Genomic DNA, 115,343 nt, shown 5'->3' with positions numbered 1-115,343 from the left:
TAATCAGCACCTCATGCTCCTTGGCCAGACGGCGGATCAGATCGTGATCCAGCGGCTTGGCGAACCGGGCATCGGCAACGGTGGTAGACAACCCACGGGCATCAAGCTCATCCGCCGCCTTGAGGCATTCCTGCAGACGGGCACCATAGGACAGCAGCGCGACCTTGGTACCTTCACGGACAATCCGGCCCTTGCCGATTTCCAGTGCGGTACCAAACTCAGGCATCTCGAGACCAACAGACTCACCGCGCGGATAGCGGAAGGCAGAGGGGCGGTCATCTAGGGCAACCGCCGTGGTCACCATATCCTGCAACTCGACCTCATCAGCTGCCGCCATCAGGACGAAGTTCGGCAGACAGCCGAGATATGAAATATCGAAGGCACCGGCATGGGTCTGACCATCGGCACCGACCAGCCCGGCGCGGTCGATGGCAAAGCGCACGGGCAGATTCTGGATCGCCACGTCATGCACAACCTGATCGTAACCACGCTGCAGGAAGGTGGAATAGATCGCGGCAAACGGCTTGTAACCTTCGGTTGCGAGACCGGCAGCAAAGGTGACGCCATGCTGTTCGGCGATCCCGACATCGAAGGTACGGTTCGGGAATTCCTTGCCGAACAGGTCGAGACCAGTGCCCGATGGCATGGCAGCGGTCACGGTGACGATCTTGTCGTCCTTTTTCGCTTCCTTGATCAGGCTCTGGGCGAAGACCTTGGTATAGGCAGGTGCCGCCGGTTTTGACTTTGCCTGTGCACCGGTCACAACATCGAATTTGGACACGCCGTGCATCTTGTCGGCGGACGCCTCGGCCGGCGCATAGCCCTTGCCCTTCTGGGTCACCACATGGACAAGGATCGGTCCCTCGCCCTGATCGTCGCGGACATTGCGCAGCACCGGCAGCAGGTGTTCCATGTTGTGACCGTCAATCGGCCCGACATAGAAGAACCCCATCTCTTCAAACAGGGTACCGCCGGTGACCAGACCACGGGCATATTCCTCAGCCCGTTTGGTGGCGTTCTTGATTGGACGCGGGAAGCGTGCTGCCAGATCGAGCACGTTCTTGCGCAGATTACGATATGGCTTGGATGAAATCAGGCGCGACAGATAGGCACTCATGGCACCGACCGGCGGCGCGATCGACATATCATTGTCGTTGAGGATGACGATCAGACGGCTGCGCATGGCACCGGCATTGTTCATCGCCTCATAGGCCATACCGGCACTCATCGCGCCATCACCGATCACGCAGATAACATTGTTCTTGCCGCCATCGAGATCGCGGGCCACGGCCATGCCGAGACCGGCAGATATCGAGGTGGAGCTGTGTGCCGCACCGAACGGGTCGTACTCGCTCTCCGACCGTTTGGTGAAACCGCTCAACCCGCCCCCTTGGCGAATGGTGCGGATACGATCACGGCGACCGGTCAGGATCTTGTGCGGATAGCATTGATGGCCGACATCCCAGATCAGGCGATCACGGGGCGTGTCGAACACGGCATGGATGGCGGTGGTCAGTTCGACGACACCCAGCCCGGCCCCCAGATGGCCGCCGGTAGTGGAAACAGCATCAACCATTTCCGTGCGCACTTCTTCTGCCAGCTGGGCCAGCTCGTCATCACTGAATTGCTTGATATCCGCAGGCACGGTGACACGATCAAGCAATGGCGTGACATTGGAAATAGTGCTGGTCATGGCTGGTCCTGATGTTGAATTGGTATGCTGCCTGATCGGACGGTGCTTGCCGTCACTCCGCATCCAGCGGTGAGCTTCCGGCAATCTGGCCGTCGGCGCTGATATTCAGGCGCTCGATCTTGGCCTGGGCCTGCTGCAGCTTCTGTTCACAATGTTTTTTCAAGGCGGCCCCGCGCTCATAGGAGGCAACGGCCTCATCCAGCTTTGCCGAACCGGATTCAAGGCCGCGCACGATGCCTTCGAGTTCCGCCAAAGCGGCCTCAAAGCTCAGTGCTTCAATATTTCCAGCCGTATTTTCAGCCGATTGCTGGGCCATGATCAATAACCTTGTCTGACAACCTGCCTTACACCCCTAAAGAGGCTTGGTATTTCTGTCAATCAGCAGCTTGCCTCGACCACCAAACAACCACGAAAAAGGCGCTTTCCGATCAGAAAGCGCCCTGTTCGATAATCTCTTGTGTGATCCGTCCGGATTACATGCCCTTTGGTGGTGGCAATGCTTTCGGTGGCGCAGGCAGTGCCTTCGGCGGAGCCGGAAGAGCCTTGCGTTCGGCACTTGGCAGGGCCTTTTGTCCTGAGCTGCCGCCATCATCAGGTCCGGTAAGACGTGGCGTATCCGGTCCTTCGATCCGACGTGGGCCTGAATCATGGCCGATGCGTTTGACCTCTTTGCCTTCAATAAAGCCGGCAACCATCGCATCGTGGCGACGACCGTGCATTTTCTCGGCAACACCGGAAACAAAGTCTGCACCGCCACCGGAGTCGTGACCACCGGGCATACCGCCACCGAGGCCGCTGAGACCACCCAGGCCACCGAGGCTTCTGGCATCCACATGAACATGGACATCGCCATGGAAGTGGTTGTGACGATCACCGATATGGTTGTTGTCACCCTTGATGGCATTGGCACCGTCACCGGTTGCCGCAACATTGTTGTTGCCATTGACCGACCGGCCACCGCCATTGAGCAGATCCTTGAGGGCCTTGAGCTGTTCGGTATTCGCCTTGATCGCCTCAACGGCAGGATCGGGGCTTTGTGACATCTTGCCATTCAGGCCAGAAACCCGCTTGTCATCGGGGTCCATCTTGATGTCATCATTGGCTGGCTGTTTTGGATCTTCAAATGCTTGGGCCGGACCATGCTCGGAACCGGCACCGTTTTTCTTCTCTTCGCGCAGCTGCATGCGGGCACGAATGGTGTCCAGAGCGCTCATGTTGCGCACACTGACCTTTGCACCCTGACGCTTTGCTTCCTTGTAAAGCTCCATGGCAAACCGTCGGTCGCCCCTTTGCTTGAACTGGAACGGGCCACCCTGAAGGTCATATGAGTGGATGAAAACTTTCCGTTTATTGCCCTCGCGCATTGATTGATCAACGATCATCCGCGCAGCGCGCTTGCGGTCAGCATCACTGGCAAAACCGGAAGCTTCTTTAATCTTTGGCGAGAGATTGACCTGCAGACCGGTGTTGAATGTGACAGAGGTCGTATTGCCCTTCACATCAACATTTCTGAGCTGCTTCTCATCTTCAGCGCTCAGTTTCATGCCATGAGCACCGTTTTTCGGAATAGTGCCGCGGTATAATTGGGCAGCCAAGGTTTGATCATCCTTGGCAGGTTCCAGACTTGGGCGCCGCTTCCTGGCCGCCTCAACGCCTTCATCTACCTTTTTGGAATATTCTGCACCGGCAGGCTCCTTGCCGTATGTAACGCCTTCAACAGATGAATTCGGACCGTGCTTTATGCCCGCTTCCTGTTGAGCCTCCAAAACCTCACTCAGCTCTTCTTCGGTTTGCTGAACGGCTTTGGCCTCGGCTTCATCGTGCATCCGCTGCGCTTCCGGATCAATACCGGTCGGCGTTGCTGGTGTCCCAGCAGCAGACTCCACTTCAGACGTTTCTGGCTTTGGACTCATAATTTAATCCCCTTATCCCACCTATGCTGCATAGCTTAGCACAGGAAAAGAAAGTTTGTCAGGCCCTGACCCCCCGTCAGGATTGTTAAACTTTTAAGTACATTTTACGTACTCAAGGACGATAGGAAGCAAATGCCCTTTTGAGCAACCCTAAATTGCGTTACCCATGTTCTTAACACTACCAACGGCATAAGAAAGCGGTGCACAAATAAATTTTTCTGGCTGGGCACAAAAACACCAAGCCTTTGAAAAACAACATTGTTTCTAAATAAAAACCTGTCAAATAAGCTCTGAAAGATGCGCCCGCACACCCGATGCCAGTGCATGCAGGTCATAGCCCCCTTCCAGCACCGAGACGAGCCGCCCCTTGGCATGGGCTTCCGCCACCTCACGCAGACGGCGAGTCATCCAGCCGAAATCCTCATCGGTCAGCATGATCCCGGCGAGCGGATCGCGCTCATGGGCATCGAAACCGGCAGAAATGATAAGTAATTCAGGCAGGTACTCCTCAAGTGCCGGGAGCAGGGTCTCATCAAATGCGCGCCGATATTCGGCCCCGGTCGAGCTTTCGCGCATCAGGATATTGAGCACATTGCGGTCCATGCCGGTCTCCTGCGGCAGCCCGGTGCCCGGAAACAGCGGATACTGATGCAGGGAGGCGTAGAAAATATCGGCACGGTTATTGGCAACCGTCTGGGTGCCATTGCCATGGTGTACGTCAAAATCAACGATCGCCACACGAGACAAGCCGTATTCGGCAATGGCATGGGCCGCCGCAATCGCCACATTATTGAACAGACAGAATCCCATCGCCTGCCCCGGCTCGGCATGGTGTCCGGGTGGACGGGTCGCTACAAAGGCACGGCGCGCAGCCTCACCCTCAGGGGCCGTCAGCACATGCTCCACAGCCGCAATCGCGGCACCGGCGGCATAGAGGGCGGCATCACCGGAACCGGGGGAGATAACCGTATCGCCATCAAGACGGCGTAGCCCCTTCTCGGGAATCGAAGCCAGAACACCCTCGACATAGACTGGCTCATGCACCCGTTCGAGCTGTTCCCGAGACGCCTTCGGAACCGGACCGCGGGGACAGGCATTGAACGGTTCTTCCTCGAGTGCCGCCAGAACACTGACCAGACGGTCGATGCGTTCGGGGTGGCCTGGCCCGGTATCGTGGGTCAGCCCGGAATCATGGGTGAAGATGGATAACGACATTGTGAAACTCACCACTGGACAGAAACCAAGCAGGACTTATCCTATGCCTCTAGCTGATGTTGGCCCAAGTTTAAAGCTGATCAGTGTTTCAAACATCGAGAGTGGCACCGCGCCTATGACCCGACCTGTCCGCTTTCCGTCCATCCGGGTGAGTGCAGCCATCATGGCCGCCTTGCTGCTGGCGGCACCCTTGCCGGTACTGGCGCAGGATAATGCGCTACCGGCAGCCACAGTACGGGTAGACCCGGTCATCGAGCAACCCATGGACGCAACGGTTCCCGCTGTTGCCCGGATCGTGACCAGCACCGGCGGGGTGATTGCCGCCCAGATCAACGGCCCGGTGGATGAGGTCAAGGCGCAGGTCGGCGACATCGTTCATAAGGGCGACATACTGGCGACGCTGGATCAGGATCGCCTGCGCTTTACCGTCGAGTTAGCCGAGGCCGAGGTGGCAACAGCCGCTGCCGATCTCGCCACCGCACGGGCGGAGAAGCAACAGGCCGACCTCGCCTTTGCCCGTCTGACCGGCCTCCGCAATTCCGCTGCCTTCTCACAGGCACGGTATGAGGACGCACAGACAGAAGTGCTGCGAACCCAAAGTGAGATTACCGCTGCTGCTGCACGGCTTCAGCGTGCCGAGGCCAATCTGGAACTGGCACGGCTCGATCTGGACCGGTCGAGCGTTCGGGCACCATATGACGGCGTCATCACCCAGCGACAGGCCGAGCCCGGCTCCTATGTCACCTCCGGCATGCCTATTGTCTCCATGCTCAATCTCGACCGGCTCGAACTTGAGGCCGATGTGCCCTATGACCGTCTCGGTGGCCTTAAAACCGGGGCTGAGGTTACCGCACGGTTCGACAATGGCGAGACCGGCACCCTCAGCGTGCGGGCGGTAATCCCACAAGAAAACCCCCTGACCCGAACCCGCGCCGTGAGGTTTGCCATCGTCGCCGGACCACCGGTTGAACAGCTCGCGGTCAATGCCTCTGCTGCCATTGATATTCCGCTGAATGCCGACGGCGTGGCGATCACGGTGCACAAGGACGGCATCATCAAGCAACCCAACGGGGCCACTGCCTTTATCGTCATCCCGACCGATGATGGCGGCTATCAGGCTGCACTCCGCGAAGTTGTGATCGGCGATTCCATCGGCAATCGCTTCGTGGTCCGCAGCGGGCTGGCAGTCGGCGACAGGGTCGTGGTACGCGGCAATGAGCGCCTGCAGCCCGGCCAGCGGCTGAGCCTTCCCGATCAGGGATAAGGAATACCCGGCATGAACCTGATCCGCAGTGCGATTGAACGACCAACGGCAGTACTGGCCGTTGTCGCCATGGTTGTGATGTTCGGTTTCGTGGCGCTGCAGAGCATCCCGATCCAACTCGCCCCTGATGTGAACCGGCCGGTGATCAATATCGAAACCCGCTGGACCGGCGCAGCACCGGTCGAGGTCGAGCGGGAGATACTCAACCGGCAGGAAGAAGAGCTGAAGGGTCTGACCGGCCTCACCAAAATGGACAGCCGGGCCCGCAATGACGAGGGCGAGATCACCCTCGAATTTGCCCCCGGCACCGATATGGACCGGGCGCTGCTGCTGGTTGCCAACCGTCTCGACCGGGTTGACGGCTATCCCGATGAGGCTGATGAGCCGGTGCTCGACACCGCCTCATCCGAGGACAATCCGATCGCGTGGTTCCACCTGCGCACCACACAGGACAACACCCGCGACATCAGCTCCTATCTGGAGTTTGTCGAGGATGTGATTCAGGACCGGCTCGAGCGTGTGCCCGGCGTCTCGCGAGTCAATATCCGCGGCGGAGTGGAGCGCGAATTGCAGGTCCGGGTCAGCCCCGAGGCAATGGCGCAATACGGTATTACCATCACGGACATGGTAACCGCACTGCGATCGGCCAATGCCTCGATCTCGGCCGGCGATATCGATGAGGGCAAGCGGCGCTATGTGGTACGGACCGAGGGCGATCTTGAAAGCCCGGAACAGGTCCGCGCCGTGGTTCTGCGCTCACAGACCGACAGCGTCACCGGACGGGTTGCCCGGGTGACGGTCGGCGACATCGCCAATGTCGAGTTCGGTTACAAGGATTACACCGCCCGGATCAGACAGCTGGGCGAGCCTTCGATTGCCTTCAATGTGGTGCGTGAAACCGGGGCCAATGTCATCAAGACCATGGCCGGTATCGCCGAGGCGATTGATGAGTTGAACGATGGAGCCGTTGCCCGCGAAGGCCTGACCATAACCCAGGTCTATGACGAGACCGTCTATATCAACTCGGCCATCGAACTGGTGCAGCAGAACATCGTCTTCGGCGGCCTGCTGGCTGCGGCCATCCTGTTGCTGTTCCTGCGGTCATGGCGGCCCACTTTGATCGTCAGTATCGCCATTCCGGTATCGGTTGTCGGCTCCTTCGTGGCGATGGCAGCGCTTGGCCGGTCGATCAACGTGATCTCCCTCGCCGGGCTCGCCTTCGCTGTCGGGATGGTGGTCGATGCTGCGATTGTGGTGCTGGAGAATATCTTCCGGCTGCGTCAGAACGGCCAATCGGCCAAGGATGCCGCCTATAATGGTGCATCGCAGGTCTGGGGTGCCGTCCTCGTCTCATCCCTGACCACGGTGATGGTGTTCATCCCGATACTGGTCATGGATCTGGAGATCGGCCAGCTGTTCCGCGACATTGCCGTGGCGATCTCCGTCTCCGTTGTGCTGTCACTGCTGGTTGCTGTCACCGTGATCCCGGCACTGGGTGCAAAACTCCTAACCACTGTTGCCTCAACCGAATCCCATATGCGCCTGCCGGTGATCGATGATTTCGGCAACCGGTTTTCAAGCATGGTGGTCGGTTATGCCAAACGGGTGGTTGCCTCGCCGAAGCTGGGCCTCGGCATTGTCGCGCTGATGACCGTGGTTACAGCTGCCGCAACCTTCCTGTTTTTACCCAAGCTGGAATACCTGCCGGAAGGCAACCGCAACATGATCTTCGGCGTCGCCATGCCACCGCCGGGCTATAACCTCACCACCTCAAACGGTATTGCCGAGCAGGTAGAAGCGGCCACGCGCGGCCTGTGGGCGAAGGAAACCGGTCCGGAATCAGCACCGGGCGAGCCACCGAAGATGGAGCATTTCTTCTTCGTCGCGACCCGGACCCAGCTGTTCTTCGGCAGCTCAGCCGTCGAGCAGGATGCCGGACGTGTCAGGGATCTGATCCCGACCGTCAGCGCCCCGATTTTTGAAGAACCCGGCACTTATGGCTTTATCACCCAGCCCTCGCTGTTCGGGCGCGGCATCGGTGGTGGCCGGTCGATTGATCTGGACATTGCCGGCCCCGATCTCGGCGATATCCTGCGGGTTGCCCAGAATGCCGCCAATGAGGTCACACGCCTGATGCCGCGCGAAGAAGGCAACCAGCTGCGCCCGCGTCCCGGTCTCGAACTGGGTGCACCGGAAGTCCGGTTGATTCCGGACCAGATCAGGCTGGCGGATAATGGCCTGAATACCCGTGATTTCGGCTCCACCATTGATGCCTTCAATGACGGGCTGCGGATTGCCGAGATTACCATCGGCAACAAGCGCCTCGACCTGACGCTCAAGGGTATCAGCGATTATGCGACAGAAACCCAGGGTATCGGCAACATCCCGGTGGTTACCGGTGGCGGCGTGATTGTGCCTGCCGCCAGCCTCGCCGATGTCACAATCACCGCCGGACCGACCGAAATCAGGCACCGGGAGCGCCTGCGTACCGTCACCCTTGAAATCCGTCCGAGCGCGCAACTGCCTCTGGAAGCGGCCATGGACCTGCTGCAGGAAGATGTGATTGACGCCATGACTGCTCAGGGCCTGCCGCCGGGGGTCACCATGCGTCTGTCGGGTACGGCCGATAAGCTCACAGAAACCTGGAACGAGATCGTTCTCGACCTGCTGCTGGCGCTGATCATCGTCTATCTGGTCATGGCCGTGCTGTTCGAGAGTTTCGGCTATCCGCTGGTCATCATGTTCTCGGTTCCGCTGGCAACCGCTGGCGGGGTTGGCGGCCTTGCCGTACTTAACCTGTTTACGCTCCAGCAGCTTGATATGCTGACCATGCTCGGCTTTGTCATTCTGATCGGCATCGTGGTCAACAACTCGATCCTGCTGGTTGACCAGACCATCAGCCATCACCGGGTTGATAACATGCCGATACCCGATGCGATTGTGGAAGCCACCCGCAACCGTATCCGCCCGATCTTCATGTCCTCCCTGACCAGTATCTTTGGCATGCTGCCGCTGGTGGCCTATCCCGGCGCCGGCTCCGAGCTCTATCGCGGTCTCGGCTCGGTGGTTCTCGGCGGCCTGTCCCTGTCAGCGGTATTGACGCTTGCCATTATCCCGCCGCTGCTCGGCGTCTTTGCCCCGATGCTTGAGAAACCGAGGGAAACAGCAACGGAAAGTCAGGTGCTATCGGTCGCGGGTGAATAGCAGCAGCCCACAACCACAGGCTGCATAAAAACTTCACAACACACGCTTGACCACCGGAAAATCGGCCCTAATTCGAGATATATAAGTTCTCGCTTCGGGAATATTTTATGCCTTACACGAAACTGCGCGCGCAAACCGACCGTGTTGCCCGTATCCTGAAAGCCGTAGCCAATGCCCGACGGCTGTCTATCCTCTGTGAACTGGCCAATGGCGAGCAAAGCGTCACCGAATTACAGGAAGCGATCGGCATCAGCCAATCCGCCCTGTCACAGCATCTGGCCCGGCTGCGGCGTGACAAGCTCGTGGTAACCCGCAGGGACGCACAGAACATTTATTACAGCATTGAAGCGAACTATCTGCCCGATTTGCTGGACAGCCTCGACCAGCTTATCGCTGAAGGTAGTGGAAGTGGAGAGATGCGTAATACAGCCTGACTGCTTCTAACCAAACAGTTTGTCGATATCATCCTGACTGATACCGTCACCATCGGCAGAAGGACCATTCAGCAGGTTACTCTCATCAAAATGCGGATCATGGGGATTGTGATTGCCGTACTGTGCGGCATTCGCCACCTCTTCATTATGACGCTCAATATCATCACTTGAGATACCCATGGCCAGTTCAACATGAACAATGCGTTCCTCAAGGTTGGACAACATACGGGTAACCCGGGTTATGCGCTGGCCGGTCAGGTCCTGGAAGCTTGAAGCTTGCAGGATCTTCATGATGCTCTCGCGGATGACGTTCAGATCATCAGTAAAACGTTCATCACCGACCTCGTGCTGCACGCCCTCGATCAGTTCGATAACTGTCTGGTCAATGACTTCACAGGCATCAATGATCTCGCCCGCCGCTTCCTCGGTCTGGGAAATAACATCGCTCAACTCACCGGCGGCGGAAAAGATATTCTGACCACCCTCCTGAATCCGGCGCAGGCCAAGCACCGCATCCCGGCGTTCGCAGGACGCGGAGGGATCGGCAGCTTCAGGCTGGCCGGTTGCACCGGCTGAGCCTGCAACCGAGGCATTGCCGATCTGCTCCAGGCTCTCGACGATCAGCGACACCCGTTGCTCGAGCCGCTCGATCGCGCCCATCATGTCATCGATCTGACTGAATACCTGCGTATCCGGACTACTCTGTGGTCCCTTCGAGGACGATGTTTTTTTGGACATGGCAGCGCGCTGCTGCTCTGCCCGGAATGGTTTACGGGTCGGTACTGACATCTCGTGGCCTCATTTCTTGAACCGCTGCTGACGGCTATGAAACTGAGGCTAGCAATGATCACTTTCCCAACCGTTAAAACGGCGACCAAAGATTCATTCTTTTTGATTTTCGCCTAGTCGAGTCCGATCACATGGCCCTCACGGCGCGGATCGGCACCACCAATCAACTCACCGTCACGGATCAGAATGCCATGCAACCCGCTCTCCATCGTCGTAACCCGTACCTCATGCCCCATCTGTGACAATGCCTGGGCAATCGGATAGGCATCACCGCGGTTTTCCACCTCGACCGGACCGTTGCGGCTGCCGACATGCGGCTTGGCAAATGCCCCGGCCGGTTCATAACCGTAATCGAGAATGTCGATGATGCTTTGGGCCACGTAATTGATGATCCGGCTGCCGCCGGGCGAGCCGACCGCCAGCACCGGATGCCATGCGGCGTCAAAGACAATGGTCGGCGACATGGAACTGCGTGGCCGCTTGCCCGGCTGCACCCGATTGGCGATCAGCGCCCCTGCCCGATCCCGTGGAGCAAAGGAAAAATCGGTCAGCTCATTATTCAGCAGGATGCCATGCACCATCTGCCGTGCCCCGAAGGCCATCTCGATACTGCCGGTATAGGACAGGACATTGCCCGAACCATCGACCACAACGAAATGGCTGGTGCCGCTATTCTTCTGTCGGGGATCAATCCCGGCATCAAGGCGGGTTTCGAGCTGGGTGGCGGGCCAGTCATCGGCGATTGCCGGTCCGACAGAAGCCTGATCCAGAGACATCTGCCCGGCACGCCTATCGAGATAATCAGGATCAACCAGCGCCTTTACCGGCACCGGCACAAAATCCGCATCGGCCATATATCGGGCGCGGTCGGCATAGGCGAGCCGGGCCGCCTCCACATAGCGATGGGCCCCCATCACCCGGGCGCGCTCGTCATGGTCATCGGGCAGGAACTGTCCCACCATACCCAGTATCTGCCCGACGGTAAGGGCACCGGAACTGGGTGGCCCCATGCCACAAATCCGCAGATCACGAAACGGCGCGCATACCGCGCTGCGACGGATTGCGCGATAGCGGGCGAAGTCACCGGTACTGAGCAGCCCCGGATTGGTAGAATGCCCGGTCACCTTGGCGACAATATCCTCGGCAATCCTGCCGTTGTAGAAGGCATCCACGCCCTGATCGGCCACAGCCTCAAGCAGTGCCGCGTAATCAGGGTTTTTCAGAATATGCCCGACCGGCCAAGGCTCCCCCTCGGTATTGAAGAAATAGGTAAAGGCGGTCTGGTCATTGCTCAGCCCTTCCGCCTTGCCGATGCTGTCATGCAACCGCTGGCTGACGGCAAAACCGTCGCGCGCCAGATCAATCGCCGGTTGCAGCAATGTGCGAAACGGCAGGGCACCGTGATCCCGGTGCATCCGCTCCAGCAACCGCAAGGTGCCGGGCGTGCCCACCGCACGCCCACCGATGAAGGCTTTCGTGAAGTCCATCGGCGCGCCCTCAGGCGTCAGGAACAGATTATCGCGCGCCGCCATGGGGGCGGTCTCACGTCCGTCATAGGTATCCAGCAGCAGATCCCGGCCCGACCAATGCACCGCGAAGGCGCCACCGCCGAAGCCCGAGGATTGTGGCTCGACCAGCGTCAGTACCGCCTGAATGGCAACCGCCGCATCGGCAGCCGTGCCACCGGCGGCCAGCGCCTCGATACCGGCGCGACTGGCCAGCGGATGCGCCGTCACCACCATCGCCTTTGATGCCCTACCGGACTGTATCGGCTGCACCGGCGCGTCTGCCGCCTGTAAGCCGGTGAGTGGCAACAGACTGAGCAGAATGGCGACACAGGCGGTAAAAACCGGCCGCATCGGATGAATGTGATGTGGCATCGTGGTATTTTGTGTGAAGTATAAGGGCATGTGGCTTTGCATCAGGCAGGAAACGGGCGGGGCTGCAGACTAGGAACATTCGCGGCCAACTGCCAGCGGTTCTTGCTTATACTGAACCCGATCAATGGCCATCAACTACAGGCAGAGATTGAGAACCGTGCCGGACGACAAGTTTGATTCAGCCCGCCTCGAAGCGCATCTGGCCAAGAAGCGCAAGAAATCAGGTGCCGCCTATGCCACCACCGGCAAACGGGCCGTGGCCTATACGGTCGATCACCTGATCATCTCCTGCCTGTCGCTCATCCTTGCCTTTGTCATCAACATCTTCAATCCGGCCCCGGCATTCGAGATGATGCCGCCGGAACTGCAGATCACCCTTGATGCCTCGGGGATGCCGACCGCGAATATTGCCCAGATTCCGACAACAGAAGAAGCGATGGTGATGATTGCCGAGCACTGGGCCAGCCAGATGAGCAATTTTGCGCCGCTATTCTCACTCTCCTTCCTGCTGCCGATGGTTTATTTCTCAATGTTCATCGCCAGCCGCTGGCAGGCGACACCGGGCATGCGCTGGTGCAAGATGATTGTCACCGACCGGCAGGGCAATGCCCTGTCGCTGCTCCAGGCCGCGTTTCGTACGCTGGCCCATTTCCTGACCTATCTGACCCTCGGCATCGGTTTCTTCGCTGCCAGCTTTAACCAGCGGCGGCTGGCGCTCCATGACTGGATTTCCGGCACCGAGGTGCGCAAATACGATCCGGAATTTGAGGCTGAGCGCAAACGCCGGACCGAGGAAGCCAAGGCGGAAGCCCTGCGCGTGCAGGCACAGGCTCTGGACCGGCAGGCGACAAAACCGGCGCGGCCTGCCACCCATACCGCACCCAAGGGACAGGCCGGGGCAAAAAAACCGGCTGGCAAGAAACCGGCTGCGACCAAACCCGCCCGCCCGGCTCAATCGGTAAAGCCGAAACAGCGCCCGAAGCAGCAACCCAAACAATCCCCAGAACAATCAAGCTGACCGATTGACAGCTGACGCCTAAATTCCGTTACGTGTGCAGGCTTGTGGCTATGCTATAAGTCGCCATCATCAACGACCGGGGCCATCGGGCATACCGGCACCACGCGGGATTATTGGTCATGAACAAACAGGTCGATCCGAAACATATTGGCAGCCAGCCGAATGATCTCGACACCTTCTGGATGCCGTTCACGGCCAACCGGCAGTTCAAGGCCGATCCACGCATGATCGTCGGCGCCGACGGTGTCTACTATACCGCTCAGGATGGCCGTCAGGTACTCGACGGAGCTGCCGGTCTCTGGTGCGTCAATGCCGGTCACAACCGCAAGCCGATTGTCGATGCCATCAAGGCGCAGGTCGATGAGTTGGATTACGTCCCCGGCTTCCAGATGGGTCATCCCCGCGCCTTTGAGATGGCCAACCGTCTGAAAACCATCCTGCCCGACGGGATGGAGCATGTGTTCTTCTCCAACTCCGGTTCGGAAGCGGTCGATACCGCGCTCAAGATCGCGCTCGCCTATCACCATGCCCGTGGTGAGGGCAACCGCACCCGTTTGATCGGGCGCGAACGCGGCTATCACGGTGTCGGTTTCGGCGGCATCTCGGTCGGTGGGATGCCCTATAACCGCAAGGCATTCAACGGCGCGCTTCTGCCCCATGTCGATCACATGCCGCACACCCATGACAAGTCACAGCAGGCCTTCTCCAAGGGTCAGCCGGAATGGGGTGCGCATCTGGCCGATGAGCTGGAGAAAATCATCGCCCTGCATGATGCCTCAACCATCGCTGGCGTGATTGTCGAACCGGTCGCCGGCTCAACCGGCGTGCTGGTGCCGCCGAAGGGCTACCTCCAGCGGCTGCGGGAAATCTGTGACCACCATGGCCTGCTGCTGATCTTTGACGAGGTGATTACCGGCTTTGGTCGTCTGGGTACCGGATTTGCCGCCGAATATTTCGGCGTCACCCCGGACATCATGACCATGGCCAAGGGCGTCACCAATGGCGCGGTACCGATGGGTGCCACGGCGGTCAAAGGCAACATCTATGATGCCTTCATGAATGGCCCGGAACATATGATCGAGTTCTTCCACGGCTATACCTATTCCGGCCACCCGCTCGCCTGTGCCGCCGGTCTCGCCACGCTCGACATCTACCGGGACGAGAAGCTGTTCGAGAATGCCGCCAATCTCGCTCCCGTGCTGGAGAAGAAACTGCACACCCTGCGTGACGAGCCGAATGTCATCGATATTCGCAATATCGGCATGATCGGCGCGGTTGAACTGGCACCGAGCGATGCCGGACCATCCAAACGGGCCTATGAGGTCTTCCTCGATTGCTGGCGCAACAACGTGATGGTCCGCTTTACCGGCGATACCATTGCCATGTCACCGCCGCTGATCATGACCGAAGACAATATCGAGCAACTGGTTGAAACCCTGCGGGCCGCAATCCGCCGTGCAGCCTGATCGGACAGACATTCCACCGGCACAGGCCGTCCTGATTGACGGCCCCGATGCCCTGACCGCGATCACCAGCAATCCCGAGGCAATCCCCGCGGATTGCTGGTTCATCACCCCGGATCATGTGGGCCGCCAGCTTGGCCTAGGCTGGGCTGTCGCGGTACAGGAAGTGCTGACCAGCCTGTCTGCCGGATGGCATCTGATCGCCGATTGCGGCAACAGCGCCGGGGATGCCGCCCATGCAATCAGCCTCGGATTGCCCGGAACCGTGTTTTATGGCGACGATCTTGATGAAAATGCGAAAGCAGACGTTGCCGAAAGGCTGTCATCCATGGCAGAACAGCGCGGCACGGTGTTCCTGAGCCAGCGACCAGCGGTTCAGCCCGCCTTCCATACTCCGTAGAACAAGATGTCTGCACCCGAACGCAGACCCATAAAACAAGAGAGCGAAACAGATGAAAACGACCCAGCGCGTTCGCAAAATTCTGAGCTATTACGAGACCGAAACCCCCGGTGTAAAAGCCAACATCGCGCGCTTCCTGATGGAAGGTAAGCTGCGCGGCACCGGCAAGATGATCATCCTGCCGGTCGATCAGGGCTTCGAGCACGGCCCCGCCCGTTCCTTCGCATCCAATCCGGCGGCCTATGATCCAGCCTATCACCCGCAACTGGCGCTCGATGCCGGTCTGTCCGGTTATGCCGCCCCGCTCGGTATGCTTGAATGTGTTGCTGATACCTTTGCCGGTCAGCTGCCGCTGGTGCTGAAAATGAACAGCGCCAACAGCCTGTCCCGTTTCAAGGAAGGTGCCGATCAGGCCGTGACCGCTTCTGTTGACGACGCACTGCGCCTCGGCTGCTCTGCCATCGGCTTCACCATCTATCCGGGTTCCGACGCTGCCTATGACCAGTTCGAGGAACTGCGCGACCTGACCCTTGAGGCGAAATCTGCTGGTCTCGCCACCATCGTCTGGTCCTATCCACGCGGCGGCTCCATGACCTCCGATGGCGAAACTGCTGTTGATATCGTTGCCTATGGCGCGCACATGGCCTGCATGCTCGGTGCCAATATCGTCAAGGTGAAGCTGCCGACCGACTTCATTGAGCTGAAAGAAGCTAAAAAGGTCTATGAGGAAGAGAAAATCGACGTCAGCACCCTGTCCAAGCGCGTTGAGCACGTGGTCAAGTCATGCTTCGACGGTCGGCGCATCGTGATCTTCTCCGGCGGCGGCAAGAAGGGCCTGCAGGGTCTCTATGACGACGCACAGGCCATTCAGGATGGCGGCGGCAACGGCTCCATCATCGGCCGTAACGTCTTCCAGCGCCCACGTGAAGAGGCACTGGAAGTACTCGGCAAGATGATCGATATCTTCAAGGGCCAGTAAGCTCAAAAACCGGCAAACCGCCTGTCGGCTTGACCGGACCGAACAGAAAAGCGAAACAGGGGCGCGACTATTCCAGATGGTCGTGCCCTTTTTCATTGATGACCCGACACCATGCCCAAGCAGCCAACCGTTCCCGACCGCCCACCGCTCCAGTTTTATGCCTCGGTTCTGGATATAGAAGATCTGCCTGCGGCCCAATCCACTGTTACTGCGGTCCTGAGCGATCCGCCCCCCGCCGCGATCCTGCTCGGCTTCACCAGCGAGGATCCGGTTATTGTCGGCGACATGGTGACCGCATTACAGCAGCCGATACAGGCAGCGGAAACCGCCTGCATACTGCTCGGCGACCCAGCACTGGCGGTGGCACTCGGCTGTGACGGCGCGCATCTGGAGTTTACCGATATGCCGGTGAAACAGGCCCGTGCCACGCTCGGTGACGACCATATTCTCGGCATCGGTTGCAACTACAGCCGCCACGATGCCATGATTGCCGCCGAACAGGGTGCCGATTACGTTGCTTTCGGCCCCTATACGGCCACATCCGACGCGGAAGACCTCTCAGCTCTGACATGGTGGCAGGAGATGATGGAAACGCCCTGTGTCGCCATCACCGATGATGCCGGATTGTCGCAATCGCTCTATGACGCCGGGGCCGATTTTGTGCTTGTGCACAAAACTGCCTAGTTTTCCCTGCGTGTTTTCATCCGGCAGGCGTAGGGCTGGATAGGTCAGATAACGACGACCGACAAGCGAGGCCATCATGGCAGCAGAACCGGATCTCAAAGCACTTGAACGCCACGCCACCTATCGACAGGGCGGCCCCTTCAAGCCAGCAAAGCAGGGCGAGCACATGGGTTCATACGGACCGCTCGCCGATCAGCTCCACCGCTCGGAGCCAGTCGCAGCCCCCATGCCCGCCACGACCTCTGCCCCGCGAACAGATCAGGTGATGCGTACAGTAAAGCCCCGCCGCGAAACCGCGTTCGAGCGTGCGGTTGAAGGATCGGTGAGACGCGGCACCCTCAGCCGCGAAGGCGCAGACGCCCTGCTCGAAAACCGCTTCCCGCAATGGCTCGATGAACAGTTTGCCGCCAAGAAACAGGCCGCTGCTGCCGAAGGCGACCACAAGAAATCACCCGCCGCCTCCGGTCCGGCAACGCCCGGTACCCGCGTCTAGGTCTAGCTAGCGCGTCCGCGATTTCTTGAAAGCCTCGACGCTCACATCAACGGGCAGCCAGCAGACATCGTCGATGTGATCGGCACCACTGAACAGCATGGCCAGACGGTCGATGCCGAGGGCAATACCGCCCGCCTCGGGCATCCCGTGTTCGAGCGCCGCGATGAAATCCCCGTCAATCGGATAGCGCTCACCATAGAGCTGTTCCTTCAGGTCCATATCGGCCTCGAACCGGCGCAGCTGTTCCCCGGCATCGGTCAACTCACCAAACGCATTGGCCAGTTCAAGGCTGCAGATATACAGCTCGAACCGTTCGGCCAGTCGCGGGTCTTCGGCCTTCGGACGTGACAGGGCCGCCATGGAAATCGGGTAATCATAGAGAATGGTCGGCACACCGACGCCCAGATTTGGCTCGATCTTCTCCAGAAAAATCTTGAAGAACACATCATCCCAGCGATCATCATCGGCCACATGGAAGCCCTGCGCCCGCGCGAGCGGAGCGAGCAGGGCAACATCGGGATTGCGATCATCGGGGCCGATGGTGGCCATGAGGTCGATGCCGGTATAGCGGGTGAACGCCTCTGGCACCGACAGGTATTCCCACTCGCCGAACGGATCGCTGGTCAGCTCCCCGTGCCGCAGCTGATCAATGCCACAGGCCCGTGCCGCCGCCTGCACCATACCTTGCGTATCCGCCATGATATCGCGATAGCTGGCATTGGTGCGGTACCATTCGATCATGGTGAATTCCGGCTGGTGCAGCTTGGCCTGCTCGCCATTACGGAACACCCGGCAGATTTCGAACAACCGCGGCCAGCCCGCGACCAGCAGCTTCTTGATCGCGAATTCCGGGCTGGTATGGAGATAGAAGGGCCGCACGGTTTTCCGGTCCATGCCGACGAAATCGGTTTTGAACGCCTGCAGATGCGGCTCAAGCCCCGGACTGGTCTGCAGCGCCGGGGTTTCGCACTCGATAAAGTCCTGTTCCCAGAAATATTCCCGGATCGCACGGATCATTTCCGCCCGCCGTCCCAGATTGTCCCGGCGTTTCATCATCTGGTCCGGGTGCCATACCGGCTGCTGGATATGCGAATTCGACATAACTTGCTCCTTACAGCGCCACTGCCGATTGCACCTGTCGCGCCTTGCTGCTAGCTTCCGGCAAAATTTTTCGACTACTTATGACGGTTAAGGCATCAAGCATATGAAAATCAACGCTATTGAAATCCGTGGCGGTAACGTTCTCGATCATGAGGGCAAGCTCTGGCTCGTGCTGAAGAGCAATATCTACCAGCCCGGCAAGGGCGCTTCCGTGGTTCAGGTGGAAATGCGCGATGTCCGCACCGGTACCAAAACCAATGTCCGTTTCCGCACCCAGGAGACCGTCGAGCGCGCCCGTCTGGACGAGGTCGAGTACCAGTATCTCTACGACGAGGGCGATGATCAGTTCGCCTTCATGAATCAGGAAACCTTCGAGCAGATCAGCATTACCGGCGAGATCATCGGCGATCAGAAAATCTATCTGCAGGAAGGCATGACCGTTATCGTGCAGATGTTTGAGGCCGAGGCGCTGTCCGTACAGCTGCCGGTTACCGTTGTGCTCGAAATCACCGAGGCTGACCCGGTCGTGAAAGGCCAGACCGCCTCTTCATCCTACAAACCTGCCCTGCTCGAAAACGGTGCCAAGATCATGGTCCCGCCACATATCGAGGCAGGCACCAAGGTTGTTGTGAAGCCGGAAGACGGCTCCTATGTCGAGCGCGCGAAATAAGCCTTTTCGCGCCCCGACACCGACCTCCTTTTCTTTAACCGCAGCCAGATTGGCAAATCATTATGGCCCCGACTTCCCCACTCATTAACGTCATGGTTCAGGCGGCACAGAAGGCCGCGCGCGGCCTGACCCGCGATTTTGGCGAGCTTGAGAACCTGCAGGTTTCCCGCAAAGGGCCGAGCGATTTCGTCTCCGCCGCCGATATCAAGGCCGAGAAGAAGCTGCGTGAGGAACTGGAGAAAGCCCGTCCCGATTACGGCTTCATCATGGAAGAAGGCGGCAAGGTTGCCGGTAAGGACCATTCAAACACCTGGATCATCGATCCGCTGGATGGCACCACCAACTTCCTGCACGGCTTTCCGCACTGGTGCATCTCCATCGCCCTTGAGCGTGATAGCGATATCCATGCCGGTGTGATCTATGACCCGATCAAGGATGACCTGTTCTGGGCCGAAAAAGGTGCCGGTGCCTTCTGCAACGACCGCCGTATGCGGGTTTCCGGTCGCATCCATCTTGATGAAACCATCGTCGCCACCGATGTGCCCGGCGTTGGTCGTGGCAATCATGGCGAATTGCTCGGCATCATGGAAAAGGTGATGGGCAAGGTTGCCGGCGTTCGCCGCACCGGTTCCGCCGCCCTCGACCTCGCCTATGTCGCCGCTGGCAAGCTCGACGCCTATTGGGAGCGTGATGTGAACTCCTGGGACGTCGCCGCCGGTATCGTCATGGTGCGTGAGGCGGGCGGCATCGTCTCCGACCTGCGCGGCATACGTAAATGCCATAATTCCGGTTCTATTATTGCGGGCAACCAGACCCTGCACACCGAATTGATGCGCGACGTCAAACTGCCCAAAGAGGTTGCCGCCAAAAGCGCTTCCTGACCGTTGCAGGCTGGCCCAGCGACCGTTGATTTTACGTGATTTGCGTAAACGATGCGGGCGCAATAGTGTTGACTTGCGACGACCCGAGACGCGACCAGGTGAGACAATGATCCAACGCCCCAGCCAGTACCTTATTCGTATAGCCATATTTCTCGTCGCCGTCCTTGTGCTGGCCGGGTTCCTGAATGCTGCCCTGCTCAACGCCTTCATGGCCAATCCGGCCCTAAATGGTTTGATCCTTGGCGTGCTGCTGATCGGTCTCGGCTTTGCCATCCGTGAGGTTCTGCGCCTGACGCCGGAGGTTGACTGGCTCGACCGGGTCCAGCGCGGCGATACCCGTTCCTATGGCCGCGATCCGGTATTACTTGCCTCCCTCTCCCGTGTCGTCGCCGACCGACCGCGCGAATTGCGCCTGTCGCCATCGGCCATGCGCTCCCTGCTCGACGGCGTCGCTGCCCGGCTGCATGAGAGCCGGGAATTGAGCCGCTATGGCATCGGTCTGCTGGTGTTCCTCGGCCTGCTCGGCACCTTCTGGGGTTTGCTGACCACGATCGGGGCAATCAGCAATGTGGTCAACGGCCTGACCGTCGGCCCGGACAATATCGGCGCGGTTTTCGATGATCTGAAAAGCGGGCTGCAAGCCCCCCTCTCGGGCATGAGCACTGCCTTCTCCTCTTCCCTGTTCGGCCTCGCCGGGTCTCTGATTCTCGGCTTCGTCGATCTGCAGGCCGGTCAGGCTCAGAACCGTTTCTATACCGATCTTGAGGATTGGCTATCAGAGAATATCGATGTCAGCAGCGCCGCTGGCGGACTGGTCGAGGGCGATGCCTCGCCCAACGCCTATCTTGCTGCACTGGTCGAACAGAATGCCGAGAACCTCAACAAGCTGACTGCCGTGATCAGCAATGTCGAGGCCGAGCGCCAGCGCAACAACGATGCCCTCGCCCAGCTCGGCGATCACATTCAGGCGCTGGTCGTGCAGATGGCCAATGAACAGCAGGTGCTGAACAAGCTGAGCGACCTCGAAACCGGTACCGCACCGCTGCTCAATGCGATCAATCAGGCAATCTCCGAAGGCCGCCTCGGTATCGACGACAACAGCCGCAAGCATCTGCAGAATATCAACACCAACCTGTCCCGCCTGCTGGAAGAAACCGCGCAGGGCCGGGTCGAGATGCTGACCTCTGTGCGCGATGAAATCCGCCTGCTGTCCAAGACCGTGGCCATTGTCGCCGAACAGGTCATGGACCCGGACAATCAGGCCGAGGCCGCCGAGCTGCGCTTCAAATCCGCAAGCCAGCAGCAGGAACCGGGGCAGCCACCACTGCCCGACTGGCTCGCGCGCCAGCAGGACAATAGCGGGAACAAGGGATAGCAGCGATGCCCCTGCCCTCACGCCGCAACGGCGCTACCGCAATCAATGTCTGGCCCGGCTGGGTCGATGCCCTGTCATCCCTGCTGATGGTGGTGATCTTTGTGCTGCTGGTCTTCACCATGGCACAATTCTTCCTGCAATCCACGCTCAGCGGTCAGGACATCCAGCTCGAACGCCTCAACGCCCGGATCAACGAACTGACTGATCAACTGGCGCTCGAAGCATCGGACAAGCGGGAGCTGGAAGCGACCATCGCGCGACTGACCGGTCGCCTCAGCAATCTGGAGACCGAGCGCAATGCGATCCGGCTGGCGCTGGCCGAGCGAGAGGAGGCCCGCGCTGCGCTCGAAGATCAGGTTATCAGCCTTGAAGACCGGTTACAGCAGCTATCCGCCGCCAATAGTGCAGCACAGACCGATCTGGCAGATCAGGAGCAACTGACAGCAGAAGCACAGGATCAGGTCGCCATGCTGAACCTGCAACTCAATGCCCTGCGCGAGGAACTGGCCCGGCTGTCATCGCTGCTCAGCGAGCGTGAAGCGACAATTGAGGAACAGGATGCCCAGATCGTCAATCTCGGCCAGCGGCTCAATCAGGCGCTGGCGAGCCGGGTACAGGAACTGGCGCGCTATCGCTCAGAGTTCTTTGGCCGTCTGCGGGAAATTCTCGGCGAGCGGGATGATGTGCGCATCGTTGGCGACCGTTTTGTCTTCCAGTCGGAAGTGCTGTTCGACAGTGGTGAAGCAATTCTGGCCCCTGCCGGGCGGGAACAGTTGCAGCAGCTTGCCGATACGCTGAAGACCCTGTCGGCGGAATTTCCCGATGATCTGAACTGGATTTTGCGGGTCGATGGCCATACCGATAATGTGCCAATCAATACCCCGGAATTCCCGTCAAACTGGGAGCTCTCCTCAGCCCGCGCCATCTCAGTGGTCAAGTTTCTGATCGAGCAGGGCATCCCCGAGCGGCGTCTGGCGGCAACCGGATTTGGCGAGTATCAGCCGATCGAACCGGGCAATTCGGCAGAGACCAGATTGCGAAATCGTCGGATCGAGCTGAAATTCGACCAGCGATAGGCCAAAAACTGCAACAGATGCTTGCTTTCCTTGGGCTCGTTCGGTATCACCCTGCTTCAAAGTTTCCGACAGATAACCATTCATGCGTGGCCGAGCTGCGGAATAGCCGTTGGTTCAGACCCATAACGCTGGAGTAAAGACCATGAAAGCCGATATTCATCCCGAGTATCATGAAATCACCGTTGTCATGACCGACGGTACCGAATTCACGACCAAGAGCACCTATGGCGAGCCAGGTGCCGTTATGCGTCTCGATATTGATCGCAAGTCACACCCGGCATGGGTTGGTGGCAGCCAGCGTGCGCGTGAAGGTGGCCAGCTGGCCCGCTTCCGCAACCGTTTCGCAGGCTTCGGTCTCGACGGCTAATAACGCAAGCGGCAATGCCGGGTACCTACCCGGCCTTGCGTGCCTGCTGATCGAGGCGCGATATACGCTGATACAGCGCGCGACTGCGATCCATCAGATTGCTCAGGCGGTCCGGAATAATATCCCGGTCCGCCTGTTCCTTTTCCAGCCACTCTGCATCCTCACCGGCAATGCTGCCGGTTTCCGGCAGGGCATAGGTGTCATCCGCCAGCGTTTCCGGTGGCAATTCCCCGGTCGCCACAGCCTTGTTCGCCATGAGCCAGGCCATTATCTGCGTCAGCCGCGCGGTCACCTGCATGGTATATTGACTGAGCCGCAGCCGCTGGTCTGATTCCAGCTGCGAACTGGCCTCGCGCTGTTCCTTGGCGAAATCGCGGGCATCAATCAGCATCTCCATCGCCTCTTCATAGGCCCGGTCGAGCGTCGCATCGGCGGTGGTGGGAATATTGTCTGGCATGGTTGATCCATTCGTCAGGCGCGGCCAAATACTGATAACCGGATGCTAGAGAGTACCGGCGCGGAATGATAGCGCGACCCGGGTTAAAAATCTGGAAAACACCCCCTTGAACCCGAAAATCGGCCTACCTACCTATTTATTGTGGGGACGTTGGATGATCCAAGTCCTCGCAAAACAGAACCGTGTCGGATGCCGATTGTCGGGTCCGGCCACCAGTAATCAAACTCGCTTCATCGAAGGAGAAAATGATGCGTACCTATGATTTGACACCCTTGTTCCGTTCAACCGTTGGCTTTGACCGCCTCAATCGCCTGCTGGAAAGCGCGACCGCATTGGATGAAACACCGTCCTACCCCCCTTACAACATCGAGAAACTGAGTGATGATGATTACCGTATTACCATGGCTGTTGCTGGCTTCAGCCGCGATGACATTGACATTACGGTCAAGCAGAACTCTCTGCTCATCACCGGTAAGGGCCAATCCAAGGACAAGGCGGAAGGCGTAACCTTCCTGCATCGCGGTATCGCAACCCGTTCTTTCGAGCGCCGGTTCGATCTCGCCGACCATATCGAGGTGACCGATGCCGCCCTCACCGATGGTATGCTGACAATCGGCCTCAAGCGCCGGGTGCCGGAAGCCCTCAAGCCACGGAGCATCGAAATCCGTGACGGTGAGGCGGATCAATCAGCCGCCAAAACAATCGAGCATAACGGAAAAAAAGCCGCATAAGGCTTGGCTTTCCCGACCCGATTGAAAAGCAGCAGCGTCCGGTCCCCCGCCGGGCGCTGTTCTGCATTTGGGGCTAGCCCATAACGCCTGCGATAATGGCATCCAGTGTCGGATCGGGCGCTTCCACCATCATCATGTGGCCGACCCCGTCGAGGACAGTGACATCGGCACCGTCGGGCACATTCTGCAGTGCCTGAGCCAGCTTCTTGCCAGCCCGCGCCGGGGTCATTTTGTCCAGCGCACCGAGAACGAGAAAACTCGGCTGGGTTACCGCCCCGGCATGGGCGACACCGTCCCGGAACTCGTTACAGGCCTTGAGATCGTGATAGAGAATACCCGGTGATCTGGCGATCACGGTCTGCATCAACCGCTGGCCACCGCCCATCATCCAGAGACCCGGCCCACGACTGCCACCCACATGCCCGGCGGGACCGAACCCAAAGCCGGTGACCATATCAATGGCTTCCTGACGATCCTCGGCAGCAGCATCGAGCATGGCTTGATTGACCGGCATATCTGCCGCGGTACCGAGCAGCCCGATCCGGGCAACACGCTCCTTGTAGCGCACCGCCGCATCGAGGGCGACCAGCGAGCCCATGGAATGCCCGATCAGCGTCGCCTGTTCGATCCCGGCGGCATCGAGCAGCGCCATGATCCAGTCGGCCATGGCGGCAATGCTGGTAAGTGCGTCGCCACCGCTGCGGCCATGGGCAGGCAGGTCAACCGCCAGCACATTGTAGCCGCGATTGGCAAAATACCGGCTCTGCAGCGCCCAGACAGAGTGATCCATACCGGCGCCGTGAATGAACACGATGCTCGGCTGTCTGCGGGACAGTTCCTTGCCCGCTGTCGCAACGAAGGCGCTGCTGCCATTTACCTCAAGCTGCATTGCCCTACCCCTTCAGTGCCGCGCGGAAACCGAGTTTGAGATCGGCAATGATATCGTCCGGATCTTCCAGACCGACCGACAGGCGGATCATCTCCTCGCCGATACCGGCACGTTGCAGCATATCCGGCCCCATCTGGCTGTGCGTCGTGCTGGCCGGGTGGATCACCAGCGTCTTGGCATCACCGACATTGGCCAGATGCGAAATCATCGACAGCGCCTCGATAAAGCGGCGACCGGCGGCGTGGGCGTCATCATCGGCACCGGACTGGATACCGAAGCTGATCACCGAGCCTGCGCCCTTAGGCAGCAGCTCATTGGCCAGTGCGTGATCGGGATGCTCCGGCATGGTCGGGTGCCAGACCCAGGCAACGCCCTTCTCATCCGCCATGGCCTGTTTCAGGAAGGTCAGCACTGTGGCGGTATTTTCCTGATGTCGCTGCATACGGATCGGCAGGGTTTCGATGCCCTGCAGCAGGGTAAAGGCAGCATGCGGGTTGAGCGCCGGACCGATATCACGCAGCCCCTCGGCGCGCAGCTTCATGCAGAATGCCTGCGGGCCGAACTCTTCCCAGAAATTGAGGCCGTGATAGCCGGCATATGGCTCGGTAATCGTTGGGAACTTGCCACTGGCACCCCAGTCGAAGGTACCGCCATCGACAACAGCCCCACCCATGGCAACGCCGTGCCCGCCCATCCATTTGGTCAGTGAATGCACAACCAGATCGGCACCGAGGGCAATCGGCTGCTGCAGATACGGGGTGACGAAGGTGGCATCAACCATCAGCGGCAGATCGGCACCGTGCGCCACCTCGGCCAGTGCCGGAATATTGCTGACCTCCAGTCCCGGATTGCCAATGCTCTCGGTATAGACGAGGCGGGTCTCGGGCTTGATCGCGGCCTTGAAGCCTTCGATGTCATGGGGATGCACAAAGGTCGTGGTGATCCCGAAGCGCGGCAGGGTATGGGTGAACAGATTGTGCGTACCGCCATAGAGGGCATGGGATGACACGATATGCCCGCCCTGCCCCATCAGCGTGATAATCGCCAGAAACAGCGCCGCGTGACCCGTTGCGGTACAAACCGCACCAACACCGTGATCCATCGCCGCCACCCGTTCTTCGAGCACGGCAACGGTCGGGTTGGAGATACGGGAATAGATGTGCCCGGCGCGCTCCAGATTGAACAGGGCCGCTGCCTGATCGGCATCCCGGAACACATAGGATGTGGTCTCATAGATCGGTACGGCACGCGCCCCGTGGATCGGGTCGGGCCGGTGTCCGGCATGCAGGCTAAGGGTATCGAGCTTGAGGAACTTGTCGGCGCTCATCTTGGGTTTCCCTGTTATTATCGTTCAGCGTTGCGCCACGCTATTCACCCCGCCCCCTGCCCGTCAACAACCAACAACAGCTTGAGCCACAAGAAAAAAGCGGCTGCCGGTCGGGGCAGCCGCTTTATGGATCAATGTGCCCGGTAGAGCCATGATCATCAGACAACATGTCAGGAGAGCGGTTGAGGTAGGGGTTGGGGGGTATGCTCTGGCTGACAAGTGCAGAATAACCGGCTAATCTTTGCCGATTGGTTAACGTCAGCGATTTTTTTTCAGGCCCCTGATCAGGACCCGAACCGGATTTCAAAAATGGCAGAAGCAATCGCCGCAATCGGCGGCATGATCCTGGTCCTTTTCGTCCTGCTTGGACTGGCGGTACCACTGCTGGCCCTCGGCCTCGTCATCAACCTGCGTTACAAGGTGACCCGGCTTGAGGAGAGAATTGACCTGCTGCAGCGACGCGATGCCTTGAGCAAAACCAATTTCGAAAGTGATGATGATCCGCCATGGCGGGCACCGGTCAGCGCCGAGTACCCGGAACCACTGGCACCGCATATGCGCTGAACCAGAGATTCTGTCGCCTTATCGCGCGCTGGGCGGCCCGAATGAATTGAACCGGCGCAGGCGCTCAACCTCGTCATCCGCCGGTGGATGGTCGCGCAGATCCTCATAATCGGCGAGCCGCCATTTCCGCCCGGACCATTGCAGTTCTTCACGCAATGGCAAATCCTCGGTACTTGTCGCCAGAACCGGTGACAGCCGTTGAAACAGACGGGTTACCGAGCCATAGCAGAGCTTGGCCATATCGAACCGGTCGGCCCCGGCGGGCACCTCGAACATATCGATATCGACAATCGGCCCCTCATCAACCAACCGCACCATCTGATGCGCGGTCGAGCCGAACCAGCGGGCCTCCTGATAGACGCCCCATGCTTCGGGATAGCGTCCCGGATAATTCGGCGGGCCGGGGTGGAAGTTGTATGGCTTGAGCTTGAGCTTATCGAGCAGGTCCTGCTTCACGATCACGCCGGTGGTGAAGGCGATGAGGCGCGCCGCATAACCGGTCGCCGCCATATGTTTCAGCAGCTCGGATTCAGACTCGGCATGACGAACGGTGAGCTGGGCATTATGGCGCTTCAGCAGTTCGGTCAGGGTCGGCGCTTCGCGGCTGCCGGTGAGGATAATGGCTTGGCTCAACATGATAATCAGCAGCAACCATATTCGGCGCATTCATGGCAAGCCTGAAATGCCCTGCCCCTGCGACCGGCGAACTATCAGGGTGAGCCGATGGTTCGGCGGAGTGGCTGTGCCGGCGTTTCCGGTACCGGTGCAGACTCGGGCTTTACCAAGCGTGGCATGATCGGGCCAGGATCATCTCCCTCGCCCTTGTTCAGCACATCACCGGCCAGACGCTGGAGACGACCGCGGCGGTCTTCCGGCTTTTTCGGTTCGGATTTGCCGAGCAGGCCGATCGGATTCGACCAGTCGAATTGCCAGGTGCTTTCCTTGCCCAGCTTGGCGGCATTCTCGGCAATCCACTCATCGGCTGCCTTGCGACCCAGCTCGCGCAGGCTGCGCAGGAACCGCCCGGTGGTATTGCCCTTGCTCGACAGGTTCAGGTCATCCATCGCGCCGCTGTCCTTGATCCGGTGCATACGCTGTGGACGGATGGAATTGCTCGGCTTCAGCTTGCCGGTGGCGAACAGGTCATTCATGCGCTCCAGGTCACGCAGTTCGGTGACAAGCGCCGAGTTGAACATCAGCTTGTTGGCAGCATCAGCAATATCCGAGCGGCTGCGCGGCGCATCGTTACGCTTGAACGAGTTGATCTGGACGAGGATCGTATCGTCACTCTCGCTGTCAAAGCGCAGGGGCTCCAGCGGCGGGTTGCCCATATAACCGCCATCCCAGTAAATCTCGCCATCGATTTCCATTGGATGGAACAGGTCAGGCAAGGTGGCAGAGGCCAGCACCGAATCAACGCTGATCTCATCACCACAGAAAATCTTCAGATCGCCCCTTGTGACGTTGGTGGCACCGATAAACAGGTTGCCACCACCTTCTTCCGCCAGCTTCTCGCGCAGCTTGTCGAAATCAACCACATCCTGCAGCAACGCGCGCAGGGGATTCTGGTTGAGTGGATTGAATTGCTGCGGTGACATGTAGTGCTTCCACACTTCAAGCCAGGCAAAGGTCGGGGAACTGTCGAGATTATGCGACCCGGTCATGGTGGTCGCGATATCCTGCAGCGGGGTCAGCAGGTTTTTCTGGGAAACACCGGTCCAGAGCTTGTTCAACAGGCGGCGTGCCTCTTTCGGCCCGCCGGTCGCGAGGCCATATTTCAGTACCGCACCATTTAGTGCACCGGCGCTGGTACCGCTGATCCCGTCGATTTCGAGACGGCCCGCCTCAACTTCCTCAAGCAGGCGGTCAAGCACGCCCCAGGTAAAGGCACCATGTGCGCCACCACCCTGCAGGGCCAAATTGATTTTTCGTGGATCGGGATTTTCGGTCTGTTGCAGCTGTCTGCGGAGGTCGCCGGATTTCATCGCACATCAACTCCCCGCAACAGCAAGCAGGGATCGAAAAATCCGATATGGACTGGAGCAGGTATCACAACCGCGCCTTTCTTGCTTTTCCTCCCCTGACGAGAACATCGTCAGGCACCTGCCCGTTCTTTTTTAAGTTGAACGGTTTCAGGCGACTATGTGTGACTCTACTGATTGGGCATGAAAGCCAAGCACTAAAAATTGTTTTTCCACACCCGGTTTCAGCCAGCAGTTTTCGTGACTTTCTTTCTCAGTCGGTCTTGAAGAAATTGGCCGCCGCCGCTTTCTGCTGTTCCTTCTTGGCAATTTCCGCCTCGAGCCGGGCGATTTCAGCCTGATAGGTCTCGATCATCTCACGCAGTTCACCGGCAGAGATCGTGTCCAGTGGCATACCAATGCTCAACGTGGCCTTGGGCCTCGGTTCGTCATCCCACATATGCGCATCCCCTAACTGTTTTGACTGCCTGTTTCAGGCTGGTATGATCATCTCTCACGGCAGATTTGATAAGGCAAGTGCGTTGGCAGGCGGTGAAATGCTTGATCTTCTCGCCCGACATGTCGATAACAACGCCAACGGAAAAAATCTGTCCATGACCCATCATGGATTAAACCCAGCTACCCTCGATTTGGAGGCCCCATGTCTAAACCATTAATGCCAAAAGCGACGGCTGTTTGGCTTGTCGACAACACGACCCTGACATTCGATCAGGTCGCGGCATTCTGTGAGCTGCATGCACTGGAAGTTCAGGCGATTGCCGATGGCGATGTTGCAATCGGCATCAATGGCGCCGACCCGATCACCAACGGCACCCTGACCGCCGAGGAAATCGCGCGCTGTGAGAAAGACCCGACCACTCGCCTGAAAATCGCCAAGCGTGACCTGCCGAAGCCATCCAATCGTCCGAAAGGCCCACGCTATACCCCGGTTGCAAAACGCGGCGACAAGCCCGATGGCATTGCATGGCTGGTCAAATTCCACCCTGAGTTGAAAGACAGCCAGATCGGTCGCCTGATCGGCACCACCAAGCCAACCATCGTGGCCGTGCGCGACCGCACCCACTGGAACAGCGCCAGTATCAAGCCACGCAATCCGGTCCTGCTCGGCCTTTGCACCCAGGCCGATCTCGACAAGGAAGTCATCAAATCAGGTGGCAAGACCGATGCCGAGGCACCACCGGAAGACAAGATCGACAACTACGTCACCGACATCTCTGCCGATTACTGATTGCCTCCGATGCTGCAAATGCAGGGGCCTGCAGAATGACGATCACGAGACAGGATGAGCTGGATGGTCTGAAGGAAATTGGCCGAATTGTTGCCAATACCATGCAAGCCATGGCCAAGTGCATGGAACCGGGTATGACCACCCGGGAACTGGATCAGATCGGGGCCGAGTTGCTGGAACGCGAAGGCGCGGTATCTGCGCCTCAATCCAGCTATGATTTTCCTGGTGCGACCTGCATCAGCGTCAATGAAGAAATTGCCCATGGAATACCCGGTGATCGGAAAATCACCATGGGTGATCTGGTCAATATCGACGTATCAGCCTCAAAGAACGGCTACTTTGCCGACACCGGAGCCACGTATCGCTTGGGCCCTGTACGTCCTTCGCAAGAGCGTCTGTGTCGTGACGGGAAACGGGCAACCCAAATCGGCATTGCCCAAGTAGGCAGCGGTAAGCCGCTGGCAGGTATCGGCAATGCCATCGGGCGGTTTGCAGCGGATCGGGGCTATACACTTATTCGCAACCTTGCCAGTCACGGTGTCGGCAGGTCCTTGCATGAATATCCCAAGGAAATTGCAACCTGGCCGACAGAGAGTGACAGGCGCAGGATCAACAAGGGGCTTGTACTGACCGTTGAGCCATTCCTGTCCATGGGTGGAATCTGGGCCACAGAGGGCGATGATGGCTGGACGCTTTACAGTGAACCCCATGCGCCTGTCGTACAATATGAGCATACGGTTGTTGCCACAGATCGCGGCGCAATAATCGTTACGATGCCCGGTTAATCAGCCCGGCTCCCATGTGGAATGAATTGGTTTTATTGCAAAATCAGACAAAAAAATGGCCGGGAAAACCGGCCATTTTTTATGGGGACTTTCTATCTGTCATTGTGCGCCCGTCATGTAACCCCGGTTCCCGGAGATCAGAGAGCGCCGCCGACCGGCACCCGTTAATGGGTGCCAAGCCGTTCTATCTCATCCTTGATACGAAGCTTTTCACGCTTTAGCCGACGGACCATTGCCGTATTGGGCCACGGACGTACACTCTCGGAGTGCAACTCACGATCTACAGTCGTATGACGTGACCTCAAGGTTTCGATCCGTTGTGCAATTGACATAAAAACGCCTCCTGAATTGTTGTTCTTGTGCGTGCCTGCAAACGGACAACATGCCGGGACTGTCAGCCAGAAACCACCAGACAGCCAAGCAGTGCAACCGCAGCGGACACTAAGAATAGTATAAAACGACTTGGTTGGACTTGGCTAATATTACAAGGCCGACTCGGTACGAATCCCTCTGGAAAGTTTGGGGATAACGATAGTTAAAACCCGAAATATCCGGTGTTTATACGGCACGCCGATCATCAGTGGGCAAACGCAAAAACAGCAATATCTGTAAAAACAGATATTGCTGCCTCTGACCCGATTAACGAGATATCAACCTTTCGGGGACTTGCCCAGCAAATCAGCTTGGGGCCTGATCACCGAGACAGATGCCGAGCCCACGGGCCGTTTTGACCAGCGCACTGTCGGTATCCACGTCCTGATAATGGGCGATGGCATCCTCGATCGCCACATCGACAACCTGACGGTTCTGCCAGGCAACCATGCGGTCTTCCTTGCCCTCGGCGATGAGGTCAACAGCATGGGTACCAAAAGCGCAGGCAATCAGGCGGTCCTGCCAACTCGGCTGGCTACCGCGCTGTACGTGGCCGAGAACGGTCACACGCACCTCGGCACCGGTTGCCGAGGCAATGCGCTCGCCAAGGTGATCGCCGATACCGCCGAGGCGACGCTCGCCACCGGTATATTCGACCTCAAGGGTTTCGCCATCCTCGGTCTTGATCGCTTCAGAGACCACCACGAGGGCGAAGTTGCGGCCACGGCGGCGCACCTGCGCGATCTTCTCCGCGATATGCTCGAGCCGGTAGGGAATTTCGGGGATCAGGATTACATCGGCACCACCGGCGATACCGGCAGACAGCGCAATGTGACCAGCATCACGGCCCATGACCTCGAGCACCATGACCCGGTCATGGCTGGCAGCGGTCGGCTGCAGGCGATCGAGCGCCTCGGTCGCGACCGTCACGGCGGTATCAAAACCGACGGAAACCTCGGTCAGGCCAAGGTCGTTATCGATGGTTTTCGGAATGCCGATCAGCTTCACCCCGCCCTGCTGGCACAGCTTGCGCAGGATCGCGAGGCTGCCATCACCGCCAATGCCAATGATCGCATCCAGTTCCAGCTCCTTGATGCCGTCGATGATTTCCTGTGACCGGTCCTTCTTGGTGCCGTCTGGCATCGGGAAGGCAAAGGGGTTGCCCTTGTTGGTGGTGCCCAGAACCGTGCCGCCGAGGCGCATGATATGGCCATCGAACTTACTGATGTTGAGTACCTCATGGCGGATTGGGCGGTCGAGCAGACCAGCCGTGCCATCATGAAGACCGATTACTTCCCAGCCATAATGGTAGGCCCGGTACAGAACTGCGCGGATAACCGCGTTCAAACCGGCACAATCGCCACCACTTGTCAGAATTCCAATACGTTTTGCCGGAGCCATCTTGCCGCTTTCTGGGTTGTCGTTATAGTCAGGCTTCTTGCATTAGATAGCCGTTTTTCAGGAAACGGATATAAACTGTTTGCCAGACATTTGTTGTTATATCCCACGGCTTTTAAAAGCGTGCGGGCACCCGGTCAACCGAGACTGGTATTTTTACCAGATTTTCACTATACACAGGGCCTCTTAGAACCATGACCATCCTTACTACAGTAGAGACCATGGACGAGCAGGACAAATTGAAGGCCCGGCTGGAAGAGCTCCGCAGCGAGCACCGCGATCTGGACGATGTTATCGAACAGCTGAGCGCGGAAGGCCCGTTCAATCAATTACAGATTCAGCGTCTTAAGAAACGTAAGCTGATGCTGCGCGATCTCATTTCCCGTCTCGAAGATAGTATGATCCCGGATATTATCGCGTGACCCAGACACAACCAGCGTCCCTTCCCGCTGTCAGTTCCCCGGAAGGAAACCCGCTCGTCGGCATTATCATGGGCAGCCAGTCAGACTGGCCGACCATGCGTGAGGCAGCGGTTGTGCTGAGCGATCTCGGCGTGCCGTTTGAAACCCGCATCGTCTCCGCTCACCGCACCCCTGACCGACTGGTGGAATACGCCAAAACCGCCCGCGACCGTGGCCTACAGGTTATTATCGCCGGTGCCGGTGGTGCCGCCCACTTGCCTGGTATGGTCGCATCCATGACCCCGCTGCCCGTACTCGGCGTGCCGGTCGAGAGCCGGACCCTGAAAGGTCTCGACAGCCTGCTCTCCATCGTCCAGATGCCGGGCGGTGTACCGGTCGGCACCCTCGCCATCGGTTCTGCCGGTGCCAAGAATGCCGGTCTGATGGCGGTCAGCATCGTGGCACTTCAAGATGACATGCTGGCCAAGCGGCTGGACAATTTCCGCGAGCGCCAGACCGACAGTGTCGGAGAAACCCCGGTTCAATAAGGACCGTCAGCAACATGACCAACCCTCTCCCCCCTAACGCGACAATCGGCATTCTGGGTGGCGGTCAGCTTGGCCGCATGGCCGCCCTTGCCGCCGCCAATCTCGGCTATCGCTGCCATATCTTCACGCCCGAAGCGGACGCCCCGGCATCGCAGGTATCTGCCGTGACGACACAGGCCGACTTCACCGATATGGTGGCACTGGAACAGTTCGCCAGAAGTGTCGACGTCATTACCCTCGAGTTCGAGAACGTGCCGGTGGAAGCGGTCGAGCGGATTGCCGCCATTACCCCGGTCCGGCCCGGTGCCGATATCCTGCGGATCGCGCAGCATCGCGCGCGGGAGAAGACCATGGCCAGCGACTATGGCATCAACCCGGTGCCATGGGCTGCCGTGACCAGCCTCGACGAGCTGCGCGCGGCAATCGCCGATATCGGCCTGCCCGGCGTGATCAAGACCGCCCGCCTCGGCTATGACGGCAAGGGACAGGTTACCGTCCGCGACATGGCTGATCTCGAAAGCGCATGGGCCAGCCTCAAGACCGATGACGCGGTTTATGAAAAGCTGGTCAATCTGAAGAGCGAAATTTCAGTGATCGTCGCCCGTGATCTCTCCGGCCACACGGTCGCCTATCCACCGGGCGAAAATGTTCACCGCAATCACATCTTGGCGGAAACCAAAGTGCCTGCCAGCATCTCGCAGGAATTGCAGATCGCGGCGATTGAATCAGCCCAGAAGATTGCCTCAAGCCTCGATTATGTCGGGGTCATGGGTGCAGAGTTCTTCATTACCGATACCGATGAGTTGATCTTCAACGAGATCGCCCCACGACCGCACAATTCCGGTCACTGGACCATGGATGCCGCGATCACCAGCCAGTTCGAGCAGCAAATCCGTGCGGTTTGCGGCCTGCCGCTGGGTCCGGTTGATCTGCGCTGCCCGGTGGTGATGGAAAACCTGCTCGGCGATACAACCGAGCGGGCCAAAGTTGCGACAGCCGATCCCCGAGGCAAATTGCACCTATATGGCAAGGCGGAAGCCCGCGAAGGCCGGAAAATGGGCCATATCAACTGGCTCGACAGCGCCGAAATACCGGCATAGGAAACAGAAACCGGCCAGACTAGCCAGCACAACCAAAGCCGGATAAAATACCGCCCATGACCACATCGACGACACATACCACGGTGGATACGTCCCCTGCCGCGCTCAGCCATTGCGATAAGGATGATGCGTTGGTGAAAGCCATTGGTGCCACCAGAAGCATCTGGATTTCCGACACCCATCTCGGCACCCGCGGGGCCAAGGCCGAAGAGCTGCTCACCTTCCTGAACCAGCTCGATGGTCTGGAGAACCTCTATCTCGTCGGCGATATTATTGATGGCTGGCGTCTGCGCAAACGCTGGTACTGGCCCGACAGTCATGAAGCGGTCATGGCGCGGTTCCGCGAGCTTGGCCGGAACGGCACCCGCATTATCTATCTGCCCGGCAACCATGATGATTACCTGCGGCGCTATCTTGAGCGGCCCGGCGACACCATGGACCTGATCGACGACATCATCCACGAAACCAGCGATGGCCGGAAGTTTCTGGTGCTGCATGGCGACCAGTTCGATGTGATCGTCAAATATGCCAAATGGCTCGCCCATCTTGGCGACAAGGCCTATGTCTTCCTGCTCTGGTTCAACCGCTGGTTCGAGCGGGGCCGCCGCCAGATCGGTGCCAGCGCCCGCTGGTCGCTCTCGGCCTATCTCAAGGGCAAGGTCAAGGGCGCGGTCGAGTATCTGAGCCGCTATCAGAACGCCCTCCGCCATATCGCGGCTGATCGCGGCGTCGACGGCATTATCTGCGGCCATATTCACCGGGCGGAAATCCGCGATCTCGGCGGGTTGCTTTACTGTAATGACGGCGATTGGGTAGAAAGCTGCACGGCGCTGGCAGAGCGTCCCGACGGCACAATCGAACTGATTGATTGGCGTGGGCTGACAGCATCTGTAAAACAGCCCGATCAGGCCGCTGCCTGATCCCTGCCCCTCTGTCTCGATAACCCGAACCTCCGGCCCCTTTCCCTTGCGCATGATCATCGTCACAGATGCCTGGCACCCCCAGGTCAACGGTGTCGTTCGGACCATCGAACGCACGGTGCAGGAGCTTGAGAAACGCGGGCATGAATGTCTGGTTATCGACCCGTCCGGGTTCCGCACCATCGCCGCACCAACCTATCCTGAAATCCGGCTGGCGCTGTTTCCCTATCGCCGGTTGGCGGCGATGCTCGATGCCCTGCCACAGGCACCGACCAAGCTGCATATCGCCACCGAGGGGCCGCTGGGCTGGGCCGCGCGCAAATACTGCCTGCGTCACAACCTGCCGTTCAGCACCGCCTATCATACCAAATTCCCGGAATACCTTGCGGCCAGAGCACCGATCCCGACCGCATGGACCTATGCCATGATGCGTCGGTTCCATGCGCGTTCCAGCAGTGTCATGGTCGCGACCCCGACGCTGGAAAAGCTGCTGGCCGATAATGGTTTCAGCAATCTCAACATCTGGACCCGTGGCGTCGATACCGAGATGTTCCGCCCGCGCGAACCGTTGCCGCTCGACCTGCCCCGCCCGATTGCCCTCTATGTCGGTCGGGTCGCCATCGAGAAGAATATCGAAGCCTTTCTCAAGGCCGACTTTCCCGGCAGCAAGCTGGTTGTCGGCAATGGCCCGGCGCTTGAGGAACTGCAACAGCGCTACCCGGACGTCAGTTTCGCCGGGGCCAGACAGGGCGAAGAACTGGCACAGTATTATGCCAGCGGCGATGTCTTTGCCTTTCCGTCGCTTACGGATACATTCGGCCTCGTTATGCTCGAAGCGCTCGCGTGTGGTATGCCGGTTGCCGCCTATCCGGTCACCGGCCCCCTCGATATTCTGAAAGGCAGTGACGTCGCTGTGCTTGGTGAAGACCTCTCAACCTCCCTGCAACAGGCCCTGACCATCGACCGGCAGAAATGCCGGGACTTTGCGCTGGGCTATTCATGGGCGGCGGCCACCGACCAGTTCGAGGCGAATATGCCGGATGCCGTCATGATGGGGGCCGCATGACCATACTGCTCGCCAGCTATCGCGGCCTGACCCGGCTCAGCGCACCGATCCTGCGCGCGCTGCTGGACCGCCGCCTTACTCGCGGGAAGGAGGAAGCGGACCGGATCACCGAGAAGCAAGGCATTGCCGGGGTCGCACGCCCGAATGGCCCGGTGGTCTGGTGCCATGGCGCCAGCGTCGGTGAAGCCCTGTCGATCCTGCCCCTGATCGACCGCTTGCTGGCCCATGACAGCAGCCTCACCGTGCTGGTAACCACCACCACCGTCACCTCGGCCCGGCTGATGGCTGCACGCCTGCCGGAACGGGCCATCCACCAATATGCACCGCTCGACCACCCGCTTTGGGTTGAGCGCTTCCTTGACCACTGGCAGCCATCCATGGCGCTGTGGCTGGAATCCGAGCTTTGGCCCAACATGCTGAAGACGCTGAAGGACCGCCAGATACCCGCCGTCCTGATCAACGCCCGCATCTCGGACAAATCATTCGCCACATGGCAACGGTTCAACGGCAGTGTCGCCGCCATGCTCGCGAGCTTCCAGCTCTGCCTCGCGCAATCGTCAGAGGATGCCAAGCGTCTGACCACACTTGGCGCCGACACCGTGGACTGTCTGGGCAATATCAAGTTCAGCGCCCCGCCACTGCCGATTGATGCCGATGCCGCCTCTGCCCTCAAGGCCGCGATTGGCGACCGGCCGATCTGGCTTGCCGCCTCAACCCATCCGGGCGAGGAAGAGCAGATTGTCGAGGCGCATCAGCATGTTGCAGAGCACTATCCTGACCTGCTCACGGTGATCGCACCCCGGCACCCGAACCGCCGGAAAGAAATCGCCACCCTACTGGACGAAACCGGCCTGACATGGTGCGAGCGCAGCCCCGGCACCCTGCCTGGCGAGGATGATGCTATTTATCTGGCCGATACGCTGGGTGAGATGGGGCTGCTGTTCAAGGCCGTGAATATCGTGTTCATGGGCGGGTCGCTGGTGCCAATCGGCGGACACAACCCGATCGAGCCCGCCCTGTTCTCCTGCGCCATCCTGCATGGCCCGCATATGGATAATTTCCGTCAGATCAGACAGGAAATGACCGACATGGGTGCCTTGCGCGAAGTCGGTGATGCCGAAGCACTGGGTGCCGCTGTCACCAATCTGCTCGGCAACCCTGTTCAGGCCACTGAAATGGGCAGCGCCGCCCATCAGGCCGCAACCGCACAGGCCGCCGTGATCGACCATGTGTTTGAGCGCCTGCGCCCGATGCTGGACACCGCACTGGCACAGCAAAAGGCAGCTTCGTGATGCCCCATGCAACGCCCGATTTCTGGTACCGGTCACCGGGGCTGCTGGCGCGCCTGCTGGCACCGGTCGGCTGCCTCTATGGCGCAGCAACCGCCTATCGCCTCAGGCATGGTGCCTATCAGGATATCGGCATCCCGGTTTTGTGTATCGGCAACCTGACCGCCGGTGGTGGTGGCAAGACCCCGACCGCGCTGGCAATCCACAAGCTGCTGGGCCGCGAGAACATCCATTTTCTGAGCCGCGGCTATGGCGGCAGCCTGCCCGGCCCGGTGCAGGTTGCACCCGCCAGCCATGCGCCAACGGAGGTCGGCGATGAACCCCTGTTGCTGGCCGCCGCTGGACCCTGCTGGGTTGCCAAAGACCGGGCAGCGGGCGCAGAGGCCGCAAAGGCTGCCGGGGCACAGGCGATCATTATGGATGACGGCTTCCAGAACCCCGCCTTGCGCAAGGCCATGAGCATTCTGGTGGTCAAGGGCGAGCTGGGCTTCGGCAACGGCCAGATGATCCCTGCCGGTCCGTTGCGTGAGCGCGTTGCCGCCGGACTGGCCAGAACCGATGCCATCATCTGTATCGGTGAGCCGACCCATGACAGCCTGCAATCCCTGCCGGCCGGGATACCGGTCTTCACCTGCAGCTATCGCCCGCTTGCCGATGATCTCGCCGCCCTCACCGGACAAAGCTGCATCACCATCGCCGGGATTGCCCAGCCGGACAGTTTTCCGACCCTGCTGACCAACCACGGGATTACGGTGGTCGAGCGTATCAGCCTGCCTGACCATGCACCGATCACCGATGCGATGCTGACCGACTGGGCAGGCAAGACTGAGCGGCAGGGCGTACAGCTGGTCACAACCGCCAAGGACTGGGTCCGCCTGCCAACCGTATGGCGATCCCGGATCAGGCAAGTGCGGATCAAGCTTGATCTGGCCGAACCAGCACAGCTGAAGTCCCTGATCGACAGCAAGATAGCACCGCTGGAGGCAGCCGATGTTTAGCGACGGTCGCCGCCATCCGGGCTGGTACAATCTGCTGATCCGCTATCCGCTTGAGGTGCTGGGTGCCTATATCCTGATCGGGTTCTTCATGGTCCTGCCAACCGGTTGGGCCTCCGATACCGGCGGCTGGCTGGGGCGGAAGCTCGGCCCACGGATCGGTGCCAGCAAGCGGGCGCGGCGCAATCTCTCACGGGTCATGCCAGAGCTGTCAGAGGCAGAGCGGGAACAGATCATCATTGATATGTGGGACAATCTCGGGCGCAGTATCGCCGAGTATCCGCACCTGTCACGCATCTGGGATCAGGAAGACAAGCGGATCGAAAAAATCGGCTTCGAGCACCTCGATGCGTTAAGCGATCCGGAGCGCCCCTGCATCACAGTTTCCGGTCATCTGGCCAACTGGGAACTGGCGCAGGTCGGAGCCAAGCGGATGGGCCGGGAGTTGGGCGTCATATATCGCCGCACCAACAATATCTACATCAACTCGGCGTTGCTCTGGCTGCGCAGACCCGCTTCGACGATCAATTTTGCCAAGGGTTCAGAGGGCGGCAAGCGGGCCATGGCGCATCTCAAATCAGGCGGCAATCTGGGGCTGATGATCGACCAGAAGCTGAATGAGGGGCTGCCGGTACCGTTTTTCGGCATTCCGGCGATGACCGCACCCGCGGTGGCCAGCTTTGCACTCAAATTCAACTGCCGGATATTGCCGGTCCAGACCGAGCGACTTGACGGCTGTCGGTTCCGGATCACGGTTCACCCGCCGATCGATCCTGTCGCAACGGGCGAGCGGGAGGCGGACATTCTGGCAATCCTCACCGAGTTGAACCTGATTGTTGAAGGCTGGATCAGACAGCGCCCGGCGCAATGGCTCTGGACCCACAAACGCTGGCCGGATGAATAGGCAAATCAGTCGTCGACCTGCACACCGAACAGGTCGCAGAGGAAGCGTAATTCGCCGGTAAAACCGCGACCGAGCGCACGGAAACTCCAGCCGGTATCAGTGCGGGTGATCTCCCCGAACACGAAGGCGGTTTCCATGTTGCAGCGCTCGGCGAGTTCGTATTTGGCAAATTCCTTCTGGCTCAGGGAATTTGCGAGACGCACAAATGAGCTTTCCACCATGCCGAAATTCTGTTTGCGCTCATCCGCCTCATAGATCGAGACGGTAATCGCCAGTTTCTTTACGTCCTCGGGAATCTTCGACAGGTTGACCTCGAGAAACTCGTCATCGCCATCGCCAACCCCGGTCCGGTTGTCGCCACCGAGCTTGATCGACCCGCATTCGGATTCCATCTGGTTATAAAAGATCAGATCGCGACTGCTGCGCACCCGGTTGTCCGACCCCAGCATGAAAATGGCGGCATCAAGGTCCATCTCGGCATCGCCATTATCAACCGCATCCCAGCCGAGACCGACACGCAGATCGGTCAGTTCAGGATCGGCCTGAATGATGTCGATCTGCTCACCACGATTAACTTTTACAACCATTGTCTCATACTCAACTTCATCAGCAGATTGCCGTACCGCCTGACGGAAACCGGCACGGGGGCACTAAATCACTGTCTTGTGGTCAACCAGCTCAAGCATTGGCAGGTCATGCGGGGCATTGCCATAGCCCCAGATTTCATCGAACGGGCCATGCTCGTCCAGATATTCCCGAACCAGACGGGCCTTAGTTTGCCGTACGCAATTCTCCCCGGCAAGTCGCCCGGTCAGCATACCGTCAACAACCTCCAGCTCTGTGCCCAGCATATCAAATTTGACCGGGAAGCGATGGGCGACGAAATGCTCTGCCGCCATGCGCGCTGCACCAGTCGCGATCAAAATATGAACGCCATTTTCCGCATGGTTCATCAGTGCCTGCGGGGCCAGTTTCTTCCAGCGGATGGTCGGGGCGATGCGTTTTGCCGCCGAAATGCCGTTCTCGACCGTGACACCGGTCAATAACGGCACCTGCAGCGCCTCCTTGAACACCGTACGGCGATCAGTCAGCGCCGGTGCGGAAAAGCGGGAAATACCCGCCCGCACCGCAGCCCGCAGAAAGCGGTTCCGGCTTGACAGGGCAATCAGCCAGGGCACCAGCGTATCGCCATGGGTCAGCGTATTGTCGAGATCAAATATCGCCAGCTTGCGCGACATCTATCAACCGGCAATCGGCAGATGGGGCGAGGTCAGCAGATATTCCGACGCGACAAAAGCTATATAGGCAACCACCATTGCAATGCCGAGGCCGCGTTGCAGCTTGTGGAATGCCAATATCCAGACAGCAAAGAGAACGCTGACACCGACCATGGTCCAGAGGCTGATGCCCATCAGATGCGGTTCGATGGCAATCGGCGAAATCAGCGCGGTCACGCCAATAATCGACAGGATGTTAAAGACATTCGAGCCGATGATATTGCCGAAGATCAGGTCGGTCTCACCCTTGCGCAGGGAAACCAGCACCGTTGCCAGCTCCGGCAGCGAGGTGCCGAAGGCAACAACGGTCAGGGCAATCACGGCTTCAGGAATGCCAATCGCATTGGCGGAGACAACGGTACCGCGCACCAGCATTTCCGCACCGACACTGACCCCGATCAGACCGAGCAACAGGGCCAACAGACAGGCGCCCATATTGGCGAAATCGGCCTCATCAACCTCTTCCGGTGGCGGCTCCTTGTTCTCCATAGCCTTGCGGTACTGGTAAAAAACATAGGCGATCAAAATGGCCAGCATCAGTGCGCCCTGCCACATGGTGATAACCCCGAACCACATGAAACCGACGAGAATGGCTGTCGCCAACAGCATCATGGCCAGATCACGGGTACAGGAGTGACGACGAACCACCATAGGTGAGATAATCGCCCCGATACCGAGGATCAGCAGGATATTGGCGATATTCGAGCCAACGATATTGCCGACGGCAATTCCGCCAAATCCCTTCATGTTGGCATTCACTGAAACCAGCAGTTCAGGCAGTGAAGTGCCAAACGCAACGATGGTAAAACCGACCACCATAGGCGGCAGACCAAGTTGTTTCGCGATGTAGACCGCGCCATCAACAACATACCCACCGCTCTTGATCAGCAGGAACAGGCCCAGACCGATAGCCCCTGCAGCAAGAAAATACAGGTCGGTCAGTGGCAACTCATAAACACCGTTCATCGAGGAACCCTAGGGTCAGAGGTGGAACAGAAAACGAATAATTTCAGAAACTTGTACCGGAAAGCTGTCAGCCGTCCTTGCTGCCGATTTCCCAGCGCAGGCCAAAGCTGTAATGCTCATCAAGATCCTTATGGGTACGGAAATACTGGTTCAGCTTCTGCACCTTGAAGGCATTTTCCTTGTTCTCAAGCATGGCGATTGCACACATGCCGCGATCATTCCGGGCATTTTCAAGCTGCACCATGATCGGCTCACGACCGGGGATCAGTACCTGCGCCAGACAATCGATCAGCGACCAGTTCGGTGCACCGTCATAGATATAGGCAAAGATGCAGATACGCTTGATCGCCGCCCATTTGTCGCCGTTGATGCGAATGGTTTCACCGGCAGAACCGCCCGTGCGGTCATCGGCATCAAGCTCGATATAGGGTTCGCTCGAGAATGAGCCATACATATCGCCCAGCGCCTGAACACAACCGAGATAGCCGTCCTTCAACTCGAACAGACAGCCAAGATCGAGATCGATGCCGGAAGCCTTGCCCTGTTCGGGTTTGTCGCTCCACATCAGCTTGATATGGACTTCACCGAATGCACCGGCCGCACCGCTGACGCTGACGCTTTGGCCCTTTTCCAGAGATTGATTCATAAACTCACATTCACTTTGGCAACTGAAGGATCGAGGTTTGGTCACAAACACGCAGTACCCGTCATGCCGCAATCAACTGACATGACAAGCCTTTGCATCAACTGACTGAAAAACCTGCTGAACAATACTTGCGCTGCGGTGCAGCGACCCCTAAACCACATCGCATATGTAGAGAGTTTTCACAACTTTTCCAGCCCATGTTACCGCCGCCGGACATTGGGCCGGCAAGCGTTGCCATCCAACCCGCCCGCATGAGCGAGCCGTGAGTAATCCATGACCGTAAACATGCCTGACAAACCATTGTCCTATATGGGCTTTCTCGGCAAGTACAAGGCATTGCTGATTTTCGGCATGGCGCTCACCTTCTGCTCGAGCTTCGGACAGTCGTTTTTCTTCAGCCTGTTCAACCAGTCGATCCGCGATGAATACGGGCTGAGCCACAGCGGGTTCGGCAGCCTCTACCTTGCCGCGACACTGGCCAGCGCCGGTACCATCATCTGGGCCGGGCTGAAGATCGATGATGTGGAGTTGCGCCGCTATGCCAGCATTGTGGTAATCGGCCTTGCCGGGTCGGCGCTGCTGATGGCCACCGCCAATCACATCATCCTACTGTTTTTCGCGATCTATGGCCTGCGCCTGACCGGTCAGGGGCTGATGGGCCATACCGCCACCGTGACCATGGCGCGCTATCTTGGCAGCGCCCGCGGGCGTGGTCTCAGTGTCAGCGCCCTCGGCATGCCGCTGGGTGAGGCCGTCTGGCCACCGCTGGTGACCCTGTTTCTGGTCTCTGCCCAACTACCCTGGCGGCTGGCCTGGGCCTGCATTGCCGCCGGGTTGCTATTCTTGCTGCTGCCGACGATCTGGCTGCTCTTGCGCGGACATGAAGCACGGGACAGCGAGCTTGCCAATGAGCAGGCACGCAGCCTCGGTACCGATCAGGCCAGTGCGGTCAAAGCAGCAAAACTGAAGCCCCGGCAGTTGCTGGGCGACCGGAAATTCATCTGTGTCATGCCCTATGTTCTGGCACCGCCCTTCATCCTGACCGGCTATTTCTTCCACCAGCAGGCAATCGCCCTCGATCGCGGCTGGACACTGGCCCAGATGGCGAGTTTCTTCGGCCTCTATGCTGCCGGGTCGCTGACCATGTCGATGGTGATTGGACCGGTGGTTGATCGGCTGACCGCCACCAGAATGGTGCCGATCACCTGTCTGCCGCTTGCCATTGGCCTTTGCCTGTTTGCCCTCACCACCCACCAGTTCGGCGGGGCTGCCCTGTTCCTGCTGGCCGGGGCATCGACCGGTATCTCCATGCCGATCCTGAATGCCATGTGGGCGGAAGTCTATGGCACCGGATCGCTGGGCAGCGTCCGCTCGCTGGTCTCGTCCATGATGGTCATGTCCACAGCACTGGCCCCGCCATTATTCGGCCTGATGCTGGATTATCAACTCGGTGCCGGGTTTATCACCATGGCCTGTCTTGGCTATCTCGCCTTTGCCTATATCCTGATGCTGAGCGCCCGATCGCTGCTTCTGGCAAGCGTTTCAGAGACATCGAAACCTGCCTAGAATGCAATTAAAATTTGCGCTAAATATTTCGCGCAAATTATTGAAAATAATCGAATTTTATAAATATTGCCAAGCCTGAAATCATACCGCAATACTGCCCGTAACTGAGTGGAAGGCAGTTTATCATGCGGCAGTTTTACGGCTATTCTCCGGGCCTGTTTCGGCTCTTCATGCTGGGTATGTTGCTGGCACTGGCATCGGCCAGCATGGCCCATGCCCAGAACCTGAACCATACTACCGGTGAGACGGAACCGGCACCCGGCTATCTCGCCACCAGTACTGTCGATGCCGATACCCATGTGATCCGCCTCGGCCCGGCACAATCGCGCATTATTGATCTGCCACGCCCGGCAAGTGCGGTGATTGTCGCCGCCCCCGATGCGCTCAGCGCCCTGCTCGACAGCCCCCAGCGGCTGGTCCTGATCCCGCGCCAGATCAGCGCCACCTCACTTACCGTACTGGATAGCGATGGTCAGCCGATGCTGCAGAGCGCGGTGATCATTTCTGGTCGCAACAGTTCATCCATGCGGATCACCCGCGGCTGCAGCGCGCTCGGCAACTGCCTGCCGTCCTCGGTTGAATATTGCGCCGGTGACTGCGTGACCCTGCCGCTGATGGCCACGGTACCGGCGGCACCGTCCATCGGCGGCACCGAACCGGACGTTCAGTAAGAAGCACCATGATGATGAGAAGCACCATGACCCAGCATTCAAAAACCGGCCGGACCCGCATTGCCGCGCTCTGCCTGCTCCCGCTGCTCGCGGCCTGCAACGCCACCACCACCTCGGGCGACCGCTCGGGCCTGCAGTCGGGCACAATCGGCGAGCATGGCGCGGGACCGCTCAGCAATTCTGCCAATGTGGACCCCGGCCCCACCATCCCGGTGCCGGAGAGCCGTGTACTCGGCGATGCCTTTGAGCCGAAACCTGACAATGACGGCCTGTCAACGGGAGCACACAGCCTGCCCGAACGCATCCGTCATCAGGCATTGCAATCCGCCGCACATGGCAAGTTTTCCGAGGCGGCGGCCTATTATGCCCTGCTCTATTATCGCAATCCCCATAACGAAGCGCTCGCGATCAAATATGCCGAAGCCCTGCGCCGTTCGGGCGTGCCGGATCAGGCATTGGCGGTACTCAAACCCTTCGCCGAGCCTGAGAGCGCCTCACCGGATGCCCTCATCGCCTATGCCAAGGCCAATCTGCAGCTGAAGCGACTGGCCGCTGCGGTACAGGCGGCCCGCTGGGCGGTCGATGCTGATCCGAATATGGCCGAGGCCTATCATGTGCTGGGCGTCACGCTCGATGCCATGGGCAAGCATGGTGAGGCACAGGCGGCATACCAGTCCGCCCTTGCCTACGGTATCGGCGACAGTCATCGGACCCTGAACAATCTCGCCATGTCCTATGCCCAGACCGGCCAGTTGCAGCAGGCCCGCGCCAGTCTCGAACAGGCACAGGAACTGGACGCTGGCGATCAGACGGTTCAGGCCAACCTGCAACTGATCCGCACCGTCTATGGCCAGAAGCAGATGAAGCCGACACTGGACCTGATGCTGCCGACCCGGCTGAGCGATGAGCCGGTATCGCCGGAGCGGCACCCGACCCGCGAATGGCCCCTGAACCGTGACGGCGAGAATCCACGCGCGTTCATGACCGGCAATTTCGACAGCTTCGACCGCCTGACCCTGCCCCGAATGAACCGCGAGCTGGTACGGATCGAAAAGCTGGACGATATGGTCACGATCAACCTGCCAGCCAATATCTCACCCAACCTGCCGACCCTGACCCGGGCACTGGAGCGCAGTGTCGACAAGGTCTCGATCAGTGGTGATGGCGAGGGCATCGCCCTCGCCTTCCGCCTGCGGCCAGAGGTGGCGATTGCCGAGAGAGAGGTTGATGACCGGATTGCCATCGACTTCCTGATCAGCCCGGCCACCCGGCTCGACGACCAGACCGCCGCCATGCCGATGGCGCAATAACTAGAGCAGGAAATAGAGCGCGACCCATGAAGCGGCCATCAGGATCGCCGTGCCAATCGTCACGAGATGGCGTGAAATCTCGACTGCCATAATCTGCCGACCTGCCAGACGACAGATAACAGCCAGCCCCAGATACCGAATGCCGCGTGACGCCAGTATTGCCAGCAAGAACACGGGAAAGCTGACCTTGCTCACCCCGGCGGCCAGTGTTGCCAGTTGCATTGGCACCGGGCCAAGAGACACCAGAAATATTGCCCAGAAGCTGTCGGCATTACTCATATTGTCCCGTGCGGTCTGCATGTTCTGCAGCAACCCAAGAGCGTCCAGCACCGGCACAACAAGCGGCTCGTACAACAAGGCACCGAGGCAATAGAACAGCGAGGCACCAATTAGGCACCCCACAAGTGCCGACAGGGCAATCGACAAAGCCTTGCGATGATAGGCCACCATCAGCGGTACAATCACCACCTCCAGGGGTATCGGCAGAACCGTGCTCTCACCCATGGAGAGCACGCCAACACCCAGCCTGCTGTGGGCGAGCCTGCGCACCCAGCCCGGTGCCTGATCGCTCAATGATCCGATGCTGTTAGACATGCTGCCTGAACGTTTGCCCCACCGGGCCGGTTCCATTCGGGCATTTTCACCGCTATGGCGTCAGGGGGATTGCGGCATCAATTTTGTCGATCCAGTCCTTCAGTGCCGGATAGGCATTGAGGTCAAAGCCACCTTCCTCCGCCAGTCGCGTATAGGCGACAAGGGAAAGGTCGGCCAATGACAGGCTATCACCGACCAGCCAGTCACGACCCGTCACCGCCTGCTCCAGATGTGCCAGCACCTTCGCACCCTTGGTCAGCAGGGCCGGGTCAATCTCGCTGTCCGGCTTGTTCAGGTAATGTTTCTGGAACCGGCGCACGGCGATCACCGGCTCATGACTGTACTGCTCCCAGAACAGCCACTCCATCATCCGCGCCCGTTCAAAACCATCTGCCGGGATCAGGGCCGAGCCTTCCGCCAGATAGAGCATGATGGCATTCGATTGGGTCAGCACCCGCCCATCGGCAAAGCTCACCGCCGGGATCTGGCCGAACGGGTTGATATCGAGAAACCAGTCTGCGCGGGTATCACCGGCCATGATATCCACGTCACGCCAGTCATGGGCCAGATCAAGAAAACGGGCGACATAGAGCACCTTCAGGCAATTGCCTGAGCGCTTGTCACCATAGATGGTGAATTTCTGCATGGGATGGTCCGAAACCGCTATGGGTGAATGCGTGCCAGATACTATGCCGTCAGCATGTTGCAGGCCACGGTTTTCAGAATGCCGCCATGACCTTGATGATCGCCGGGCCGAGGATGGTGACGAACAGGCTCGGCATGAAGAACAGGATCATCGGCACGGTCAGCTTGGCCGGCAGGGCGGCGGCGATGCGTTCGGCCTTGGTCATGCGTTGATCGCGCATATCCGTTGACAGGGTACGCAACGCCCGACCAAGGGAAGTGCCGTATTTCTCTGCCTGGATCAGGGTATTGGCAAAGGTCCGCGCCGATGGCTCGCGGATACGGGCAGCGAAGTTCTTGAACGCGCCGCTGCGGTCGCCGAGCAGTGCCAACTCGGCGCTCAGCAGTCCCATCTCCTCGGCCAGCACTTCCGATTGCGCCTCCATCTCGCGTCCGACCCGGTCGATTGCCGCCTCGATGCCAAGCCCACCCTCAACACAGACCAGCATCAGGTCGAGCGCATCGGGGAAGTTGTTGGCAACCTCCTGCTTGCGCTTCTGCGATGCGTTGTAGACGAAGATGGTAGGCAGGAAAAAGCCGAAGATCGCCGCCACGATGGCAATCAGCCCCCGCTCCGTTCCGTCCAGATCGAACCCGGCGGTATAGATGAAGCTGACCGCCGCCATAATGAACGGCGCGGACAACCGGGTTACCATATAGATCAGCGCCGCTCTCGGACTGCGATAACCCGCCGAGGCCAGTTTCTCACGCACACCGGACAGCCCGGCGAAACGCTCGAGCTTGAACAGCTCGGACAGGCTCTGGGACGCATTGAGCCGGATCAGATTGGCGCTCGCCTCCATATTCTCGCGCTGAACGGCAGCGAGTGAGCGACGCCGTTCCACCACCACAGATTTCACCCGCTCCTTGGCATCGGCTCGGTCGAGCAGCGGCAGCCCGGCATAAACGATGGAGATCATCGCCCCGACAGCGGCAAGCCAGGTCCATATCTGGCCGGACTCAATCGCACTCTGGAAAAACCCGAACATCGCCTACCTACACCCTGAAATGGATCATCTTGATCATCACCGCGAGCCCAACACACATCCAGAGCAGCGCCCCGCTGATCAGCATATTGCCGATCAGCGTGTCCCACATCGGCGTCATGTAATCAGGGGCCACCCCAATAATCGCGCCGGAGAGCAGAAAGGGCAGCGAGCCGATAATCGCGGCCGACGCCTTGGCCTCACTGGTCATGGCCGACACCTTGCGCTTGAGCTTGAACCGGGCGCGGATCACATCGGAGAGGTTCTGCAGGGTTTCCGACAGCGAACCACCGGTCTGGGCCTGAATGGCGATGGCGATGGCCAGCATGTGCATTTCCGGCAGCGGCATCCGCTTGGCGCACCGCTCCAGCGCCTCAGCCAGTGAAAAACCAGCTGATTGCTCATCGGTGGCAATGGCAAATTCGGTCGCAATCGGCCCCTTGAACTCGCGCCCGATCATGGCCAGCGCCTCATTGACCGGCAGCCCGGCCTTCAGCCCGCGCACCATGACATCGAGGGCATCGGGCAGCCCGGCAATGAACTTCTTCTTCCGCCGCCGCGCCAGCACGGCGAGCACCAACAGGGGCAGGCCAAGTCCAAACAGGATGGCAAGAGCCGTGCCCAGCATCAGGGTTTTCTGAATCAGAAAGCCGATCAGAAAACCGGCCATGCCGATACCTGCCGAGATTTGCCAGAATTGCCGGGCCTGCAGCGGCAACCCGGCCTCGGCGATCCGGTCATCAATGGTCCGCCGTTCCTTTTTCTTCTCGTCCTTCTTGCGCTCGGCATTGCGCAGGCGTTTTTCAATACTGGTCAGGTCATTGCCACCAACACCCCCGACCTGCCGGTTCTGGGTCGCGGTTTTGACCACATTGCGAATGCGGCGCTTCATGCCCAGATGACGGTTGAACCACATACCGAAGCCAGTGCCGAGCACGGCCACCGCCGCCGCACCGATTGCGATGCTCTGGCGGTGTTCGTTCAACAGGGCAAACAGGGCCTGTATCTGCTCTTCCGTCATATATGCTCTTCATCAGGATCAGGCATGGGCCGCCTCAAGCGCTTCCAGCAACTCGCCCTCCATGCCGAAATAGCGGGCCTTGTCCCAGAACCGGGGACGCAAGCCCGTGGCGACATGCCGACCGATCAGATTGCCGTCCCGGTCCTCGCCGGTAACCTCGAAGCGCACGAGATCCTGCAGGGTCACCACATCGCCCTCCATCCCGGCAACCTCGGTGATATGGGTGACCCGGCGTGAGCCATCACGCAGGCGCTGGCACTGCACCACCACATTGATGGCCGAGGAAATCTGCTCGCGCACCGCTGCTGGCGGGATCGAGATATTGCCCATGGCAATCATGTTCTCGAGACGGCTCAGACCCTCGCGCGGGTTGTTGGCGTGGACGGTGCCCATTGACCCATCATGGCCGGTATTCATCGCCTGTAACAGGTCGAATGCCTCCGGTCCCCGCACCTCACCGACGATGATCCGGTCCGGGCGCATCCGCAGGCAGTTGCGAACCAGATCGCGCATCAAGACCTCGCCCTGTCCCTCAAGGTTCGGCGGGCGGGTTTCGAGGCGCACAACATGCGGCTGTTGCAGCTGGAGTTCGCAGGCATCCTCACAGGTGATGACCCGCTCCCCCGGACTGATATAGCCGGTCAGGCAGTTGAGCATGGTGGTCTTGCCCGACCCGGTACCGCCGGAGATCAGGATATTGCATCGGCACGCCGCCGCCACCCGCAGCACGGTCGCGGCAGCCGGGCTGACCGAGCCGTATTCCATCAGGGTTTCAAGCGTCAGCTTGTCCTGCTTGAACTTGCGAATGGTGAGGGTCGCGCCATCGACCGCGAGCGGCGGGATGATCGCATTGACCCGACTGCCATCGGCGAGACGTGCGTCACAGATCGGGCTGCTCTCATCAATCCGGCGACCGACGGCAGAGACGATCTTCTGACAGATATTGATCAGGTGCTGGTTGTCCCGGAACCGGATCGGCGCCTGTTCGATCCGCCCCTTGGTCTCGATATAGACCGTGTTCGGCCCGTTCACCATGATGTCGGCAATGTCATCACGGGCCAGCAGCGGCTCCAGCGGACCATAGCCGAGAATGTCGTCACAGACCTCGCGGCTGAGGGTCGCCTGCTCTGCCGAGGTCAGGTCAAGGCGGCGGAAATTGATGATGGTCTCCACTGCCGTCTGGATATCCTGCCGCGCCTGTTGCCGATCAAGCCGGACCAGCGAGGTCACATCAACCCCCTGCTTGATATCCTCGAACACGATATTGCGCGCGGCCATATAGCGTTCGGACAGCTCCGGCAGTTTGCTCGGCTTGATGTCTATCGGTTTCTGGCTGCCATGGGATTTGCGGTCATTGGCTGCAGGTGTGCTGCTGGCGACCGGTTTGATGCCGGCAGCGGGTTTCGGCGCGGTTGTCGGTGGCTTTGCCTGTGGTTTTGCCTGTGGCGCATCACCCGGCATGGCGACCGAGCCTTCACGCAGGGCACTGGTCAGGTCCGGCATGTCGGTTGCGGTGTGATCAGCCAGTGCAGCCCTGTCCACCACGGCAGGCCGTTCCGTTTCCTCATCCCGCCGCCGTTCCTGCTGGAACGCATCATCATAGGCGGATGGTGCCACCGCTGATGCTGCAGCGGTATCCGCTTTCGGGCTATCGGTCTCAATCGGCTCAGAACGGCGTCCGAACATAGGCTATTCCTGCCCTCCTCACGCGTGTTTCGGTGGCTTGATAAGGCCGCTGACCAGACCGGCAATGCCGCCGCCCGAGATCAGCTTCGATGACGTATCGGTGCTAGCCCCCTTGCCACCGGCATTGCCCTTGGCATAGATCGCATCGACCACCGGCTGCATGTCCTTGAGCGTCTTTTGCGCCAGCTTGTCATAGGCAAAGTAGCGGCCATTGGTTTCCGCCAGCGCAAACAGGTTTGGCGTGAACGGCACGGAACAGATGGTCTTCTGCTCCAGCGCATCCTTGACCGCATCCAGCGGCAAATCGGCCCGATCATGGGCACCGACGCCATTGACCAGCACCGTCAGTGGTGCCTCGGCACCGCGCCGCTGGCGCAACTCATCCATCATCATCCGCGCATTGCGCAGCGAGGCCAGCAGCGGGCTGGTGACGATCACCACATGATCGGCAATCGCCGCCACATGCCGGGTCAGCGGGTGCATCCCGGTCGGCAGATCAACAACCGTCACATCGGCCAGTGTCCGGGCCTCGGCAATCAGGTACTCGACCGCTTCCGGCAGAAAGCTGTCGGGGGCGGCAATACCGCGACCGCCGGGCAGCAGCTGGACATAATCACCGATCGGCTGCGCTACCCGGCTCAGCATTTCCGCATCGAATTTGCCATCGGCGATTGCCTCCAGCATTTCATCGAGCGAACGCTTGGCCTCACACCCGAAGGCAATGCCGCTGGTGCCGCCGAGACCGTTCAGATCGGCCAGAAAACTCGATGACTGCCGGGTCTCACCGGCGAGCCAGCTGATTGCCTGGGCAATCGTGGTCGCCCCGACACCGCCCTTGGCACCAACCACAGCGACCAGCTTGCCACCGGCGCCGCTGACATTGGCAAGCCCCTTGGCAAAAGAGCCGATCAGTTCTTCAATCCCATATGGCCCGACCAGATAATCGCTGACCCCCATTTCGGTCAGGCGACGATAGAGGCGCACATCATTGGTATGTCCGAGGACAATCGCACCGGTGCCCGGCTGGCAATGGCTGGCAAGGCGATCAATCGCCCCCTCTACATCATTGGCCGCCGTCGGCAGCTCGACCGCCACCAGTTCCGGCGACTGGCTGTTACGGTAATGGCTGGTCGCCGCATCGAGGCCACCATCATGAACATTCATCGCGATACGCGCCATGCGCCAGTCAGCCACCGTATCCTGCAGGGCTTTCCGGGTTGCCTGATCCATATAGAAGGCATCAATCGTCGCGCGTGGCAGCAGGGTCTGCTGATGAGCGGATGATCCCATAGTCTCATCTCCTCTTTCTAGGCATCAACGGCCCACATCGGTCGTCTCAACCAGCCCGGACGGGATGATCGGCGGTGGCTGGTTGGTTCGGTAACGCTGGGTTGCAAAGCCGGTCGGATCGCTCGGGTTCGCGGCAATCCGGTCATTCCCGGCAAGGTCCGCCGGGCGGGCGACCATTCGGCCAAGTTGGCGGTCAAGACCACAGCCGAGCGGCGATGCCTTCAGCGGCACATCCGGGCAGTTGGGCAAGACCACATCAAGCTGACGATAGGTGGCAACCGCGCCATAAGGCTGGACATTGACATTGGTGATGGTCACACGGTCCGGGCTGATACCCGCATCGGCGAGTGCCATGCGCAGCATTCGCACCTGTTGCGTGCCCATTTCCGTGCTGGGTGCGGAGACGACCATATGCAGCCGCCCCGACCCCTTGGCATTGAAGCTGTGGGCGATCCGGCGTACCGGCGCATCGATGGCACTGACACCACGTTGCAAGTCATCAGCTTCAATCCGCAGGTTGGCCGTGCTAGGCGACAGGCTCAAATGGGTCAGCGGGGTCCGGGTCTCGTATTTATGCTCAACCTCGGCACAGGCACTGGCCAGCAGGAGCAGAGAGACAGCAGATAATCTTATTGTAAGTTTTATCATAATACTGTTCTCCGTTAATCCAGCAGGTAGCCATGGCTTTGTTGGCTCTGATCGAGGCCGGTCAGGGCCTTATCGCCATAGACGGTCTTCAGCCGATCCATCATGCCGAGCTCGATCGGTGTCTCGCTCGGTGCGACCGCCACATCCTGTGCGATGCCATTGCGATACGGCTTCACCAGTACCGGCGTTACCATGATGATCACCTCGGACTCATTACGTGAGAAGGCATCGGAGCGGGCCAGCCGGCCAATCACCGGCACATCCTTGATCCCCGGCAGGCCACGGGCATTCTTGACCAGTTCGGACTGGATCAGCCCGGCAATCATCAGACTGCCGCCGCTGCCCATCTCCACCACGGTTTCCGCGCGGTTGACGGTCAGGGACGGGATCGAAACGCTCGACAGGGTAATCGCCGCCTCATTGCTGAGGGCGGAAATCTCGGTGCCCAGACGCAGTGAGATACGATCTTCGCTCAACACGGTCGGGGTAAAGGCGAGTGAGACACCAAACGGCTTGAACTCGATAGAGATGCCGTCATCATCCTGATCCACCGGGATCGGGAACTCACCACCAGCCAGAAACTTTGCCGTCTCACCGGTAATGGCAGTCAGGTTCGGCTCGGCCAGCACCTGGATCAGCCCTTCCTCCTCCAGCGCATTGAACACCAGCGACAGGGGACCAAACCCACCGGGCGAGAACAGCAGTGAGCCGACGCCAAACGGCGTGGCGGAAAGGCCGACCGCAGGCAGGGCATTGAACAGGAAATCGACAGCATTATCGGGGTTGAGCGGATCACCGAAGTCACTCTCGACACCGAGTTCATAGAGCGTGTCGCGGCTCAGCTCGACGATGCGGACACGGAGCAGGACCTGCAATTCACCGGCGACAGTCATCATGTCGATGACATTCTCATCCGCCGCAACGAAGCGTCGGGAGATACGGCGCAACTGGTCAGCCGCCGAGGGCGAGCTGATGGTACCGGCAAGAACCACATCGCCATTGACCGTGCTGACCTCGACCTGCCGTTCCTTGGGCAACAGCTTGTGAATGGTATTGTTGAGCGTCAGCTCATCGATACGCACATGCACTTCCAACCGGGTAATGATGTCGCCATCACTATCGAAAACAAACACCGTGGTATTGCCGATCTGACGACCGAGCAGATAGAGCCGTCGGGGCGATGGTACGCGCGCATCGGCGATCGAGCTGTCACCAACCAGCACCTCACCGGCGGTGCGGTCGAGCTGGATTACCTCGGCCTTACCGAAGGTCAGGTTGATGCTGCGAAACTCGCGGGAGCCTTCAACGAAGGTACTGGCGCTGGCCGATTGGGCCAGACCGACCACCATCAGCAGCATCAGCAACAAGGCGATAAAACCGATCAGCCGTTGCTGTACCGCGGACAGGCTTGCGGAATCATAACGGGCGCGGATCTGACCCAGATTGCCATGCAGTTCTTCCACCTGTTTCATCGTCTTGCCTTCCCCGTTGATGTTGCCTGTAGCCCGTGCCTGATAAGCCCTAATTCAGCCGCACATGGCTGACGCTGGCACCGTGATAGACGCGGATTGACGGACCATTGCCGCTATAGCCGCCATTCTCACCACGCTGGCCGTTGATCTGTGCCGCCATTGCCGCCGCCTGCAATGCCTTGCCAATGCCGATATCGGCAGTGAATTTCTCGCTGTCAGGGCGCTCCTGATCCTTCGCCTGATCGGCGCTGAGCGAGCGCAGGGACAGGCTGAGATCACCCATCTGCTGCGCCAGCGTCAGCTTTTCCGCCTGTTCCTGGGTCACCGCGACGGTGACGGTACGGGCCGGGGCCGCGTCCCGGCTGTCATTGACCACCTGATCCACTGCCAGCACACGAATGCGCTCAAGCACGGTTTCCGAGGCATGACGCGCCACCACACTCATTGCCGCCTGCCGGTCTTCGCGGTCACCCTCGATGCGCACCTGATAGGTCATCAGCACATCGACAAAGTCACCGGGACGGACAAAGCCACCAGCCGAGGTGGTGACCGAAACCGGAATACTGATCGCGCGCTGGTTCGGCTCCAGTGTTGCCGCCAGGAAGCCCGCATCCTTGTCCTTTGACACCAGCATGCTGGCGAAGATCGGCTCGCCCTCAAGGGCCGGGCGCCGCATCCGCATATCGTCGAGTTCCTCGATGATTTCCGCGCCCTTGCGAATGGCATGGCTTGGCACGACCTCTTCCGGCCAGTCTTCCCAGCGATAATCGGATTGGCCGAGTTCGGTACCGGTCGCAATGTCACGCGCGGCAACCATGACCGAGATTTTCGGGATTTCGATCTGGGTTGAATTGCCCTGATTGCCAAGGGCAAGGACCAGCATCCCGACCCCGGCACCGATACCCAGCAATGTAATCATGCCACGACGCATCATCGTCTCCTTGTCAACGTAGGATCATGGGGATCAGGGCGGCACCGGCACCGGCAGCGATCGCAACCCCGTAAGGCACGCGCTTCATGCCGATCCGGTAGCCACCGGCGATGCCGACACCCTCGAGCCAGACCGGCACCGCACGGGTGGCGAGCATGCTGACCAGTATGGCCAGCGCGCCACCGGCATAGGCCGTGGTAAACAGCAGCGGCGCGATACCGGACGGGCCGATGACCAGCGCCAGCACTGCCAGCAGTTTGCCATCCCCGGCACCGAGCCACCCGGCTGCAAACATCCCGAAGCACGCTGCTAGTACCAGAGCGGCAATCAGCAGGTGCAGGCCGATCGCCGACAGGGAAAGCCCGGCCGTGGCGCATACCCCGACAAAGATCGTGATCAGGCTGATCACTACCCAGTTCGGAATGCGATAACGCGCAACATCAAATCCCGCTGCCGTCACTGTCAGCAGTAACGCAAGAACGAACAGAAGCTGGGTCGCGGTCATTTCCATCAGGAACAATCCCTTGTCCGGCATCAGTGCATTTTCTTATGCAATGCACTAGGAAAACTTGTCTTGAAAAGTGAATGGCCCGGGCCCTCATCAGGTTGCCCGGGCCATTGCGTTGTTGTCTTACGCTATACGGCGGTGCTGATTAGCCGCCGTCGCCGCCGCCGCCTTCCGCGGTCGCTGCCGTGACCTGCTCGGCGATATAGGTGAAGGTCTCACCCAGAACCGGGCCGAGGGCATTCAAACCGACAATAACTGCCAGAGAAACCAGGGCAACGATCAGACCATATTCAATGGCTGTCGCACCTTCTTCTTGAACCAGAAACTGCTTTAACTTGGACATAAGTAATCTCCGCTTGTGTTTGATACTATCAGAGAGGGGGCTCTGCTTGAGACTTCATCGACCAACCTGCCGCTGTCTCATGAACACATCTAAACAGCATTTTTTTGCCGTTTCAAATATTTTTATTTGGGATATTTTTATGTTTATTTTGATCTAACTTTTTAATATTTAAAAATAACAACATTTTTATATTTAATTTGGCACAATTCACATCACATCAAGAATAAGGGCGGCACAACAGAGGCTTAACCCTGTCGCGCCGCCCGACATAGAGGCCCTCAGCAGGCGTGCTCAACTGGTGACCCGCAGTTTGCTCAGCTGGTTGCCAACGGTCTCGAACACCTGTTCCAGCTGTGCGCCATCGGGCGCGTGAAAATAATAGCCGGACTGGCTGGCGCAATTCTGATAGATCGCCCGGGTTGTGTTATCGACACCGCTGCCGAAGGTGATGGTGAAAACCGTAATGCCGATCTCCTTGATATTGGAACAGACATCCTCCAGCCGATCATCGAGGCGCGAGCCTGCCGTTCCCCGGCTGGTGGTGCCGAGATTACCTTCCTCGACCCGGTCATAACTGCCGTAATCGCTGCTGTAATAGGTGTTGCGCACCGTATCGCTGGTCCGCCCGTCACCGTCGAGATCACGGTAATCACGAATATCCGGCCATTGATATGTCAGGTTGTCACCATCGGTCATCATGACAATGGCCTTCTGCCAGAGCGGTTCATCATAGGGCAGAACACCATCGGAGAATGGCGGATCGGGCGACAGGACACGCCAGCCCCAGACCATACCGACATTACCCATGGTGCCACCGCGCGACCAGGCATCAAGCGCATCAATGGCATCGTCCACGGCCTCCCGGTCATTGGTCAGGGGCAGGATCGGCGTCGGGCAGCCGATATTCGGCCCGCGCATCTCGTTACCCCGACTGTTACGCATATCGACACCGGCGGCGGCCCAGTCATTATCGAACGAGCTTGGCCAGTAATAAGGCTCCCACTCACCACCATCCTCTATCGAACTGTCGAGTACATCATGGCCATCGCCACGGGCCCGGACACAGCCCTTCCACATCAGCGGATCACCGGGGTCATAGTCGATCGAGGTGATATTATGTTCAGGATCATCGGGATCGAGGCCGATATCTTCGGGATCGACATTGTTCATCCAGCCCATATCGACGATATCCTCAGCCTCATCGCCGGGATTGACCGCTGCCGAATAGGGCACAACCGCCACCCGCAGAAACTCCGGTGCCGGTTCGTCATCAAAGACAATCCGGACCAGCGCCCGGGCCGCCTCGCGCAGATCGGCAATCTTGGTTCCCGCCATGGACCCGGTCACATCGAGTACCATGGCCAGTTCCAGCCCGGATATTTCCCGCAGAACCGTGGTCGAGACACTGATATCGAGATAGCGGCGCCCGAGCACCGCCATGAAGGTCGTATCCATACGCAGGCTTGCCTCGGCGGTAATGGTTTCGCCGGGGTCTCCCAGATCGAAATCAATCTCGTCATGCAGGTCTTCATTGGCGAAATTGGCATCCAGATAGGCCCGCATCCGCGCTTCGAGCTGTTGTTTGGTGCCGGTCGAGGAGGCAACGGCGAGTGCCGCAGTGTCGAGGGCATAACCCAGCTGGTTGCGATACAGGAGTGCTCGACCGTAATCAACGGCCAATCCGGCAAAGGCCAGCAGCGGCACCAGCGCCAGGGCAAAGATCACACCGATCGAGCCACCCTGTTGCATCGTTCGGCGTCCGGTTTTATGCGGCAAAACAAGATAACGTTTCTGACGACTAATCATGGCCAACTCCATTGGACCCATGGCATCCATGGGCCTTGATCGGTTACAGCAGTCGCCTCAACTTGGGATCGGGGATCAGCTCCCCTGATAGTCAACAAACGGTGTCTGCCGCCCGCGCAGAATGGCCGTTCGTTCAAACTCAATCGGACCGGTAAAAACGGTAATAAAGATCGGCCGATATTCGACCCGCATGGTGACGGCAAGCACACCCTCACCCGGCCCGCCGAGACCCTCGGTACGATCCGGGAAGCCGTTGGCGATCGACATGTTCTCGGTCTCCCGCCACCTGATCTCGGGGTCGCCATCATCGGGATCATAACGGATGCCGACAATGTCATAGCCGAGGCTGGTCGTGGCAAAGGGCTGCATGATCAGACCGGCGGCATCGGTAACATCATCGACGAAATCATCGCTCAACAGGGCTTCACGGGCGAGGATATCGGCAACCGACTGGGTTGCCGTATTCAGCTTGCGCGCCATCCACAAGGCGCGCCCGACATCAATGGAACCGAGCAGCAGGGCCACCAGGATCGGGAATACCCCGGCAAATTCAATGGCCGCTGCCCCCCGCTCATTCCGGCAGAAGCGGCGGAAGATACCTTGGGGGCAGACACCCCGAGGACGGCGGGTACTGTTAGAATGGCTCATTACGCACCACCGCTGTTGCCCTGATCGGCACCTCGTTATCAAGCCCAGCCCCCATCATCGCGCCCATCAGCGGCGTGATGAAATGGAAATCATAGGCTGCACGGGCAATCACAAAGGAACTGGTCTCACCAATATCAATATCGCCATTGCCTTCATCATCATTGTCCCAGAACGGAGCGATATCGCTGACCTCACCCACCGTCTCACCGGAGACCATCTCGAACCGTATTTCACTGCAGGGCACCGCAATGGTATGGGCACAGAGCTCGGCCCGGAATGCCTGTTCAGGATCGCCGGCATCCTGCATCTGGCCAGTGCGAACCATACGGGTTGCCTGATCCATGGCACCCTCAATGGCAGATACCGTGAAGAACATCAGCATCAGTTCGATAATGCCGATGGTGATGATCAGAAACGGCATGACGCAGAGCGCAAACTCGACCGCCGTCGAGCCGTCACGCTCTCTGCCGAAGCGCCGCAAGCGACCCAGCAGTACAGACCAATGCACAGAAATGCTGCTCGACATACACCGACACTACATAAAAAGAATAACCACTGGTGATGTACGCCGAATTTCAAATACCGTCAAAGTATATCGTTTCGATATTTTTGCGTTATTTTGAGTAATTATTTTATTATTAAAAACAAATGTAGTTCAAATTCATCTCAAAAGAAAAAGGCCCGCCAGAAAGGCGGGCCCTGATCATTTGTAGCGAATTGCCGGCAATCGGCAAAATGGCTTATTGGCCAGCAACTTCAGCGTAGGTGCCGTTTTTCCACTCGTACCAGACATAGGCAGGCTGCTCGATGTCGCCCTTGTCGTCGAAGGTCAGCTCACCGATAACGGTGTCGAACTCACCTTCACCGAGTGCTTCGATCAGCTCGTCAACATCGGTTGAACCAGCAGCTTCTGCAGCTTCGGCAAATGCCTGGATCGCGGCATAGGTGTAAAGGGTGTAGCCTTCTGGCTCTTTACCGGAAGCGCGCATTTCCTCAACGACCTTGGCAGCTTCAGCGAAGTTGCGTGGGTCAGGGCCGAAGGTCATCAGGGTGCCCTCACCGGCATCACCGGTGATTGACCAGTACTCGTCGGTCACCAGTGCGTCACCGGAGATCAGCTGGGTATCCATACCCTGTGCACGCATCTGACGCAGCATCAGGCCGGCTTCGGTGTGGTAACCACCGACATAGACAACGTCGACATCAGCAGCATTCAGCTTGGTAACCAGAGCAGAATAGTCGCTCTCGCCCGGGGTATAGCTCTCGAACATCGCTTCGGTAGCACCGGCAGCGTTGAGGGCTTTCTTGGTTTCTTCAGCCAGACCCTGACCGTAAGCGGTGCGGTCATGGAGAATGGCGATGTTCTGGCCAGCATATTCGGTAGCAATGAATTCACCGGCGATGGAGCCCTGCTGGTCGTCACGACCGCAGACACGGAAGACGTTCTCGCCGCCCTCATCGGTCAGCTTCGGGTTGGTGGAAGCAGGTGAAATCTGCAGGATGCCTTCCTCGGTATAAACCTTGGAAGCCGGGATGGAAGAACCGGAGCAGAAGTGGCCAGCAACGAAGACAACGCCTTCATTCACGAACTGGTTTGCGACCGAAACAGCCTGACGTGGATCACAGGCATCGTCGCCGACTTTCAGGACCAGTTTCTCGCCGAGGACACCGCCGGCGGCATTGATGTCAGCAACAGCCTTTTCGGCACCCTGACGCATCTGCTCACCGAATGATGCGTATTGGCCGGTCATTGGACCAGCGGTTGCGATCACGATGTCAGCCTTGGCGGCTGTGGCGGAAAAGCCGATGGCCAGCGCTGAAGCAGCGACAGCAAAACGGGTAAAAGTCATGTAAAAGCTCCCTTGGGATTTAGGTATTCGCCAGTCGCTTGGCTTCTGGCGAATGGGGTGACATCAATCATCGGTTACGCGAAAACGGCGCTCCCCTGATCGAATCTCTCGGTTTTCGCTGCAACGCTTGCCAATTCAGCAACGCTGCATTGCGAAAAACGTTAGGCCGGACATTAGCACGACAAATAATTGCCGCAACTAATGTTTCAAGCTCATGCCTTGGATTTATATGAAAAAGGTCCGGATAATTGGTAGAGCCACGGATACTGGTTGACCATCTTGCGCGCCAGTGTCAGCCGGTACGCGGCATAGCAGATCAGACCGAGCACCAGCCAGGCCGCCAGAAAGCCGGTAACAGAGGTCAGATCACCCCCGGCCAGCGCATAACCGATGAACCGATCACCACAGGCGAGCAGCGCGCCGTAAGGGATGATCTTCAATGGTTTTTGCCAGCCATTGGCCAGCGCCTGCCCGGTCATGAATGAGCAAAAACCGAACAGCACAAAGGTGACGATGACAAAGCCGAGCAGGGAAATGCCCAGAAACTGTTCCATGATCAATGCCCCCCTTCCAGATAGGCCGCGCGCACTTCCTCATTGGCGAGCAATTCGGCACCGCTGCCCGACATGGTGATTTCACCGGTCACCATCACATAGCCGCGATGGGCGAGCTTGAGCGCATGATAGGCGTTCTGTTCAACCAGAAACACGGTCATGCCATCCTGCTCGTTCACTTCCCGGATCACCTCGAAAATCTGCTTCACGATCATCGGGGCGAGACCGAGCGATGGCTCGTCCAGCAACAGCAGGCGTGGGCGGCTCATCAAGGCCCGCCCGATGGCCAGCATCTGCTGCTCACCGCCGGACAGCGTGCCGCCACGCTGGTTCTGGCGTTCCTTCAGGCGTGGGAACAGTTCGAATACCCGGTCGAGATCGCGCTGGAAATGGCTGCCATCGGTAACCAGCGTGCCCATCTGCAGGTTTTCCATCACCGTCATGCGCGGGAAAACCCGCCGTCCTTCCGGTGACTGGGCAATACCGAGCCGGACGATCTCGTGGGTCGGCATGGATGAGATATCCTGCCCCTCGAAAACGATCCGGCCCTCACGGGCCTGCGGACTGCCGCACAGGGTCATCAGCAGGGTTGATTTACCGGCACCATTGGCCCCGATCAGCGTGGCGATCTCACCCTTGTTGACCTCAAGCGACACCCCTTTCAGGGCCTCGATCGCACCATAGAAGGTGTGCACACCCTCAATTTGCAGCATGGGTTGCTCAGACATCGGTCTGCCCTCCCCCTGATGTTTCGTTAGCCTTTTTCCCCGCAGCTTCCCCTGCCAGATCGGCAGCAACCTCGGGCGGCAGTTCCTCATCCTCTTCCTCGCCCAGATAGGCACGGATCACAGCTGGATCGTTACGCACGGCTTCCGGCAGGCCATCGGCAATCTTGCGGCCATAATCGAGCACAATGATGTGGTCAGAGATTTTCATCACCACGCTCATATCGTGTTCAATCAGCAGGACGCCGAGCTTGTGCTCATCCCGGATGAAGGTCAGCAGCTTGTTGAGATCACCGCTTTCGCGCGGGTTCAGGCCAGCCGCAGGCTCATCGAGGCACAGCAGGCATGGCTCGGTACACATGGCCCGGGCAATTTCCAGACGGCGCTGGTCACCATAGGGCAGGTTACCGGCCTCCCAGTCAGCCCGTTCGGTCAGACCGGTCTTGTCGAGCCAGTATTTCGCCAGCTCTACCGCCTGCTTTTCAGCCTTGCGATACACCGGCAGGCCGAGCAGACCGGCAAAGGTGAAGCCGGATGCCTTCATCAGCTTGTTGTGCTGGGCCACCAGGAGGTTCTCAAGCACGCTCATCCGGTCGAACAGGCGAATATTCTGGAAGGTCCGGGCAATCCGTGCCTTGGCCGATATGTCGTGCCCTTCCATCCGCTCGAGCAGATGCTCGGGGCTGTCCTTGGCGGTCAGGTGCAACATGCCCTGTGTCGGCTTATAGAAACCGGTGAGACAGTTGAACAGCGTGGTCTTGCCAGCACCGTTCGGGCCGATCACCGCAGTAATCTCGGCGTCATGGGCCTTGAAGCTGACGCTGTCGACCGCCACCAAACCACCGAAGCGCATGGTCAGCTGCTGCACATCCAGCAGGAGGTCATTCTTGCTCTGATACTCGCTCATGACACACCTACCGGGGCTGAGGCCGTGGCCGCCACCTGTTCCGCCTTGTCCGGCGGTCTTCGGTCATGCAGGCGTACCGTCGGCTCACGATTGGCGAGCAGGCCGCGCGGCTTCCAGACCATGATCACCACCATGGCGGCACCGAACATGAGCATCCGGTATTCTTCCAACTCGCGGAAATACTCCGGCAGGAAGATCACGAAAAAGGTCGCCAGCACCACGCCGGTCTGGGAGCCCATGCCGCCGAGCACCACAATCGCCAGCACAATCGCGCTCTCGATGAAGGTAAAGCTCTCGGGGCTGATGAAGGCCTGACGGGTGGCGAAGAAGGCACCGGCAAAACCGCCGATCGAGGCTGAAATCATGAACGCCGCCAGCTTGATATTGCGCCGGTTGATGCCCAGCGCCTGACAGGCGATATCATCCTCGCGCAGCGCTTCCCATGACCGCCCGATCGGCAGCTTGCGAATACGCAAGGAGGCCGAATTAACGATCAGCGCCAGCGCCAAAATCAGGTAATAAAGGAAGATCAGCCGGTGCATGGATGAATAATCCAGCCCGAACATCTCATGGAAGGCAGGCAGGCCATCTTCCGCCGGTTTGCGGGTAAACTCGGCGATGCCGAAAAAGCTTGGTCGCGGAATGTCGTAGAGCCCGTCCGGCCCGCCGGTAAATTCCTTCCAGTTGATCAGGATAATACGGATGATCTCCCCGAAACCGAGGGTGACAATCGCGAAGTAATCCCCGCGCAAACGCAGCACCGGGAAACCGAGGATCAATCCGGCGAATGCGCCAAGCACACCGGCCAGCGGCAGACAGAACCAGAAGCTGAGGTCGAAGTGAATAGCCAACAATGCGTAGGAATAGGCACCGACGGCATAGAATGCGACAAAGCCGAGATCGAGCAGTCCGGCCAGACCAACCACGATGTTCAAGCCCCAACCGAGCATGACATAGGTCAGGACCAGTGTCGCCAGATCAACGGCATAACGGTCATTGCCAACCAGAACCGGAAATAGCACGGCAAAGATAATGCCGATGGCACCGACAATCTTCAGCCCCTGGGTCGCCATAAGTGACTGGATATCGTGCCCACCGATTTTCGGCGCCTTGTAAAACAGGCCGGTTTTCGGGTTTTCCGGCCCCATGGCCCGGCGCATCTTGTAGATGCGGATCACCGAGGCCAGTGCCAAGGCACCGCCACCGAGGATCAGAATGCCCTGCACAACACCGCTACCGAGAACACCCGGAAAACGGTCGGCTATCAGTAACAGGGACGGACTGGTCGTCGCCTCGGCCTCTGCTTCACCCAAAGAATAGCGAACAATCAGACCAACAATAGCAGCAACCGCGCCGACTATCAGCGATGGCAAAGGCCGGTTCGCCCGCACAAGGCCAAAGCCGAAACGGGCGACCGCGACGAGGATGACCGCAACCAGCACTTCAGCCCAGCGATACTGGATCACCAGCTTGCTGTTGATGCTGGCGGTTTCCATGCCGATCATGGTGACCGTCAGGGCAAGGGCCGCGAGACCGGCGAGAAAGCTCTCACGCAGCAACTGGTTAAGGTCGAAGTCGTCAGCCGGGACAGGTTTTGTCATATCGCTCATGCTCCTGCCCTCACCTTAAACCTTCTCGACTTCCGGCTTGCCGAGCAGCCCGCTCGGCCGGAAGATCAGGACCAGAATGAGAATGGAGAACGCCGCGACATCCTTGTATTCGACATCGAAATAGCCGGACCAGAACGCCTCAATCAGGCCGATCAGCAAACCGCCCAACATGGCGCCCGGTAATGAGCCAATCCCGCCCAGAACCGCCGCGGTAAACGCCTTGATCCCGACGAGGAAGCCGATGAAGAAGTGGATTACACCGTAATACATCACCGCCATGGTCCCGGCGACGGCAGCCAGCGCCGCGCCCATCAGGAAGGTGGTGGAGATGGTCCGGTTCACATTGACGCCGAGCAGTGCCGCCATCTTCTGATCCTGTTCGCAGGAACGCTGCTGGCGACCGAGTGAGGTTTTCTGGATCAGGAAGGTAAAGCCAGCCATCAGAACGATGGTCAGGACAACAATCAGGATCTGCTGATAGCTGATGGTAACGTCAAAAGTCTCACCCTTAAGCAGGGTGACACCGCCCTCGAGCACCGGCGGCAGCGGCTTGACCCGCGCACCCTGTGCGATCTGCACATAGTTCTGCAGGAAGATCGACATACCGAGTGCGGAAATCAGCGGCGCGAGCCGGAATGAGCCACGCAGCGGCTTGTAGGCTATTCGTTCGACCGCCCAGCCATATATCGAGGTAAAGGCCATGGCGACCGCCAGCACCAGCACAATCGCCACCGGTATCGACACCACCGGCACATCGCCAAATCCGAGCAGCAGGAAGGTCATCAGCGAGATGAAGGCCCCCACCATGTAGATATCGCCATGGGCAAAGTTGATCATGCCGATAATGCCGTAAACCATGGTGTAGCCGATGGCGATCAATCCGAAGATCGCGCCAAGGGTCAGACCGTTAACGAGTTGCTGAAGGAAATATTCCATGGGGCTCCAGTATTTTGAGCAATGCCGTCATGCGCTTTGACGAATTTATGGCGAGACCTGCTTAGCCGATCAGGCCGCTATCAGCAAGGAACCGGCAAAATGAGCTGTTGAGAACCTTGGCAAACAGCGGTTTCAACTACGTCACATTTTCTTAACATTAACAAGACGCCGGATTGCTTAACTGATTTCACATACCCAGTCAATTAGGGTTTTATATTTAGAAAACCCTAAGAAAACAGCCATTTACTTGCATGAAAGTGATATGAATGAGTTGCTTGACGATAACGTAACAAGGAACGGTATTTCGTGAAGCCTGTAATCACCGCAACTGCTTTTGATGTTGACCTTATGAGCTTTGATGATGGCTGGCAGCCATTGACAGCCGATGGCGTCACGCAGGTCTGGTCGATCCTTTCGGCCACATTCGGACCACGGTTGAGCACACCTGAAAAGGTACGGCTGGCGGAACAGGAACCGTCCTTCCTTCATCATGGCAAGATATTGCGTATTCGCGGTCGTCGCGGCCTCGGCCAGACCACCCGTTATGCCATGCTGTTTTCCGATGGCACCTGTCTGGCGATTCGCTACTCCGCCCGGCTGATTGAGGAACTTGCCAGCAGGGATCGCCTGCACCTGACGCCCGATACCCTTGCCGATTATATCGAATTTTACTGGCGCTTTACCGAGCATGGCCGCCGCAATCGCCAGATTGATGGCGACCGGCCACTGGCGGTTGAAGCAGCGGCAAACGATGCCTGGTCGGTTACCGGCATCTGGCACGAGGATGGCCGCGCCATGCCGCTCAATGCACTCGTGCATGGCAATGGCCAGATCAGCTTTACCAGCGACGCAAGCGCCGGGTCGGTCACCAGTCAATGAGCCGACATTCCGCTCGGGCGGCACGCAAGGCGTCCCCCGTTTCCTCGAAACTCAACCGTCTCGCCAAGCAATTCCATGTGGAATATGAGGACGAGGATTACGGCGAGTATGAACATGAAGACCTCGCCAACGGTTTCCATGCAGCGCTGCACGCCCTGTCGGAAAGCCCCACCTTCACCGATATGATGCGCGAGGTCGGTCGCAAGCCGTTCAAGGTGATCTTCGATGACACCATGGAGGAATATGGCGCGATCGAACCGGATGAGCGGGTGATCTATCTGTCCAGCCATGCCAAGCCGGAACAGCTGATCTCGACCCTCGCCCATGAAATCCGCCATGCCTATCAGTATGCGACCATCATGGGCACCGACCGCGTTGACCGCTTGAAGCGGCGCGACTTCACGGTCTGGAACATGCTGCTCGAAGCCGACGCCGCCTCCAGTGAGGCGCAGGTTCTGGCCGAAATCCAGCACACAGAAATCGGTCCCGGTGCCCGTGAGGCAGCCAAGGAGTTGCCGTATTACCGTACCGTGCACACCGCCTTCGAGCGCGCGGTTGAGAGAGACCCGGCATCGCTCAAGGACGGCACGGCCCAGCTTGCCGCATTCAAACGCTATTTCCGCACCAATCTGGTCAGCATCTACAAGGAAGGCTTTGCCGAGTATTACAAGGAGTTGCGCGACGAGGGCATTCCGGCGGACCGGAATATTCCCAACACCGCCGCCAAACAGCTCGGTTGGCATCACAGCGGTGGTAATTACCTTGATAAGGACAAGGTGCTAAGCAAACGTACAGGTGAGTCACTGCGCCGAAATCCAATCTTCTTCGGTGGCAAGAAGCGCAAACCCGGTCGCAACCAGCGACTTGTCGATCCACGCCGCATGGCGCTGCTGATGCGTAACGAGAATGACAATCCGATCCCGGCCTTTGCCCGGCCGATCCGGCCCAAGGGGCATGAAGGCCGCTCGCTGCGCCCATTCTGATTCAAGGCCAGTTTAATTCGCGATAATCACGTAAGCGTCAGCGCTTATTGTGCAATCGCCACGACCGCGCTAGCCATAAACCTGCATGCCCTTTCCAGCGTTCTGTCGGAACAACCAGCCGATGCGCAAACCTGACATCCTGACCGTTCGGAACATCGCCGAAAAGCTGGCGACACGGGATGCCGTTACCGCATTGCTGGGGCCGGATCATGGATCATGGACCGTGACCGAAATCAGCGACGGCAATATGAATGCGGTGTTCCGGGTGGCCTCGGCACGGCAGTCCATCATCGCCAAATACGCCCCGCCCTATATCCGTGTAATCGGTGAGAGCTGGCCATTCCCGAGCAGCCGTATCGCCTTTGAACAGGCGGCGCTAACGGAATACCACCGCATCTGCCCGGATATGGTGCCGGCCATCATCGACTATGATGCCGATGCTGCCCTGCTGGTGATGGAGGATCTGGCCGGCTTCACGGTGCTGCGCCGCGCCCTGATCGAGGGCATGGCCCTGCCCCGGTTGGCTGAACAGGCGGGACAGTATCTGGCGCAAACCCTGTTCCACACCAGCGACCTCGCCCTGCCCACGGTCGCGAAGAAACAGCTTCTGGAGCGCTTCACCGGCAATGCCAAGCTGTGTGCGACGACCGAAACCGTAATCTTCACCGGTCCTTATTGGTCGGCGCCGCTCAACAAATGGAACCCGCTGCTCGACGATATGGTGAGCGCCATTCATCAGGACCGTGAATGGCATCAGGCGGCCGCCGATCTGAACGAGATTTTCCGTACCCGTACCCAATCCCTGATCCATGGCGATCTGCATACCGGCTCCATCATGGTGACACCGGATGCAACGCGCGTGATTGATGCCGAATGGGCATTTCACGGGCCCATGGGCTTCGATATCGGTGCCCTGATCGGCAATCTGCTGATTGCCTTCTGCGCTGTGCCGGGGCATGGCGACAACCGGGATTACGCAGACTGGATATTGCAGACGATCGAGGGCATCTGGCGGCATTTTGCCGAAGCGTTCCGGCAACTGGTCCTGACCCGGCGGCATGACGGCGATGACGCCCTGCTGCCCGCCCGATTGTTCGATGACCGGGCGGCACTGGCCTTCACCGACCGCTATCTGGCGCAGGTACTGACCGACAGTGCCGGCTTTGCCGGGGCCAAGATGACCCGCCGGGTAATCGGCATCTCCCATGTGGAAGATCTCGAGGAAATAAACGATCCCGCCTTGCGCGCCCGTTGTGAGCGCCATGTCCTGACAATTGCCCGCGATCTGGTGGTTGCGCGTAACACAATCCGGTCCATTTCAGATATAACCCCCCTAGCCCAGCGGCATCAGCCATAAGCAACAGGAGCAAATCCCATGTCAAACAGCCTCAACCTCTCCCGTCGTACATTGCTTGCCAGTTCCGGTGCCGGGCTGGTGCTCGCCACCACCAATGCCGCAACCGGCTTTGCCGCCGCCCCGATGATGGGTAGCGAAGCCGCGGTTTTCCGACGTGTGAAGCTCGGTGATTTCGAGATCACGACAATTTATGATGGCGCCTTTCAGGTACCCGATGCCCATAGCATCTTCGGCACCAATGTCTCGGAAACCGAGGTCAGCGAACTGGCGCTCGATAACATGCTGCCGCCCAAAGCACTGGAGATCGGCTTTACCCCGACCCTCATCAATACCGGCAGTGAGGTAATCCTGTTCGATGCCGGGAATGGTGCCGGTCGCCGTCCCAATGCCGGTGCCCTGCTGGCGCGCCTCGGTGCCGCCGGGTTCAGCCCGGAGCAGATCGATGTGGTGGTCCTGACCCATTTCCATTTCGACCATATCGGCGGCTTGATGGAAGACGGCAAACCTGCCTTCCCCAATGCCCGCTATGTCGCCCCCGGCACCGAATATGACTTCTGGACCAATCCCGATCTGGCGAGCAATGACGGCCTCGCTGGCGGACACCAACTGGTAATGACCAACATCGTCCCGCTGGCCGAGAAAACCACCTTTATCAAGGATGGCGACGATGTGATCAGTGGTATCACCGCCATGTCAGCATTCGGTCATACGCCGGGACATACGGTCTATCATGTGGAGAGCAACGGCCAGCGTCTGGTGATCACGGCGGATTCCGCCAACCACTTTGTCCTGTCGCTCCAGCGCCCTGACTGGCATGTCAAATTCGACATGGACAAGCAGAACGCCGCCGACAGTCGCAAGCAGGTATTCGGCATGATCGCCGCTGATCGGGTACCGTTCATCGGCTATCACATGCCATTCCCGGCCATCGGCTATATCGAGGCAAAGGATCAGGGCTATCGCTATGTGCCGCTGAGCTATCAGCTCAATCTTTAAGATCGACAAGCGGCTGTATCAGCCGAAACCGTTAGGCAACAGCATGACAGTCAAAGCGTCGCTTATCTGCGTATGTAATTGGGTCATCAAGACTTAAAGCTGTATGCTCTGGCTACTTCTACTGGGCAGCAGGATCACCATGAGCAAAGAGTATGACCTGAGGGGTGTTCGCGTACTGGTCGCCGAGGATAGCGAGTTCATGCGCTCGCTGATCAGTGACATTCTGACCGAACTATCCGTGGGCGACACGGTCGCCGTACATAATGGCGAGGAAGCCAAGGCAGAGCTGGAAAAAAGCAGCGAAGGCGATATGTCGACTCCGCTCTATGACCTGATTTTCTCCGACTGGGCCATGCAGCCATGCGATGGCTATGAGTTGCTCAAATGGGTACGCAGTCACCACAACCCGGACATCCGTTTCCTGCCGTTTATCATGGTATCGGCCTATTCAACCCTCGAATGGGTAACCCAGGCCCGCGATGCCGGTGTCACCGAGTTTCTCACCAAGCCGGTTTCGGTGCGTACCATCGTTGCCCGGCTGTCCAGCGTCATCGAAAAGCCTCGCGCCTTCGTCAAGACCGGTCAGTATTTCGGCCCCGACCGGCGACGCAGAGCCGTTCCCTATAACGGCACCGATCGCAGACGCTGACAGGTACATTTATTTTGGGACCTGCGGGTTGGCTATAGAAATAACCTGCTAATATTTGTATGATTACAACCAGTTCATCCGCATGGAGTGTTTATGTCACCTGATGATGACAAGACAGGCGATGATGCCCCGGCAGAATTTCTGCCCGCATCCCGCAAACTGCAAAAGAAGTCCGGCGGACCATCCGGAAAGTTCAGCAAGCACAAGGTTGAAGCCGCGCAGAGCAAGATCGACCAGCGCGCCGGTGCCTTTATGGAGCAGATGCGGCTTGAGCTGACCAAACTGCGCACTGCCTTCCGTGCGGTTGAGGAAGATCATGTGGCAAATGCAGAATCACTTGCCGTAATTGCTGCCACCGCCCGTGAGGTCAAGGGCATGGCCGGGACATTCGGCTTTGATCTGCTGACCCAGATCGGTGACAGCCTGTATGAGTTTGCGGTCGACCTGAAGGGTCTGTCGGAAAAGCGGATCAAGCTGATCGGCTCGCATATCGATGCCATGGAACTGGTGATCGACAAACGCATCACCGGTGATGGCGGCCCGGAAGCACGGGAACTGCTCGCCGCCATGGGCATCGCCACCGACAAGCTCGGCTGAGGCACAACTAACCCCAACCATCGCCACTGCACAGCTTCCCGGCATGACCGACCTGCTGTACACTGGTTCGCATGCAAACTGTCCCCGCATCGTCCATAATACGATCAGCCGTGATGATTGCTGTTATCGCCCTGCCGCTCATGCTGTCCGGATTTCCGGCGCATGGGCAGGATGCTGCCGGGCTGCCGGTTGATGTGGAACTGGTCATTGCCGCCGATGGGTCTGGGTCGATCTCGGATGAGGAATTGCAGGTCCAGCGCGAGGGCTATGCCGCCGCCATTACCGCACCGCAAGTGCTCAATGTCATTAAGGCCGGTATCTATAGCCGGATCGCCGTCACCTATCTGGAATGGGGCGGTGCCGACAGCCAGGAGGTCATCGCCGATTGGCACCTTATCGAAGATGAGGCCAGTGCCAGAGCCTTTGCCGATCTGATCCGCAGCGCACCACGCAAAGCCTATGGCTGGAACTCCATTTCCAATGCCATCGCTGTTGGCACGGCCATGATCCGCGACAATGCCTATGCCGGTTTTCGCAAGGTGATCGATGTCTCCGGTGATTCAGGCCAATATGGCGGGATGCCCCTGCCCATCGCCCGGCAACAGGCATTGGGTGACGGGATTACGATCAACGGGCTGGCGCTCAACTATCGCGGTGGCGGCATGACCGGGCCGGGCGGCATACCGCTTGTGCTGCATTACGAGCGGGACATCATCGGTGGCAATGGCGCTTTCGTCAAAACCGTCGAGGAACCGGCTGAATTTCACGACATCATTCTGGAAAAGCTGCTGCTGGAAATAGCCACGGCACCGGCACCAGATATGATCAAAACAGCGACCCGCTGATCCACATCTGATCAGTCAAAGCCGGGCAACCGCCCCGGATGACGCGGGATTTCGGTATCCCGGTTGATCGAGACAGCCATCATCAGCCCGAACCCGATCATCACCGCGAGCATGGCCGTCCCACCATAGGAGATGAGCGGCAGTGGTGCGCCGACAACCGGGATCAGCCCGGTGACCATGGAGATATTGACGGCCAGATACAGGAACAGGTTGACCGATAGGCCGAGCGCCAGCAACCGGCCGAAATGGTTGCGACAGCGGTGGGCAAGCAGGATGCCGTAGAGCAGGATCAGGGCGAAGAGCACAATCACCAATACGCCGCCCATAAGCCCCCATTCCTCGGCCCAGAGGGTGAAGATGAAATCGGTCTGCTTCTCAGGCAGAAAATTCAGGTGGCTCTGGGTTCCCTGCAGGAACCCCTTACCCGACACGCCGCCGGAACCAAGGGCAATCTTGGACTGGGTAATGTGATACCCGGCACCGAGCGGGTCCGCTTCGGGATTGATAAAGGTCATTACCCGCTTCTTCTGATAATCATGCAGTTGGGACCAGACCACCGGCACCGCCGCCGCACCAAGTCCTGCCGCCAATCCGAATTTCCAGAGCTGTACCCCGGACAGGAACACCATGGCACCACCGGCAGCAGCGATCATGATCGAGGTGCCGAGGTCCGGCTGTTTCAGCACCAGCGCCACCGGCAGGCCGATCAGTACCGCGGGCACAACCAGATTACGCCAGCGGGTCACTTCCTGGAGTGTCTGAGTGTGGTAGTAGCGAGCCAGCGCCAGCACCACGGCAATTTTCATGAACTCCGATGGCTGGATCTGCAAGGGACCGATCTGCAGCCAGCGCTGGGCGCCGCCGCCGATCTCGCCGATGATCGCAACCCCGATCAGGCTGAGAATGCCGATTGCATAAATCGGATAGGCAAGCCGGAACCAGTAACGCAGATCGATCATCGCCAGCATCATCATGGCGACAATGCCAATGCCAAGCCGAATGGCGTGTCGGTTTGCCCAGGGGTCCATGCTGCCACCGGCAGCCGAATAGAGCGCGGTCACACCGACACCGCCAATGCTCAGGATCAGGATCAGCAGGATAATTGAAATTCCGGTCAGACGGCGCAGTGGATGCCAGTCGCGATCCGGGCCGCCCAGTCCAACGAGGCTCATATGGCTGCACTCCCGGTGATCATATCGGTTGATCCAGTGGTGTTATCGCACCCGGCGACGGGTCCGCCGGGCGGCGTTCCTGTACCGCCTTCAGGATGTCGCGGGCAATCGGTGCCGCCGTGCTTGATCCACCACCGCCATGATCGACCACGACCGCACAGGCATAGCGCGGCCGGTCAAACGGCGCGAAACCGACAAACAGGGCGTGGTGGCGATACTTCCATTCCAGATCCTCGTTCTTCACCCCGGCCCGGCGGTCGGCAAGACTGATCCGCTTTACCTGTGCCGTACCGGTCTTGCCCGCCATTTCCATACCCGCCTCGGTGATCCGCGAGCGATAGGCTGTACCGCGCGCATGATTGGTCACCCGGTTCATGCCATTGAGTACGAGGCGCAAATGCTCTTTTGAGACATTAAGAGACTCTGCCTCACGGACAGGCTCTCCATCGCTGCCAAGGCTGCGAATGATCCGTGGCTCCACCGCCAGCCCACCATTGGCCAGCCGTGCCGTCATCAGGGCCAGTTGCAGCGGCGTTGTCAGGACATAGCCCTGCCCGATCGAGGCCACGAGGCTTTCACCGCGCTGCCAGCGTTCCCCGATCGCCCCCAGCTTCCAGTTCTGGTCCGGCATGAGGCCAGGGCGCTCACCCGGCAGATCAATACCGGTCAGTTGGCCTATACCGAACCGCCGCGCCATTTCGGCGATCTTGTCGATACCGAGCCGCATGGCCATTTCGTAGTAATAGACGTCACAGCTCTGGGCGAGGCTGTCGGCCAGATTCATATGACCATGGCCACCGCGTTTCCAGCAGTGGAACCGGTGGTTGCCAAGCTGCATATGGCCACGACAGAACACCGTCTCCTCGGGCGAGACGACACCGGCCTCCAGTGCTGCCAGTGCGGTCAGCATCTTGAAGGTGGAGCCGGGCGGATATTGCCCGCCGATTGCCTTATGGGTCAGGGGTGCCGCCGGGTCATTGAGCAGCCCCTGCCATTTGGTCGCCGAAATGCCATAGACAAAATCATTGGGATCGAAGCCCGGATGGGAGGCTAGCGCATAGACATCGCCACTGTGCACATCCATGACGGCTGCCGAGGCACTGCGTTCACGCGACAGCCGCTCATGGGTAAAGCGCTGCAACTCGGCATCGATGGTCAGCGCCATTTCATCACCGGGATGGCCCTCATCGCGGGACAGTTCCCGGATCACCCGACCCAGCGCATTGACCTCGACCTGACTGGTTCCGGCAATGCCACGCAGCTCGGTTTCATATTTCCGCTCAAGCCCGTTCTTGCCGATCTTGAATGACGGCAGGTTGAGTACCGGCTCCCCCGCCTTCTGGTCCGCAGGCGATACCGCACCGACATAGCCGATCATATGGGCAAAGGCCGGACCGTCCGGATAGTAGCGGACCGAGGCAACCTCGGTCTGGATACCCGGCAGATCGGGCAGGTTGACCTCAACCGTCGAGACCTGATCCCAGCTCAGGTTCTCCTTCACCGTTACCGGGGTGAAGGCACGCTTGCGGTGGATTTCCTTGATGATATCGGCAATCTCATCGTCATTGATCGGCACGAGGCTTTTCAGATCATTGAGCGTCTTCTCCACGCTCGGCGTCTGTTCGGAGACAACCACGAGCCGGAATGCCTGACGATTCGATGCCAGCGGCTCGCCATGACGGTCGGTGATGATACCACGCAGCGGGGCCAGGAGCCGGAGGTTGATCCGGTTGTCCTCGGCCAGCATGGTGTATCGATCGCCCTCAAGTACCTGCAACTGGTAAAGCCGTGCACCAAGCCCGGTAAACAGCGCCAACTGGCCCGCTCCCAGTATCAGAGCGCGGCGGCCGATTACTTTTTCACGATCAATGTCTCTGGCCATCCGGGACCTGGTTTCGCACCAGACTTCATCAGTTAATCAGGTCAGGACTGGCCCGCCAATTCAGCGCCAGTCAGTACGTGATTGCACCGGATCAACATCCAGCCAATCACCGGAAATATACCACAGCCCAGCCCGATATTGGCCAGCACCAATCCAAAACCTGCGACATCAAGTGTGAGCAGCGACACCAGCAACCAGCGCAACATTTCCACCACGACCAATACAACTGCAAAGCTGAGCCAGAGGAACGGGAACGGTTCGCGCAGGAATATCTGCCGCTGCATCGTGATCGGCCAGTAAACTGCCACCAGCAGGACCGCTGTCAGCCCGAGCGGCAGACCGGCCAGCGCATCAAATACCAGCCCGGCGGCAAACACACCCCAGACCGGCAGCCAGTCCGGGCGGTAAATCGCCCAGACAAACACCACCGCCAGCATATAGGGCGGCATGGTATCGCCCAGCAGCGGCAGGGAAATACGACTTATGCTGAAAATGATGGCAATAAACAGGGTCAGCGCCGGTACAAGTCGCGTCAGGAACTGTACCGATCCATGCGCGGCGAGTGACTTACCCATCCGTTGCCTGTTCGCTCGCAGGTGCCGCTTCGATCTGATCAGGCACTGCTTCTTCTGCCAGCGGATCATCGGCAATCGCGGTCGGCAGCAGGCTGACTATCGCCAGTTTCGACAGATTGACGCTCGGCTGGATACGGGCCTCAAGCTCGGAGCGACCGGTGACCGGGGTCAACGAGGTGACAGTGCCAAGCGGCAACCCTGCCGGGAAGATACCACCAACACCGCTGGTGACGATCTGATCGCCAATCGCGAGTGGCACATCGGTACGCACATAATGCACCCGTGGCTGGGCACTGTTGTCACCAGCCACCACCAGACGCTCGCCATTCTTCTCGAGCATCGCCGGGATGCGGCTGTTGAGATCGGTCATCAGCAGGATACGCGCGGAATGATGCCCGACATCCTGCACCCGACCGACAACGCCGGATGAGGTAACCGCAGGCATGCCCTTGGCAACCTCACGGTCCCTGCCGTGATCGATCAGGACGCTGCGGGCAAAGGCACCGCCGGTATCGGCAACCACCCGTGCGGAGAGTTCCGGATTGAGCCAGACCGCCTCATAATCCACCAGCTCGCGCAGATCACGGTTCTCAGCGCTCAAACGCTGTGCTGCCACATACCAGGCGCGCAGGCGTTCATTTTCCAGACGCAGACGCTCATTTTCCTCATGCAGGAACAGCAACTCCTTGCCGGCGGAAACAGCGTTCTCAACACTCGCAACGGGATGGGCAATGGCGGACAGAACCGGTGTCGTTGCATCAACGACAGCCATTTTGACGGGATCGGTCAGTTGCGGCTTGATCTGATCGGTAACAATCAGCCCCAGACCGAAGAACAGCAAACAGGGCGCAACCCATTTCAGGCTGGCGGACGGGCGCGCTATGGCGACGACACTGGTTGCTGGACGGGGCGCTTTGTTGTTCACGTCGTTAAGTGACCGTTATCTCTGTCATTCAAGAACGAATCAGTAGCTCGATACACTTGAAGTGTACCTCAGCTTGGCCGGGAAGTGCAGCCCCGGATGAATCAGGTGCCAGGACAGAAGGTCTCAGTGTGACTCGAAAGACTCTGTCCGGGGGCCTGAGGTGATCAGCCGTCGGCAACAAGTACGTTGCGCAGAACCTTGATCTCTTCCAGCGCCTTGCCGGTGCCGAGCGCGACACAGGTCAGCGGATCATCCGCCACCGTCACCGCAAGGCCGGTTGCCTGACGCAGGACGTAATCGAGATTACCGAGCAATGCGCCACCACCGGTCAGCACGATGCCCTTATCGACGATATCGGCCGCCAGTTCCGGCGCGGTGTGCTCGAGCGCGACCTTGACCGCCTCGACAATTGCCGCAACCGGTTCGGCGAGGCTTTCGGCAATCTGGCGTTCGCTAATCATGATCTCTTTCGGCACGCCATTCATCAGATCACGGCCCTTGATTTCCATCATCCGGCCTTCGCCATCATCCGGCGGGCAGGCCGACCCGATTTCCTTCTTGATCCGCTCGGCAGATGCCTCACCGGTCAGCAGGTTATGGTTGCGACGGATATAGGCGATGATCGCCTCATCCAGCTTGTCACCGCCAACCCGGACCGAGCGGGCATAGACAATGCCGCCGAGCGAGATCACGGCAACTTCCGTGGTCCCGCCACCGATATCGACAACCATGGACCCGGTCGGCTCGGTCACCGGCAACCCAGCCCCTATAGCGGCGGCCATGGGCTCTTCGATCAGGTGAACAATACGCGCACCGCCAGCCTCGGCAGACTCACGGATCGCCCGCTGCTCGACCTTGGTAGAGCCTGAGGGGACGCAGATGATGATCTCGGGGCTGGCGAAGCTCGCCCGGTTATGCACCTTCTTGATGAAGTGCTTGATCATTTCCTCGGCGATATCGAAATCGGCGATCACGCCATCACGAAGCGGTCGGATTGCCTGAATGTTGCCAGGGGTACGACCGAGCATCTGCTTGGCCTCGTTACCAACCGCCAGAACCTGACTCTTGCCGCGACGATTGGCGATTGCCACCACCGAAGGCTCGTTGAGGACGATACCACGCCCCTTGACGTAAACGAGGGTATTCGCTGTACCGAGGTCGATGGCCATATCAGCCGAGAAAAAGCCGAGAAGTTTTGAGAACATGGGACCGGTCTTAAGATGCTGCGCAGCAAGCCATGTGGCGCTGCAGAAAAATCACGATAGCCACAATACAGCGCAGAGCGGACCGGACTGCCAGTGTTAAAGTAAAGGCACCCACAGAAGCTGTTGATTAACCACAATTCTTGAACAGATGGGTCTGCAGAATACCGGCTGATTATCAGGTCAACTGTTTATCAGCCGGTATTTCTGGCAAGAATCGGTCAGGCGGTGAGCGCGTCCGGCGCCTTGCGCTGACGCTTGACGATCAGCTTGTTCAGCGCATGGACATAGGCGCGGCAACTGGCCACCAGCGTATCAATATCGGCACCGGAGCCGAGCACGGATTTGCCGTTTTCGGTGAGCTTGACCACAACCTCTGCCTGGGCATCCGTGCCGCCGGTAACCGCCTTCACCTCATACCGCTCAAGCACGGCATCATGGGGGAACAGCGCCCGCATGGCCCGGAAACAGGCATCGACCGGCCCCTGCCCTTCGGTTTCAACCGCCTTGACCTCGCCGTCAATGAATAGTTCCAGCTTGGCGACCTGCGGGCCTTCGCTGCCGGCCTGAATGCGTACGGATTTGAAGCGCAGGAAGTCGTTGTCGTGGCCCATCTCATCATCGACCAGCGCAATCAGATCCTCGTCATAGACATCCTTCTTGCGGTCGGCCAGATCCTTGAACCGCTGGAAAGCATCATTGAGGGCATTGTCACCCAGCTCATAGCCGAGCTCGGCCAGCTTCTCGCGGAACGCATGGCGACCGGAATGCTTGCCGAGCACCAGATTGCTCTCGGTCAGACCAACGGAAGCCGGGGTCATGATTTCATAGGTACCGGCATGTTTGAGCATGCCGTCCTGATGGATGCCGCTCTCATGGGCAAAGGCATTGGCCCCGACGATTGCCTTGTTCGGCTGGACCGAGAAACCGGTGATGGTTGAGATCAGGCGCGATGCCTTGGTGATCTGAGTAGAATCGATATTGGTGTCGAGATTGAACAGCTCGGCACGGGTGCGGAGCGCCATCACCACCTCTTCGAGCGCCGCATTACCGGCACGTTCGCCGATACCATTGATCGTGCACTCGACCTGACGGGCACCGGCCTGCAGACCGGACAGGGTATTGGCAACGGCCAGCCCCAGATCATTATGACAGTGAACAGACAGCACCGCCTTGTCGATATTCGGCACCCGGTCAAACAGCATCTTGATCAGAGCGTAATATTCCTCCGGCACGGTATAGCCGACGGTATCCGGGATATTGATCGTACGGGCACCACATTTGATCGCCGTCTCGACACAGCGGCACAGGAAATCATGATCAGTACGGGTGCCGTCCTCGGCGGACCACTCCACATCCTCGACCAGATTGCGTGCCAGGCTAACGCTGTTCTCGACCCGCTCCAGCACCTGCTCCGGCGTCATGCGCAGCTTGTGCTCCATATGCAGCGGCGAGGTGGAGATAAAGGTGTGAATGCGGTTGAGCGGGGCCGGTTTTACCGCCTCGGCGGCACGGGTGATGTCTTTCTCACTCGCCCGCGACAGCCCGGTGATACGGGCCTTCTTCGCCTGCTCGGCAATGCGCTGGACGGCTTCGAAATCACCATTCGATGCAGCCGGAAACCCGGCCTCGATCACATCGACGCCCATGGCTTCGAGTTGGGCGGCAACCCGCAGTTTTTCAGCGAGGTTCATGGAGCAGCCGGGTGACTGTTCACCATCACGCAGGGTGGTATCGAAAATGATCACCTGCTCACGATCAGACTGCTCAACTTTATTGGTCGTACTCATATTCTGTTGCTCCGGTTCCACCGCTCAAGCTCTGGTCACGGGTAATAGCCCAAGCCGGTGCCTGCCCTCCAGCAGGAATAGCATTAAATTCTGGGAAAAAGCGTAAACAGACGATGCACGATCCGCCACCGCTTGAATTATCCCCTGAGCGCTGGCTGTATTATTGCAAATTCGTCAGATGCATTCAGCCGAAACGAGCCCAGGGGCCGTTAAGTCGAAGAAGGTCGAGCAGAAGCGAGGATAGACCAGTGGCCTGATTGGCCGGTCCAATTCCTGCGATGGTAATGCGCTTCATGCTCATTTCAGCTCAACTCTGATTCAACTGTGATCAGTAGGTCTGATGTAGCCGCTCAAATAACGGCCTACAGGGAGAAGACTATGGCGATTTATAGCCAAGTGCAATGACCGAAATATGAAAAATTACCCGATTGCCGCGAAGACCGCGTGCCATCAGCGTCACATTTGCACACATACAATGGGCCGCATATTTGCTATCCCTGTTACTCAGGCTGTAAAAAGCTTAAATCTTAGTACTGTAAATCGGAAGCATGCGTGCTAAGAATGGGCAGGAATTAAAACATGTTGTTTCATCAGTTGCTGGGCGCTCTTTCCAGCCTTGTCCATAGTCTCGCACCTTTAGCCGTATCGCGGCCATAATGATTAAATCACTCAGCCTCTCCGCCCGCATTACTCTGTTCACGATGGTCTGCCTGATCGCTTTGGCGGCGGCATTGATTGCACCTGCTGCGCTGCAGGTACGGTTTATTCTCGAGAATAACGCGGTCGGTCGGCAGGCCAGTTACATGGCCATCATTTTCAACTATTTCAACAGCATCAGTGCGGAACCGTTTGAGCTGGACAATGGCGTGCTGCGGCGCGGATCGTTTGCCGTCGACACCGATATGCTCGAACAGATCAGTTCGCTGGTCAATGAAGTCGAGATCACGGTTTATCAGGGCTCGGAAATCTATCTCACCACCGTCGATATACCTACCGGCCTGAACGACCGTTTCTATCCGCGGCTGGTCGGTGAATATGGGCAGACCGTTCTCGACCCGGCGGTAGGTGGTGGCAAGCCGATCTACACCCAGGCCATTGCCTTCGGTGAACGGCAATTCATTGGCATTGAGCCAATCAGAAATGCCACCGGCATTCCAGTCGGCGCCATCATGATCAGCACGCCCTATTCCGCCTATGGCGAGGATGGCGACCAGATCATCAAGAATATTATCGTTATCGGCATTCTGGTGACGGTCCTGATTGCCTTTCTGGCGTCCTACATCATCAAGCGCCTGCTCGATCCGCTGGCCGATCTGCGGCAGGTCATGGACCAGTTGGCATTCGGCCAGATCACCGAGAATATACCTCATATGGAACTGCAGGACGAGATCGGTGCGATGGCTCGAACCCTTGCCGGGTTCCATGAAGCCCAGCGCGGACGCGAGTTGCTGCAGCAACAGCGCGAACAGGACCAACAGGAAGTCAGACAACGTTCAGATCAAATCATTGCGCTGGCGGATGAGTTTGATGGCCGAGCCCGCCATGTCCTGCTCGGTGTCTCCGATGCCAGTACCGAATTGCAGGCCACCGCCGACACCATGGCGCAATCTGCCTCACGCAGCCATGAACAAATCAACTCCGTGGCTGAATCTGCCAATGCCGCAGCCTCCAACGTACAGACGGTTGCCGCTGCGGCGGAAGAGCTGTCCAGCTCGATCAGCGAGATCACCCGTCAGGTCAGTCAAGCGACCACGATCACCAAACAGGCAGTTGCCGAATCCGAGGCCAACAGCGTCACCATTGAGAGCCTGCGCACCGCCGTTACCAAGATCGGTGAAGTTGCTGCCCTGATCAGCGCCATTGCCGAACAGACCAACCTGCTCGCCCTCAATGCCACCATTGAGGCCGCACGCGCCGGTGAGGCAGGCAAAGGCTTCGCCGTTGTTGCCTCCGAGGTGAAATCACTCGCCGGTCAGACCGCACAGGCAACGGAAGAGATCACCACCCAGATAACCGCGATTCAGGAAGCGACCCTGAATGCGGTCAAGGCGAACGAGAAGATCGCCCAGATCATCACCCAGATCGATGATATCGCGACCGGTATTGCCGCCGCGGTTGAGGAACAGGGTGCCTCCACGGTCGAGATTGCCCGTTCCGCCCATGAGGCGTCATCAAGCACCACCGATGTCACCAACCACGTTGATGGCGTGATCCAGGGGATCAACGAGACTTCGCAATCTGCCAATGATCTGAACAGTGCGGCAAGCCGACTCGCGATCGACGCAGAAGGCCTGAAAGCCGAAACCGAAGCCTTCCTGCACGAGTTGCGCGAGCAGCAATAAGGTCATTTCTCGACCTGATCCGAGTCGTTTGCGAGTCGTCCACATAGCGACCGCCCTTCACGCTTTCGTGCACGATAATCTTGCTGCCTGCCTTTATCCCCTCTGGCATGCTGTTGGCATGATGAGCATGACATATATATTTCGCCCCGTGATGATCGCTGCCGCTACTGCCGCCGCGCTCACTGTTGTCGCCCCAAGCACCGATGCCGCCGCCCAGACGCAGGCGACGGGAGCGCGCGAGCTGCTGCTGCTGTGTCAGGCGCGCGCCGAACAACCGGAGCTGGATCTGGCACAGTGCTCTGCCTATCTCCGTGGCTTCCTCGACCGGGTATTGCAGGATCAGGTGAATGGCCGCGAGCCGGAATTCTGTCCGCCACGGGCACGGGTTTCTGCCCAGACCGCCGCCTCCGCCCTGACCCGCCTCGCCTTCCGTGAACCGGCAGCACTGGATGAACCGGCACCGGTCTTCCTGTCGCTGGCGCTGCAACGGGCCTTCCCCTGCGAGATGCCGAATTTCGGTGAGCCGGTGGCCGATGGCATCCAGCCCGCCAATCCGGTTTCCATGAACCCGATGCCGGTCAGCCCGGCACCGGCCGCCACCGCGCAAGCCCATCAGATGCAGCCGCAGGTCTCTGCCGCACCGGCAGCTGCCTCCGCAGCCCCGGGCGCACAGCGCATGAAGGCACCGGGCGGTGTCAGAATGAATGAAATGGCCGCCGCTCCACAACAAGGGCAAGCGCCCGCTAGTGCCGGTCCGATCCAGAAGGCACTTGATGCGGCACAGGTCTCATCCCTGCCACCATCCCGTCCGGCAGTCGGTGCACCCGGATCCGTCGGCCCGGTACGCAACGCACCAGGCAATCGCATCCCGACCGATCGCGGCCACTTCGTTTCGACACAGGATGGGATGCGCGTCGCCATTCCACCGGGCCGGGCCGATGTCCATGCGGTACCGCTGGAAAGTGCACCGCCATCAACCAGCCGCGCCAGCGTCGCCAAATATGGCGAACTCAACCATACCCCGGCAGCACAGGCCGCCCGCGCAAGCCAGGCCCCGACCCCGCTCTACGGCCCGGTCGGCACGCAATAAGCCTAAAAACTGAGCTTCAGACTTATGCCGCACTGAACTCCAGGAATAGTGCAGAAATGAAAGTATAAATAAACGAATGGAACCGATAAAACACCCAAGATTGCAATAACAATAATAGCAGCCAATCTGGCGCCCCAAATGTTCACTCCGCCAATATCTTTAAAGTATTTTTTGGCATCGATCCGCTCATTGACAAAATTTTCATACAGGCCCTTGAATCTTAAGAGAACAAAGAACCTGCCAAAGCCACAGAAAAAAAACCGCAAAAGAAACCACAAAGGCAAAATATCCCATAACCCTCTGATTTTGAGCATTATTGATCCAAATACAATAAACATCGTTATTGATCCATATAACGCTGAATATAGATAAAGCTTTCTATACACAAACCAAACGAATGGAGATAAAAGAGGAAGAAAACAAAAGCTAAGCACTATTTTCTTTTTTTTCTTATAAAAACTCAAATACGTATTTTTATATTTTTCAAAATCTTTTCCGATAAAAATTTTATAAAGAGCCGCCCTTCCTGGCTTATCTGTATCGCCTGACTGTTGTCGCTCCAGAGCCTCAAGAGCTTTTTTCGCAACATCTAATGTTGCATCAGAATCTTGTTGATAGTCGCGATCATTCATAGCCTAAAGAACACCCGTTAAAAAAAAGCACTGGGCCGTTAGGCACCAGTGCTTTTTGCTATAATTATAGTATTACTCAGTTCTTCGCTTTGTCGACCAGTTTGTTTTTGGCGATCCATGGCATCATGGCGCGGAGTTTCTCGCCGACTTCCTCGATCTGGTGTGCGGCATGGTTGCGGCGGGTGGTCTTGAACCCGGTCTGGCCAACGCGGTTTTCCAGCATCCAGTCGCGGGTGAAGTTGCCGGACTGGATATCTTCCAGAACGCGCTTCATCTCGGCCTTGGTCTCATCGGTCACGATCCGTGGACCGGTCACATAGTCACCATACTCAGCGGTATTGGAGATCGAGTAGCGCATGTTGGCTAGGCCGCCCTCATACATCAGGTCAACGATCAGCTTCACCTCGTGCAGGCACTCGAAATAGGCCATTTCAGGCGCATAGCCCGCTTCGACCAGGGTTTCAAAACCGGCAACGATCAGGGCTGACAGGCCACCGCAGAGGACAACCTGCTCACCGAACAGATCGGTTTCGCACTCTTCCTTGAAGGTGGTTTCGATGATACCGGCACGGCCACCGCCATTGGCGCTGGCATAGGACAGGCCGAGGTCATGGGCAGAACCGCTGGCATCCTGATGGATCGCGATCAGGGTCGGAACACCGCCGCCCTTCTGGTATTCGGAGCGCACGGTATGGCCGGGGCCTTTCGGTGCAACCATCAGGACATCAAGATCGGGGCGTGGCTCGATCAGGCTGAAATGGACATTGAGACCATGCGCGAACATGATCGCGGCACCTTCCTTCATGTTCGGTGCGAGGTCTTCGTTGTAGATATCGGCCTGCAGCTCGTCTGGCGTCAGCATCATCAGCACATCGCCCCATTTGGCCGCTTCGGCAGCGGTCATGCAGGTGAAGCCGTCGGCCTCTGCCTTCTTGCGGGTTGATGAGCCCTCACGGAGTGCAATGCGGATGCTCTCGACACCGCTGTCACGGAGGTTGAGGGCGTGGGCATGGCCCTGGCTGCCATAACCGACGATGACAACATTCTTGCCCTTGATCAGGTTCAGATCGGCGTCGCGATCATAATAAACACGCATGATGGATAATCCTCGTTTGCTGGTTTTTTGTCTTTAACTGAATTGGAGAGAAAACTGGTGGCGACCTAGAAGCCGTGCTTGCCGCGAGACATGGCAACCGACCCGGTGCGGGAGACATCGACCATGCCGAGCGGACGCATGAGTTCCAGAAAGGCATCGATCTTGTCCGCCTTGCCGGTGATCTCGAAAGCGAAGCTCTCATGGGTGCTGTCAACCACATTGGCCCGGAAGATGTCGGCGATACGAAGTGCCTCGATCCGGTCATTGCCCTTGCCGGCAACCTTGATCAGGCAAAGCTCACGCTCGACGAAATTGCCTTCCTCGGTCAGGTCAGAGACCCGGTGCACCGGCACCAGACGCTCAAGCTGTGCCTTGATCTGCTCGATCACCATGGGGGTACCGATGGTAACCACAGTAATACGGCTGAGCGCCTTCTTGTGGTCGACCTCGGCAACGGTCAGGCTTTCGATGTTGTAGCCGCGCCCGGAGAACAGGCCGATGACACGCGCCAGAACACCGGGTTCGTTATCGACGACAACCGCAAGCGTATGGCGCTCGAGCGCTGGATCTTCTTTACTCATGGCATTTTCACTTCGGGGAAGACGGGATAGTCACCTGACCGGGTCAAAGCGCGGGGTTGCTGCGCGATGTGGTCCAAGAGAAAACTGGCAATTACCCGTTTGGAAAAGAACGAAGGTTGCGACAGGGGTTTACGCGGAAACACACCCCCGCCGCAACTGTTTCAGGCAGGCAAAGCGCCGGTTTTAGACCAGCACCATGCCTTCCTCGAATTTCTCCGGCGTCTGGCGATCATTCGGTCCGAGCAGAATCTCGTTATGCGCGGCACCGCCCGGGATCATCGGGAAGCAGTTCTCCGCCTTGTCGACGCAGATATCGGCAATGACCGGACGGTCAACAGCCAGCATCTCGTCAATGACGCCATCAAGCTCATCCGCCTTGGTCGCCCGTAGGCCGACACAGTGGAAGCTCTCGGCCAGCTTGACGAAGTCAGGCAGCGCCTCGGAATAGCTGCTGGAATAGCGGGAACCGTGGAGCAGCTCCTGCCACTGGCGCACCATGCCCATATATTCGTTGTTCAGGATGAACACTTTCACCGGCAGCTTGTACTGCGCCAGCGTGCCCAGTTCCTGAATATTCATCAGGATCGAGGCCTCACCGGCAACATCAATGCAGAGCGCATCAGGATGGGCAATCTGGGCACCCATGGCGGCCGGCAGGCCATAGCCCATGGTACCGAGGCCACCGGATGTCAGCCAGCGGTTCGGTTTGTCAAACGGGATGAACTGGGCGGCCCACATCTGATGCTGGCCAACCTCGGTGGAAACAATGCGATGACCGTGGTGATTGGTCTTCTCGACCAGTCGCTGAATCGCATATTGCGGTTTGATGATCTCGCCTTCTTGCTTGTATTTCAGGCAATCGACCTCACGCCATTTCTGGATCTGTTTCCACCATTTGGCGGTCCGGTCCGGATCGGCCTTGTAGCCGCGCTTGCGCCAGACACGGATCATCGCCTCCAGCACGCGCTCGCAGTCGCCGATGATCGGCAGATCGACATTGATCGTCTTGTTGATCGAGCTCGGATCGATGTCCACATGGATTTTCTTTGAACCGGGTGAGAACTCGGAGGTCTTGCCAGTCACGCGGTCATCGAAACGGGCACCGATATTGACCATGACATCGCAATGATACATCGCGAGGTTCGCCTCGTAGGTACCGTGCATGCCGAGCATGCCCAGATGCTGGCGATCGGTCATTGGATACCCGCCCAGTCCCATCAGGGTCGAGGTGCAGGGATAGCCGGTCATCTTGACGAATTCAGTCAGCAGCGCCGAAGCCCGCGGACCGGAATTGATGACACCACCACCGGTATAGAAGATCGGGCGCTTGGCCTTGGCGATCATCTCAACGGCTTTTTCGATCCGCTTGTCTTCCGGCTCATAGCTCGGCTGGTAGGTACGGTGGACGATCTCTTCCGGGGAGACATACTCGCCATCGGCGAACTGCACATCCTTCGGCAGATCAACCACGACCGGGCCGGGACGACCGGTGCGGGCAACGTAGAACGCCTCATGCATGGTCCGGGCAAGATCATTTGGGTCCTTGACCAGATAATTATGCTTGGTACAGGGGCGGGTAATGCCGGTGGTATCGCACTCCTGGAACGCGTCATTGCCGATCAGATGGGTTGGCACCTGACCGGTCAGGCAGACTAGCGGAATGCTGTCCATCATGGCATCGGTCAGACCGGTCACCGCATTGGTGGCACCGGGACCGGAGGTAACCAGAACGCAGCCGACCTTGCCGGTGGACCGGGCATAGCCCTCGGCCGCATGGACCGCCGCCTGCTCATGGCGCACAAGGATGTGCCGGATGTGGTTCTGTTTGAAGAGTGCATCATAGATCGGTAGTACCGCCCCGCCCGGGTACCCGAAAATTGTATCAACGCCCTGATCGACCAAAGCCCGAAGGACCAGTTCCGCACCGCTCATGACTTCAGCAGGCGCATCCTTTGCCCGCTTCTTGTTGCCGTGTTTTGGATCCGTGTTCGCGGGCTTGCCCGGCTTCACCTGAGCCGTGGTCATCGCACCGGCGGTGGTCCGTTTGGACATCATCGCCTCAGACATTGCTTCTCTGCTCCTCAAATTGTCCCTCTCGGGGGACGTGTTTTCCCATAACCGGCTGCACGTGCTTTGCGGGGCATGGGGCATGCCGGTTGTTTTGGTGTCGTTACGACTGTTCTCAAAAGCCGCCACCGCTTAAAAGGTCAGCATTTCTGACATTTAGGCGATATTGACGACCTATCTGGACTATACTGCGGTGCAATGTAGGGTCAACCACAGATTGATCATTTTTTTCAAAAACCAGCCAGAAAACTTTCCGAAAGTTGCGCAGTTTGAACATGGCTGACTTGCAATTTTCGGTCATGTGGCGGTTTTCCACGTGATTCCATCGGTTTATCCGGCGGTAGCTGATTGCGGAACCAGGTGTATTGGCGCTTGGCATAATGCCGCGTCGATTGCTGCCCTGCGGCAATCGCTTCCTCCAGCCCCATCTCGCCCCGGCAATAGGCCGCGATCTCCGGCACCCCGACGGCGCGCAGCAGGCTGACATAGGGCGGAAGGTCCATGGCCAGCAAGGCACGGACCTCATCAACCCCGCCCTTGGCCGCAATGAGGGCAAAGCGGGCATCGCATTGCCGGTACAGCCATGCCCGGTCCGGCATCACCACCTGTACATGAAAGCGCAGATCATCCGGCGGCGGCTCCGGTGCCACGGCCTGCCATTCGGCCAGCGAGATACCTGTCGCCTTGAGCACCGACAGGGCACGGGCAATGCGTTGGGCATCGGTGGAGCGCAGTTTGGCCGCCATCTTCGGATCACGTGCCTTCAACTCGGCATGGAGCGCCTCTGCCCCCTCAGCCTCGATCCGCTGGCGAATGTCATCGGTGATCTGTTCCGGGATCGCCGGGATCGGCGACAAGCCCTCAACCAGCGCCTTGATATAGAAGCCGGTGCCTCCAACCAGTATCGGCACCTGCCCCGCCTCATGAGCGGCACTGATCTCGGCCAGTGCCATGCGCCGCCAATCGGCAGCCGAATTGCGGTCCGTAGCTGACAACACGCCGTAGAGCCGATGCGGCAGCCGCGCCATATCCCGCGCATCGGGACAGGCGGTCATCAGCGGCAGTTCCCGATAGAGCTGCATACTGTCGGCATTGATAATGACGGCACGGTCAGCACCGCCAAGCGCCTCGCCCAGTTCAAGGGCAAGGCCGGATTTACCGCTGGCGGTCGGGCCAGCGATGATCGCAACCGATTTGGTGCTGGTGGTTTCGCGAAGTGATGAGGTCTGACGCGGTTTCATAGACACAAGGCTTTAGTTCCTGATGCGTCCACACGCAACCGGACAGTCGCCTGCCGCGACCCTATAGCCCCAGTTTTCTACCTGCCGTACGGATTTTGTTGCCGGTCTGGTTCAGCAATTCCTTAGCGATGAAGACATTGGTCTCGTCATCGGCCCCAAGGCCCATATAGCGCAGGTAGAAGGCATAGCCGACAGCTGCAACATGGGTTGCCCGCTCACCGAGGCTGCGCTTGCCTTCCGGGCCGCTCGGCAATTTTATGGCTTTGGGCTCCGCAGTCATCGGCTCGGGCATCCTGATAGGTCATGATTGCTGACTGAGGCGATTGAGCACCTGCAGCATGAAAGCGGCAAGCATTGGCGCGACATGAGGGTGTGCAAAACCGCTCACGCTGGTATATGAGCCGTAACAGAACAGCTTGTCCCTCCTCCAACACTGCCCGCCCGATCATGACCCATGTGCTGACCCTTGTTGCCGGTGCCGCAAACGGCCCGCTTACCGATGACCAGATTGCCAAGGCACGGAATGCCGTCGCGGCGCACGGCGTTGCAACCGGTGATCTCGTCTGGCTCGCTGATGATCTTGCCTGTGACCTGATGATCGGCGATTGCGATGAGGAACAGATTGATGCGGTAGTAACCTCGGCACTTGCCGATCATGCCATCGACAGCTTCGTGCAGCCGGTTGCCGGGCGGCGCAAGCAACTGCTGCTGGCCGATATGGACAGCACGATCATTGCCGAGGAAAGCCTCGATGAACTGGCAGGCTATGTCGGGATCAAGGATAAGATCGCGGCGATCACCGCCCGCGCCATGGCTGGTGAACTGGATTTCGAGGCCGCGATTACCGAACGAGTCGGGCTGCTGAAAGACCTGCCAGTCAGCGCCATCGAGGAAGCGGTCGCCGCCATGACCATCAATCCGGGTGCTGCAGAGCTGGTTGCCACCATGCGGGCTAATGGCGCGACCTGTATGCTCGTCTCCGGCGGGTTCGAACACTTCACCGGCGCGGTATCGGTCAAGCTCGGCTTCAACGGCCATCAGGGCAACCGGCTGGAAATTGCCGATGACAAGATGACCGGCCGCATTGACGGTCCGATCCGCGACCAGCATGCCAAGCTGAAGACCCTGAACGAGACGGCCCGTTCCCTGAAACTGTCACTGGAGCAGACCATGACTGTCGGTGACGGCGCCAATGACGTGCCCATGCTCTTGGCCGCCGGTTCCGGCGTCGCCTATTACGGCAAACCGATCGCACGGGAGTCGGCCCGGTTCCGCATCCAGCACAGCGACCTGAGTGCCCTGCTCTATCTTCAGGGCTACAAGCAAACCGAGTTCAGGGCTGGCTAACAGAAAAACGGCCCGGAAATTTCCGGGCCGTTTTTGCATTTGATCGGGCTGGTAATCAGCTTTTATCTATATCGACCGCGATGAAACGGAGATCGCCTTCGCGCTCGACCAGCATCAGCACTTTGCCGCGGCCCTTGTCCTTGGCCTCACGGACCATGTCGGCAACGTCTTCCGGTGTGGAAACCGGCTGCTGGTTGACCTCAACCACCACATCGCCATTGCGCAGGTCCTTATCTGCCGCCGGACCGTTATCGTCAATCGCGGTGATAACGACACCTTCGGTTTCCTCGGCAATATCGAAGCGGTCACGCAAGCGTGGTGAAATCGCGCTCAATGTCAGGCCGAGGCTGTTCAGTTCATCTGCCTCACCGGTTGTTGCGCCATTCTCATTGGTATCACTGCTGCCGGTGCTGACATCGAGCAGACCGGCTTCCTCAGCCGCTTCAAGCTCACCGAGTTCGGCAGACAGCTTCACTTCCTTGCCATCGCGCCAAACAACCACAGGCACCTGCTTGTTGATGCGCGTCTCGGCAACGATCCGTGGCAGGCGACGCATATCCTCAACGTCCTTGCCATCGAATTCGAGGATGATATCGCCCTGTTCAATCTTGGCATCTTCTGCCGGACCGTCAGGAGTTACCTGGGCCACAAGGGCACCACGGGCCTGATCGAGGCCGAGGCTCTCGGCAATATCCTCTGTCACCTGCTGGATGCGTACACCTAGCCAGCCACGACGGGTACGACCGTACTCGATCAGTTGCTCAACCACCGGTGCAGCGAGATTGGCCGGGATAGCAAAGCCGATACCGACCGAGCCACCGGAGGGCGAGAAGATCGCCGTATTGATACCAATTACATCGCCGTCAATGTTGAACATCGGGCCACCGGAGTTACCCCGGTTGATCGAGGCATCGGTCTGCAGGAAATCGTCATAGGGGCCGGCATTGATGTCACGGGCCCGGGCAGAGATGATCCCCGCCGTCACCGTACCACCGAGGCCAAACGGGTTACCGATGGCCAGAACCCAGTCCCCGACCCGCATGACATCGCTATCGCCGAAATCAACGGCGACGAGATCATGCTTATCCGGGTCGATCTTAAGAACCGCGAGGTCGGTTTTGGGGTCTCGGCCAACCAGCTCTGCATCAATCCGGGTATCGTCAGCGAAGATCACATGGATTTCTTCGGCATCAGCAATAACGTGGTTGTTGGTGACCACATAGCCTTCCTCGGCATCAATCACGAAACCGGAGCCAAGTGAAGTGGCCTGCCGTGAGCGCGGACCGCGCTGCCCCTGCTGGCGATCAAAGAAGTCGCGGAAGAACTCCTCGAACGGCGAACCGGGCGGCATGTCGGGCATGTTCGGCAGCGCCGGGCGCTCGACACCGTTCACGGTCTGGGTCGTGGAAATATTGACCACGGACGGGAGCAGTCTTTCAGCCAGATCGGCGAAGCTCTCCGGGGCTGCACGGGCCGCCGCCGGTCGGGTGAAATCGGGCGCGGTACCGATGAAGCCGATCACCATGGCTGAGGCTATTACGAAGGCAAGGGTTGAACGTGTCCTCTTAGAACCTGTTTCGGTCAAACCGGTCTTGGGGCAACGACACAGAAATCCAAATGTCATTATGGTTCCTCGAATTTTACTGTCGGATCATCACGGGGTGAGATCATCGTTAGTAGATATAGACGCTATCATGGGGAAAACCACGGAGATACGTCTAAATTGACGATCAGCTTTTCGCGAGCGGTGATCGTCGCGATTATTGTCCGGGGAATATCGGGGCAATTTTAGGGCAGCGATCCGCCGATTTGATGGCCGAACCGGCAAACCCGGTCATTCCGGGCAATGTGCAGGGGTGTCAAACTGGCGCAGCCCGTTTTTGGCAGCACAAAACCTAGCCGCCAAGACTGGCAAACCAGACCACTGCGGCCCCGAGCGTCACCGCAATCAGCCCCATGAGCCGGAGCGCTTCCGGCGGCAAGCCCTGAATCTGGCGCATGGTTTCCTTCATGCCTTGCGGGAACAGGGCATAGGCCAAGCCTTCCAGCACCAGAACCAGCCCAAGGGCGATGATCAATGTGTCAGCGCCCATGGAGGTTCCTTCTTACTGATCCGCCTTCGGCAGGCCGGGCAGACCACCATCAATGCTGCCAAAGAACTTGAAGAAGTCGCTGTCGGGAGACAGCAGCAGCGTGGTGTTGTCATCAGCCAGTGCCCGACGATAAGCCTCGAGGCTGCGATAGAAGGCATAGAAATCGGCATCCTGATTGAAGGCATCAGCATAGATTTTAATTGCCGTCTGATCGCCCTCACCGCGAATGATCTCGGCGTCACGCTGGGCTTCCGCCGCGATGACCGTCACCTCACGATCGGCACGGGAACGGATCTGCTGGGCCTGTTCATCACCCTGCGCACGGAATTCGGCGGCTTCACGTTCCCGCTCGGACTGCATGCGCTGATAGATGGAATCGCTGGTCTCATCCGGCAGGTCGGCACGACGAATGCGGACATCGATAATCTGGATGCCGAGATCGGTTGCCTCTTCCTGCACTTTCGAGCGGATGGTCTGCATCAGATCCACACGCTTGTCTGACAACAGATCAACCAGCGTCGTGTTACCGAGCGTGCTCCGCAGCGCGGCGTTGACGAAGTTGTTCAGGCGTTGCTGCGCCTGGGTTTCAAAGGTAACCGCCTGGAAGAAGGTCAGCGGGTCTTCGATCCGGTAGCGCGCAAAGGTATCGATCAGCAGACGCTTCTGATCAGCCAGCAGGACCGGCTCAACCGGCGGATCGAGATCAAGGATACGGTCTTCGTAATAGACCACGTTCTGCACAAACGGGATCTTAAAGTGCAGACCGGGGTCTTTCACCTGACGCTTGAACTCACCGAACTGCAGGACCAGTGCCTGTTCACGTTCGCTGACGGTGAAAGCGGACAGATAACCGACCGCTGCCAGAATGATAAGGAGGACGCCGAAACCACCGGCAAGTTTGCTGTTCATGGTTCTGGTTCCTTAATTACCGTTGCGGGACTGGTTGCTGCCGCGGGTCAGCTGATCGAGTGGCAGGTACGGAACCACGCCGCTGCCACCGGCTGCACCACCGGCACCGTTTTCGATGATAATTTTGTTGGCATTGCCCAGAACCTCTTCGAGGGTTTCCAGATAAAGCCGACGCAGGGTCACATCCTTGGCCTCACGATAGGCGGAATATATCTGGCTGAATCGCTGGGCATCACCATTGGCACGGGCAACCGCCTGTTCGCGGTAGGCCTGTGCCTCCTGCAGCACGCGCTCGGCATTACCACGGGCGCGTGGGATAATGTCATTGGCGTAGGCCTCGGCCACGTTGCGCTTGCGCTCACGATCGGCACGGGCGCGTTGGACATCATCGAAGGCATCGATGACGGCAGCCGGTGCTTTCACATCCTGCAACTGAACCGTAGTGATCTCAACACCAGCCTCATACTCTTCCAGCAAGCTCTGGATGATCTCACGGGTTTCCACCTCGATCTCGGTCCGCGCTTCGGTCAGGGCCGGCTGCAGATCGGTACGACCGATCACTTCACGCATGGCGCTTTCGGCCACCCGCTGCACGGTTTCCGCCGGACGACGAATATTGAACAGGAACTTCACCGGATCGGCGATACGCCACTGCACGGCGAAATCGATATCGATGATGTTCTCGTCACCGGTGAGCATCAGGCTCTCTTCCGGCACATCGGTATAGGTACCGGCGCGCTGGGTCCGGGTACTGGCGAAGGTACGCGGCGCAGAACCGGTAGAGCGATAGCCGATCTCCAGCGTGTTGACCCGGGTAACCTTCGGGCGCTCAACGGTCTCGATCGGGGCTGGCAGGTGATAGTGCAGACCGGGTGGGGTTACCCGAACCTGCTCACCGAAGCGCATAACCACGCCCTGCTCATCGGTCTGAACCCGGAAGAAGCCGGTCAGCGCCCAAAGACAGAGCAGTATGATCACAATGACAAAGGCACCGCGTCCGCCGCCGAAGCCGCCGGGCATGGCCTGTTTGAAACGATCCTGTCCTTTACGGAAAATATCTTCCAGATCGGGTGGGGTACCGGGACCGCCGGGAGGTCGGCCACCGCCACCACTGCCGGATGGACGGCCCCACGGGCTGTTGCCGTTACCGCCGCCTTTATTGCCGCCGCCACCGCCGCTGGGTGGGTTGCCCCAGGGACCGCCGGAGCCGCCATCAGAACCGCCGCCTTGATTATTCCATGGCATAACTGGTTGATCCTCTTACTCTTGACCGTTGCGCAAGGTTGCGCTGCCTTGATGCCCCCGCCGTCATCGTATATCCGTCACCCGGACCGTTTCACACGGACCAGCCTGATCTCAACGCTCGGCGACAGGGCATGCAACCGGATGGTTGCTGGTGATTTATAAATAGCCACCAGCACCTATATGGAACCACAGCGCCATAATCAATTGCATGAGCGATGATTTACGCAATATTTCGGGTAGTTTTCCCGATCCAGACCTGTTTTTCCGAAAGATGGCCGCCACCATGTCCCTGACCGCCGAAACCGTGAAAGCCCATCTGGCCACCATCATGGCACCGGACAGCGATCAGCCGATCACGGCGTTTGCTGAACTGGACGGGATTGCCATAACCCCTGATGCTGCGGGCAATGACAGTGGCGAGCGCCAGCAAGTGCAATTCTCCATGATCGTCGATCCGGCGCTGGGGCCACGGCTGGAAAGCATCCGGCAACTGGCCGAGCAGTCGGTCGCCGCCCTGCCCGGCGTCTCGAAAGCAACCGCGATCCTAACCGCACCGAAGAAATCAGCCCAGCCACAGCAGCCGCCTGTCGGGCAGCGCCCGGCCAATCCGGGTGGCGAGATCATCACCCTGCCCGGCGTCAAGCACATCATCGCAGTCGCCAGTGGCAAGGGCGGGGTCGGCAAATCGACCGTTGCCGCCAATCTGGCTGCGAGTTGGGCCGAGCTCGGCTGGTCGGTCGGCCTGATGGATGCCGATATTTACGGTCCCTCGGTGCCCACCATGATGGGCCAGCACGGCAAGCCTGAACTGACCAGCGACAAACGCATCCGCCCGGTCATGGCCAATGGCCTGAAGACCATGTCGATCGGCTACCTGACCGAGCCGGAGAAGGCTCTCGTCTGGCGCGGCCCGATGGTTCAGGGTGCGCTAATGCAGATGCTGCGCGATGTGGATTGGGGCGAGCTGGATGTGCTCGTCATCGACATGCCGCCCGGCACCGGCGACGCCCAGCTGACGCTGGCCCAGAAACTGAAACTGACCGGTGCCATCGTCGTCTCGACCCCGCAGGACCTCGCCCTGATCGATGCCCGACGCGGCATTGCCATGTTCGAGCGGGTCGCCGTGCCCGTGCTCGGCATCATCGAGAACATGAGCGTCTTCACCTGTCCCCATTGCGGCGAGGACAGCCATATCTTTGGCCATGGCGGGGCAGTCGAAGAGGCGAAACAGCGCGGCATCCCCCTGCTCGGCCAGATACCGCTGACCATGAGCCTGCGCGAACAGGCCGATGCGGGTCAGCCGCTCGTGGGACAGAACAATGCTGATCCGGCGGCGAAGGCATTTCTGGATATTGCCGTCGGTATTCGCGACAGCCTGACGGAGCACGGAACCAATGTGCCCAAAGCGCCAACGATCACCTGGCTGTAATCATCAGTATGGCGAATTGCGATAGGCGGCGAGCATCGCCGGGCTGGGCTTGCCCTGCAGCCGAATCATGGCAATCGACGGCGACAAGGTATCTTCAAGATCGCTGATCGCCTTTGCACCGGCCTGCAGATCGGGGTCGCGGAGCAGCTCCAGCACCGCCCCTTTCAACCGACTGATATCGGCAGGTTCGCCATTGGCATCGACCGGCTGTGATGCGCCATTAACCAGATCGCTGGCCGTGGTCAGAGCACCGGCATAGCGATACCATTGCTGAACAAACTCGAAATCGCCCTGATAATAGACCGTGACACCCGGATAATTCAGAGTTGAAAACTCGGTGAAGCCACCAATGGAATTAGGCACGTCACCTGTGCCCGCCGATGGTGGCAGACCGAATTTCCGCACCACATCAAAGACCTTGTCTTCGGGCTCGATTGCCTTGTCCACCGAGACTTGTGGAATATAGACTGGCGCTTTCAGAAACCGGCTGCTCAACAGCGATTCCGAGCGGATGGTAATCTCCCGTAAGGGCATTTCCTCACGACAGGCTGGGGCATTGCCGAAAAATGTCTGCCCCTTGTCCTGCATCAGCGAGGCAAAGATGTTGCGCATGGACATGAACTGCATCTGGCGCTGACAGCCGCCAACCGCAACGAAGGTCAGTTCAACCTGTTTGTTATGCAAACCTACTGTCAGCTCGCCCATACCGATGATGGTAGACTCATAGCCGTAATCCTCGATGAAACGGGCAAACTGGGTCTGATTGAGCCGGATATCCCCCCAGTCACCCGCAGCGGCATGATCATCGCTCAGCGCCCCGACCAGCGGCGTGGTGGCCAGCCGTTCCAGCGCCTCGCCATTCACATTGGCACTGCCCATCGGATTATTGGCGTAATAGAACCAGCCAAAGCCGATCAGAATGAATATCAGTGCCAGCAACAGCCTCATAATCCCGCCCCCTTTGTATTCATTGGCATATTTGCAGGATAAACCGATTTCCGAACCGGGTGGCGGCTTTGCCGTGAGTGGCACTCACTAAAAATCATCCATGACATATCCGCGACGGTATCAGGGTAATGCCCCCCGTAATTCCCCGGTAATGGCAACCGGACTCAGAACTGCCCGAAGTCAAAATCGCGCAGGACCAGCCAATGGATCAGATTGTTGACCGGATAGAGCAGCGCCTCGGCCTGAATGATAAAGCGCAAGCCCCAGGCAGTACCGCTGCCGAGCTGTTCTGCGGTCTGGGTCTCGAAGACACGGTATGGTTCCGTGCCGGTGATATTGCTCGGAATGAAGAAGATGAGCAGTCCGAAAATCAGTACTACTGTGCTAGCGATCAGCACTGCCGGTTTACGCGCCATGCGGCGTCCCAGAAGATAGCCCATGATCTTGGCGATATGAGCGAGCGCACCGAGGATTGAAAAACCCAGTGCAATCGGTGGCACCACGACGCTCTCGGCAGCCTGCCTGCTGATCGCATACCATTCCCCATAGGGCTTGCTGGTCGTTTCCCGGCTAAGATTGTTAGCGATATACACCGACTGAAATTCGAGTAAATCCACATAGATACGGGAGACGACCTCGTCATCTGTCGCCGCCGCATTCAACACCGGCAGTGTCAGGCTGTCTGTCTCATCCGCCAGTAACCCGCGCCGCTGCCAGACCAGTTTCTGCACATCCGCCCGCTGAAAAAACCCGTACCTGTCGAGATCGGCCGGCAAGTCGGGATGGCCAAACAACTGGCGGGAGAAGTTTCTGAACACGGGTTGGGCATCACGCATGATCTTCCCCCGTACCGCCTGCTCAAAGCCCTCATAGTCGTCGAGTTGCCAGTTGTCAGGCACCCTCAACCCCTTTCGGCGCAGTCCCTGACGAACCATGTCCTTGGGCGCGGTGTCATATTTGAAACCGCGACTACCGAGCGAGATATTGTAGTTGATCCATGCCTCACCGGCATGCTGCCGCAGCATCTGAGCCGGTGGGTCAGTCAGCGGCTGTCGGGCCTTCTCGTATTCATTATACAGCGTATCGAGCTGCTCCCGCATATCTGGCCAGCGCTGATTCAGGAACTGCTCCGGCGTTCCCAGACAGGGCAAGGCCACATCACAGGACAGGATCAGGGAACGCTTCAGCGCATTGGGCAGCAATGGCTTCAGATCGGCAACAATAGTCGAATGGCTCAAGGCGAGCGCGGGGAACATCGCCATAAAGGACAGCCCGTCCGGGCTTGCCAGAACCTCATCGGTCAAATCCAGAGACGGTATGGTTATATGCCCGTTACGCAAGAGATCGGTGGTCGTGGTCAGCACCAGCGATGCCTCGAGCTTCCCCCCGCCGCTGGCCATACCGTCGACAACACCGTCAATCACCATTTCCTGTATGCCCCAGACGCAGGCAATAGTGATCATGGTTACAATCAGCACCCGCAGATAGCGACCGATACCGGGACGGTAGCGTTTGATGATATAGCTGATCAGGAACAGGGAGACCGCAATCCCGCTCAGTGTCCGGCCAACATATTCGATACTGTTCAGCCGGTCAGCCTCGATACTGGACCCGGCCAGTTCAAGCAGTTGCGCCGAGAACGCCAGTTCGACAATCAGATAGGCAAGGCTGCACCAGAATAGCCCCGGCAACCGGCGTTTATAGGCCGGGGCGGTACCGCGTCCCAGTTTGTCGAGCAGCCTAGTCAACATTCAGGGTTCCAACCGGTGGAATGGTAAACTCACGGGGTTGGTCATGCCGCTGTACGGGCGACGTTTGCTCCGTTGCCGGGTGCTGCGAATGGGTAGTATCCGGGCGGCGCGGCGGCACTGGTGGTGGCGTGTTGACACGTCCGGCCAGCGGTGTGATCAGGTTGCCCGCCACCCGGTAGCGGATGGCACCGTCAGCAGAGTGAATAATGGCATGATCGGATGGAGCAGTATCAACAAACATTGCCTGCTCACAATCGCCGAGCCGATAGAAGTCAGGCTCAAACCCGCCATAGAGAATAGCGTAGTAATCATGGGCACACCCGGCACTGGCAGTGCTGACGAGCGCAATCTCGGATCCGGTCGGTTGCTTGGGCGCGGCAATCACCACATCCTGCACAGTGTCGCCATTGATGATGAAACTGCCGCGTGCAGGCAGGAATACCTCCAACTGGTTGTCTGGCAGCCGGTAAATCAGGCCGGTACCAACCGATGTCGCAAAACTGCCAACCGGTGGGACATCATAAGGTAGTGGCGTCGTCGCTCGACCGGGCGTACAGGCGACCAGAAACAGGGCCAGCAAGGCAAAAGACAGTTTGAGCATAGGCAGTAACAGGGGGCGTGTTACGAAAACAGTGCCCTATAGTTGCCCGATCTTCCTGTCCGGCGCAAAAAAATACCGCGATCAACCTGCTGGTCAATCGCGGCAATATTTTAAATGGCATCGTCGCTCGGGTCTTTTGGGGCGGGGGATGAGGGACGCGCCTGTTCTTATTTTCACAACTAACCCCTGCCGCTTGAATAAGGTTCCACGCCACAGCAAAAAATTTCACGTATCCTGTTCACCCGGCATGATCGCGCGGAAAATAAAGATCGAAAACACTGGATAACATCATGCTCATTATCATGTCCGGCCTGCCCGGCACCGGCAAGACCACCATCGCACAGGCGCTTTGCCGCCATCTGGTCGAGACCGGTGCAAGTGCCTGCTATCTGCGCATCGATACGATCGAGGCAGCGCTCAGCCGCTGCACGCTCAAGATCAAGCCGGTCGAGGATGCGGGTTATGAGGTCGCCTATGGGGTGGCGGAAGACAATCTGCGGCTGGGGCAATATGTGATCGCCGACAGTGTCAACCCGATCGCACTGACCAGAACCGCTTGGCATGACGTGGCCAAACGGGCCGATGCCCGATCACTCGATATTGTGGTCACCTGTTCCGATCCGGATGAGCACCAGCGCCGGGTGATCGCGCGACATCATGGCGGCCCGGCCATGGTCGGGCATGAACAGCCGGACTGGGCCGATGTCACCACCCGTAAGTATGATGACTGGCAGAGCGAGCATCTGTTGCTCGATACGGCAATCGAGACACCCGATGATTGCATCACCCGGATCATGCACACACTGGGGCCGATCTAGCGACCGGCAGGCTTTGGTGTTTCTGCCGGTTCAGCAGCCGGTGCGGCGGCGGAGACATCGAATGGATGCGGATCACTGCGTCCGGCCGGATAGAGCAGCGCCTCGGTAACCCGTGCAGCCCCGTTTGTTGTCACCTCGGCCCCGCCACGGCGATAGGCGAGCCAATCCTTCTCCAGTACCACGCCGCCAACAACCTTGGGCAGTTTCGGCTCATTACCCACGAGGGCTGTGATAAAGAACTCTTCCGCCACCGGCAGGTCGAGCGCATCAGGGTGGCTTTGCAGATCGGTGTCGGACAGGGTCCGTTTGGCGAGCTTGTTGGTATCGGGGTCGACATAGCTGATCTGCAGCTGTGCCACCGACCGGTTGAGCGTATCCAGCGTCTCACGCATCGCGTCAATCGCCTGCCCAGCCGTGTTGAAGCTGTAGGCGTGCCCCGCCTCGGCATCGTGCTCGACCACCATGGCCCAGCCCTTGTCCTCCGGATTTGGCGCAATGACGACGGCGGCAACCGTTTGCGGGTCCACGGCCATGAAATCGGCGGTATCGGCCTGATTCTGTGCCCATAGGCTCGGCTTGGTGCTGACCATGTTGTGATGTTTGGCAATCGCGGCGAGCGTTGTGGAAACCTCCATGGCGCGATTGGCCGGGGTTTCGATCCGCATCAGCCAGGTATCCTGTTTAGTATCGACCAGACGCAGCAGAAACTCGCGTTTGCCGGGCTCCAGTTGATCAGCCGGGCGCTCATCAAGCGCGATTGACTGCAGTTCGCGCGGCTCGCCATTGACCTCGACCCGCATCCGCCCGTCATTCGCGTCGATATCCAGATCTGCCACCGCATCGAAGTTGGCCGCGTCATTGCCATACAGGGTGGCATTCATCACCTCGTCGGCATCTGCATCGGGCGATGTGAGCATGGCACGATCCAGCTGCTCCGGGATCGGGCCGGGCAGCACCATCATGGCCGGAATGTCGATAACCGTATCCTGCGCACCGCGGACAAAACCGTCATGGAGAACATCGCCCTCGCCGGGCTCGAAATCCTCGGCATCCACCGGATCACCGGCGAAATCATCTTCCTCGTCCCAGATGTCCTCATCATCGAGATCATCTGCGGCGTCGTCATCATATTCATCGGTCATGGCGGCGTACTTTGTATGGGGAGAGTTACGAGCCTGCAAAACTCGTCAAGTAACCGGCCCAAAACTGCGCCGGTTTGATGAAAGCCGGAACCCATAACAGTGGATGCCATGGGGATTTTTTAGACAGCCGTGGATTGAATGCAGTAGAGTGATTCCGGTTATTCACCGCAGCAAAAGCCGCAAAAATCATGGCCAGCCAACAGACACAGCATGACCTGACCGGCCTTGTCAGCTTTACCGACACGGTTTCGGACGCGTTCCGGCAGGGCGTCGTTGATACGCTGAATGCCATGCCTGTCGGGGTTATCGACCTGCTGAAACAGGAAGGCTGGAAGTTCGAGTTCGGCTCCCGGTTTCTGGAAGTGGCGCCGCAGATGGCCGACCGCCATCCGCCGGGACGCCCGCGCGGTGTCACCTATGACAGCGTCGGCGGCATGTCGAACCCGCATATCAAGACCCTCTATACCGCCGAGAATATCTTTCAGCCCTGGGAAGGTCAGTGGCAGAAAAACGAACATGCATTTGGGGATCTTCGCCACGAGATCGGGCACGCTATTGATGCTGCGCTCGACCGGCCATCGGAGAAGGCCGCCTTCCGCAAGGCACACCGCGCCGATGTCCGGGCCATGGATGATCAGACCCTCGACGATTTCAGCTACTACAGCGGCACGAGGGATACCCGCGGTCCGCATGAGGCTTTTGCCGAGACCTTTGCAGCTGCCTTTGGTGGCGGTTGTCACGGGACCGAGGTGGCCGAGGTCATGCCCAGCGCCGCCGGGGTAACGAAGCGTATCGTCGAGAATTTCAAGGCCAACCGTCCGCCGCTGCAGGGTGTGGTCAAAACCATCGGCGAAACCTGTGATGAGCTGATGCACGGCGTCACCCATATGCTCGATGGCTGGCGGCACAAATCCGCCCGACAGGATCAGACCGCATCCAATGATGCTGGGGCAGTTCAAGAAAAACGGCAGATACCGGGGCAGAGGATGTAAGCGATGCCCAACTGGAAGTTCAGACTGCTCCACGCCAGCGAGGATCACTCGATACAGGCAGTGGCAACATCACCCGATATTGCCGAAACCCGGTGTTATTTCCGCTATGATCCGGCAGCAGAGGTGATCCACATCACCCTCGCCCTCGACGATCCCGAGGCGCATATCGACAGCAGGTTCAGCCTGCGCCCAGGCACGGCCATTGCCGATATGTCCTTCGAGGAGTTGAAACAGCAGCGGAGCGGCGTTCTCCGCCTGGCAGGTGACACGGCAGAGCTGATTACGCCACACCATCCTGTTGCCGACCGGCACAACACATCCGAACATCCGCTTTGAATTGGCACTTTCTGACAAACGGCGCACAAAGGCGTGCATGTCATTGTCAGGGAAATTGCCATCATGAAGGTCAGCGCACGCAACCGGAAAGACGTCGCCGCAGCCGCCCAAAATCTGCGCGCCTATCGTGACCTCGCCGAGGAAACCGGTGCCATCGGCACCGGCACGCCGCAACACTACCTGACCGAGGCCCGGCACGCGCTGCAATCAGCCCTGCTGCCGCAGCCCGGTGAGCACAGCAACCTCGCCGCCGCCCGCCGCCAGCGCGATGTCCTGCGCGCCACCGATCTGCTGCGCCGCGTCGCGGTACAGTTGAGCGAGAGCGATCCGCAATCCTTCCGTCAGGCGCAAAAGGCCTGGCTACAGGCACCCAAGGCGCATCCGACGGCGAGCGAGATCATTGATGACCGCATTACGCACTGGGCCAATCAGCGCACCAGCAATTCGCGCGACAATCAGGCATATATCGACAAGCGTTTCATCGATCACGTCAGGATCGCACAGGAGCGGATCACCGCCACCGAACAGACACTGAAAGGCGTTGGCCCGCGCCCGATGACACAGGTTTTGGCGATCGAGGCAGCCGCCCAGCTGCACAGCATCGCTTACGCGCAGGAAGCAAAGCATCCGGGTGCCAGCCTGATTGCCCGCCATCCGGCAGAGGACTTCGACGCCCTGCACAACCGGGGCAAACCAACCCCGCCCGCCGCCGGTGCCGCACCGCGTATCAGCAAACCCTGATTGGTGCTTTCTCGCGTTTGAGCCATAACAAACGCCAGCAAAGCCAAATATGAAGGGAGATGTGACGCCATGCGGGTCTATGCGCGCCATAAAAAAGATGTTGCAACTGCACTGACAAATCTGCGCGACTACCGTGAGATTGCCGAAACCCAGGGCGCGATCCGCCCGAGCAATCCGCTCGCCCGTCTGACCGAGGCCCGTCACGCCCTGCAATCAGCTCTGCTGCCACAACCCGGCGTCCACAACTATCAGGACCCGGCCCGCCGTCAGCGCGATCTGCTGCGCGCGGCTGAGGAAATGACCCGTGCCACCCGCGCCTTTGCCGCCGAGAGCGTCGACGGCCATAACCAGTCGATCGAGATGACCGGTTCAGCCAGCGCACCGAGCCTGACCAGTGCTGCCGCCATCGACGACCGGGTAAAGGCAATCGCGGAAAAGACCACCGCACCGAAAACCGAAAATCAGGCCTTCCTCGACAAGCGACTGGTCGAGCATCTGCGCGATGCCACCATCGCCATCACCCATGTCGAGCGCTCGTACCAGTTGAACGGACCGGGTGCGACGACACAGGCACTGGCCATCGCCGCCGCTGGTCAGATCACCGCCATCGCCTATACGCAGGAAGCAAAGCACGAAGGCGCCAGCCTGCTCGCCCGCCATACCGATGACGAGTTCACCCAGCTGCACAAGACACCAACCCCGGCCCCGGCACCAACCGTATCGCCACGGCCAGCACCCGGTCCGTAAGCATCAGCCAATCAGGCGGCTGCCTTGCTGATATCGGCGATGATGGCTTTGGCGGCAGCGACTTTTTCGTCGGCGGCCATCATCAGTTGGTCGGCGGCAATGACGCTTACATCGCTGATGCCGACAAAGCCGAGCACATGGCGGATATAGGTCGAGGCAAAATCAATGTCGCTGCCCGCCGCGGTGCCACCGGATGCCATGACCACATAGGCACGCTTGCCCTCAAGCAGACCAACCGGCCCGTTCTCGGTGTAGTAGAAGGTCTCGCCAACCCGGCAAATCTGATCCACCCACGCCTTCAATGAAGCCGGAATGCCGAAATTATAGGTCGGCAGGCCAATCACCAGCACATCAGCCGCGCGCAGTTCGGCAATCAGCGCGTCGGAGTCCGTGAGCCGGGTGCGCTGTGCGTCACTGCGTTCGGCAGGATCGGTGTAATTGGCATTGATCCAGTCCTCATCAATAAACCCGATCGGGCTGGCCGCAACATCGCGGGTTTTGACAACCGTATTGCCGGTCGCACCAAGCTGCTCAATGACCGCATCGGTCAGCTGGCGGGTCATGGAAGCTGCGGTGCGTGCACTGGCATCAACGCGCAGGATAGAGGTCGGGGTAGCATCAGACATGGGGTGTTTCTCCTGAAACATAATGATGAAACAGCCGAACCCATCGCATGAGGTCAGGCCGTGTTGATCAGGAGAATGGGCCTGAATCCAATGTGTTGGAAGCCATCAAAACAACGACACAGTGTCAAACAGCACTGAACAATAAAGGCAATTTCCGGGCAGCCGGAACGGCCAACCGCCTGCCCCGTTAGTTATGCGACAGCATGAATAATCAAGAGGGCACCCCAGATCATGACCAACCCGGAAATCACCCCTGACTGCCATATTCAGGTCTCCGGCTTTACCGTCGAGCCACCACAGGCAAATGCCGTGGTGACGGCGGTGCTGGAACAGGTTGATGACTGGATCGCCGATTGCGACGGCTTCATCTCCTCCAACATCCATGTGAGCGAGGATCAGCAACAGGTGCTGAATTATGTCCAGTGGCGCGATGCCGCCGCGTTTCAGGGCTTCCTCAACCATCACAACCAGCCCATCCTGCTGCAGGCAATCCGCGACGCCGGTGCCGAGGACATGCACGCCCAGCATTTCGAGCTGGTCGCCTGCCGCGATGGTAATGGCGGCAATGATAACAAAGGCGACAACGGCAGTACGGCAAACTGAACCGACAGGCTGATAGCACGGGATTTATGGTCACCGGTCTGTATCATGGTGGCGAATATTCACCTCAGATACGCGACCGATACCGATAATCATGACCAACCCGCCGCCGCCCCGCCTCAGTGGTGAGGAAAAGCATATCGTCTTCACCTATAACCGGCTGGCGCACAGGTTCGGTGACGAATGGCAGGATGTCAGCCAGATCGAGGCCGACAACCGCCCCTATGAGATCATACAGGCATGGCGGCACCTGACCGCCCCCGGCGGTATGCTGGAAGGGTTCGAGTTTGAGTATTCGCCACAATGGGAAACCGACCTCTATGACCTGCTGACCGATCAGCCGCCGCCCGGCTCCCTCGTCGCCACTCATGGGCCGGAGCGGATATTCCGGGCATGGCAGACCGAGAGCGAAATCATGCGCGAGCGGTTTATCGAGGGCATCCCGCTCAACTCCCCAAGGCGCTTGAAACTCGTCTTTGACTATATGAACAAACAGCAGAAATCGGTGTATTTCCTGCTGTTCCTTACCCTGCTGGTGCACCGGTTCCTGTATCTCGGTGCCGGGTTCGGGAATTCGTTCTGGTTCTCAACCATTCCGGTATGGCTGGTGTTCCTGCATGAGGTACAGAAACGCCCCTGGCGCGACCGGGCGTCCAGCCAGCGCTTTATCTTCCGAATGCAGGCAACCAGTATCGCAACGATAGCCATCGCCATCGTCACCAGAAGCCTCGGCGACGGGCTGTTGAGCCTGTTTTGACGGCTGGTCAGAAGCCGGGACGTTTGCCGGGGGTGGCAGACGGCTTCGGCTTGTCCGGTTCGGCAAGCGGCTGGCCGGTGGCCTGTTCGACGCTGCGGACGAGGTCCTGCCAGCTTGAGGCCATTTCCTGCACCACCTGCCGCTGGGTGGTGATATCCGGACGGCCCGCATCCTCGGGCTTGGTCGAGGCGTAATTCAGCCGGGCAACATCGAGGTCGAGCACCACCATCCGGTGTACGAGGTCATCAAGCGCCGCCTTGTCCGTCGGCACGTCCGGGCTGGCATCGAGGGTGGCATGCAGCCGACCGGACAGGGTCTGCACCCGGTCCATGGCGGCGACACTCTTGCGCGCCTCGGCCCGTTGTTCGGCACCACCGATCACCAGTTGTTCAGTCAGTGGTTGATTCTGCGGCTCAGCCAGTTTCTGTTCGGCCAGTTGCCGTTCGATCCTGTCGAGCGCGGCCTGTACCCCGCGGCTGTCATAGACGCCGGTATCGACCACCCGGCCCTCGGCACTGCCGCCAAGGGTGAATTTGACGCCGAAGATCTGGCCCTCGGTCTTGGGCCGCTGGGTGATTTCCTGAAAGAACGCGCGGTGCTGTTCCGGCATATCCTCGACCACCTTGCGCGCGGTCTCACTCTCCCGCACCAGCGAGGTAACGACCAGCGCGCCGGTTTCCGCCCCCTCCCCCATGCCCTCATGGCGGCTAAGACCGATGGTCAGGCGGCCCTTGGCGCTACCGGCATGGGGGTCATTGTCGGGATCAAGGGTGGCGTAGTAATCGCCCGCGGCATCAATGCCGAGGGTCAGACGGACCAGTTCATCAGCCAACGCGGGCGGGGCGGCGAGGTTTGCAGCTTCAGCCATGGATCACACAACATACATCGGCCAATCATGGCCGGGGGAGATGAGGTTGCGAAAACAGTTAGACCCCGCCAACGCGAAAACCTGAACCCCAAAACCACCCCTTCAACCCTGTCCTGCATTCCCTGCAGGGCGGGTGTGGCTTCTAGAACCGGGAATAAATTATGCTTGCTTTCTATATGATATTTCTGAAGATAAAACCTCTACATTCAAGTTTTTTTGTTTCAAGAAAGCACTAACAGTAAATTTATTTCTAAGCATAAAAGGAGATGGGCCTATCATAACCTTCTTCAAAGACAATCCAGCAGAAAATTTTATTTTTTTAGCCATTACCATTCCATAATTTTTAGCAAAAAAATCGTACTCAGCCTTATCTTCACCGCCATAAGATGTAACTCTCCACTCACACTCCTCTGCGAAACCCTTATGTTTAACGTATGGTGAAGCCTCAGAAATAATTTTAATTAATGCGCTGGCGACCAGACCCGCCATACTTAAATTATGATTGCCATCATTATGCTTAAAACTATTAGATAGATTAATGACAACGCTCCTAAAAACATCATCAAACTCTTTGTCACCAACTTCTGAATAATAACAACGACCCAAATAAACACCATCGGGAACATCTCCCACAGAGAACCCTAACGCTACTCCCTCTCCATGATTAGCATATGCTCGCCATTGACTCAGGCTATCGGCCTTTTCGGTCAAACTAAAAGAGAAAACATTTGAAAATCCTCGAAAACCCGCCTGATAGAAAAATTGCCTTAAATAATTAGCAGATTTAATTACTTCGTCGTTATTTTCTTGCATACTCCGTAAGGAACCTTGCACAATTTCATTAAAGAACCAGTACTCCCCAGAATCATTCTGGTAGCCTAACTCTGATAACCTTAAACTTTGATCCTTAATAATAGAGATAAATGCATCGTATGTAGTGTAGTGCCACAATATTTCTGGAGGATTAGGCACCTCACGGTTCTTTTGCTGCACAAACGCAGCAAAAGGCTCAATTATCTTTTCTACTACGCGACTCTGCGAGCCTATTTTCACCCCACCTGCTCCATCAGTTCGCGCCATTCGCGTGGGGAGAGGCCGCTGGTTTCCTGGGTGACGGTTTCGCCGGCGATCAGGCGTTTGACCACGGACAGGCCGGTTTTGGAGAGGTTGACCGCGCCTTCGCGGTATTCCTCATAGGCGGCATGGGTGAGCGGCACCCATTTCTGCAGCACATCGGTCATCGCCTCGGCATAGACGCGGATTTCGTACTGGGCGTGGCTGTCGGCCCGCAGACGCAGGAAGTGCATCAGGTTGTGCAGGTCGGTTTTCCAGTACCACTGGGTATAGGTATTCAGCGTCAAGTTCATGCGCGCCAGTTCACGGGCGAGACCGGTGCGGCTCTCGTCGATCACATTGCCTTCCGAATCCTCGTTCAGCAGCTCCTCATAATGGGCATAGGTGCGGTAGGCGTCATCACGCAGGATATCGAGCACGCGCTGGGCCTGTTCACCCTGCAGCACGGCTTCGTCATCGCGGCCCTGACGGTTGGTCAGTGACTGGGCGGCGAGCTGGTCCGGGGCCGGGATATAGAACTCACGGTCGAGGACGGAGTAGCGGGCGGAATACTCGTTCACATTGGCGGTGCGGTGGCGGATCCACTGGCGCGCGATGAAGATCGGCAGCTTGATGTGGAACTTGATCTCGCACATCTCGAACGGGGTCGAGTGCCAGTGACGCAGCAGGTACTTGATCAGACCGGCATCGGTGGAGACCTTCTTGGTGCCCTTGCCGTAGGAAACGCGCGCGGCCTGTACGATCGCGCTGTCATCGCCCATATAGTCGATAACCCGGACAAAGCCGTGATCGAGCAGCGGGATCGGCTCATAGAGGATTTCCTCAAGCGCCGGGACGGTGGCGCGGCGGGTGTCGTAGCGCTGGGCCTTCTGTTCGTCGATTTCCGCGCGCTGCTCCGGGCTGATCCGGTCTCGCTTTTTACCGACTTCAGAATTTGAACGGTCTGAATCTTTTTGCATTTCAAGCGAAACTTCGTGGTTCACGGTCTATATCCTCAATTTTGTGCAGAGAGGAGCAACTTAGAGATGCGCGTACGTTCACAAAACCGCTGTTTTCAACCGTCAACAGCTAAGATATTCATTTCATTCACGCCCTCTTGATAAGAATCAAAACCCCTTGTTTTTAAAACAAAATTCGAATCGCCATGGTTGTGATTCATTTGTGTATAAATGTCATTTTCCAAGTCCGATTCCGAGAAATTGTCCCTGCCCTTTAACAACCGGGCCGAATGACCTATATCTATCCATGCCGGTTTACCGGCTATGGCGCTAAACGCGTTATGGAATAGGCGTTGTGGACCCGGGGGCAGTACCCGGCGCCTCCACCATTTCCGGGATCACTTGGGGCTTGGCTTGATACAGACCTTGAGTGATCCGGGAAATCCGCCGGATCGATGGGTTGCAAAACCCGTCATCGTCGGGCGGTCCGGGATGGGGGCGAAACAGGATCGACACGCGCAGTAAAGATAACGTTTGTTCCCGGTATGGTACCGCCGTTATCGGGCTATATTATAGTTGCAAACGATAATAACGCAGCTCCAGTAGCACTCGCAGCCTAAGGCAGCGCGTAATACTGAAATTTAATTCCCTAGGCTTTGCCGTCTAGGGTGGGGACCGGAGGCCGCCTAGCAACAGAAGGCCTCCACTTCTCTTTCACGCCAGCTTTTACGGTCGCTCAACCAACCGCCTGTCATTCCAGCGAAAGCTGGAATCCAAGCGCTGCTGTCATCGAGATTCCAGCTTTCGCTGGAATGACGTTGAAGATGACACCGGAGATGACGTGAAAAAAGCGACAGCAAGCGATGGGAAAACGCAAAGCGTTGTTGTTTTCGCCCGCGCAATCGTTAATCTGACCTGATAATATCAAGAGTGGCCCGTTAAACGGCCGCCAGTTCTGACAATGGGTAGAATATATGTCGGATACCGACATGCGCTATGACGTACTGGTTGAGGACGCCCTGCGCGGCGTTGTCAGCAAGGTTCTGCAAACCGTGGCCGAGCAGGGCCTCAACGGTGAGCAACACTTCTATATCACCTTCCGCACCGCCGACAGCGGCGTTGAAGTGCCGGAATACCTGCGCAAACGCTACCCCGCCGAAATGACCATCGTGCTCCAGTACCAGTTCTATGGTCTGGAAATCACCGATGAGTACTTCACCGTCACCCTGACTTTCAACAATGTGCCCGAGCGGCTGGTTATCCCGTTTGCCTCGATCACCGTCTTTGCCGATCCATCCGTGAATTTCGCCCTGCAGTTCCAGGGGCTGGATCAGGATGATGACGAGGATGATGATGGAGAAACACCGGAAGCCGGCAGCATCAGCGAAATCGACGGTGACGACACCGACGGCGATGATGGCGACAAGGTCGAGGGTGAAGAGAAGACCGGCGAGGTTGTCTCGCTCGACAATTTCCGCAAGAACCGCTGACCTGCTACAACTGACCTGCCTTAACTGATCCGCCTCAACCGCGCCTTAAGCAGGCAACCCGCCTGATACCGGCACAGCCACCAGACGGCCTTAGCTTCCATGACCGACAGAAATCCGCGCGATGTCCTGAACTCAGTGTTTCAGGCAGCCCTTGCCGTATGCCTGCCTGACAAGATTGTCGGCCCGGCGCTCGACCGCCTCGACCTCGACCGGGTCAAGGGCCGGATCGTGATCACCGGTGCTGGCAAGGCCTCCGCCGCCATGGGTGCCGCGGTTGAGGCATGGGCGAAGGACAAGGGCCTGTTCGACCGGATCGAGGGGTTGATCGTCACCCGGTATGGCCATGCCGTTGATTGCGAGCGGATCGAGATCGTTGAGGCCGCGCATCCAGTGCCGGATCAGGCCGGGATGGATGCCGCCGGACGGATCAAGGCACTGGCTGAGGAACTGACCGCTGACGATGTTATGCTGTGCCTGATCTCCGGTGGTGGCTCGGCCCTGCTCGCCCTGCCCGCACCCGGCCTGACGCTGGAGCACAAACAGGCCGTGACCAACGCCCTGTTACGCTCCGGGGCCAATATCGGCGAGATGAATGCGGTGCGCAAACACCTCTCGGCGATCAAGGGCGGGCAGCTTGCCGCCGCCGCCCATCCGGCGCGGGTGGTGTCGTTCCTGATCTCCGATGTGCCGGGCGATGACCCGGAAACCATCGCCTCCGGCCCGACCGTACCCGATCCCTCGACCTTCGGGCGGGCGAAACAAATCCTCGGCGATTATGAAATCGACCTGCCCGGCCCGGTGGCCGACTGGCTCGATCAGGCCGAACCGGAAACGCCGAAACCCGGCGACAGCATCTTTGACAAGACCCAGACCATCATGCTGGCCACGCCGCAGATGGCGCTCGAGGCCGCTGCCAAGGCGGCAGAGGAACACGGCCTGACGCCGATTATCCTCAGCGATGCCATCGAGGGCGAGGCACGCGAGGTGGCCAAGGTCCATGCCGCCATCGCCCGACAGGTTCAGAAACACGGCCAGCCGGTCACTGCACCCGCGCTGATCCTGAGCGGCGGCGAAACCACGGTCACCGTGCGTGGCAAGGGCCGCGGCGGGCGCAATGCCGAGTTCAGCCTGGCACTGGCCATCGACCTCGCCGGGGCGGCGGGCATCACCGCCATTGCCTGCGATACCGACGGGATTGACGGGTCCGAGGACAATGCCGGGGCGATCATCGACCCTGAGACCCTGACCCGTGCCAGCGAAGCCGGGATTGACGCCGATGCCATGCTGCGCGGCAATGACAGCTACAGCCTGTTTGAGCAGACAGGCGACCTCGTCATGACCGGGCCGACGCTGACCAATGTCAACGACTTCCGCGCCATTCTGGTGGAGCCAAAAGAATGACCTCTATCCGCAAGCTCGCTGCCAATGATTATGACCAGTGGCATGTGCTCTGGCGCGGCTATAACCATTTCTACCGCGCCGATGTGCCGGATGATGTGGCGCGCAACAGCTTTGGCCGCATGGTGGCCGAACGCGACGGCATGATGGGGCTGGTCGCGGTTGATGACAGCGGCCAGCTGGTCGGCATCGCCCATATCATTCACCACCCCTCCACATGGACCGATGGCGTCTATTGCTATCTGGAAGATCTGTACGTCTCGCCCGCGGCCCGTGGCACCGGTGCCGCCCGGGCGCTGATCGAGGCAATCTACGACCACGCCGACCGGCGCGGCGACGTGGCCCGCGTCTACTGGACCACACAGGAATTCAACGCCCCCGCCCGCTCCCTGTATGATCAGGTCGCAAAACGCACATCATTTATCCGGTATCAGCGAGCCTGAGGGCTTAAAGCGCCTGTTGGGCCAGCAGCAGCAGGTCGTTGGCAAACAGACCGCGACCGATGGTGGTTTCGGCACCGAGTGCGGTTGCAACGGAGCGGAATCCGCCCTGATCGTTGGACAGGGCCTGTATCAGCTGGCGCATGATGGCATCATCACCGGCCATGCTGCCGAGACCGGCGGTATGGCGCGGGGTTGATGGCGTCCAGTTGAAGCCACTTATACCACCGCCACTGCCACCACTATATGATTTACCCGCAGTTGACTGTGCCGGTGCCGGCGCGGTGGCAACCTGTGTCGTACCGGTACTCTCGTCGAACTTGGCCGCGAAGAAATCATAGACCTCGGCCAGTGAACGGGCCTTGCCGGTCGCGCGATCATAGAAAACATTGTGATTGGCGGCGGCCGCCTTGGGCATGACGCTGGCCGCTTCGGTTGACGGGTCGATACCCATCTGCTTCAGGAACTTGCCAGCACCACCGGCACCGAGGAAATGCGCCAGATACAGATCGGTTGAGCCAACATCACGACCGAGCTTGCCCTCAAGGTAGTTCTGGTTTTCCGCCGCGAACTCCGCAGCCATATTGGCCGCTGCCTGCGGGTCGAAACGCAGATCCATGATCTCGCCCTGCACCGCCGCATCGGTAATGCGGTACCGACCGTCACTGCCCTGCTCGATCGCATCGGCATAGGGGCCGAGACCGTGTTTGGCACCGTGGCGGTCGACCATGGCGAGCCATGTCTGGTCGATGAACTGGTACAGCCCCTTGGCCGAGGACGTGCCGGCCGAGGCATTGGTGTTGTAGCTGCTCTCGGCGGAGGCCTTGTGCATCAGGTAGGAAAAATCGACCCCCGTGCGTGCGCTGGCATTCGCGACGGCATTTCGCACATCGCGCGGCGCATTCTCAAACCCTTGAATTAACGCGGGATTTTGCACAAGTGGTTGGGGCACGAAGTCTCTCTTCACCTCTGGGCCGGAAATCTACATCCCAATCAATGCAACCCATATGCCAGTTTCGGGCCGACACCCCTCACGTCTGTTGATTGCCCCCGTGACGATTGATCCCATTACAATTGATGTCATGACAGGCAGGCATCATCCGACTATAAATTGACGAAAAGGTAAGCTGACGGCGCAATGCCCGGCTCATAAGAACGACAGAGCGACCTGCAAAACCGAGGAAACCCGACCATGATCCCCTATCATGCCCCGATCAACGACATGACCCATATCCTCAAGGACATTATCGGCCTTGAGCGCCTGTCATCCCTGCCGGGTTTTGACATGGTGGACGATGATCTGGTCGATGCGGTTCTGGATCAGGCCGGCAAGCTGGCAACCGACATACTGGCCCCGCTCAATACGGTCGGCGATCATGAGGGCAGCGTGCTGGAAAACGGTGTGGTCCGCACCCCCAAGGGGTTCAAGCAAGCCTATGACCATTATGTCGAGGGCGGCTGGAATTCCCTGCCCTTCACCCCGGATTACGGCGGTCAGGGCATGCCCTGGGCGCTCGCCTTCCCGGTACAGGAGATGTGGCAGTCGGCAAACATGTCCTTCGGCCTCTGCCCGCTGCTCAATCAGGGCGCGGTCGATCTGATTACCGAGCACGGCTCGACGGAACAGAAAGACCTCTATCTGGAGAAGATGATTACCGGCGAGTGGACCGGCTCCATGAATCTGACCGAACCTCAGGCCGGTTCCGATGTGGGCGCGGTACGCACCAAGGCAACGCCGAACGGTGACCACTACCTGATCAAGGGCAACAAGATCTGGATCACCTATGGTGAGCATGACTGGACCGACAACATCATCCATCTGGTTCTCGCCCGCCTGCCCGATGCACCGGCGGGATCGAAAGGCATCTCCCTGTTCATCGTGCCGAAGTTTCTGGTCAATGCGGATGGCAGCCTCGGTGAGCGCAATGATCTGCGCTGTACCGCACTGGAGCATAAGCTCGGCATCCATGCCTCGCCCACCTGCTACATGACCTATGGCGATAATGAGGGCGCGATCGGCTACCTCGTCGGGGAACCGAACAAGGGCCTCAGCTATATGTTCACCATGATGAACAACGCCCGCATGTCGGTCGGCTTGCAGGGCGTGTCGATTGCCGAGCGCGCCTATCAGCAGGCGGTATCCTATGCCCGTGAGCGGGTGCAGTCGAAGGCGCTGACCGGCAGTGACGGCCCGGTTACCATCATCAACCATGCCGATGTACGCCGGATGCTGCTCGACGCCCGCGCCAAGATCGAGGCCGGACGTGGCTTAAGCTACCTTGCCGCCACCTATATGGATGAGGCCAATGCCAGCCAGGATGGCGCGCTGAAGGCCGCATCAAACGCCATGGCGGAACTGCTGACCCCGGTGGTCAAGGCATGGTGTACGGATATGGCACAGGACGTCACCGGCACTTGTGTTCAGGTCCATGGCGGCATGGGTTTCTGTGAGGAAACCGGTATCGCCCAACATTACCGCGACGCACGTATCCTGACCATTTACGAGGGCACCAACGGCATCCAGTCCAATGACCTCGTCTTCCGCAAGGTTCTGCGTGATGGCGGCAAGACCATGACCGGCTTCATCGCCGAAATGCGCGATACCGCCGATGCGCTGGCAGCGAAACCCGGTGATGATGCCACGGCCATTGCCGACAACCTCAAGGCCGGCCTCGACCATCTGGAAACCGCAACCGGCTGGATACTGGAGAACGGCAAGGAGCCGGAGGCAATCGCCGCCGGTGCCGTCGCCTATTGCAAGCTGTTCGGCCTCGTTACCGGTGGCTATGTGCTCGCCCGTTCCGCCCTGTTCGGCCTCGACGCCATGAGCCAGCCGGGTGGTGCCAATGGCCGCGCCGACTTCTTCGATGCCAAGCTGGTCACGGCAGTGTACTTCGCACAGAACGTGTTGAGCCAGACCGGCGGCCTCGTCACCAGCATCCGCGACGGCCACCGCGCCATCAACAGCTTCGCCGAAGCGGCCTTCTGAGGCCGCGCGGCGCCGGTCGTTGCCGGATCGTCAAATCGGTAGACATTAAAACCTGTCATTCCGAATTTGGCCGGGATAGCATGGGGTTCGTGAGTTCTGTCACCACCACACCCGCCAGACACCATGCTTTTTCGCCACCGTTTTCCGGTCATCGCCCTGCTGGTCATGCTGTTCGCCGCCCTTACCGGCCAGCACGCCAATGCCCGACAACTGACCATCGGCATCAGCCAGTTTCCGTCCAATTTTCACCCGATGATCGACAGCACTCTGGCCCGGACCTATGTGCTCGGTTTCGGACAGCGGCCGATCACGGTCTATGATGCCGACTGGGAACTGACCTGCCTGCTCTGTACCGAACTGCCGACCATCGAGAATGGCCGCGCGGTACTGGAAGAGCGTGAGAACGGCGAGATGGGTATGGCCATCACCTACACCCTGCCGGAAGAGGCAAAATGGGGCGATGGCACGCGGATGACCACCGAGGATGTTGTCTTCACCTGGGAAGTGGGTCGCCATCCCGACAGCGGCGTGACCAATTTCGAGTTCTTCCAGAACGACATTCTCGACATCACCGTGGTCGATGACCACACCTTCACCCTGCATATGGACAAGGTGACCTGCGAATTTGCCTCGATCAGCGGCTTTACCATCCTGCCCGCCCATCTGGAGCGCG

General features: G+C 58.8%; 115 protein-coding genes, 1 other RNA gene and 1 pseudogene (2 of these 117 cut by a window edge). 53 read left to right on the top strand and 64 right to left on the bottom strand.

Going from position 1 to position 115,343, the window contains the following annotated elements; all coding sequences use genetic code 11:
- The 4 genes from CBB62_06080 to CBB62_06065 all read right to left on the bottom strand — a co-directional run.
- Positions 1-1,693 carry the 5' portion of a 1-deoxy-D-xylulose-5-phosphate synthase gene (locus CBB62_06080; protein OUT41876.1) on the bottom strand. It extends 245 nt beyond the left edge of the window, so the window shows 1,693 of its 1,938 coding nt (coding positions 1-1,693); its start codon is at positions 1,691-1,693; its stop codon lies beyond the left edge, outside the window.
- Between the two features lie 52 nt (positions 1,694-1,745).
- Positions 1,746-2,009, bottom strand: coding sequence for an exodeoxyribonuclease VII small subunit (locus CBB62_06075; GenBank protein ID OUT41875.1), 264 nt, complete (start codon positions 2,007-2,009; stop codon positions 1,746-1,748).
- Positions 2,010-2,166: 157 nt separating this feature from the next.
- A complete protein-coding gene (locus CBB62_06070) occupies positions 2,167-3,519 on the bottom strand; it encodes a hypothetical protein (GenBank protein OUT41874.1) in 1,353 nt (450 codons plus the stop codon).
- 366 nt (positions 3,520-3,885) lie between these two features.
- Positions 3,886-4,821: an acetoin utilization protein gene (locus tag CBB62_06065; GenBank protein ID OUT41873.1), complete on the bottom strand. Its 936-nt coding sequence runs from the start codon at positions 4,819-4,821 to the stop codon at positions 3,886-3,888.
- Here CBB62_06065 and CBB62_06060 point away from each other — a divergent pair.
- The 3 genes from CBB62_06060 to CBB62_06050 all read left to right on the top strand — a co-directional run bounded on the left by CBB62_06060 (position 4,751) and on the right by CBB62_06050 (position 9,723).
- Entirely contained in the window at positions 4,751-6,085 is a 1,335-nt protein-coding gene (locus CBB62_06060; GenBank protein OUT41872.1) for a hypothetical protein, read from the top strand. The two genes, CBB62_06065 and CBB62_06060, sit on opposite strands and share 71 nt — an antisense overlap.
- Positions 6,086-6,097: 12 nt before the next feature.
- Positions 6,098-9,289: an acriflavin resistance protein gene (locus CBB62_06055; GenBank protein OUT41871.1), complete on the top strand. Its 3,192-nt coding sequence runs from the start codon at positions 6,098-6,100 to the stop codon at positions 9,287-9,289.
- A 107-nt stretch (positions 9,290-9,396) separates the two neighbouring features.
- Positions 9,397-9,723 carry a hypothetical protein gene (locus CBB62_06050; GenBank protein ID OUT41870.1) on the top strand — a complete coding sequence of 109 codons (327 nt, stop codon included), beginning with the start codon at positions 9,397-9,399 and terminating at the stop codon, positions 9,721-9,723.
- Between the two features lie 6 nt (positions 9,724-9,729).
- On the opposite strand, the gene CBB62_06045 is transcribed toward CBB62_06050, so the two are convergent.
- Positions 9,730-10,512, bottom strand: a complete 783-nt coding sequence (locus CBB62_06045) for a hypothetical protein (protein ID OUT41869.1) — start codon at positions 10,510-10,512, stop codon at positions 9,730-9,732.
- 113 nt (positions 10,513-10,625) lie between these two features.
- Positions 10,626-12,371 carry a gamma-glutamyltransferase gene (locus tag CBB62_06040; protein ID OUT41868.1) on the bottom strand — a complete coding sequence of 582 codons (1,746 nt, stop codon included), beginning with the start codon at positions 12,369-12,371 and terminating at the stop codon, positions 10,626-10,628.
- Between the two features lie 145 nt (positions 12,372-12,516).
- On the opposite strand from CBB62_06040, the gene CBB62_06035 reads away from it, so the two are divergent.
- The 6 genes from CBB62_06035 to CBB62_06010 all read left to right on the top strand — a co-directional run bounded on the left by CBB62_06035 (position 12,517) and on the right by CBB62_06010 (position 17,429).
- Positions 12,517-13,410 carry a hypothetical protein gene (locus CBB62_06035; protein OUT41867.1) on the top strand — a complete coding sequence of 298 codons (894 nt, stop codon included), beginning with the start codon at positions 12,517-12,519 and terminating at the stop codon, positions 13,408-13,410.
- A gap of 119 nt (positions 13,411-13,529) precedes the next feature.
- Positions 13,530-14,876 (top strand): aspartate aminotransferase family protein, encoded by a 1,347-nt coding sequence (locus tag CBB62_06030; protein ID OUT41866.1) that lies wholly within the window; start codon positions 13,530-13,532, stop codon positions 14,874-14,876.
- Positions 14,866-15,273 (top strand): hypothetical protein, encoded by a 408-nt coding sequence (locus CBB62_06025; protein ID OUT41865.1) that lies wholly within the window; start codon positions 14,866-14,868, stop codon positions 15,271-15,273. Before CBB62_06030 ends, CBB62_06025 begins: the two co-directional genes overlap by 11 nt.
- A gap of 52 nt (positions 15,274-15,325) precedes the next feature.
- Positions 15,326-16,252, top strand: coding sequence for a fructose-bisphosphate aldolase (locus tag CBB62_06020; protein ID OUT41864.1), 927 nt, complete (start codon positions 15,326-15,328; stop codon positions 16,250-16,252).
- 111 nt (positions 16,253-16,363) lie between these two features.
- Positions 16,364-16,936, top strand: a complete 573-nt coding sequence (locus CBB62_06015) for a hypothetical protein (protein ID OUT41863.1) — start codon at positions 16,364-16,366, stop codon at positions 16,934-16,936.
- 76 nt (positions 16,937-17,012) lie between these two features.
- Positions 17,013-17,429 (top strand): hypothetical protein, encoded by a 417-nt coding sequence (locus CBB62_06010; GenBank protein OUT41862.1) that lies wholly within the window; start codon positions 17,013-17,015, stop codon positions 17,427-17,429.
- A 6-nt stretch (positions 17,430-17,435) separates the two neighbouring features.
- On the opposite strand, the gene CBB62_06005 is transcribed toward CBB62_06010, so the two are convergent.
- Entirely contained in the window at positions 17,436-18,530 is a 1,095-nt protein-coding gene (locus tag CBB62_06005) for an EF-P lysine aminoacylase GenX (GenBank protein OUT41861.1), read from the bottom strand.
- 103 nt (positions 18,531-18,633) lie between these two features.
- Here CBB62_06005 and CBB62_06000 point away from each other — a divergent pair, with 103 nt between their 5' ends.
- From CBB62_06000 to CBB62_05980, 5 genes and pseudogenes are all read left to right on the top strand, one after another.
- Entirely contained in the window at positions 18,634-19,200 is a 567-nt protein-coding gene (locus CBB62_06000; GenBank protein OUT41860.1) for an elongation factor P, read from the top strand.
- Positions 19,201-19,262: 62 nt separating this feature from the next.
- Positions 19,263-20,081 carry an inositol monophosphatase gene (locus CBB62_05995; protein ID OUT41859.1) on the top strand — a complete coding sequence of 273 codons (819 nt, stop codon included), beginning with the start codon at positions 19,263-19,265 and terminating at the stop codon, positions 20,079-20,081.
- Positions 20,082-20,187: 106 nt separating this feature from the next.
- Positions 20,188-21,318 (top strand): annotated as a pseudogene (locus CBB62_05990) (hypothetical protein).
- 143 nt (positions 21,319-21,461) lie between these two features.
- A complete protein-coding gene (locus tag CBB62_05985) occupies positions 21,462-22,532 on the top strand; it encodes a hypothetical protein (GenBank protein ID OUT41858.1) in 1,071 nt (356 codons plus the stop codon).
- Between the two features lie 142 nt (positions 22,533-22,674).
- Positions 22,675-22,899, top strand: coding sequence for a 50S ribosomal protein L31 (locus CBB62_05980; protein ID OUT41857.1), 225 nt, complete (start codon positions 22,675-22,677; stop codon positions 22,897-22,899).
- Positions 22,900-22,924: 25 nt separating this feature from the next.
- On the opposite strand, the gene CBB62_05975 is transcribed toward CBB62_05980, so the two are convergent.
- Positions 22,925-23,356, bottom strand: coding sequence for a hypothetical protein (locus tag CBB62_05975; GenBank protein ID OUT41856.1), 432 nt, complete (start codon positions 23,354-23,356; stop codon positions 22,925-22,927).
- 248 nt (positions 23,357-23,604) lie between these two features.
- On the opposite strand from CBB62_05975, the gene CBB62_05970 reads away from it, so the two are divergent.
- Positions 23,605-24,087 carry a hypothetical protein gene (locus CBB62_05970; GenBank protein ID OUT42672.1) on the top strand — a complete coding sequence of 161 codons (483 nt, stop codon included), beginning with the start codon at positions 23,605-23,607 and terminating at the stop codon, positions 24,085-24,087.
- 73 nt (positions 24,088-24,160) lie between these two features.
- On the opposite strand, the gene CBB62_05965 is transcribed toward CBB62_05970, so the two are convergent.
- Both CBB62_05965 and CBB62_05960 read right to left on the bottom strand, forming a co-directional pair.
- The gene (locus CBB62_05965; protein ID OUT41855.1) at positions 24,161-24,976 is read right to left on the bottom strand and encodes an alpha/beta hydrolase; all 816 of its coding nucleotides are present in this window, start codon (positions 24,974-24,976) and stop codon (positions 24,161-24,163) included.
- Positions 24,977-24,980: 4 nt separating this feature from the next.
- Complete coding sequence (locus tag CBB62_05960) at positions 24,981-26,303, bottom strand: O-acetylhomoserine aminocarboxypropyltransferase (GenBank protein OUT41854.1); 1,323 nt, start codon at positions 26,301-26,303, stop codon at positions 24,981-24,983.
- Positions 26,304-26,612: 309 nt separating this feature from the next.
- Here CBB62_05960 and CBB62_05955 point away from each other — a divergent pair, with 309 nt between their 5' ends.
- Positions 26,613-26,867, top strand: coding sequence for a hypothetical protein (locus tag CBB62_05955; GenBank protein ID OUT41853.1), 255 nt, complete (start codon positions 26,613-26,615; stop codon positions 26,865-26,867).
- 18 nt (positions 26,868-26,885) lie between these two features.
- Here CBB62_05955 and CBB62_05950 read toward each other — a convergent pair whose 3' ends face one another.
- From CBB62_05950 to CBB62_05940, 3 genes are all read right to left on the bottom strand, one after another.
- Positions 26,886-27,533 carry a hypothetical protein gene (locus CBB62_05950; protein OUT41852.1) on the bottom strand — a complete coding sequence of 216 codons (648 nt, stop codon included), beginning with the start codon at positions 27,531-27,533 and terminating at the stop codon, positions 26,886-26,888.
- 44 nt (positions 27,534-27,577) lie between these two features.
- Positions 27,578-28,852 carry a hypothetical protein gene (locus CBB62_05945; GenBank protein ID OUT41851.1) on the bottom strand — a complete coding sequence of 425 codons (1,275 nt, stop codon included), beginning with the start codon at positions 28,850-28,852 and terminating at the stop codon, positions 27,578-27,580.
- 250 nt (positions 28,853-29,102) lie between these two features.
- The gene (locus CBB62_05940; protein ID OUT41850.1) at positions 29,103-29,288 is read right to left on the bottom strand and encodes a hypothetical protein; all 186 of its coding nucleotides are present in this window, start codon (positions 29,286-29,288) and stop codon (positions 29,103-29,105) included.
- A gap of 201 nt (positions 29,289-29,489) precedes the next feature.
- Between CBB62_05940 and CBB62_05935 the strand changes: the two genes are divergently transcribed.
- Together CBB62_05935 and CBB62_05930 are read left to right on the top strand one after the other, a co-directional pair.
- Positions 29,490-30,077 (top strand): cytoplasmic protein, encoded by a 588-nt coding sequence (locus tag CBB62_05935; GenBank protein OUT41849.1) that lies wholly within the window; start codon positions 29,490-29,492, stop codon positions 30,075-30,077.
- A gap of 35 nt (positions 30,078-30,112) precedes the next feature.
- Complete coding sequence (locus tag CBB62_05930) at positions 30,113-30,862, top strand: type I methionyl aminopeptidase (protein OUT41848.1); 750 nt, start codon at positions 30,113-30,115, stop codon at positions 30,860-30,862.
- Between the two features lie 164 nt (positions 30,863-31,026).
- Here CBB62_05930 and CBB62_05925 read toward each other — a convergent pair whose 3' ends face one another.
- A complete protein-coding gene (locus CBB62_05925) occupies positions 31,027-31,194 on the bottom strand; it encodes a hypothetical protein (GenBank protein ID OUT41847.1) in 168 nt (55 codons plus the stop codon).
- A 346-nt stretch (positions 31,195-31,540) separates the two neighbouring features.
- On the bottom strand, positions 31,541-32,635 hold the full coding sequence (locus CBB62_05920) for a 6-phosphofructokinase (GenBank protein ID OUT41846.1): 1,095 nt from the start codon (positions 32,633-32,635) through the stop codon (positions 31,541-31,543).
- 218 nt (positions 32,636-32,853) lie between these two features.
- Here CBB62_05920 and CBB62_05915 point away from each other — a divergent pair, with 218 nt between their 5' ends.
- From CBB62_05915 to CBB62_05880, 8 genes are all read left to right on the top strand, one after another.
- Entirely contained in the window at positions 32,854-33,054 is a 201-nt protein-coding gene (locus tag CBB62_05915) for a hypothetical protein (protein OUT41845.1), read from the top strand.
- Positions 33,055-33,122: 68 nt separating this feature from the next.
- Positions 33,123-33,581, top strand: coding sequence for a 5-(carboxyamino)imidazole ribonucleotide mutase (locus CBB62_05910; protein ID OUT41844.1), 459 nt, complete (start codon positions 33,123-33,125; stop codon positions 33,579-33,581).
- A 14-nt stretch (positions 33,582-33,595) separates the two neighbouring features.
- Positions 33,596-34,681: a 5-(carboxyamino)imidazole ribonucleotide synthase gene (locus tag CBB62_05905; protein OUT41843.1), complete on the top strand. Its 1,086-nt coding sequence runs from the start codon at positions 33,596-33,598 to the stop codon at positions 34,679-34,681.
- A 56-nt stretch (positions 34,682-34,737) separates the two neighbouring features.
- On the top strand, positions 34,738-35,601 hold the full coding sequence (locus CBB62_05900; GenBank protein ID OUT41842.1) for a hypothetical protein: 864 nt from the start codon (positions 34,738-34,740) through the stop codon (positions 35,599-35,601).
- Positions 35,602-35,647: 46 nt separating this feature from the next.
- The gene (locus tag CBB62_05895) at positions 35,648-36,667 is read left to right on the top strand and encodes an alpha-mannosyltransferase (protein ID OUT41841.1); all 1,020 of its coding nucleotides are present in this window, start codon (positions 35,648-35,650) and stop codon (positions 36,665-36,667) included.
- Positions 36,664-37,959: a hypothetical protein gene (locus tag CBB62_05890; GenBank protein OUT41840.1), complete on the top strand. Its 1,296-nt coding sequence runs from the start codon at positions 36,664-36,666 to the stop codon at positions 37,957-37,959. Before CBB62_05895 ends, CBB62_05890 begins: the two co-directional genes overlap by 4 nt.
- Positions 37,959-38,954: a tetraacyldisaccharide 4'-kinase gene (locus tag CBB62_05885; GenBank protein ID OUT41839.1), complete on the top strand. Its 996-nt coding sequence runs from the start codon at positions 37,959-37,961 to the stop codon at positions 38,952-38,954. The genes CBB62_05890 and CBB62_05885 overlap by 1 nt, the downstream gene beginning before the upstream one ends.
- Positions 38,947-39,855, top strand: a complete 909-nt coding sequence (locus CBB62_05880; GenBank protein OUT41838.1) for a hypothetical protein — start codon at positions 38,947-38,949, stop codon at positions 39,853-39,855. The genes CBB62_05885 and CBB62_05880 overlap by 8 nt, the downstream gene beginning before the upstream one ends.
- Positions 39,856-39,860: 5 nt before the next feature.
- Here the strand turns inward: CBB62_05880 and CBB62_05875 are convergent, their stop codons facing one another.
- The 4 genes from CBB62_05875 to CBB62_05860 form a co-directional block, all read right to left on the bottom strand.
- The gene (locus CBB62_05875) at positions 39,861-40,442 is read right to left on the bottom strand and encodes a hypothetical protein (protein OUT41837.1); all 582 of its coding nucleotides are present in this window, start codon (positions 40,440-40,442) and stop codon (positions 39,861-39,863) included.
- A 63-nt stretch (positions 40,443-40,505) separates the two neighbouring features.
- Complete coding sequence (locus tag CBB62_05870) at positions 40,506-41,093, bottom strand: hypothetical protein (protein OUT41836.1); 588 nt, start codon at positions 41,091-41,093, stop codon at positions 40,506-40,508.
- 3 nt (positions 41,094-41,096) lie between these two features.
- Complete coding sequence (locus CBB62_05865) at positions 41,097-42,098, bottom strand: hypothetical protein (GenBank protein ID OUT41835.1); 1,002 nt, start codon at positions 42,096-42,098, stop codon at positions 41,097-41,099.
- A gap of 67 nt (positions 42,099-42,165) precedes the next feature.
- Positions 42,166-42,744, bottom strand: coding sequence for a hypothetical protein (locus CBB62_05860; protein ID OUT41834.1), 579 nt, complete (start codon positions 42,742-42,744; stop codon positions 42,166-42,168).
- A gap of 273 nt (positions 42,745-43,017) precedes the next feature.
- Between CBB62_05860 and CBB62_05855 the strand changes: the two genes are divergently transcribed.
- From CBB62_05855 to CBB62_05845, 3 genes are all read left to right on the top strand, one after another.
- Positions 43,018-44,310: a hypothetical protein gene (locus CBB62_05855; GenBank protein ID OUT41833.1), complete on the top strand. Its 1,293-nt coding sequence runs from the start codon at positions 43,018-43,020 to the stop codon at positions 44,308-44,310.
- 125 nt (positions 44,311-44,435) lie between these two features.
- On the top strand, positions 44,436-44,981 hold the full coding sequence (locus CBB62_05850) for a hypothetical protein (GenBank protein ID OUT41832.1): 546 nt from the start codon (positions 44,436-44,438) through the stop codon (positions 44,979-44,981).
- An 8-nt stretch (positions 44,982-44,989) separates the two neighbouring features.
- Positions 44,990-46,291 carry a hypothetical protein gene (locus CBB62_05845; protein OUT41831.1) on the top strand — a complete coding sequence of 434 codons (1,302 nt, stop codon included), beginning with the start codon at positions 44,990-44,992 and terminating at the stop codon, positions 46,289-46,291.
- Here CBB62_05845 and CBB62_05840 read toward each other — a convergent pair whose 3' ends face one another.
- From CBB62_05840 to CBB62_05745, 20 genes are all read right to left on the bottom strand, one after another.
- Positions 46,292-46,921 carry a hypothetical protein gene (locus CBB62_05840; protein OUT41830.1) on the bottom strand — a complete coding sequence of 210 codons (630 nt, stop codon included), beginning with the start codon at positions 46,919-46,921 and terminating at the stop codon, positions 46,292-46,294. It abuts the gene before it with no gap.
- A 16-nt stretch (positions 46,922-46,937) separates the two neighbouring features.
- Positions 46,938-47,531, bottom strand: a complete 594-nt coding sequence (locus CBB62_05835; protein ID OUT41829.1) for a glutathione S-transferase — start codon at positions 47,529-47,531, stop codon at positions 46,938-46,940.
- A 73-nt stretch (positions 47,532-47,604) separates the two neighbouring features.
- The gene (locus CBB62_05830; GenBank protein OUT41828.1) at positions 47,605-48,558 is read right to left on the bottom strand and encodes a hypothetical protein; all 954 of its coding nucleotides are present in this window, start codon (positions 48,556-48,558) and stop codon (positions 47,605-47,607) included.
- Positions 48,559-48,565: 7 nt separating this feature from the next.
- Positions 48,566-49,576, bottom strand: a complete 1,011-nt coding sequence (locus CBB62_05825) for a hypothetical protein (protein OUT41827.1) — start codon at positions 49,574-49,576, stop codon at positions 48,566-48,568.
- Between the two features lie 18 nt (positions 49,577-49,594).
- A complete protein-coding gene (locus CBB62_05820; protein ID OUT42671.1) occupies positions 49,595-51,037 on the bottom strand; it encodes a protein kinase in 1,443 nt (480 codons plus the stop codon).
- Positions 51,038-51,280: 243 nt separating this feature from the next.
- A complete protein-coding gene (locus CBB62_05815; protein ID OUT41826.1) occupies positions 51,281-52,552 on the bottom strand; it encodes a hypothetical protein in 1,272 nt (423 codons plus the stop codon).
- A 24-nt stretch (positions 52,553-52,576) separates the two neighbouring features.
- Positions 52,577-53,200, bottom strand: a complete 624-nt coding sequence (locus CBB62_05810) for a hypothetical protein (GenBank protein OUT41825.1) — start codon at positions 53,198-53,200, stop codon at positions 52,577-52,579.
- A 14-nt stretch (positions 53,201-53,214) separates the two neighbouring features.
- Positions 53,215-54,672: a hypothetical protein gene (locus CBB62_05805; protein ID OUT41824.1), complete on the bottom strand. Its 1,458-nt coding sequence runs from the start codon at positions 54,670-54,672 to the stop codon at positions 53,215-53,217.
- A 49-nt stretch (positions 54,673-54,721) separates the two neighbouring features.
- Positions 54,722-55,606, bottom strand: coding sequence for a Flp pilus assembly protein CpaB (locus CBB62_05800; protein OUT41823.1), 885 nt, complete (start codon positions 55,604-55,606; stop codon positions 54,722-54,724).
- Between the two features lie 10 nt (positions 55,607-55,616).
- On the bottom strand, positions 55,617-56,138 hold the full coding sequence (locus CBB62_05795) for a hypothetical protein (protein OUT41822.1): 522 nt from the start codon (positions 56,136-56,138) through the stop codon (positions 55,617-55,619).
- Positions 56,139-56,256: 118 nt separating this feature from the next.
- A complete protein-coding gene (locus tag CBB62_05790) occupies positions 56,257-56,454 on the bottom strand; it encodes a hypothetical protein (GenBank protein OUT41821.1) in 198 nt (65 codons plus the stop codon).
- Positions 56,455-56,745: 291 nt separating this feature from the next.
- Positions 56,746-58,290 carry a hypothetical protein gene (locus CBB62_05785; protein ID OUT41820.1) on the bottom strand — a complete coding sequence of 515 codons (1,545 nt, stop codon included), beginning with the start codon at positions 58,288-58,290 and terminating at the stop codon, positions 56,746-56,748.
- 45 nt (positions 58,291-58,335) lie between these two features.
- On the bottom strand, positions 58,336-58,908 hold the full coding sequence (locus CBB62_05780; protein OUT41819.1) for a hypothetical protein: 573 nt from the start codon (positions 58,906-58,908) through the stop codon (positions 58,336-58,338).
- Positions 58,895-59,434 carry a hypothetical protein gene (locus CBB62_05775; GenBank protein OUT41818.1) on the bottom strand — a complete coding sequence of 180 codons (540 nt, stop codon included), beginning with the start codon at positions 59,432-59,434 and terminating at the stop codon, positions 58,895-58,897. The genes CBB62_05780 and CBB62_05775 overlap by 14 nt, the downstream gene beginning before the upstream one ends.
- Before the next feature lie 214 nt (positions 59,435-59,648).
- A complete protein-coding gene (locus CBB62_05770) occupies positions 59,649-60,758 on the bottom strand; it encodes a branched chain amino acid ABC transporter substrate-binding protein (GenBank protein OUT41817.1) in 1,110 nt (369 codons plus the stop codon).
- A gap of 212 nt (positions 60,759-60,970) precedes the next feature.
- A complete protein-coding gene (locus CBB62_05765) occupies positions 60,971-61,312 on the bottom strand; it encodes a hypothetical protein (protein OUT41816.1) in 342 nt (113 codons plus the stop codon).
- A 2-nt stretch (positions 61,313-61,314) separates the two neighbouring features.
- On the bottom strand, positions 61,315-62,025 hold the full coding sequence (locus CBB62_05760) for an ABC transporter ATP-binding protein (protein OUT42670.1): 711 nt from the start codon (positions 62,023-62,025) through the stop codon (positions 61,315-61,317).
- A 7-nt stretch (positions 62,026-62,032) separates the two neighbouring features.
- Positions 62,033-62,944 carry an ABC transporter ATP-binding protein gene (locus CBB62_05755; GenBank protein ID OUT41815.1) on the bottom strand — a complete coding sequence of 304 codons (912 nt, stop codon included), beginning with the start codon at positions 62,942-62,944 and terminating at the stop codon, positions 62,033-62,035.
- A complete protein-coding gene (locus CBB62_05750; protein OUT42669.1) occupies positions 62,941-64,545 on the bottom strand; it encodes a branched-chain amino acid ABC transporter permease in 1,605 nt (534 codons plus the stop codon). The genes CBB62_05755 and CBB62_05750 overlap by 4 nt, the downstream gene beginning before the upstream one ends.
- 24 nt (positions 64,546-64,569) lie before the next feature.
- Positions 64,570-65,490 (bottom strand): branched-chain amino acid ABC transporter permease LivH, encoded by a 921-nt coding sequence (locus CBB62_05745; protein OUT41814.1) that lies wholly within the window; start codon positions 65,488-65,490, stop codon positions 64,570-64,572.
- 306 nt (positions 65,491-65,796) lie between these two features.
- Here CBB62_05745 and CBB62_05740 point away from each other — a divergent pair, with 306 nt between their 5' ends.
- The 7 genes from CBB62_05740 (at position 65,797) to CBB62_05710 (ending at position 71,796) form a co-directional block, all read left to right on the top strand.
- On the top strand, positions 65,797-66,369 hold the full coding sequence (locus CBB62_05740) for a hypothetical protein (protein OUT41813.1): 573 nt from the start codon (positions 65,797-65,799) through the stop codon (positions 66,367-66,369).
- Positions 66,366-67,352: a hypothetical protein gene (locus CBB62_05735; protein ID OUT41812.1), complete on the top strand. Its 987-nt coding sequence runs from the start codon at positions 66,366-66,368 to the stop codon at positions 67,350-67,352. The genes CBB62_05740 and CBB62_05735 overlap by 4 nt, the downstream gene beginning before the upstream one ends.
- A gap of 85 nt (positions 67,353-67,437) precedes the next feature.
- Complete coding sequence (locus tag CBB62_05730; protein ID OUT41811.1) at positions 67,438-68,709, top strand: S-methyl-5-thioribose kinase; 1,272 nt, start codon at positions 67,438-67,440, stop codon at positions 68,707-68,709.
- A gap of 18 nt (positions 68,710-68,727) precedes the next feature.
- Positions 68,728-69,705 (top strand): MBL fold metallo-hydrolase, encoded by a 978-nt coding sequence (locus CBB62_05725; GenBank protein ID OUT41810.1) that lies wholly within the window; start codon positions 68,728-68,730, stop codon positions 69,703-69,705.
- A 103-nt stretch (positions 69,706-69,808) separates the two neighbouring features.
- Positions 69,809-70,354, top strand: a complete 546-nt coding sequence (locus CBB62_05720) for a hypothetical protein (GenBank protein OUT41809.1) — start codon at positions 69,809-69,811, stop codon at positions 70,352-70,354.
- Between the two features lie 93 nt (positions 70,355-70,447).
- On the top strand, positions 70,448-70,951 hold the full coding sequence (locus tag CBB62_05715) for a hypothetical protein (protein ID OUT41808.1): 504 nt from the start codon (positions 70,448-70,450) through the stop codon (positions 70,949-70,951).
- A 95-nt stretch (positions 70,952-71,046) separates the two neighbouring features.
- Complete coding sequence (locus tag CBB62_05710) at positions 71,047-71,796, top strand: hypothetical protein (GenBank protein OUT42668.1); 750 nt, start codon at positions 71,047-71,049, stop codon at positions 71,794-71,796.
- An 11-nt stretch (positions 71,797-71,807) separates the two neighbouring features.
- Here CBB62_05710 and CBB62_05705 read toward each other — a convergent pair whose 3' ends face one another.
- The 6 genes from CBB62_05705 to CBB62_05680 all read right to left on the bottom strand — a co-directional run bounded on the left by CBB62_05705 (position 71,808) and on the right by CBB62_05680 (position 79,342).
- Positions 71,808-72,968: a rod shape-determining protein RodA gene (locus CBB62_05705; protein ID OUT41807.1), complete on the bottom strand. Its 1,161-nt coding sequence runs from the start codon at positions 72,966-72,968 to the stop codon at positions 71,808-71,810.
- Between the two features lie 19 nt (positions 72,969-72,987).
- Positions 72,988-74,850, bottom strand: coding sequence for a penicillin-binding protein 2 (locus tag CBB62_05700; GenBank protein OUT41806.1), 1,863 nt, complete (start codon positions 74,848-74,850; stop codon positions 72,988-72,990).
- 41 nt (positions 74,851-74,891) lie between these two features.
- The gene (locus tag CBB62_05695) at positions 74,892-75,494 is read right to left on the bottom strand and encodes a rod shape-determining protein MreD (GenBank protein OUT41805.1); all 603 of its coding nucleotides are present in this window, start codon (positions 75,492-75,494) and stop codon (positions 74,892-74,894) included.
- Complete coding sequence (locus CBB62_05690) at positions 75,418-76,350, bottom strand: rod shape-determining protein MreC (GenBank protein OUT41804.1); 933 nt, start codon at positions 76,348-76,350, stop codon at positions 75,418-75,420. Before CBB62_05690 ends, CBB62_05695 begins: the two co-directional genes overlap by 77 nt.
- Before the next feature lie 164 nt (positions 76,351-76,514).
- The gene (locus tag CBB62_05685; GenBank protein OUT41803.1) at positions 76,515-77,555 is read right to left on the bottom strand and encodes a rod shape-determining protein; all 1,041 of its coding nucleotides are present in this window, start codon (positions 77,553-77,555) and stop codon (positions 76,515-76,517) included.
- Between the two features lie 218 nt (positions 77,556-77,773).
- Positions 77,774-79,342: a 2-isopropylmalate synthase gene (locus CBB62_05680; protein ID OUT41802.1), complete on the bottom strand. Its 1,569-nt coding sequence runs from the start codon at positions 79,340-79,342 to the stop codon at positions 77,774-77,776.
- 656 nt (positions 79,343-79,998) lie between these two features.
- Between CBB62_05680 and CBB62_05675 the strand changes: the two genes are divergently transcribed.
- Positions 79,999-81,684, top strand: coding sequence for a hypothetical protein (locus CBB62_05675; protein OUT41801.1), 1,686 nt, complete (start codon positions 79,999-80,001; stop codon positions 81,682-81,684).
- 118 nt (positions 81,685-81,802) lie between these two features.
- On the top strand, positions 81,803-82,774 hold the full coding sequence (locus CBB62_05670) for a hypothetical protein (GenBank protein ID OUT41800.1): 972 nt from the start codon (positions 81,803-81,805) through the stop codon (positions 82,772-82,774).
- Between the two features lie 2 nt (positions 82,775-82,776).
- On the opposite strand, the gene CBB62_05665 is transcribed toward CBB62_05670, so the two are convergent.
- The 6 genes from CBB62_05665 to CBB62_05640 form a co-directional block, all read right to left on the bottom strand.
- Entirely contained in the window at positions 82,777-83,406 is a 630-nt protein-coding gene (locus tag CBB62_05665) for a hypothetical protein (protein OUT41799.1), read from the bottom strand.
- A 76-nt stretch (positions 83,407-83,482) separates the two neighbouring features.
- The gene (locus tag CBB62_05660; protein ID OUT41798.1) at positions 83,483-84,502 is read right to left on the bottom strand and encodes a ketol-acid reductoisomerase; all 1,020 of its coding nucleotides are present in this window, start codon (positions 84,500-84,502) and stop codon (positions 83,483-83,485) included.
- Between the two features lie 65 nt (positions 84,503-84,567).
- Positions 84,568-85,083 (bottom strand): acetolactate synthase small subunit, encoded by a 516-nt coding sequence (locus CBB62_05655; GenBank protein ID OUT41797.1) that lies wholly within the window; start codon positions 85,081-85,083, stop codon positions 84,568-84,570.
- A gap of 183 nt (positions 85,084-85,266) precedes the next feature.
- Positions 85,267-87,108, bottom strand: coding sequence for an acetolactate synthase 3 large subunit (locus CBB62_05650; GenBank protein ID OUT42667.1), 1,842 nt, complete (start codon positions 87,106-87,108; stop codon positions 85,267-85,269).
- Between the two features lie 272 nt (positions 87,109-87,380).
- Positions 87,381-88,391: a tRNA (adenosine(37)-N6)-dimethylallyltransferase MiaA gene (locus tag CBB62_05645; protein ID OUT41796.1), complete on the bottom strand. Its 1,011-nt coding sequence runs from the start codon at positions 88,389-88,391 to the stop codon at positions 87,381-87,383.
- A gap of 61 nt (positions 88,392-88,452) precedes the next feature.
- A complete protein-coding gene (locus CBB62_05640; GenBank protein OUT41795.1) occupies positions 88,453-88,683 on the bottom strand; it encodes a hypothetical protein in 231 nt (76 codons plus the stop codon).
- 155 nt (positions 88,684-88,838) lie between these two features.
- Between CBB62_05640 and CBB62_05635 the strand changes: the two genes are divergently transcribed.
- On the top strand, positions 88,839-89,738 hold the full coding sequence (locus CBB62_05635) for a phosphoserine phosphatase SerB (GenBank protein ID OUT41794.1): 900 nt from the start codon (positions 88,839-88,841) through the stop codon (positions 89,736-89,738).
- Positions 89,739-89,793: 55 nt separating this feature from the next.
- Here the strand turns inward: CBB62_05635 and CBB62_05630 are convergent, their stop codons facing one another.
- The 4 genes from CBB62_05630 to CBB62_05615 all read right to left on the bottom strand — a co-directional run bounded on the left by CBB62_05630 (position 89,794) and on the right by CBB62_05615 (position 93,985).
- Positions 89,794-91,263: a serine protease gene (locus CBB62_05630; GenBank protein ID OUT41793.1), complete on the bottom strand. Its 1,470-nt coding sequence runs from the start codon at positions 91,261-91,263 to the stop codon at positions 89,794-89,796.
- A gap of 370 nt (positions 91,264-91,633) precedes the next feature.
- A complete protein-coding gene (locus tag CBB62_05625) occupies positions 91,634-91,831 on the bottom strand; it encodes a hypothetical protein (GenBank protein OUT41792.1) in 198 nt (65 codons plus the stop codon).
- Between the two features lie 12 nt (positions 91,832-91,843).
- Positions 91,844-92,740, bottom strand: coding sequence for an HflC protein (locus tag CBB62_05620; protein ID OUT41791.1), 897 nt, complete (start codon positions 92,738-92,740; stop codon positions 91,844-91,846).
- 12 nt (positions 92,741-92,752) lie between these two features.
- Positions 92,753-93,985, bottom strand: coding sequence for an HflK protein (locus CBB62_05615; GenBank protein OUT41790.1), 1,233 nt, complete (start codon positions 93,983-93,985; stop codon positions 92,753-92,755).
- A 283-nt stretch (positions 93,986-94,268) separates the two neighbouring features.
- Here CBB62_05615 and CBB62_05610 point away from each other — a divergent pair, with 283 nt between their 5' ends.
- Positions 94,269-95,414 carry a hypothetical protein gene (locus CBB62_05610; protein ID OUT42666.1) on the top strand — a complete coding sequence of 382 codons (1,146 nt, stop codon included), beginning with the start codon at positions 94,269-94,271 and terminating at the stop codon, positions 95,412-95,414.
- A gap of 3 nt (positions 95,415-95,417) precedes the next feature.
- Here CBB62_05610 and CBB62_05605 read toward each other — a convergent pair whose 3' ends face one another.
- The 3 genes from CBB62_05605 to CBB62_05595 all read right to left on the bottom strand — a co-directional run bounded on the left by CBB62_05605 (position 95,418) and on the right by CBB62_05595 (position 98,714).
- On the bottom strand, positions 95,418-96,362 hold the full coding sequence (locus CBB62_05605) for a hypothetical protein (protein OUT41789.1): 945 nt from the start codon (positions 96,360-96,362) through the stop codon (positions 95,418-95,420).
- Positions 96,363-96,526: 164 nt separating this feature from the next.
- The gene (locus CBB62_05600) at positions 96,527-98,113 is read right to left on the bottom strand and encodes a hypothetical protein (protein ID OUT41788.1); all 1,587 of its coding nucleotides are present in this window, start codon (positions 98,111-98,113) and stop codon (positions 96,527-96,529) included.
- Complete coding sequence (locus CBB62_05595; protein OUT41787.1) at positions 98,103-98,714, bottom strand: hypothetical protein; 612 nt, start codon at positions 98,712-98,714, stop codon at positions 98,103-98,105. Before CBB62_05595 ends, CBB62_05600 begins: the two co-directional genes overlap by 11 nt.
- 290 nt (positions 98,715-99,004) lie before the next feature.
- Here CBB62_05595 and CBB62_05590 point away from each other — a divergent pair, with 290 nt between their 5' ends.
- Complete coding sequence (locus CBB62_05590) at positions 99,005-99,532, top strand: hypothetical protein (protein ID OUT41786.1); 528 nt, start codon at positions 99,005-99,007, stop codon at positions 99,530-99,532.
- Here the strand turns inward: CBB62_05590 and CBB62_05585 are convergent.
- Positions 99,529-100,674 carry a hypothetical protein gene (locus CBB62_05585; protein OUT41785.1) on the bottom strand — a complete coding sequence of 382 codons (1,146 nt, stop codon included), beginning with the start codon at positions 100,672-100,674 and terminating at the stop codon, positions 99,529-99,531. The two genes, CBB62_05590 and CBB62_05585, sit on opposite strands and share 4 nt — an antisense overlap.
- Positions 100,675-100,862: 188 nt before the next feature.
- Between CBB62_05585 and CBB62_05580 the strand changes: the two genes are divergently transcribed.
- The 4 genes from CBB62_05580 (at position 100,863) to CBB62_05565 (ending at position 103,490) form a co-directional block, all read left to right on the top strand.
- Complete coding sequence (locus CBB62_05580; GenBank protein OUT41784.1) at positions 100,863-101,666, top strand: hypothetical protein; 804 nt, start codon at positions 100,863-100,865, stop codon at positions 101,664-101,666.
- A gap of 3 nt (positions 101,667-101,669) precedes the next feature.
- Positions 101,670-102,002: a hypothetical protein gene (locus tag CBB62_05575; GenBank protein OUT41783.1), complete on the top strand. Its 333-nt coding sequence runs from the start codon at positions 101,670-101,672 to the stop codon at positions 102,000-102,002.
- 63 nt (positions 102,003-102,065) lie between these two features.
- On the top strand, positions 102,066-102,743 hold the full coding sequence (locus CBB62_05570; GenBank protein OUT41782.1) for a hypothetical protein: 678 nt from the start codon (positions 102,066-102,068) through the stop codon (positions 102,741-102,743).
- A 69-nt stretch (positions 102,744-102,812) separates the two neighbouring features.
- Entirely contained in the window at positions 102,813-103,490 is a 678-nt protein-coding gene (locus tag CBB62_05565; protein OUT41781.1) for a hypothetical protein, read from the top strand.
- Between the two features lie 11 nt (positions 103,491-103,501).
- On the opposite strand, the gene CBB62_05560 is transcribed toward CBB62_05565, so the two are convergent.
- Positions 103,502-104,116 carry an FMN-dependent NADH-azoreductase gene (locus tag CBB62_05560; protein ID OUT41780.1) on the bottom strand — a complete coding sequence of 205 codons (615 nt, stop codon included), beginning with the start codon at positions 104,114-104,116 and terminating at the stop codon, positions 103,502-103,504.
- Between the two features lie 231 nt (positions 104,117-104,347).
- On the opposite strand from CBB62_05560, the gene CBB62_05555 reads away from it, so the two are divergent.
- Positions 104,348-104,719 carry a hypothetical protein gene (locus CBB62_05555; protein OUT41779.1) on the top strand — a complete coding sequence of 124 codons (372 nt, stop codon included), beginning with the start codon at positions 104,348-104,350 and terminating at the stop codon, positions 104,717-104,719.
- A gap of 91 nt (positions 104,720-104,810) precedes the next feature.
- Positions 104,811-105,473 carry a hypothetical protein gene (locus tag CBB62_05550; GenBank protein OUT41778.1) on the top strand — a complete coding sequence of 221 codons (663 nt, stop codon included), beginning with the start codon at positions 104,811-104,813 and terminating at the stop codon, positions 105,471-105,473.
- Between the two features lie 7 nt (positions 105,474-105,480).
- Here the strand turns inward: CBB62_05550 and CBB62_05545 are convergent, their stop codons facing one another.
- The 3 genes from CBB62_05545 to CBB62_05535 form a co-directional block, all read right to left on the bottom strand.
- Positions 105,481-106,341 (bottom strand): hypothetical protein, encoded by an 861-nt coding sequence (locus CBB62_05545; GenBank protein OUT41777.1) that lies wholly within the window; start codon positions 106,339-106,341, stop codon positions 105,481-105,483.
- A 159-nt stretch (positions 106,342-106,500) separates the two neighbouring features.
- Positions 106,501-107,421, bottom strand: a complete 921-nt coding sequence (locus tag CBB62_05540; GenBank protein ID OUT41776.1) for a hypothetical protein — start codon at positions 107,419-107,421, stop codon at positions 106,501-106,503.
- Positions 107,391-108,374 (bottom strand): thymidylate synthase (FAD), encoded by a 984-nt coding sequence (locus tag CBB62_05535; GenBank protein OUT41775.1) that lies wholly within the window; start codon positions 108,372-108,374, stop codon positions 107,391-107,393. Before CBB62_05535 ends, CBB62_05540 begins: the two co-directional genes overlap by 31 nt.
- Before the next feature lie 248 nt (positions 108,375-108,622).
- On the opposite strand from CBB62_05535, the gene ssrA reads away from it, so the two are divergent.
- The 4 genes from ssrA to CBB62_05515 all read left to right on the top strand — a co-directional run bounded on the left by ssrA (position 108,623) and on the right by CBB62_05515 (position 111,684).
- Positions 108,623-109,061, top strand: a transfer-messenger RNA (tmRNA) gene (gene ssrA / locus CBB62_05530).
- Positions 109,062-109,327: 266 nt separating this feature from the next.
- On the top strand, positions 109,328-109,843 hold the full coding sequence (locus tag CBB62_05525) for a hypothetical protein (GenBank protein OUT41774.1): 516 nt from the start codon (positions 109,328-109,330) through the stop codon (positions 109,841-109,843).
- Between the two features lie 99 nt (positions 109,844-109,942).
- On the top strand, positions 109,943-111,244 hold the full coding sequence (locus CBB62_05520) for a glycerate kinase (GenBank protein OUT41773.1): 1,302 nt from the start codon (positions 109,943-109,945) through the stop codon (positions 111,242-111,244).
- A complete protein-coding gene (locus tag CBB62_05515) occupies positions 111,241-111,684 on the top strand; it encodes a GNAT family N-acetyltransferase (protein OUT41772.1) in 444 nt (147 codons plus the stop codon). The genes CBB62_05520 and CBB62_05515 overlap by 4 nt, the downstream gene beginning before the upstream one ends.
- 4 nt (positions 111,685-111,688) lie before the next feature.
- Here the strand turns inward: CBB62_05515 and CBB62_05510 are convergent, their stop codons facing one another.
- On the bottom strand, positions 111,689-112,570 hold the full coding sequence (locus CBB62_05510) for a hypothetical protein (GenBank protein ID OUT41771.1): 882 nt from the start codon (positions 112,568-112,570) through the stop codon (positions 111,689-111,691).
- A gap of 303 nt (positions 112,571-112,873) precedes the next feature.
- On the opposite strand from CBB62_05510, the gene CBB62_05505 reads away from it, so the two are divergent.
- Entirely contained in the window at positions 112,874-114,670 is a 1,797-nt protein-coding gene (locus CBB62_05505) for an acyl-CoA dehydrogenase (protein OUT41770.1), read from the top strand.
- 123 nt (positions 114,671-114,793) lie between these two features.
- Positions 114,794-115,343, top strand: partial view of a peptide ABC transporter gene (locus CBB62_05500; protein ID OUT41769.1) — the start only. It continues 1,124 nt past the right edge of the window; only the first 550 of its 1,674 coding nucleotides appear in the window; its start codon is at positions 114,794-114,796; its stop codon lies off the right edge, out of view.

The organism is Micavibrio sp. TMED2, assembly GCA_002168225.1.
In the GTDB taxonomy this organism is placed as follows: domain Bacteria; phylum Pseudomonadota; class Alphaproteobacteria; order TMED2; family TMED2; genus TMED2.
Note: the sequence above shows the minus strand (reverse complement) of the source record. Positions and strands in the feature narration are given on the sequence as shown.

Bases quoted from the DNA above. Each gene is read 5' to 3' on its own strand.
- CBB62_05875 (OUT41837.1), bottom strand. From the start codon at position 40,442: ATGGTTGTAAAAGTTAATCGTGGTGAGCAGATCGACATCATTCAGGCC.
- CBB62_05705 (OUT41807.1), bottom strand. From the start codon at position 72,968: ATGAGCCTCGTTGGACTGGGCGGCCCGGATCGCGACTGGCATCCACTG.
- CBB62_05755 (OUT41815.1), bottom strand. From the start codon at position 62,944: ATGAGCGAGTATCAGAGCAAGAATGACCTCCTGCTGGATGTGCAGCAG.
- CBB62_05585 (OUT41785.1), bottom strand. From the start codon at position 100,674: ATGACCGATGAATATGATGACGACGCCGCAGATGATCTCGATGATGAG.
- CBB62_05630 (OUT41793.1), bottom strand. From the start codon at position 91,263: ATGGTGATCGGCTTCATCGGTACCGCGCCCGATTTCACCCGACCGGCG.
- CBB62_06000 (OUT41860.1), top strand. From the start codon at position 18,634: ATGAAAATCAACGCTATTGAAATCCGTGGCGGTAACGTTCTCGATCAT.
- CBB62_05820 (OUT42671.1), bottom strand. From the start codon at position 51,037: ATGCCGGGTGATGCGCCACAGGCAAAACCACAGGCAAAGCCACCGACA.
- CBB62_06040 (OUT41868.1), bottom strand. From the start codon at position 12,371: ATGCGGCCGGTTTTTACCGCCTGTGTCGCCATTCTGCTCAGTCTGTTG.
- CBB62_05695 (OUT41805.1), bottom strand. From the start codon at position 75,494: ATGATCCGCTGGCAGAAGAAGCAGTGCCTGATCAGATCGAAGCGGCAC.
- CBB62_05900 (OUT41842.1), top strand. From the start codon at position 34,738: ATGACCACATCGACGACACATACCACGGTGGATACGTCCCCTGCCGCG.
- CBB62_05615 (OUT41790.1), bottom strand. From the start codon at position 93,985: ATGCCATGGAATAATCAAGGCGGCGGTTCTGATGGCGGCTCCGGCGGT.
- CBB62_05770 (OUT41817.1), bottom strand. From the start codon at position 60,758: ATGACTTTTACCCGTTTTGCTGTCGCTGCTTCAGCGCTGGCCATCGGC.
- CBB62_06045 (OUT41869.1), bottom strand. From the start codon at position 10,512: ATGTCAGTACCGACCCGTAAACCATTCCGGGCAGAGCAGCAGCGCGCT.
- CBB62_05505 (OUT41770.1), top strand. From the start codon at position 112,874: ATGATCCCCTATCATGCCCCGATCAACGACATGACCCATATCCTCAAG.
- CBB62_05915 (OUT41845.1), top strand. From the start codon at position 32,854: ATGGACGAGCAGGACAAATTGAAGGCCCGGCTGGAAGAGCTCCGCAGC.
- CBB62_05760 (OUT42670.1), bottom strand. From the start codon at position 62,025: ATGCTGCAAATTGAGGGTGTGCACACCTTCTATGGTGCGATCGAGGCC.
- CBB62_05570 (OUT41782.1), top strand. From the start codon at position 102,066: ATGAAGGTCAGCGCACGCAACCGGAAAGACGTCGCCGCAGCCGCCCAA.
- CBB62_05965 (OUT41855.1), bottom strand. From the start codon at position 24,976: ATGCAGCTTGAGGTAAATGGCAGCAGCGCCTTCGTTGCGACAGCGGGC.
- CBB62_05995 (OUT41859.1), top strand. From the start codon at position 19,263: ATGGCCCCGACTTCCCCACTCATTAACGTCATGGTTCAGGCGGCACAG.
- CBB62_06075 (OUT41875.1), bottom strand. From the start codon at position 2,009: ATGGCCCAGCAATCGGCTGAAAATACGGCTGGAAATATTGAAGCACTG.
- CBB62_05885 (OUT41839.1), top strand. From the start codon at position 37,959: ATGCCCCATGCAACGCCCGATTTCTGGTACCGGTCACCGGGGCTGCTG.
- CBB62_05975 (OUT41856.1), bottom strand. From the start codon at position 23,356: ATGCCAGACAATATTCCCACCACCGCCGATGCGACGCTCGACCGGGCC.
- CBB62_05985 (OUT41858.1), top strand. From the start codon at position 21,462: ATGCCCCTGCCCTCACGCCGCAACGGCGCTACCGCAATCAATGTCTGG.
- CBB62_05535 (OUT41775.1), bottom strand. From the start codon at position 108,374: ATGCAAAAAGATTCAGACCGTTCAAATTCTGAAGTCGGTAAAAAGCGA.
- CBB62_05830 (OUT41828.1), bottom strand. From the start codon at position 48,558: ATGTTCGGGTTTTTCCAGAGTGCGATTGAGTCCGGCCAGATATGGACC.
- CBB62_05670 (OUT41800.1), top strand. From the start codon at position 81,803: ATGATGAGCATGACATATATATTTCGCCCCGTGATGATCGCTGCCGCT.
- CBB62_05605 (OUT41789.1), bottom strand. From the start codon at position 96,362: ATGAGGCTGTTGCTGGCACTGATATTCATTCTGATCGGCTTTGGCTGG.
- CBB62_05665 (OUT41799.1), bottom strand. From the start codon at position 83,406: ATGAATGATCGCGACTATCAACAAGATTCTGATGCAACATTAGATGTT.
- CBB62_05825 (OUT41827.1), bottom strand. From the start codon at position 49,576: ATGACGGAAGAGCAGATACAGGCCCTGTTTGCCCTGTTGAACGAACAC.
- CBB62_05675 (OUT41801.1), top strand. From the start codon at position 79,999: ATGATTAAATCACTCAGCCTCTCCGCCCGCATTACTCTGTTCACGATG.
- CBB62_05775 (OUT41818.1), bottom strand. From the start codon at position 59,434: ATGTCGAGCAGCATTTCTGTGCATTGGTCTGTACTGCTGGGTCGCTTG.
- CBB62_05580 (OUT41784.1), top strand. From the start codon at position 100,863: ATGGCCAGCCAACAGACACAGCATGACCTGACCGGCCTTGTCAGCTTT.
- CBB62_05680 (OUT41802.1), bottom strand. From the start codon at position 79,342: ATGAGTACGACCAATAAAGTTGAGCAGTCTGATCGTGAGCAGGTGATC.
- CBB62_05950 (OUT41852.1), bottom strand. From the start codon at position 27,533: ATGCGCCGAATATGGTTGCTGCTGATTATCATGTTGAGCCAAGCCATT.
- CBB62_06055 (OUT41871.1), top strand. From the start codon at position 6,098: ATGAACCTGATCCGCAGTGCGATTGAACGACCAACGGCAGTACTGGCC.
- CBB62_05935 (OUT41849.1), top strand. From the start codon at position 29,490: ATGTCTAAACCATTAATGCCAAAAGCGACGGCTGTTTGGCTTGTCGAC.
- CBB62_05620 (OUT41791.1), bottom strand. From the start codon at position 92,740: ATGAACAGCAAACTTGCCGGTGGTTTCGGCGTCCTCCTTATCATTCTG.
- CBB62_05735 (OUT41812.1), top strand. From the start codon at position 66,366: ATGAGCCGACATTCCGCTCGGGCGGCACGCAAGGCGTCCCCCGTTTCC.
- CBB62_05880 (OUT41838.1), top strand. From the start codon at position 38,947: ATGTTTAGCGACGGTCGCCGCCATCCGGGCTGGTACAATCTGCTGATC.
- CBB62_05785 (OUT41820.1), bottom strand. From the start codon at position 58,290: ATGGATGCCATGGGTCCAATGGAGTTGGCCATGATTAGTCGTCAGAAA.
- CBB62_05925 (OUT41847.1), bottom strand. From the start codon at position 31,194: ATGTCAATTGCACAACGGATCGAAACCTTGAGGTCACGTCATACGACT.
- CBB62_05905 (OUT41843.1), top strand. From the start codon at position 33,596: ATGACCAACCCTCTCCCCCCTAACGCGACAATCGGCATTCTGGGTGGC.
- CBB62_05545 (OUT41777.1), bottom strand. From the start codon at position 106,341: ATGGCTGAAGCTGCAAACCTCGCCGCCCCGCCCGCGTTGGCTGATGAA.
- CBB62_05930 (OUT41848.1), top strand. From the start codon at position 30,113: ATGACGATCACGAGACAGGATGAGCTGGATGGTCTGAAGGAAATTGGC.
- CBB62_05910 (OUT41844.1), top strand. From the start codon at position 33,123: ATGGGCAGCCAGTCAGACTGGCCGACCATGCGTGAGGCAGCGGTTGTG.
- CBB62_06020 (OUT41864.1), top strand. From the start codon at position 15,326: ATGAAAACGACCCAGCGCGTTCGCAAAATTCTGAGCTATTACGAGACC.
- CBB62_05525 (OUT41774.1), top strand. From the start codon at position 109,328: ATGTCGGATACCGACATGCGCTATGACGTACTGGTTGAGGACGCCCTG.
- CBB62_05625 (OUT41792.1), bottom strand. From the start codon at position 91,831: ATGGGCGCTGACACATTGATCATCGCCCTTGGGCTGGTTCTGGTGCTG.
- CBB62_05765 (OUT41816.1), bottom strand. From the start codon at position 61,312: ATGGAACAGTTTCTGGGCATTTCCCTGCTCGGCTTTGTCATCGTCACC.
- CBB62_05715 (OUT41808.1), top strand. From the start codon at position 70,448: ATGTCACCTGATGATGACAAGACAGGCGATGATGCCCCGGCAGAATTT.
- CBB62_05790 (OUT41821.1), bottom strand. From the start codon at position 56,454: ATGTCCAAGTTAAAGCAGTTTCTGGTTCAAGAAGAAGGTGCGACAGCC.
- CBB62_05750 (OUT42669.1), bottom strand. From the start codon at position 64,545: ATGACAAAACCTGTCCCGGCTGACGACTTCGACCTTAACCAGTTGCTG.
- CBB62_05800 (OUT41823.1), bottom strand. From the start codon at position 55,606: ATGATGCGTCGTGGCATGATTACATTGCTGGGTATCGGTGCCGGGGTC.
- CBB62_05540 (OUT41776.1), bottom strand. From the start codon at position 107,421: ATGGCGCGAACTGATGGAGCAGGTGGGGTGAAAATAGGCTCGCAGAGT.
- CBB62_05980 (OUT41857.1), top strand. From the start codon at position 22,675: ATGAAAGCCGATATTCATCCCGAGTATCATGAAATCACCGTTGTCATG.
- CBB62_05860 (OUT41834.1), bottom strand. From the start codon at position 42,744: ATGAATCAATCTCTGGAAAAGGGCCAAAGCGTCAGCGTCAGCGGTGCG.
- CBB62_05840 (OUT41830.1), bottom strand. From the start codon at position 46,921: ATGGAACCGGCCCGGTGGGGCAAACGTTCAGGCAGCATGTCTAACAGC.
- CBB62_06010 (OUT41862.1), top strand. From the start codon at position 17,013: ATGGCAGCAGAACCGGATCTCAAAGCACTTGAACGCCACGCCACCTAT.
- CBB62_05870 (OUT41836.1), bottom strand. From the start codon at position 41,093: ATGTCGCGCAAGCTGGCGATATTTGATCTCGACAATACGCTGACCCAT.
- CBB62_05560 (OUT41780.1), bottom strand. From the start codon at position 104,116: ATGTCTGATGCTACCCCGACCTCTATCCTGCGCGTTGATGCCAGTGCA.
- CBB62_05555 (OUT41779.1), top strand. From the start codon at position 104,348: ATGACCAACCCGGAAATCACCCCTGACTGCCATATTCAGGTCTCCGGC.
- CBB62_05660 (OUT41798.1), bottom strand. From the start codon at position 84,502: ATGCGTGTTTATTATGATCGCGACGCCGATCTGAACCTGATCAAGGGC.
- CBB62_05520 (OUT41773.1), top strand. From the start codon at position 109,943: ATGACCGACAGAAATCCGCGCGATGTCCTGAACTCAGTGTTTCAGGCA.
- CBB62_05850 (OUT41832.1), top strand. From the start codon at position 44,436: ATGCGGCAGTTTTACGGCTATTCTCCGGGCCTGTTTCGGCTCTTCATG.
- CBB62_06050 (OUT41870.1), top strand. From the start codon at position 9,397: ATGCCTTACACGAAACTGCGCGCGCAAACCGACCGTGTTGCCCGTATC.
- CBB62_05945 (OUT41851.1), bottom strand. From the start codon at position 28,852: ATGAAATCCGGCGACCTCCGCAGACAGCTGCAACAGACCGAAAATCCC.
- CBB62_05960 (OUT41854.1), bottom strand. From the start codon at position 26,303: ATGAGCGCCGACAAGTTCCTCAAGCTCGATACCCTTAGCCTGCATGCC.
- CBB62_06005 (OUT41861.1), bottom strand. From the start codon at position 18,530: ATGTCGAATTCGCATATCCAGCAGCCGGTATGGCACCCGGACCAGATG.
- CBB62_05865 (OUT41835.1), bottom strand. From the start codon at position 42,098: ATGAACGGTGTTTATGAGTTGCCACTGACCGACCTGTATTTTCTTGCT.
- CBB62_05595 (OUT41787.1), bottom strand. From the start codon at position 98,714: ATGCTCAAACTGTCTTTTGCCTTGCTGGCCCTGTTTCTGGTCGCCTGT.
- CBB62_05810 (OUT41825.1), bottom strand. From the start codon at position 53,200: ATGATAAAACTTACAATAAGATTATCTGCTGTCTCTCTGCTCCTGCTG.
- CBB62_05815 (OUT41826.1), bottom strand. From the start codon at position 52,552: ATGGGATCATCCGCTCATCAGCAGACCCTGCTGCCACGCGCGACGATT.
- CBB62_05575 (OUT41783.1), top strand. From the start codon at position 101,670: ATGCCCAACTGGAAGTTCAGACTGCTCCACGCCAGCGAGGATCACTCG.
- CBB62_05835 (OUT41829.1), bottom strand. From the start codon at position 47,531: ATGCAGAAATTCACCATCTATGGTGACAAGCGCTCAGGCAATTGCCTG.
- CBB62_06035 (OUT41867.1), top strand. From the start codon at position 12,517: ATGGCCATCAACTACAGGCAGAGATTGAGAACCGTGCCGGACGACAAG.
- CBB62_06015 (OUT41863.1), top strand. From the start codon at position 16,364: ATGCCCAAGCAGCCAACCGTTCCCGACCGCCCACCGCTCCAGTTTTAT.
- CBB62_05725 (OUT41810.1), top strand. From the start codon at position 68,728: ATGTCAAACAGCCTCAACCTCTCCCGTCGTACATTGCTTGCCAGTTCC.
- CBB62_05640 (OUT41795.1), bottom strand. From the start codon at position 88,683: ATGCCCGAGCCGATGACTGCGGAGCCCAAAGCCATAAAATTGCCGAGC.
- CBB62_05610 (OUT42666.1), top strand. From the start codon at position 94,269: ATGTCCCTGACCGCCGAAACCGTGAAAGCCCATCTGGCCACCATCATG.
- CBB62_05635 (OUT41794.1), top strand. From the start codon at position 88,839: ATGACCCATGTGCTGACCCTTGTTGCCGGTGCCGCAAACGGCCCGCTT.
- CBB62_05700 (OUT41806.1), bottom strand. From the start codon at position 74,850: ATGGCCAGAGACATTGATCGTGAAAAAGTAATCGGCCGCCGCGCTCTG.
- CBB62_05645 (OUT41796.1), bottom strand. From the start codon at position 88,391: ATGAAACCGCGTCAGACCTCATCACTTCGCGAAACCACCAGCACCAAA.
- CBB62_05565 (OUT41781.1), top strand. From the start codon at position 102,813: ATGCGGGTCTATGCGCGCCATAAAAAAGATGTTGCAACTGCACTGACA.
- CBB62_05515 (OUT41772.1), top strand. From the start codon at position 111,241: ATGACCTCTATCCGCAAGCTCGCTGCCAATGATTATGACCAGTGGCAT.
- CBB62_05550 (OUT41778.1), top strand. From the start codon at position 104,811: ATGACCAACCCGCCGCCGCCCCGCCTCAGTGGTGAGGAAAAGCATATC.
- CBB62_05920 (OUT41846.1), bottom strand. From the start codon at position 32,635: ATGGCTCCGGCAAAACGTATTGGAATTCTGACAAGTGGTGGCGATTGT.
- CBB62_05940 (OUT41850.1), bottom strand. From the start codon at position 29,288: ATGTGGGATGACGAACCGAGGCCCAAGGCCACGTTGAGCATTGGTATG.
- CBB62_05745 (OUT41814.1), bottom strand. From the start codon at position 65,490: ATGGAATATTTCCTTCAGCAACTCGTTAACGGTCTGACCCTTGGCGCG.
- CBB62_05970 (OUT42672.1), top strand. From the start codon at position 23,605: ATGCGTACCTATGATTTGACACCCTTGTTCCGTTCAACCGTTGGCTTT.
- CBB62_05655 (OUT41797.1), bottom strand. From the start codon at position 85,083: ATGAGTAAAGAAGATCCAGCGCTCGAGCGCCATACGCTTGCGGTTGTC.
- CBB62_05650 (OUT42667.1), bottom strand. From the start codon at position 87,108: ATGACCACGGCTCAGGTGAAGCCGGGCAAGCCCGCGAACACGGATCCA.
- CBB62_05955 (OUT41853.1), top strand. From the start codon at position 26,613: ATGGCAGAAGCAATCGCCGCAATCGGCGGCATGATCCTGGTCCTTTTC.
- CBB62_06060 (OUT41872.1), top strand. From the start codon at position 4,751: ATGCGTTCGGGGTGGCCTGGCCCGGTATCGTGGGTCAGCCCGGAATCA.
- CBB62_05780 (OUT41819.1), bottom strand. From the start codon at position 58,908: ATGAGCCATTCTAACAGTACCCGCCGTCCTCGGGGTGTCTGCCCCCAA.
- CBB62_05730 (OUT41811.1), top strand. From the start codon at position 67,438: ATGCCCTTTCCAGCGTTCTGTCGGAACAACCAGCCGATGCGCAAACCT.
- CBB62_05855 (OUT41833.1), top strand. From the start codon at position 43,018: ATGACCGTAAACATGCCTGACAAACCATTGTCCTATATGGGCTTTCTC.
- CBB62_05590 (OUT41786.1), top strand. From the start codon at position 99,005: ATGCTCATTATCATGTCCGGCCTGCCCGGCACCGGCAAGACCACCATC.
- CBB62_05720 (OUT41809.1), top strand. From the start codon at position 69,809: ATGCTCTGGCTACTTCTACTGGGCAGCAGGATCACCATGAGCAAAGAG.
- CBB62_06065 (OUT41873.1), bottom strand. From the start codon at position 4,821: ATGTCGTTATCCATCTTCACCCATGATTCCGGGCTGACCCACGATACC.
- CBB62_05845 (OUT41831.1), top strand. From the start codon at position 44,990: ATGATGATGAGAAGCACCATGACCCAGCATTCAAAAACCGGCCGGACC.
- CBB62_05795 (OUT41822.1), bottom strand. From the start codon at position 56,138: ATGCCGGACAAGGGATTGTTCCTGATGGAAATGACCGCGACCCAGCTT.
- CBB62_05890 (OUT41840.1), top strand. From the start codon at position 36,664: ATGACCATACTGCTCGCCAGCTATCGCGGCCTGACCCGGCTCAGCGCA.
- CBB62_06070 (OUT41874.1), bottom strand. From the start codon at position 3,519: ATGCACGATGAAGCCGAGGCCAAAGCCGTTCAGCAAACCGAAGAAGAG.
- CBB62_05685 (OUT41803.1), bottom strand. From the start codon at position 77,555: ATGTTCTCAAAACTTCTCGGCTTTTTCTCGGCTGATATGGCCATCGAC.
- CBB62_05805 (OUT41824.1), bottom strand. From the start codon at position 54,672: ATGAAACAGGTGGAAGAACTGCATGGCAATCTGGGTCAGATCCGCGCC.
- CBB62_05600 (OUT41788.1), bottom strand. From the start codon at position 98,113: ATGTTGACTAGGCTGCTCGACAAACTGGGACGCGGTACCGCCCCGGCC.
- CBB62_06030 (OUT41866.1), top strand. From the start codon at position 13,530: ATGAACAAACAGGTCGATCCGAAACATATTGGCAGCCAGCCGAATGAT.